The following is a 115,343-nucleotide window of genomic DNA, read 5'->3' on the forward strand; positions in this document are numbered from 1 at the left end:
GATGGCTATTCTCGGGAAAGAGCTCCTTCATTTTGGCGTCGGTCTTGTAGATATCCTCTGGATCGCCCGAGAGGGCACACCAGCGAAACGGGCCAATCCCCTTGCAGAAAAGCGGGCGGATATAGGCTGGCACGAAACCGGGGAAGGCAAATGCGTTATCGAGCCCCTCCTCTCGTGCGACCTGACGGATATTGTTGCCGTAATCGAGCGTCGGCACGCCTGCATTCCAGAAATCCACCATCGCGGCGACATGCACCTTCATTGAGGCGCGTGCCGCCTTCTCGACAGCCTTGGGATCGCTCTCGCGCTTGTTGCGCCAATCGGCCATTGTCCAGCCCTGCGGAAGATAGCCGTTGACCGGATCGTGAGCAGACGTCTGATCGGTCACGATATCAGGTCGTACACCGCGCCGGACGAGCTCTGGGAAAATGTCGGCGGCGTTGCCAAGAAGGCCAATGGATTTTGCTTCGCCAGCTTGGGTCCAAGTCTCGATCATCGACAGCGCTTCATCGAGTGTATCGGCCTTTTCGTCGAGATAACGGGTGCGCAACCGGAAATCGATCCGTGTCGGGTCGCATTCGACAGCCAGACAGCAGGCACCGGCCATCACAGCGGCAAGAGGCTGGGCACCGCCCATCCCGCCAAGGCCGCCGGTGAGAATCCACTTGCCGGTCAGATCACCGTCATAATGCTGGCGGCCCGCCTCTGCGAAGGTCTCGTAAGTGCCCTGAACGATACCTTGAGTGCCGATGTAGATCCAGGATCCGGCAGTCATCTGCCCGTACATCATCAGCCCTTTTTTATCGAGCTCGTTGAAATGGTCCCAGTTGGCCCAATGCGGCACGATATTCGAATTGGCAATCAATACGCGTGGCGCGTCGGCATGTGTGCGGAAAATGCCGACTGGCTTGCCCGACTGGATCAGCAGGGTCTCATCGTCCTCCAACGTCTTGAGATTGGCGACGATGTTGTCGAAATCCTCCCAACTGCGGGCGGCGCGGCCGATCCCGCCATAGACGACCAACTCATGCGGGTTTTCGGCCACATCGGGATGGAGATTGTTCATCAGCATCCGCATCGGCGCTTCGGTCAGCCAGCTTTTCGCAGTGATCTCCGTTCCGGTGGGTGGAAAGATATCACGGATGTTGCGGCGGGTCTGAGTCATCGGATCGGCTCTTTCACTGTCGCCTTACGCCTTGGCCAAGGCGATAAGCGTTTCGAGAATGGTTGTGAGATGCGGGCGTAGCCGGTCGGCTTTCGCCGGGTCGTAGGCGAATGGCGCTGCCTCGCTTTGCAGATAGGCGGACTGGGCCAGTTCCATCTGGATCGCGTGGATGCCCTGATCGGGACAACCATAGTGGCGCGTGGTCCAGCCGCCTCTGAAACGGCCGTTGAGAGCATGGGTATACCCTTCGGCTGCGGCGCAGAGATCAACCGTCGCCGCTTCCATCACTGGCGCGCAGGTCACACCGCCATTGGTGCCGATATTGAAATCGGGCAGCTTGCCTTCAAAAAGAAACGGGATATTCGAGCGGATGGAGTGGCAATCATAAAGCACGACCACGCCGTGGAGCTTGCGCAATCGGTCGAGCTCGGCGGCAAGCGCTGTATGATAGGATGCGTGATAAGCCGCGAGTCGGGCCTGAAGCTTTTCCGGATTTGGGAACCGATCCTCTTCATATAGCGGCAGGCCGTCGAAATCGGTCTCCGGGCAAAGGCCCGTAGTGTTCTGGCCAGGGTATAGGCTTTGTCCGCCGGGATCCCGATTGGCGTCGATAAGGTAGCGATGGAAGTTGGCGCGAACGATGGTCGCCTGCGGGATCAGACCGGCGTAGAGCCGGTCAATATGCCAGTCGGTATCAGCAAGAGCGCGGCCGGTTTCGTTTAGCGCGGCTCGCGCCCCGGCGGGAAGCCAAGTGCCGGCATGCGGCATGGCGAGTACGAGGCAGCTATCCCCACGAGAGACGGTGACCGGCTCCATCATGCAGCCTCGAGGCGGAGCTGGTCACTAATGCCCGCGACCTCGGCGATCTCGCCGGTACGTATCAGATTGGCCGCAAGGGTAAGATCGCAGGCTAAATATCTGTCCTGTTCCAGCCGTTTACAATCGCGGCGCAGCCGGGCGATGACCGCTTCCAGAACCTCACTAGACCGGAATCCGGTGCGGCACTCGATCCCTTGGGCAGCACATAGCAGTTCGATGCCGAGGATCTGCATCAGGTTTGTCGTCATCCGCATCAGTCGTCGCGCACCGTGGGCGGCCATGGAGACATGGTCTTCCTGATTGGCGCTGGTCGGTGTGGAATCCGTTGAACAAGGGTTCGCCAAATGCTTGTTTTCGCTCATCAGCGCGGCCGAAGTGACCTCGGCGATCATATAGCCGGAATTCAGGCCGGGGTCGGACGCAAGAAACGGAGGCAGGTCGAAGGAAAGGGTGGGATCGACCATCAATGCGACACGGCGCTGCGATATCGCCCCGATCTCTGCCACCGCCAAGGCGATCTGGTCGGCGGCAAAGGCGACCGGCTCCGCATGGAAGTTACCGCCCGAAACGATTCCTCCTTTCGCGGTCAGAACCAGTGGGTTGTCGGTAACCGCATTGGCCTCGACCTCCAAAGTTCGGGCCGCCTGTCGCAGGAGATCGACCGCCGCACCCGTGACTTGTGGCTGGCAACGGATGCAATAGGGGTCCTGGACCCGTTTATCGCCCTCCAAGTGGCTTTCGCGGATCGACGATCCCTTCATGAGTAACCACAGGATGGCCGCCACGTCGATCTGTCCGCGATGGCCACGCAGGGTGTGAATTTCGGCTTCAAATGGTGCGGTCGATCCCATTATCGCGTCGGTCGACAACGCACCGGTTACGATGGAGGATCTGGCGGCGGTCCAGGCCTCAAACAATCCGGCCAATGCATAGGCGGTGGAGAACTGGGTGCCGTTGATCAGCGCCAAGCCCTCTTTCGGGCCGAGCACGATAGGCGCCAGTCCGGCAGCGGCCAGTGCCTCCGACGCGGCGATGATTTTGCCTCCGTGGACGACCTCCCCTTCCCCGATCATCGCGGCCGCCATATGCGCCAAAGGGGCAAGATCGCCGGATGCGCCGACTGAGCCTTGAGCGGGCACTACTGGCAGAATATCCGCCGCCAGCATTGCCTCGATCCGCGCGAGGGTCTCCCAGCGTGTGCCTGATGCGCCACGGCCGAGCGACAGCAGTTTCAACGCCATCATCAGTCGAACGACCGGTGCAGGCGTCGCCTCTCCCACGCCGCAGCAATGAGACAGTATCAAGTTACGCTGCAAGCGGGCGGTGTCCTTTGATCCTATGCGGATGCTGGCCAGCTTGCCGAAACCGGTATTGACGCCATAGATTGCCGCGTCGCCATCAGCGGCCTCGGCCACCCGTTCCGCTGCTTTATCAACGGCGGAGCGGCATGCGGGGTCAATCTCCACAGATGCATTGGCAAGGTAGATCGCGGCAAGTTGGTTCAGCGTCGCCGCGCCCGGGGTCAGCATCATGAAAAATCTCCGCCAAAGATGCGCCGGTGCAGCGCGTTGAAGCCGATGCGGTAGGAAAGTTCTGCCGGATCTGCGACGTTCCAGATCGCCAGATCGGCCCGTTTGCCCGGCGCGATCACGCCGCAATCTTCAAGGCCGAGCGCCCGCGCAGCATTGCGAGTAGTACCAGCCAGCGTCTCTTGTGGGGTCAGCCGAAACAGGGTCGCGCCCATATTCATTGCCAGCAGGATAGAGGCGAGCGGCGAGGAGCCAGGATTGCAATCGGTGGCTAAGGCAATCGGCACTTTTTCATTGCGCAGTAGATTGACCGGCGGAAGCTGCGTCTCTCGCAGAGTGTAGAACGCGCCGGGCAGAAGCACCGCGACCGTGCCGGACTGCGCCATGACGGTCACGCCGGCGGCGTCGAGATATTCGAGATGATCCGCCGAAAGCGCTCCATGTCGTGCGGCCAGTGCCGCGCCGCCAAGGCTGGACAACTGTTCGGCATGCAGCTTGACTGGCAGACCTAGACCTTGCGCCTTATCGAAGACCTGCTCGATTTCATGGGGTGCAAAGGCGATGCTTTCGCAAAATCCGTCGACCGCGTCGACCAGCCCCTCGGTATGCGCCTGTTCAAGCCCCGGTAGCACGACGCGTTCGAGATAGGCATTGGGGGACCCTTTGAACTCCGGCGGAATGGCATGCGCGGCAAGGTAGCTGGTGCGAATGCGCACCGGCCGTTCGTCAGCGATCCGCCTGGCAACGCGCAGCATCTTGAGTTCATCGGCGACAGTAAGGCCATAGCCGGACTTCACTTCGATCGTGGCCACTCCTTCCGCAATCAGCGCATCAACCCGGGTGAGTGCATCTGCCAGAAGGCTGTCTTCATCTGCCTCGCGCGTGGCCATTACGGTGGAAAGGATACCGCCGCCGTTACGCGCAACGTCCTCGTAGCTGGCACCATTCAGCCTCAGTTCGAATTCCTGCGCACGGTTACCACCGAAGACCAGATGCGTGTGGCAGTCGATCAAAGCTGGGGTGACGAGCCCCCCGCCAAGGTCCTGTCGTGCATCCCTGCCGAAGGTGGTAGGAAGCTCTGCTTCGCGGCCACACCAGAGGATTTTACCGTCTTCGATTGCAATCGCAGCTCTGTCGATGAGGCCGTAAGGGATACTGCCCCGCACCATCGTCGCTAATCGCGCGTTGACCAGCAGCATATGACCCTCCTCGACTCTTGATAAATTACCGTTATTGATATTATGTATGCACATATTATCTTGTCAATGGTGTTAATCATGCAGCATATCTGGGCAAATCAGGCTCTGGTCGGGGGGCAATGGCGGCAGTCGGTCGCTGTCGAGATTGACGAAGACGGTCGGATTTCCGCCGTTACGTCTGATGCTCCACGCCTCGATACGCGGGTTGATGTGCTTTTGCCTGCGCCGGCCAATTTACATTCCCATGCCTTTCAGCGGGCGATGGCCGGGCTGACCGAACGACGAGGCCCTGAAGGCCGCGACACCTTCTGGACCTGGCGTCAGCTGATGTTCCGCTTCCTCGAAGAACTGACGCCAGAGGATATTGAGGCCATCGCCGCCTACGTGCAGATGGAGATGATGGAGGCAGGCTATGCCTCGGTTGGAGAGTTTCACTACCTGCATCACCAGCCCGATGGCACACCCTACGATGATATCGGCGAGCTGTCGGCCCGGATCGCCGCCGCGGCCGAGCAAAGCGGAATCGGTCTCACCTTGCTGCCGGTGCTTTACGGCCAGGGCGGATGTGACGGGGCACCGCTGAGACGAGGTCAGGCCCGGTTTGGGAACCGGTTGGAACGCTTTGCCAAGCTATATTCTCGGGCCGAAAAGATCGTCGACACGCTCTCTTCCGATAGCGGGATCGGCGTCGCCCCACATTCTCTCCGGGCCGTGAACCGAGAGGAATTGGCTGATGTAATTTCACTGGCGACCGAGGGGCCGCTGCACATGCATCTTGCCGAGCAAGTCGCCGAGGTGGATGAGGTGCAGGCAGCCTATGGTCAGCGCCCGGTGCACTGGCTGCTCGATCACCATGAGGTAAGCTCGCGCTGGTGCCTCATTCATTGCACGCAGATGACGGAAACTGAAACCGTCCGCCTGGCTCGAACGGGGGCCGTTGCGGGTCTCTGCCCGATAACGGAATCGAGCCTCGGTGACGGAATATTCAATGCCGCCGGGTTTCTTGCCGAGGGCGGGCGCTTTGGCATCGGGTCGGACTCTAACATCCGCATCGCTTTATCGGAGGAACTCAGGACGCTGGAATATTCCCAGCGATTGCGCGACCGACACCGGGCGATACTCAGCAGTGCTGACCGGTCCACCGGCCGGCTGCTCTTTGATGAAGCGGTACGCGGCGGAGCGCAGGCGCTGGGGCGCCGATCAGGCGAAATTGCCGTTGGGCACTGGGCCGATCTCCTGGCGCTGAATACCGAGGCGGTTGACCTGGAGGGCAAGGCGGGGGATACGCTGCTTGACGCTTATGTTTTCGCAGGCGACGACCGGATGGTGAGCGATCTTTGGACGGCAGGGCGCCACATGGTTCGCGAAGGCCGCCACGTAGCGCGCGCTCGGATCGAAGCGACTTATCGAAAGGTCGCGACCTCCCTCCTGGAGAGGATATGACGGAAAACAGTACGAATTCCTGGCGCGGTGTTCAGGCGGAACTTCTGCGCCGGATCAACGAACGGGAGTGGCTGCCTGGAAGTGCCGTGCCAAACGAGGCCGATCTGGCTGAAGAATTTGGCTGCGCACGGACGACCGTAAACCGGGCCATGCGCGAATTGGCCGAGGCCGGTCTCTTGGACCGCAGGCGCCGAGCGGGGACCCGCGTGGCCCAGCACCCTACTAGTCGGATCGTGCTTGATATTCCGATCATTCAGCTTGAGGTGGAACAACGTGGCGCCGAATGGCGGCATGCTCTGGTTGAGACGGCGATTACCGTTCCGCCGGTTGGTGTCAGCGGAAGGCTGGGGTTGAAACCGGAAACCACAATGCGGCATGTCCGCAGTCTGCATTTCGCCGATAACCAGCCGTTCTTACTAGAGGACCGTTGGATCAATATCGACGCCATCGCGGGGGCCGAGACGGCAGATTTTGCAGCGATGAGCTCCAATGAATGGCTGATTCAGAATGCACCATATACCAGCGGTGACATCGCCTTCTCGGCCACAAATGCAGATTCCGAGCTAGCGGAACTTCTCGAAGCAGAAGCGGGCTCTGCGCTCTTTACCGTAAACCGGATTACCTGGAACAAGGACGTGCCAATCACTTCCGTGGTCCTTTTTTACGCGCCTGGATATCGGATGATCAGTAGAATTTGATGTAGGCACCGGGCCTCGACGCCAAGTTCGATTTGTACTTTCAATAGTGCCGGCGGACAATTTATTATGGCGCTATGGATGAGACATTCACCGATAACTCACTTACCGATCTGGTCCTGGACGGCGAAGGTCCGCCCTATCAGCAGATCGAACGAGCGATCCGGAACAAGATACAAAGCGGGGCATGGCCTCCGGGGCACCGTCTTCCGACCGAAGAAGAACTGGCGGCGCATCTGGGCGTATCGCGTTCGCCTCTGGTAAAGGTCTTCAAGAATCTCGTGAACACCAAGGTGATCACGCGCCGACGTCGCCACGGCACATTTGTCAGCGAACGCAGCGACAATCATGCGGTAATCGGTGTCATCGATATCCGCCAGATCATCGAAAGCGCAGGCAAGAGCTATAGCTTCCAGGTGCTGGAGCGGCGAATAGTCTCAGGAAAGGAAATTGCAGTCTGGCCTGAGGTCAGCTCTAAAGAACGCTTGTTGTGGATTGCCCTCGTGCACAAGGCAAACGATATTGGCGAAGTTTTCGAAGAGCGGCTGATTCAAATTTCCGTGGTGCCTGAGGTTGAAGACGCATCCTTTAACCGCGATCTGCCCAACGAATGGCTACTGGCGAGGCTGCCGAGCACCCGGCTGGTCAATACCGTCCGCGCCGCCATGCCGGAGCGAAGGATCGCTCAGGCGTTGGGGCTTGCCGCGGGAGAGCCGGTACTCGTCTCCGAACGCCGCAGCTTTGCCAATGATGATGCAGTCACGTGGGTGCGACTGTCCTTTCCTGGCTACCGGCACGAGTTCACAGGCGAATTCAATCCCCTTCTGCCGGTTGAGAATTCAAGCTGAACCCCTCGTGACTGGTGCAGCGAGACCGGCCAGTGCATCACCCGGAGCCGTCAGAACAGGAAAGCGGCGAAAGATCACAATCCCGCCGCTTTGAAAGCGAAGCGTTTCAGACGGTCTCGTGACATCATCGAACCCATGAAGATGCCCGGCGATCTCTCCGGCTTGAACCTCCTGCCCGACTTTCACACAGGGTTCGAACAGACCATTGGCGGAAGCGTAGACGGTCATAACTGGCGGGAGCATGCGCAGATGCCGCGTCCGCTGCGGATCGGGCGCATCCAGTCCAGGCGCGATCCGCAGGTCGCGCAGCACCCGCCGTACTCCTGCCTCGCCTAGGGTCACGCCCGCTGGCGACAGGCCAGGCCCGCCGCCTAACTCGGTGGTCATCGCCGCAATGCCATGAGCGTTGGCACTGGCGTACAAGGTTGTGGTTCCGCCTCCGCCGCGCCCGTCGGTCAGCACGGTATTCGGCGCTGCGAAGCATTCCAGCAGCCTGTCGAGCCGTGCGGATTGCTCTGCCGTGCGACCGCGATGAGCAAATGCCACGGGAAGGTAATCAAGGGAAGAGCCGCCGGAATGCAGGTCGATCGCATAATCGGTGAGCGGAAATAGCACTTCCGTGATGTATTGCGCGATCATCGCCGTTGGCCCGGCATCGTCACTGCCGGGAAACAGCCGGTTCAGGTTGCCGCCGTCAAGCGGCGAATTGCGGCGTCCGGCTATCACAGCGGGCTGGTTTAGCGCAGGCAACACGATGACCCGCCCTCGAAGTTCTGTATCGGCAAGCGTACGGATCAACCGCCGTAGAGCAATCTGGCCCTCATATTCGTCACCATGTGTCCCGGCTGTCAGTAGCAGCGTAGGGCCTTCGCCTCCGTTAAAACAGAGCATCGGCACGGGCAGCCAACCATAGGCGGACGTATTCGACGAGTTCGGCACACGCGCGAAATCCGCCTGGAACCCCGGCTTTTCAAAATCAATGGATGTCCAGACCTGACTGCTCATGACGTTTCGCTGTGTCCTATTCCCGCATCGACTGGATTTCGTCCAAAATATACGCCCAACTGCGGATGCTTCGGTGCAAGCGTTCGGTATCGTAATGCTCATCCGGCGCGTGGATTGCGTCACTTGCAAGGATGAAGCCCAACACAATGCAGTCGATTCCCAGCACGTCACTGAACATCTCTGCCAGCGGGATCGAACCGCCACTGCCTTTCAGGATCGTCCGAGTGCGCCACTCCCGTTCCATGCCGCGGGAGACGGCCTGGACAAAGGGATTTTCCGGCGACATCGCCAGAGCCCGGCTTCCCTCGCCGCCTTCGAACTCCACCCGGCACCCCTCAGGTATCCGCAATCGGATGAAGTCGCGGAACCGGTTTCGAACGGTCGCAGGCTCCTGTCCGGCCACCAGTCTAAACGAAATTCTAGCGGTGGCTGAGGCTGGTAACACCGAGCGTTCCCCTGGTCCCTGATTGCCTCCGGTTATCCCGTTGATGTCCAGAGCTGGGCGCCCCCAGATCGCCTCCAAGGGCGTGTAGCCGTTCTCGACAATCCCGCCCCGCAGATCCGCCGATTCCAGATGGTAGGATGCTCTCGACAGACTTTGCCACTGTTCTCGCAACGCTACAGGAATATCTTTCACATCGTCGTAGAAGCCATCGATCGCGACGCGCCCCTCTTCATCATGCAAGGCAGAAAGCAGACCCGAAAGGATGCGGATCGGATTGGCTGCCACGTTGCCGAAATATCCCGAATGCATGTCGGGGTTGGGGGCGTGAAGCGTCACTTTCTCATGTAGCAGGCCTTTGAGCTGAGTGGTCACGGCGGGTTGTGTCGGCGACCACATGTCGGAGTCGCAAATGAAGGCGACGTCACAGGCCAAATCCTCTTTGTGCGTTTCGATAAAGGCGGGAAGGCTGGCGGAGCCGGATTCCTCCTCCCCTTCCAGGAGGATCGTGACTGGCCCGGGAAAGCATCCATGCACCAGATGCCAGCAGCGCAGCGTCTCGATAAAGCTCCAGAGTTGGCTTTTGCTGTCCGAGGCGCCACGCGCATAGATACGGGTGATGTCGCCCTCTTTCACCAGCGTGGGTTTAAAGGGCGGGTAAGTCCACTGGTCTTCCTCACCCACGGGCTGCACGTCGTAGTGACCGTAAAACAGCATGCGCGGGCCCCGCCCCTCATCCTCCGCGCTGGAATGGGCGAGAATCAACGGGTGACCTTCCGTTACGACCACGCGTACGTCGAATCCCATACCCGACAGCTTTTTCTTCAGCCAGTCGGCAGCTTCTGCGATCCCGGCGGAGCCAGCAGGATCGCTTGAGATTGAAGGAATCTCCAAAAGTTGGACGAACTCGGCCAGTGTCTGTTCCCGCTCGGCGTCAATGCGCGAAAGGACGTCGTTAAGGTCGCTCATGGGTCTGCAGTCCCTTTCGGATCAATCAGTATCGGTCTGGCTAATTCTCAAACGGGTTCGCAATGCTCAGATTTTAAATCCGTAGTCCCGTTCCAAGACGGCCTTCAGATCTTGTAGGTCCGCTCCGCTCGCCTTGAATTGCATCGGTTCGTTCGGCTCCTTCAGACCGGTGGAACAGCCCATCAGGACGATAGGCCCTTCAGTCTCGAAACCCTCGATCTGATCGAGTGCCGCCAATGACGCCCCCGAGGATACCTCCTGCCACAGGCCCTGCCCTGCCAATCTTCTGTGAGCCGTCTGTGCCGCTTCGTCATCAACGAGCAACGACAGGCCGTCGCTCTCGTGAAGCGCAGCAATGGGGCGGTATCCGTTCACCGTGGTCGCTGTGCCGAGTTGGATTGTTGGCCCAGGCGCAACGGTTACCGTCATCTTACCTTGCTCTAAAGCATGATGGACCGGCCCGCGTGCAGCAGGCTCGACCGCCACCAATTGTGGTAATCGGTCGATATGGCCCAGCAGGCGAGCCTCCCGGAACCCCTTGTAGATTCCGTAAAGCATTTCGCCATAGCCGGTAGGCACAACAATGGCTGCAGGCGCGACCCCGTCCAGATCTGCCAAAATCTCGTAGGCGATGGTCTTGTAACCTTCCGGTCCCCAGGGATGGCCGGTATGGGCAGGGGTCAGGTTGCTGACAGGGTACATGCCGGGCAATTCCGACAATGCACGCATTGCGGGCCATCGGTCGTCTGCCTTCAGGAAAACAGGGAAAGCACCATAGCCGAAAAGCATGTCGCGAAAGGCTCCGCTGACATCGGGCATAGTCAGAACGACACAGTTCAACCCGCCCCGCGCGGCCATCGCCGCCGCCGACACACCGTGATTGCCGGACGAGGCCACAATGATAGTCTTCGCTCCTTCGAAAAGCGCGGCGCTAACCGTAAAGATGTTGAGGCGGTCCTTGTGGCTCCATGTCGGGTTGCGGCTTTCATCCTTCATCAGGATACGTCGGTCGGCCAGATGCGCGGGGGCAAGTGTGGAAACATCCACCAGAGGCGTGCCGCCGACAGGCATGTCGGCCCTCGGATGACGGGGCGGTAGCAGTTCTTCCCAGTCGGTCCATGTGCTGCCGCGCCTGAAAGTCGCGTCGCGAACACTTCCGTAGTCGTAGTCGAGCTCCAGCGGGTATTGCATGGCTTCCGTCGCGCTGGCGGGGCATCCGCTAAGAAGCGCAGGCAGAAGCGGGTAGTCTTTTGCATCGGCCGCCAGAGAGCGCTGCACCGTTGCCAGAGAGCGAGTTTCGAAATGCAGGTTCATAGGGGTGTTTCCATATATCGGTATCGTTGCCGGCGCCGTTCGGAGCCGATCCGCCTCCGCCGTCATCTGACGACCTGATCAAGAAACTTCCGCGTCCTTGCCTCTCGGGGCTTGTCGAAGAATTCCGCGGGCGGCGCCTCTTCGACGACCTTTCCCTGATCCATAAAGACGATCCGGTCGGCGATGCCGCGGGCAAAGCCCATCTCATGGGTGACGCAAATGATCGTCATGCCGTCCCGCGCCAGATCAGCCATCGTATCCAGCACTTCGCGCACCATTTCCGGATCGAGCGACGAAGTCGGTTCGTCAAACAGCATCACCTTCGGTCTCAGGCAGAGTGATCGTGCGATTGCCACGCGCTGCTGTTGGCCGCCGGACAGTTGCGATGGGTATTTGCGTGACTGTTCGGGGATGCGCACCTTTTCGAGTTGCGCCATGGCGATCTTTTCAGCGGCTGCACGCGGCACCTTATGAACCCAGCGCTGCGCCAAAGTGCAGTTGTCCAGCACCGTCAGATGCGGAAACAGATTGAACTGCTGAAACACCATGCCGACATTCTTGCGTACGGCGTCCAAAGTCCGCGCTTTCTGGATCAGCTCTTGCCCGTGAACAGCGATTCTGCCCTTCTGAAAAGGTTCCAGGCCGTTGATGCAGCGGATCATCGTCGACTTACCGGACCCGGAGGGACCGCAGACAACGATCCGCTCGCCAGGCATAACCTTAAGATCGATATCGTCGAGAACCTGGAAGGGTCCGAACCATTTGCTCATGGAAGAGATCTCGATGGCCGGTGCCGGTGATCCTTCGGTCATGGTGATGATCTCTTGTTCGATGTGAGTATGGTGGCTTGGCTCATTTCTGATCCGCAGTTTCGGCGCCGCCGACGGCGATCATGTTGAAAAGGGAGGAAAGGATCAGCCGGGTTACGACCACGGTGCAGATATAGATTGCGCCCGCGATCAGGAGCGGCTGGTAGATGTCCAGCGTTCGCGCGCGGATTTCATTTGCGTAACCCATGATGTCCATGACCGTGATCGTGAATGCCAGGGCCGTGGATTTGCACAGCAGGATCACCTCGGTCGTATAGGGCGGAAAACCGTTGCGCAGCATTGCGGGTAGAATAGCGACCCTGAAGGTTTGGAAACTGGAAAGGCCGAGCGATCTGGCCGCCTCCACCTGTTCCTTGGGTGTTTGGTAATAGGCGCCCCGGATGATTTCCGAGGTGAAGGCCATTTCCACGAAGGCAAGACAGATGATGGCGCACCAGTAGGGACTGGCGAAGACTGTCCAGAGCGCGGTCTCTCGGATGAACGGCAGCAGGGGAAAACCGTAATAGACCACATAGAGGATCAGTAGAAGCGGAACGCCACGAATGCAGAACATCAGGCTCCAGACGGCGCCGGCCAAAACACCGGGAAATCGGATCTGAAAGGCCGCGACGATGGTTGCCGCCACAAAGCCGATGACGAGTGAGATCAGGAAAAGACTGAGCGTGGTCGTCAGGCCTTGCAATATCTCGTGGAGATAGCCGAGAAGCACAGTCATTGCGCACCTGCCCGCGCGCGGCTTTCAAGATAGGCAAAGACCCTTGAGCATAGGATGGCGAAAATCACGAAGATGGCGATGGCGATGCCGTAGAAGACAAAGGGTGACCCGGTGGATCGCGCTCCGATAGACGCCGTTCGAACGATGTCGGGGATACCGATGACGCTGAGTAGCGCAGTCTCCTTCATGCTGATCAGGCTGAGCGAACCCAGATGCGGAATGATCTTTCGGTAGACCTGAGGCAGGATCACCAGGACGAGTGACTGAACCCTGGTGAAGCCAAGCGCTTGTCCGGCTTCGAATTGACCTTTCGGAATGTCAGCCCAGCCCGCTTTGAAGAGTTCGGTTGCGTAGGCGCCGAGTACGATCGAGGTTGACATGATGGCCGGGACATAGGCGTTCAATCGAATGTCTGAGCTCCCAGGCAAGCGATTTAGAAGGCTCTGGATGGCGCCATCGAGCGAGTAGAAAATAAGGATTAGAAGCAGAATGTCCGGCAAGCTGCGGAAGACGTAGGTGTAGAGGTTCACCAATGACGCGCTGCCACGAAAGTCGTTTCGGGACAGGAGCGTACAGAGAATGCCGATCAGGATGCAGAAGACGAAACTGAGTGCTGCGACTGTCAGGCTCGTGCCGATGGCTCGGAGAAACTGCAGACCCCAGCCGGATGTCAGATAGTCAAGCAAGCGCGTTCAACCTTCCCGGATCGCGGGCCGGACAGGCCACAGCCAGGCTTGCCGACTGCGACCCATTTTCCTGCCGGTCTCGTCCAATTCCACTCGGGGAAAAGGTTATTCGTAAACGGGAATGCCCCACTTGGCGGAGAGCTTCTTCCAGGTCCCGTCGTCTTTCATCTGTTGCAGGGCTGCATTGAACTCGTCGCGCAGGGCCGTGTCTTCCGGACGGAATGCCATGCCAACACCCTCTGACACAGCGACCGGGTCGCCGATCTCTACAAGATTGGGACCTTCGCCTTCGCCGCCCGTAAAGGGCTCGACATCGCCGAAAACCGCGTTCACACGGCCAATTTTCAGGTCTGCGATTAGCGCGTCCATGGACGGATAAAGCTGCAACTTGGTGTCGGGATAGTTTGCTTCGAGGTATTTGGCATTCGTCGTTCCCTGCTGAACCCCAACAGTCTTTCCGGTCAGGCCTTCCGGTGTCGTCTCCAGCTCGGTCCCCTCGACAACGCCGAAGAAAGAGTAGGTCCGCGCATAGGGCTCGCTGAAGACCACAGTCTTGCGGCGCTCCTCGGTGATACCCATTCCGCCAATGATGACGTCGAACTTGTCGGCCATTAGAGCAGGTATGATCCCGCTCCATTCATTCGTGACCCAGCTGCAATTCGCGTCGATGATCTCGCAGATCGACGTACCGATATCGATGTCGAATCCCTCCAGCGTACCGTCCGCCTTGGTCATATTGTAGGGTGGGAAGCCACCTTCGTTGGCCAGAACCAGATCGCGCGCCTCGGCGAAAGATGTTCCGGATACCGCGGCCATCAGGCCTGCAACTAAAGTTAAAACCGTACTTTTCATGGATGGAACTCCTGTTCAGGTTCGCCGTCATCATTTGTAACTACAAATAGATTGTCGGCAGCAGTGCTGTTTGTCAACGGTGAAGTTTCGATAGTCGCCATGCGGAGGGCGGCCCATGGCGTTGAAAGGAACGATTTCTGGAATAGAGCCGTCTTACGGCTGCATCTGCACGGATATTTCCAGGCCTTGCGGCGATGCTAGATGGACAGGAACTCACGCGACAGGGTCGTGATCGGCTCGAAGCCGTCCGGTGTGACCATGACGGTTTCCTCCACCATCATCCCATCGCAACCAAGTATGTAGTAAGGCGTTTCAAGACAGAGGCACATGCCTGCCATCAGCACAGTATCGTCGTGAGCCGCGACCGTTGGAGAGTCGTAGGACCGCAAGCCGATGCCATGGCCGCAATGCTGCCGCCGATAAGAAGGAATGCCGTTTGTTCGAACGGTTCCGACCGCAATCTCGAAGAGATCGCGCGCCACAACGCCCTCCTTCAGTTGATCCAGCATTGCTTCGAGACCACGTAAAAGGGCGCCGTAAATGTCACTTTGCCGCTGACCCGGGCTACCGAATACCAGCGTGCGGCCGATATCCGACCAGTAACCGTTATGGGTACAGCCTGCGTCGATGCGGATCGTCTCTTCCTGCGCAATTGTTCTGCCGGTTGGGTAAGCGTCCGCCAGCGCCGATCGGGGTCCCGAAGTGACAGAGACGAACCTCGGCACTCCGCCCCCGGCGACAATGCTTTCCGCAATCATCGCCGCGAGATCCAACTCGGTCATCCCGGCACGGGCAGTCTGCATAATCTTTGCAAACCCGGCTTCCACGCACTCTGCCGCTTGTCGCAGTCGGGCGACCTCTCCAGGCAATTTTACCGCCCGACAGGCCTGCAACTGCTGAGTTACATCCAGAATCCGGCTCTCGCCGAATATCTCAGTGCAGAGACGCCAAAGCAGATCGTCGTCTGACCGGTCGATCCCAATTCGTCCCTGCCCCTTGTGGGTCGCCAGTGCTGCGGTGAAAGCCACTTCGAATAGTGCAGGCGCCGGCTGGGTCAGGGCGTCCAGGGTGCTTTCTTCGCGATCGAAATAAAACTCTCCATAACGGTGGATCAGCTCAGCCCGGCCAAGCGCCTCGAACGCGGGGGCGGCATCGGCTGCGCTTGTCACCAACGCCGCTGTCCCGCGCGTTGCAAGAACGGCGGAACGGTAGGCCGGCGCCAGATCATGGGCGATGCTTACATAGCCTGAGAGATAGGCCTTGTTGAGCGGATCGCAGGATACGACAAGCTCCGCATCCGCCGGAAGTGCCGCGAAGACTTTGTCCCGCACCGCCTGCGCAAGCGACAGCATGCTCTCTACCTCGTCCATTCCATCCACTTCAATACATCGTTATTCGGAGAGGCCGTCGAAACTACCGATAACAATAGGTCCAAGCCGCCTGTCCTCATCCTCCGCCAATGTGACATTGCGTGACAAGTCCATATGGGTGGGTGATCAACCTAGCGGATGCGCGAAGGCTGGTTTTTGACGCGTCGGATCGGCACGGACGACTCAATGGAAGCAACGCCTGGGACCTTGGTCAGACGTCCAGTCAGAAATTTCTCGAAATCGTCCAGATCCGCCACCGACAACCGCAGCAGATAATCGAAGCTTCCGGTCATGAGCCAGCATTCGACTATCTCGGGGCACAGGAGGACTTCGTTTTCGAAATCGACCAGTCTTCGGTCGATCTGCTGGTCCAGTTTGACCGAAACGAAGACGCTGAATCCGAACCCCATTTTCGTTTCGTCGATCCGCGCTTCGTAAGCCGTCACGAAGCCGTCCGTTTCCAGTTTGCGGATCCTGCGCGCGCAAGGAGAAGGCGATAGCCCTACCTTCTCACTCAACTCCTGATGAGATTGACGCGCATCAATCTGAAGTTCTCGGAGAATTTGATAGTCGATTTGATCAAGAGCCATCCCAATCGCACCTATTTTCAGCGTATTTTGAAGATTTCGTGGCTGATACCATCCAAATTCCTCCAAATCACCCGTGATTTTACGCGGTATCCGCACCGCGTTCGCGCTAATCTGTGCGATAGGAGGATTGCATGACCCACCATCCCGAACTCAAGCTCATCGAGCAGCGATTGCTTTGGCTGTCGCATTGGATGATCCATCACGCGAACCACATCCGCCCCAAGGTGGACAGCATCAAAGTCGGCGGCCATCAAGCCAGCTCGGCATCCATGGTGTCGATCATGACCGCGCTCTACTTCCACGCGCTCCGCCCTGAAGACCGTGTGGCGGTAAAGCCGCATGCATCGCCGGTTTTTCACGCGATGCAATATCTGATGGGCAACCAGACGCTGGATAAGATGAAGGCGTTCCGCGGTTATGGCGGCGTCCAGAGCTATCCCTCGCGCACCAAGGACATTGACGATGTGGATTTCTCCACCGGCTCTGTCGGCCTCGGCGTCGCCATCACCTCCTTCGCATCGCTGGTTCAGGACTATGTGTCGGCCAAGAATTGGGGCGACGGTCTGAAGCTGGGACGAATGGTCGCGCTCGTCGGTGATGCCGAACTGGATGAGGGCAATATCTACGAAACCCTGCAGGAAGGCTGGAAGAACGATCTGCGCAATTGCTGGTGGATAGTGGATTATAACCGCCAATCGCTGGACGGCATCGTGCGCGAAGGGTTGTTTGAGCGGGTAGAGAAAATTTTCGACGCCTTCGGCTGGAACGTCGTTCGGATCAAGTATGGCGCCCTGCAGCGGGCGGCCTTTGACGAAGCCGGTGGCGCACGCCTGCGAGATTGGATCGATTCCTGTCCCAACGCTGAGTATTCGGCCCTCACCTATCAGGGAGGCGCGGTCTGGAGAAAACGTCTGCTGGACGACCTGGGAGACCAAGGCGATGTGAACCAGCTGATCGACCGGCGTAGCGACAGCGAACTGGCGGCGCTGATGGAAAACCTTGGCGGTAATTGTGTCGACACGCTGGCTGAGACCTTCGCTGGTGTTCAAGACGACCGCCCAACCTGCTTCCTGGCCTACACGGTCAAAGGTTGGGGCACCCCCATCGCCGGCCACAAGGATAATCACGGTGGGCTTATGACCAAGTCCCAGATGGCCGAATGGCAGGCGCATATGCGGGTGCCGGAGGGTCAGGAATGGGAGCTTTTCGCAACGGTCGAGGACGTGCCCGGCCTGAAGGCCTTTCTGAACGACGTTCCCTTTTTCTCCCACGGGAAACGCCGGTTTGACGACGCAAAGATATCCGCGCCCACTATCGACATCACGACCGAGCGAGAAACTTCGACCCAGACGGCTTTTGGAAAGATTCTCGACGATCTGGCAAAGGGCGGCACCGATTTTGCCGCTCGCCTGATGACGACATCACCCGATGTGACCGGCACGACCTCACTTGGCCCGTGGGTAAACCGGCGCAAGCTGTTTGCCCGCAAGGAACAACCCGACGTTTTTCGTGAGAACCGGATTCCCTCCACTGCCAAATGGGACTTCACTCCTGAGGGTCAGCACCTGGAACTCGGCATCGCCGAGATGAACCTGTTTCTTCTGCTCGGGGCCGCCGGTCTGTCGCATCAGCTCTTTGGACGGCGGATCATCCCCATTGGCACGGTTTACGATCCGTTTATCCACCGTGGGCTCGATGCGCTGAACTACGCCTGTTACCAGAATGCACGGTTTATGATCGTCGGCACCCCCTCGGGCGTCACCCTCGCGCCTGAGGGGGGCGCCCACCAGTCCATCGGCACGCCGCTTACCGGCATTGCTATTGACGGGCTGGCCAGCTTCGAACCCGCTTTTGCCGACGAACTGGCCGTTATCATGCAATGGGCCTTCGACTACATGCAGCGCGATGGCAGCGGCGATCCGGACGAACAGACTTGGCTGCGCGACGAAACCGGCGGTTCCGTCTATCTTCGCCTGTCTACAAAAGCGCTGGAACAGCCCGGCAAGCGAGTAGATGACCAGTTTCGCACCGGCGCCATCAACGGGGCATACTGGTTACGTAAGCCGGGTCCAAACGCCTCCGTCGTGATTGCCTATCAGGGTGCCATCGCGGACGAAGCAATCGCTGCCGCGGGGATGGCGGGAGAGCATCGGCGTGATATCGGCGTGCTGGCAGTCACCTCCGCGGACCGTCTTAACGCGGGCTGGACCGCCGCTCAGCGGGCCCGTGCACGTGGTCAGTCCGACGCACTCAGCCATGTTGAACAATTGCTCGGCGATCTGCCCAGCCACTGCCAGTTGATTACCGTGATCGACGGCCACCCCGCCACGCTCGCCTGGCTCGGGTCAGTCGCCGGGCATCAGACGATCTCCCATGGGGTGGAGCATTTCGGACAGACCGGGACAATCGGCGATGTGTACCGCCATTTCGGCATCGACCGCCACTCAATCGTGCAATCGGTCAGCGAATTGACGGCAGGGCGGAAGATCGGTGTTTCAATCTACGCCTAGACATCTTGTTTGAATCCCGCCAGGATGTCCCAGAAACTCGGCGGAATGGTGCAAGCGCGGTGTTTGGCAGTCCAGACGCGCGCGCGAGTTCCAAACCCTTCCTCGTCATCCGTGCGAGATTTTTTCAGGACCAAACTGCATCTCTCCGTTCCCAACGGACCAGTTTTCTTTAGGCGTGGGATAGACATTGATGAACACGTCCTCCGAACGAATGCCGGGATTTTTGGAGAGTAGCTCGACGACCCGCCGGAAAAATTCGGCCTTATGCTCGATGGTTCGCGTGTCGAACAATGTGATGGCGATATAGAGGAGATCGCCTGTTCGCTGGACGCCAAAGGCGTGCCCGAACCGGAAGTTCTCCGGCTCATGCTCGGTTATCGTCATGAACTCGTCTCCCTCCGGCACCTGAAGCGTGTCCTGAAGGGCCTGAGACAGGCCGTCGAGGATCGACTGGCGGTAGGCTGGCGATTTCCCGGACTGCATTGAGACTTGGACGAATGGCATGATCGATACTCCGCGCGATTAGAGTCTTCACGGATAGCCAAATGCCAAGTATTTTAAAACATCATGGAATAGATATCAGAAATTTCAGATTGAAATGAAAGACACGGTCTTGAGCCTCGATGCCGTCCGCGCTTTTGTGAACATCGTGGATCTGGGCAGCTTTACCCGAGCGGCTGAAAACCTCGATACGACGCAATCTGCTATGAGCCTGAAGCTCAAGCGGCTGGAAGAAGCGCTTGGCTGTGGTCTCGTCGCCCGCACGCCCCGATCCGTCCAACTCACCGCGCAAGGGGCTGCGTTTCTGGACCGGGCGCGCGAACTCCTTGAAGCGCATGACAGGGCTATCGCGGTCGTCTCACAGCAGAGGCGACGTATGACGATCGGGATCAGCGACCATGTGGCCGGTCCAGAGTTGCCCACGCTGATTTCGCGTATGAATACGCAGGACCCAGCCTTGCTGATTGAAATCCGGATCGGGACGTCCGGTGAACTGCTGCAGAGTTTCGATCGGCGGGAGCTCGACACAGTGATCGTTCGGTTTCATGTGGGCAGAAGCGATGGCAAAACGATAGCCGAGGAGAAATTCGGCTGGTATGCGGCCGATGGTTGGCATCGTCGTCCCGGCGAGCCGCTTCCTCTCGTGACAATGCCCGAGCCATGCGGCGTGCGGTCGATGGCATGTCGTCTTCTTGACGAGGCTGGTATTGCATGGACGGATGCCTTTGTCGGCGGCGGTGTTACGACGGTCGCCGCTGCCGTCATGGCCAGGGTCGGCATTGCGGCTATCGCGAAACGCATGCTGCCTGCCGGCGCCGTCGATCTTGGCCCGCGACTGAAGCTGCCTGACCTGCCTCGTCTCCCAATCGTGGTCCACACCCGAGAAAAGGATGACAGGGCACGCAGAGCGCTCGATATTCTCTCCCATGTCTTCAGGGACACGACAAAGCGGTAATGGCTCCAGCCTACTCGGCGAAGATTGCAAAGCCGCCGCCTGACAATGGCGGCGGATGATAAGCCGCTTGTCGTTTGAAAATAAAATTTCATTGAATGCGCGCTCCACCCACGCACACCTTGCGATCAGATCTGGTTGACTCGCCGTGGCGGAAAGACCCGGCCATCGAACAGTTTGCGCGCGGTGCGCAGCGTACCGGCGACGACGACCGCTCCGTTCTCATCGCGCTCGATAAGCACTTCGGCCGCGCCCGTCGGGTGCTCTATCCAAAAACCGGTATCGGCGGGCAGTGTTGCCAGATCGCCAGCGGGCGTATTTTTCAGTGTGCAGGCGGTGGCGACCGAAACGGCAGCGAACACTCCTATGGTCGCGTGGCAGCGATGGGGGATGAAGCTTCGGGTGCTGATGGTCCCGCCATATTGCGGCCTGGAAACCAGGGTCATTTTCGGCACGGTTTTTTCCGATATATCGCCGAGGTTCATCATTGGTCCGGCCGTGAGCCGGATCGCCTCGAGCCGCGCTTTCAGATCGGAATTGCTTTCCAGCGCTTCGCGGGTTTCCCTGCCCGTCACGCCGAGATCGCTCGCGCGCATCACGACAATCGGCATACCGTTATCGATCAGGGTGGCTTCGACGCCATCGATCGTGTCGACCGCATTGCCTGTCGGCAGCAAAGCGCCGCACATCGATCCCGCAATATTGGTGAACATTAGCGGTATCGCCGCATGATGGCCGGGCACGCCGTCGATGGTCGCGTCGCCGGCATACGAGACGCGGCCGCCCGGCGTCTGAACCACGGCCTTGGCGACCTCGCCGGTATTCAGCATGTGGATACGGACCGGCGTCTCGTCGCCAGCGACCGAAACAAGGCCGCGTTCGATGGCGGCCGGGCCGACCCCGGCGAGAATGTTGCCGCAGCCCTGCGCATCGGAGACGCGGGCCTGATCGACGAAGACCTGCAGGAAGAGATAGTCGACATCGGCGTCATCGCGTGTCGACGGCGAAAGAATCGCCACCTTCGAGGTCAGCGGGTCCGCGCCGCCGATACCGTCGATCTGCCGGGGGTCCGGTGAGCCCATAATGCGCAGCAGAAGATCGTTGCGGGCGCTTTCCTGCTTCGGCATGTCCTCCTTGAGGAAATAGGCTCCCTTGGACGTTCCGCCGCGCATCCAGAGACAGGCGATCCCGTCCTCTTCGTAATCCGGGTCCGGCCCGTCAGACATATTTGAGGCCTTTTTCGGCAAGCCGCTCGCGCATGCCGTATATGTCGAGGCCAAGCTCGCCGGAGGCGAGGCGCTGGCGCTTGGCCTCCTCATTGGCCACCCGTTCTTCGGCTTTGGTCAGAACGGCGGCCGCCCGGTTACGCTTGACGACGCATACCCCATCATCGTCGGCGACAATCACGTCGCCCGGTTCGATAAGGGCTCCGGCGCAAACGACGGGAACGTTTACCGAGCCGAGCGTTTCCTTGACGGTTCCCTGCGCACAAACGGCTTTCGACCAGACGGGAAAACCCATTTCCTGAAGGTCCTTCGTATCGCGGACCCCGCCGTCGATAATCAAACCCCTGCAGCCGCGCGCCATCGCTGAGGTCGCAAGCAAATCGCCGAAATAGCCATCATCGCAGGGGCTGGTCGGCGAGAGCACGAGCACATCGCCTTCCTGGAGCTGTTCTATCGCGACATGGAGCATCCAATTGTCGCCCGGCGGTGAGGAGATGGTGACGGCGGAACCGGCAATCAGCGCGCCGGCATAGATCGGACGCATGTGGCTGGAGAGTAAGCCGATACGGCCTTGGGCCTCGTGAACCGTGGCAACGCCGGCCTTGCCGAGACCGTCGATAATCGCGGATTCGGCGCGCTCGATGTTCTGGACGACATAGCCGGGGGTGTTCGGAGCCAGGCTCCGTGGATCGAAAGGCATCGAATTATTCCTCGCCTTTGACAGGTGGCGTGCCATGGGTGTGGAAGCTTTCGATCGTTTTCAGCCCCCAGGCCTGCCCCTTTTTCCGCTCAGCTTCCGTCCAGACGATGGGCTGCCAGTCGGGCGCAAGGATAAGCCGCGCGCCGGCATTGGCGATCTCGACGCGATTGCCTGCCGGCTCCCAAACGTAAAGAAAAAAGGTGCCCTGGATCGCATGCTTGTGCGGGCCGGTCTCGATGTGGACGCCGTTCTGCAGGAAGATGTCGGCCGCGCGAAGGATATCCTCGCGCTGGTCGGCGGCGTAGGTCACATGGTGCAGCCGCGCCCTGCCCTTTCCATGTTCTTCTGTACAGGCCAGATCGTAGGTCTTGTTGTTGACGGTGAACCAGTACCCGCCGATCCGACTATTGTCGAGCTGGATCATTTCCGTCACGCGCGCGCCGAGACATGTCTCCATGAAGCGCCGAAACTCGCTGACGTCCTCGGCAAGGAGGTTGAGATGGTCGAGCCGGCGCGGCGGCGCGCCGGTATAGGCCGATGCGGTGTTCTTGAGCACGGCCTTGTCCGCCGCTTCGTGCGGTTCGTACCAGACCGTGTCGTAATAGATCTCGAAGACATGGCCGAAGGGATCTTCAAAGCGGAAGGCGCGGCCATGGCTATCATCGCCATCGATCCAGCCATGCACTTTGAAGTCGGATGCCTCGATGGCCGCCACACGGCGCTCCAGCGCCTCGGGGGAGCTGGCGCGATACGCCACATGGCCAATGCCGGTCGTCTCGGCGCGGGTGAGTTTCAGGCTGGCATATTCGTAGTCGTCCCAAGCCCGCAGATAGGCCGAGTTTTCATCCCGACCGGACAGCTTGAGTCCGTAGATGCGGGTGAAGAAGTCGAGGCTTTCTTCGAATTTGTCGGTCAGCATTTCGACATGGGCGAGATGGGCAATGTCGAAGCAGGGTTCTGCCAGCGCGTTCATTAGATCCTCCATCCTTTCCGTTTTAATGGAGCGTGCGGCCTAGAGTTCATCGACCGTTCGCGGAAAGATCGACTGGAACCCTTCGGCATACCGGCAGTCGCGTCCGCCGGACTGACCACCCGAATTGCGCTTGAAATGGTTGGCGCGCTGCTGGGCGACCCGGGTGTAGTACTCCCAGAGGTGCTCCTGTCCCCGCATGCACTCAATCGCCGCGCGTTTCTTTTCCCATACCGGGGTGATGTCGAGAAACGTATCGGGCTTCCAGCCCATCTGCTCGGTCTGGTGTGGCTCGAACAGATACATCTGCGGCGCGCCGAGCACCTTCTCGCCGGGATTGTGACCCCATGCCTGCGCGATCATGCGGCATTCGAGCGCTGCCTGTGTCGTGTTCATGTGATCGGTGTTGTAGGGATCGTATTGCGAGTGGGTCAGCATGAAGGTCGGCTGGACCTTTCTGATCACGTCAACAATCTTCATCTTGTTGTCGCGGGAGAAATCGAGCGGGTAATCGCCGAGATCCAGACAGACGAGATCGGCGACGCCGAGCGCTTGGGCGGCGTCCTCTGCTTCGCGCCGACGCACATCCTTCACGGTCTGAAGCGTCATCCCTTCCTGCTTCCAGAGCTTGGCGCTCTCACCGCGCTCGCCAAAGGACAGGCATAGAACGGTGATGCCGATGCCCTTATCGGCGTGGAGGGCGATGGCGCCTCCGCAGCGCCAGACGAAATCCGCCGCATGGGCTGAAATGACCAGAGCAGTCTTGCCGGTGGGCATGGCGGTCTCCTTATCGATGGGGTGCAGACATTTCATGGAGAGGCACACCGCGACAATTTTAAACCGCGGTTCGTACTATAAGATTGAGCTATAATAACTGCTCATAGCTGGGTGTTTCGTGCGACAGTCGCGCAAGGCAGGCGAAAGCAGGAGACCGCGTCATGGAGAGTCGAATCGCGATTATCGGCTTCGGCGAAGCCGGTCAAACGATCAGTGACGGCTGGCCAGTCGAACGCGGTACCATCAAGGCATATGACATCAAAACCGACGCTGACGAAACGCGTGGCGCCATCAAGGCACGCTATCGGGATGCCGGCGTCGCGGGGTGCTCTACGCGGGCTGAAGCGCTGTCGAGCGCGAGCGCGGTGTTCTGTCTCGTCACTGCCGATCAGGCTGTTACTGCTGCGCAGGAAGCGGCGCCGCATCTGGCCGCCGGTGCGATCTGGTTCGATGGCAATAGCTGCAGTCCGACGGCGAAACAGGAGGCGGCGACAGCAATCGAGGCGAGTGGCGGCCGCTATGTCGACATGGCGATCATGGCGCCGGTCCATCCGAAGGGGCACCGCGTCCCGATCCTTCTTTCGGGCCCGCATGCCAGAGACGGGCTCGCCGTACTGAAGGCGCTCGATATGAACGCTTCCATCGCAGGAACCGAGGTCGGCCAGGCTTCGGCCATAAAGATGCTCCGTTCTGTGATGATCAAGGGTTTCGAGGCGTTGACCGCCGAGTGCATCCTTGCCGCGCGCCGCGCGGGCGTCGAAACCCAGGTTCTGGATTCTCTGCAGGCCTCCGATCCTGGCTTCGACTGGCGCAGTCGCTCCAATTACAATCTCGAGCGGATGATGGCGCACGGTACAAGGCGGGCGGCAGAAATGGATGAGGTTGAAAAGACCGTGGCCGCACTCGGACTGCCACCGCGCATGAGCGGCGCAATCGCCGCCTGGCAGCGGCAGATCGGCGGCCTTGGTCTCGCCGTTGAGGACGACGATCTGGTGCGGCGCTCCGATGCCCTTCTGAAACGGCTATGATCACGCGCAATCTGCGTCACCTCCGGTTGTTTCTGGCGGTCGCCGGTACCGGCAAGCTGACGCTCGCCTCCAAGGTCGCGCATGTTTCGCAGCCGGCGGTGACCCAGGCGATCAGCAAGCTCGAACGCGAATGCGGCGGTGCGCTTTTCGACCGCACACGGCAGGGCTTTTTCGTCACACCGCGGGGCGAGGCACTGGTCGGTCGGCTGCGACGGGCCTTCGACTTTCTCGACCCCGCGCTCGCCGACGTATCGCCCCGGCTCAAACTGACGGCGACGATGGCGCAGTTGCAGGCGCTTAATGCGGTCGTCGAAACCGAAAACGTGACACTGGCGGCGCGTCGGCTTCGGCTGGCCCAACCCACTGTTCACCGCGCGATCACCCTTCTGGAACGCGAGGCCGGACGCAAACTGTTCGAGCGCATGTCTTTCGGAATGCTGCCGTCACGCCAGACGGCCGCACTTTCGCGCGCCATTGTTCTCGCGTTTCACGAATTCGACCAGGCGGAAGCCGATCTGGCGGAATTCGAGGGCATGGAGGTCGGGCGCATCGTGGTCGGTGCGCTGCCGCTCGCCCGGTCAGCGCTGCTGCCACAGTCGCTGGTGGCTTTCCGATCCACACGACCTCGGCAGAACGTCCTGGTTGTCGATGGTCTATACGGCGAACTTCTCACCGGCCTTCGACGCGGAGATATTGACGTCATCGTCGGTGCTCTGCGCCAACCCGCGCCCATCGGCGACATTGTTCAGGAGCCGCTGTTCGACGACCATCTGGCGATCATTGCCGGCAAGCATCATCCGCTGGTCGGAAAGACTGGCCTATCGCGCGAAACATTGGCCGCCTACCCCTGGGTCGTGCCGCGCAAGGGGACGCCGGCGCGCGGGCAGTTCGACGAGTTCTTCGATGGCATGAACCTGCCGCATGGTATCATCGAGGCTGGTTCGATCCTCCTGATGCGCGAGATCATCGGAGCCAGCGACCATCTGGGATGTATCTCCGGACAGCAGGCCGTGGCCGAGATCTCGCGCGATCTGATCGTCGAGATCGATGTCGGCGAAAGCTGGCCCGGCCGTCCTATTGGCCTGACTTATCGAAAGAACTGGGTGCCGACAAAAGCGCAATCGATCCTTCTGGACCTGATCCGGGAGCAGGCGAACACTCAGTCGCTATAGCGTCAATTTATATCGCTTCCTGAGTTTGAATTGGGCATCGCCGGAGATCACCAGCTATCAAGCGGTCATACAGCGAGGATGCATGGCGTCCGGACGCCGCAAAGGAGGAAACATGACCAGCGGACTGGCGCGCTTGTCCCGACGCCTCGATCAGGCAACCATCCTGCTGACGGTCATCGGCGGGATCTGCCTTCTTGGCCTTGTCGTGGTTGTCACCGCAGGCGTCGTCTCGCGCTATGTCTTCAACGAGCCGCTGCTCGGCATCAACGAGATCGTCCAGCTGACCGCGGTCGCTTTGGTCATGTCGGCTCTGCCCTACTGCAGTGCGCGCGGCGAGCATGTGGCGGTAGACGTGTTCGATCCCATGTTGGGGCCGTGGGGCCGGATGTTCGGCGACATCCTTTCACGCGCCATCGCCATCGTGATCCTCGCCATTCTGACCCATCGCGCGGTGTTGAAAGCGCTGGACGCGCTGCAATGGGGCGATGCAACGAATATGCTGCGCATGCCGCTCTGGCCGTATTACGCCATTCTTTCGGTCGGCACGGCACTCTGCGTTCTCGTCTTCACGATCCAGCTTCTGGTCATCGTCGCGCAAGGTCCGCAGCGATGACGCCGATCACGGCCGGCATTGTCGGGATCGTCTGCCTTTTCGTTCTGCTGATCCTGCGCACACCCGTTGCCTTCGCCATGCTGGCGACCGGCTTTTTCGGCTATTGGGCGCTGGAGGGTCTGCGAAGCGCCGGCGGCGTGCTTCTGACCGAAAGCTATTCGGCTGTCGCCAGCTACAATCTCATCATCGTGCCGATGTTCGTTCTGCTCGGCAATATTTCCGCGGTCGCCGGTTTCAGTCGTGGTCTCTACGACGCCGCATTCGCCTGGGTCGGGCGCTTCAAGGGCGGTCTCGCTTCGGCATCCGTTCTGGGATGTGCGGTCTTCGCCGCCGTCTCCGGCTCGTCGGTCGCCACAGCGGTAACGCTAGGCCGCGTCGCCTTGCCGGAAATGCGCCGTCTCGGCTACGCGCCGAGCCTTTCGACAGGGGCTATCGCCGCTGGCGGCACGCTCGGCTTCCTCATTCCACCCTCGACGGGTTTCGTGCTCTACGCCATCCTCACCGAGGAATCGATCGGCCGGCTGTTCATCGCCGGTATTTTGCCGGGCCTTCTGCTGACCGCACTCTTCATGATCGCCATATGGACCGTCGCGACGCTCGATCCGAAGGCCGGTCCACGCGGCGAGCCTGTTCCGATCCGCCAGCGTTTTCGTGTTCTCGGCCAGGCGGGGCCGCTATTGGCCATCATCTTCATCTCGATTGGCGGCATTTACGCCGGCGTGTTCACGCCGGTCGAAGCGTCCGGCATAGGCGCCGCTTTGGTGATCCTGCTCGCGGTAGCGCGCCGGCGGCTGACATGGGCAGGCTTTAGAGGCGGTGCTGAATACTCTCGGCACCTCGGCGATGCTTTACATGATCGTGATTGGCGCCAACGTCCTTAACCCATTCTTCGCGATCACCCGCATTCCTGAAGCGTTGGGAGACGGTCTCGGCGCGCTTGGGCTCGGAGCATACGGCACGCTCTCCGTCATACTCCTCGCCTATGTCGTCCTCGGCATGTTCATGGACGGGCTGTCGATGCTGGTCGTCACCATCCCGATCGTCTTTCCGGTGATCCTCTCTCTCGGTTTCGACCCCATCTGGTTCGGAGTCGTCGCCGTTATCGTCATCGAAATGGGGACGATCACGCCGCCGGTCGGCCTGAACGTATTCGTCGTACGAGGCGTCGCAGGCGATGTTCCCCTCACGACCGTTTTTCGCGGCGTCATGCCGTTCCTCATCGCGATGATCGTCGGCCTGCTGCTGATCATCGCCATACCGGGGATCGCTCTCGTTCTGCCGAATTCGATGTTCGGCTGAAGAAGCGTTCTCCGATCCATGGGCACGTTGTCCCGAAAGATTGAAATCAACCGGAGGTAAAACACATGTTCAAACAATCTTTGACAGCCGCCATTCTCGCGGTGCTGGCGGCAACCCCGCTCGCGTCGGCCGAAGAGCTGAAGCTCGCCGATTTTCAGCCGCCGAGCCACTTTGTCGTCGGTGCGGTCTATGAGCCGTTCAAGAAAGCGGTCGAGGACGCGACCGGCGGCGATGTGACCGTCACCTTCTATATGGGCGGAGAGCTTGGGCCGGGTCCGGCGGAACAATACAACAGAACGGTGGAAGGCGTGACCGACATCGCGTTCGGCTTGCCGGGTTACACTGCCGCGAATTTTCCGAAGACACTGCTCACGGAACTGCCGGGTGTGATCTCTCCCGATACCGGAACCGACAGGATCATCGCCAATGTCGACAAACTGTCCGACGAATACCGGCGGGTCGCTTTGCTGGGGCTTTGGAACAACGCGCCGAACCTGCTTCTGTCCGCCTCAAAACCGATCCGCGCCCTTGAGGATCTGAACGGCATGAAGATCCGCGTGCCCTCGCGCAATGCCGGTCTGGTGGTCGAAGCCTGGGGCGCCACTCCGGTTTCCATGCCGGCCCCGGAAATCTACAACGCTATGCAGACCGGCGTCATTGACGGCGCCATGATCGATGCGACGACGCTGAAAGCGTTCAAGCTGGCCGAAGTGACCAAATATGTGACGCAGGGCATGAAGACGACGATTTCCGCCTTCTTCCTGATTATGAATCGCGACTCTCTTTCCGATCTGAGCGACGAACAACAGCAGGCCGTGATGGATGCCGGGCAGGAGGCCGCCCGCAACGGTCATGACGCCTGGGCGTCGGTCGCGGAGAAAACGCTCGCGGAATTTGGTGAAACGGATGGCAAGGAAGTCATCACCCTTTCCGACGAAGAGGCGAAGAAGTTCGACGATGCCTCGGCTCCGGTGGTCGAGCGGGTCGTCAAGGAAGCCGACGATGCCGGATTGGAAGCCTCTGCCTTTGTCGAGGCGCTTCTCAGCGAATAACCGTTTCATTTTACGGATGGAAGAAGACCCGGCCACGGAAAGGTGGCCGGGTCTTTGCTTTGAATCTCAACTCTGACGGGACCCGCCGGTCGCCGGTGCTACGTCCCGGTCGCCATCGCCCGAACGGCCGGTTCGCCTTCATCGCCATGCGCCGGCAGTAGAATGCCGGCAAAGAAAGCGGACAATTCATCGCGCGCATCCAGTGGCAGCACGTGGGCAACGTGCTGGTCGGGCCGGACGAGAACGAGGCAACCTTGTTGCCGGTCGACGTTCCTGAGATCGAAGATATCCTTGCCGGACCGCTGATCCGAGCAGAAGATTTTTTCATAGTCGATCAGGCCGAGCGGCCCCTTTTTCGGCTTGAGGAACAATGGCATTGCCGCCAGATCGAGATTCCGCGTTGCCTGCTGGAAGACGGCGCGGACGTCGATCACCGCGTCGATGTCTTCGCCTGGCCGGGTGTGACGGCGGATTGGCGATTGCGGGTCTGAGCCGAGGTAATCGCAGAGTTCGCCGATTGCCGACGCTTCGGAAGTGAGATCGGCTGCCGGGGCGAACGCATAAAGCTTCCAACGCGCGTCGGTGCCTACCGTCTCGCCGAGTTGCATCGGTTTGGCATCTGCCAGACGCACCACCGGCGCGGAATGGAACCGCTCACCGATGGAAAACCCTGCGGCCAGCGATTGCCACGTCTTCTTGCCCGTGAGGCGGGAAGGCTCATAGATGACCGACAAGCCCGCCGTGGTGCGGCCGTGCTCGATGAAATAACGTTGGAACCGAGGCGTCTCCTGCGCGCCGGCAGGCTCGGCATCCGCCCGCTCGCTGATGATGCGGGACCATTCCCGGTCGAAATCGATAAGCGCCTGCGCGACGCCTTGCCGCTCTTCGGAATATGTTTTCAGAAGACTTTCATCCGACCGGCCTGTCAGCACCGAAACCACCTTCCACGCCAGATTGAAGGCGTCACCCATTGACACATTCATGCCCTGCCCGGCTTTCGGACTATGGGTGTGACAGGCATCGCCGGCGATGAAAATGCGCGGAGACCCTGAACTGCTGTCATCCGTATCGTCGAACTTGTCGGTCAGGCGCTGGCCGATTTCATAAACCGACCACCACGCCACTTCCTTGACGGAGAAATTGTAAGGTCTGAACGTGCGTTGAACGGCGTTTATCAACCGGTCGACAGTCACCTCGTCCCTTGCAAGTCTTTCGCCGGCCTTGAGCGAACCGAGTTCGACGTAGAAGCGCAGGAGATATCCGCCTTCGCGCGGAATGATGATGATGTTTCCGCCGCCTGACGCCTGGATCAAGGTCTTGCAGCGTATGTCCGGAAAATCCGTCACCGCCAGAACGTCCATCACCCCCCAGACCTGATTGGCGGAATCTCCCTTCAGTTCGAGACCCATCGCATGGCGGACCTGGCTGCGCGCGCCGTCGCAGCCGACAACATATTTGGCCCGGATCGTGATGGTCTCTTCCCGGGCGGAGGCCAGCGCGTCGTTCTTTGCTCCGACCGGCTGTTCGTCCGCATGCTTCAGCGTCACAGTGGCCGGATAGTCTTGATCTGCGGAGTCAACGGTCACGTCGACGAGTTCGAGGCCGTAGTCCGGCATGAGCCGGGACGCCGATTTCTCCATGACCGTCAGGTACATGTCGTGCACCCGCGCCTGATTGAGGATCATGTGAGGCATTTCAGAGATGCCCTCCTCCACATCGTCCACCCGACCGGTGCGGACGATGTGATCGGGCTTTTCGGCATCGGCCTTCCAGAAAACCGTCTCGTTCACCTGATAGCCCTGCCGCTTGACGGTATCGGCGAAGCCAAAAGCGTTGAACATTTCCATGGAACGGCAGGAAATACCGTCGGCCTGGCCTTTCTCCATCGGTCCGGCGCGGCGCTCGACAATGCGGGTCGATATTTCGGGAAAACCGGCGAGATAAGCCGCCAGTGTCAGTCCGGCCGGGCCGCATCCCACAACTAGAACATCGACGCATTCGGGCAGCTCCGCAGGGTGAGGCCGGCCGGGTGCGGGGGCCGACAGTTCCGGATCGCCGGGCCGAAAGCCGTGATCGTGATACTGCATAATGCTACTCCTCCAGAGCGATATAATATGTGTACTTACTATAACGGCAAAGTGCTGGCGGATGCAAGATGATGTGTGTACGTATCGTTTTGCGGTTCGGTTTCGGAGGTTTGGGTGACGAGGGGAAAATCAGTTAGGGCGAGCGAGCGGCTGCCGGGGCATCTTATTCGCCGGCTGCACCAAATCTCCACGCTCGTCTTCCATCGTCACGTGCAGCAGATGGGATACGATATTACGCCGGTACAGTTCGCGGCGCTGGACGCACTCGGTCACAATCCGAAGATCGACCAGAAGAGTCTGGCGCAACTCGTCGCGAAGGATCGCGCGACGCTGGGTACCGTTGTCGAGCGGCTCGAACAGAAGGGCCTGGTCACACGGCATATCAGTCCGACGGACAAACGAGCCCGTGTTCTTGCTTTGACAAGCGATGGCGAGTGTGTTCTCGATGAGCTTCTACCTGCGATCATCGCGCTTCAGACTGAAATCCTTCCGGGCCTGACCGAAGAAGAATACCGACAGTTCATCGCGCTCGCCGGCAAGGCCATCGCCGCCGCTCCCGCCGATGAGCACTGAGGCGTTTTGATTTCAAAGATCAGCGGGACAGGGAGAGCCCTGCCCCGGCAACCTCGGCGCGTACGATGTCGACGAAACCGATCAGATCGTCGTCGGGCAGATCGACGGCCAGCCCGGTGATCGTGAGGGCGCCCAGAAACTGGCCATCGCTTTCGAAAAGCGGCATGGCGACCGAAGCGAAGTGGCGGTTACGTTCACCGCGAGAGATATAATATCCACGGCCTCGCGTTTCGTCATGGCGTTCACCGGCCTCGCCGCTATAGGCCATCAGAAGCTGCGCCGCCGCGCCGCCTTCCGACAGCGATACGCTTCCCCCGACCTCGATGAAATAGCGAAAATCCTGATAGGCATGGTCGCGGGCAAGGCATATCCGCTCCTCGCCCGAGCGGACGAAGAACGCCGTTGTCTGCCCGACCCTTTCGGAAATGCGTGCGATCGGCGCCTCGATCCGGGTGATGGTGTTCGATGTTGCCCGGTAAATCGACGCAAGGCGCAAATTGGAGGGACCGGGGCTGTAGCTGCCATCGGCGTTCTTCACCAGATAGCCCCAGTCCACCAGCACCTTCAGGAGCCTCAGCGCCGTCGCCTTGTCCAGACCGGACAGACTGGCAAGCTCCTTCAGGGGCAGCTTCTTTCGTTCCATGGAAAACTGGGACAGCAGCCACAGTCCACGATCCAGAACGCCCGCAGGAGGCCGCTTCGAACTCGTCATAACGTCCCTCCCCCGCTTTCGCTGTTGACAGATATCAAACTTACTGTTTCAATCATTGATACATATTTCATTGAATGAAATTTAGAGGAGGAGAACAGACGTGGCGAAAGAATATTACGGCGGGGACGACGCCAAGCATCGCATGGAGATGGCCAAGCTCGCGCCAGACGATTTCAAAGCGTGGATGACGCTGAATTCGATACCGGGCCAGGATCATGGTCAGATTCCGATCAAGGTGCGCGAGATGATTGCGGTGGCTGTCGCCCATGCGACGGGCTGTCCTTACTGCATCGAAAGCCATGTGACAAAGGCCAAGACCGCGGGCGTCAGCAAGGCCGAGGTAGCCGAAGCGGTCTTGCTTTCGGCAGCCCTTTGCGCAGGCGCCGCCGCTGCTCATGGCGGACTGGCGATGAAATTTTACGGCGACGAGTAAGACGCGGGCGGCTGTTTCTTCTTCAGTGAAGAGCGACAGTCGCGATGGGAGGAGTTGCGGATGACCGTTTCCGTATTCGACATGCAGACGATGCAGCATCTTTGGTCCACCCCGGAGATGCGCGCGGTATTCAGTGAAGACAACCGGCTGCAGAAATGGCTGGATTTCGAAGCTGCGCTTGCCGCCACGCAGGGCGAGCTTGGAATTATCGAAAAAAATGTCGCCGACGAGATCGTTGCGGCCTGCCGGATCAGCGACATCGATCTTGTGGCCGTCGCCGAAGAGACCCGCCGGATCAAACATACGCTGGTGCCGCTTCTTAAGCAGATGCACGGCAAGCTCAGTGAAGCGGGATCGGAGAACATCCACTACGGCGCGACGACGCAGGACGTTGTCGACACCGGTCTTATTCTTCAGCTGAGGGAGGCTCACGAACTGGTCAAGCGCGATATGGCGGTGATCGGTCGGGAACTGCTTCGTCTTTCGCAGGAACATCGCGATACGGTGATGGTCGGGCGCACCCATTCTGTGCAGGCCCTGCCGATCACCTTCGGCCACAAATGCGCCATCTGGCTCGACGAATTGTCGCGCCACGCCGAACGCCTGAAGCAGGCCGAGCCGAGACTGTTCGTCGTCATGCTGGTCGGCGCTGTCGGCAGTCAGGCCAGTTACGGCGAGCGCGCTGCCGAAATCGAGGCGAAGGTCGCCGAGCGGCTCGGCCTTGGCGCAACCGATATTTCATGGGCGCCGGCGCGCGACAGGATCGCCGAATATACCGGCCTCATGGCTATGATCGCTGCCACCTTGTCGAAGATCGGCAACGAATTGGCCAATATGCAGCGCAACGAATTCGCCGAGGTCGAGGAAGGCTTTACCGAAGGCAAGCTCGGCTCGTCGACCATGCCCCACAAGCGTAACCCGACCTCAGCCGAGAATGTCGCCATGCTTGGCCGTTCGATCCGCTATTCGGCTTCGATGATGCTGGAAGCCATGGTTGCGGAACATGAGCGGGACGGCGTCGCCTGGAAATCGGAATGGAAGGCTGTTCCCGAAACGATGCTCGTTTCCGGCGCCATCCTCTTCCAGGCGGGAGCGCTTTTGAAGGGGCTGCGCGTCGATGCCAAGAATATGCGGCGCAACGTCAATATGATGGGCGGCTACCTGCTTTCGGAAAAGGTGATGCTCGAACTCGGCGAGAAAGTCGGCAAGAACACCGCGCATGAGTGGCTTTACGAGGCATCAATGGCCGGGATCGAACAGGGCCTGGATTTTGCCGATGCGCTTCGCGCCCACCCGCACATTTCAAATACGTTCGATGACGAACAGGTTGCCGAACTGACGACCCCGGATGCCTATCTCGGAGCCATCGGGGAGAGTGTCGACCGCGTCGTCGCCCGCGAAAAGGATTCTGACTGGCTCGCCGTCTAGAAAACGGCAGCGCGCCGGGCGACTGGAGGGCCGCCCGGTTTGAAAGGCTTCGCAGGGCCGGCCTTATGCGCCCCGCACCAGATCCATGGGAGGAGATCGATTATGATGAAATTTTCCAGTTACGCCCTTGCGGCTGCTGTCTCGGCCTTGGCCGCGACATCGGCGCTGGCATTCCCGGACAAGCCGATAGAGCTGGTGGTGCCATTCAGCCCCGGCGGCGGTTCCGATGTCTCGGCGCGCGTATTCGCACAATGCCTCGAAGGTCAGATCGACCAGAAGGTGCTGATCAAGAACATCGAAGGCGCGCGCGGAAAGATCGGCGAAGTGGAAGTTCGCGATGCCCGCCCGGACGGCTACAAACTGCTTTGGGCGCATCAGGGCATGGATATGGGTCTGGCAACAGGCCGTTCGGATTACAATTATACCGCCTTCAAACCCGTCGCATCCACCGTCGCGATGAACTACGGCATCTTCGCCGGAGCCAATAGCGGCATCGACGGCGTCGAATCGCTGAAGTCGAAAGTCTCGGAAAACCCCGGCAGCTACACCATCGGCACGGCGTTGAACGGCTTTTCGCACTTTGCCGCCCTCGATTTCCTCGAGCAGGCGGGCGTCAGCGTCGATGATGTGCGCACCATCCCGATGTCAGGCGACAAGAACCGTATCGTCGCTGCTATTCAGGGCAATCTGACACTCGTTCCAACGGCTGTCGGTGCGGCGGCGCCCTATGTCGACTCCGGCGATATGAAGCCGGTCGCGGTGCTTTCGGCCGATCGCGATCCGCGGCTTGGCGATGCGCAGACCGGCCAGGAGCAGGGCGCGGACAGCCAGTTCGCCATGTATTTCACGACCTATGCGCCGAAGGACACGCCGCAGGAGGCGATCGATACGCTGGCGGACGCCTGGATCGCCGCGGCCGAAGACCCGGCCTGTCAGGAAAAGCTCGGCAAGCAGTCGATGACGGTGGTTCCCGCCAAGGGCACCGAACTCGATGACGTTCTGGCCAAGCGCTATGCGCGTATCGAGGAACTCGCCGACAAGTTCAATCTCACATCCGAGGGCAACTGAACCCGACCGGGTTCGGCTACCCTGGCCCGGCCGCTTCCGATTGGCGGCCGGGCTCCCCTTCAAGCCTTGAAAGGACGGATTTACCTTGCGCACCATCGATCTGATATTTTCAGGCGTGTATCTGACCGTGCTGCTGATCGCGTTTACGCAGATCGGTGACTTGCGCGAGATCAGTGCGGCCAGTTTCACCTCCGCCAAACTCTTTCCGCAACTCGTACTCGGCCTGGGCCTGGTCATGGGCGTCATCGAAACGCTGCGGACGCTGTTTCTGCCGTCGCCGGCAGATGAAGGCATAGGGTTCCGCCAGACGCTGGCGATGACGTTCCGTCCGCGGCGGATGCTGCTGCTCGCGCTCTTCGTAATCTATCTCGCCGCTATCAAGCCGCTCGGCTTTCTGATTGCGACGGGCATTTTCTGCTTTGCCACCATCGCTTTGCTGACGCCTCGCGTGACGCCCGTCTCACTCGTCATAGCGGCCCTGGTCTCGGTCTGCACGCTGGCGCTGATCTATCAACTGCTTGTGGTTTACCTGCAAGCCTTCCTGCCCTGAGGACCGGTTCATGTACGATCTCATGCTTCAGGGCGCGGCCCATGTCTTTCAGCCCTGGACCCTTTTTGCGATTTTCTGTGGCGTCACCGGCGGCCTCGTTATCGGCTCCATACCGGGTCTGACATCCACCATGGCCATCGCGCTGATGGTGCCGCTGACCTACGCAATGGAAATCGAATTCGCCATTCCGCTGCTGATGGGCGTCTATTGCGGCGCGATTTCCGGCGGGCTCGTCGGCGCCATCCTTCTGAATATTCCCGGCACGCCCGCCTCCGCAGGCACGTGTCTCGACGGCTATCCCATGGCCGCTAAAGGGCAGGCGACCCGAGCGCTCGGTCTTGCCGTTTATTCCTCGATGATTGGCGGCGTCTTATCGGGTCTGGCGTTGGTGCTCATCGCGCCGACGCTCGCCAAGGTGGCGCTGTCTTTCGGGCCGTGGGAGTACTTCGCTCTCGTCGTCTTCACCTTCACCTGCATCTCGGCCATGTCGTCGAAGGGACGAGCGGTGAAGGCGTTCATGGCGGCTTTCATCGGTCTGGCGCTCGCGCTTGTCGGCCTCGACGAAGCGTCGGGACAAACGCGCCTGACCTTCGGCTTCACGGCATTCGAATCCGGCTTTTACGAATTGCCGGCCCTGATCGGCCTTTACGCCATTCCGCAATTACTGGCCGATACCGATGACATCGGCCGCTCGGCCACCATGATCAAAATCAATTACAAGCTGCGCGAATTCATGGGCACGTTCCGCGAGGTGATGAGCCGCAAGCGCGATCTCGGCCGCTCGACCTTTCTCGGAATCGTCATCGGCATTCTGCCCGGAGTCGGGCCGGGGCTATCGAATATCGTCGCCTACTCGCAGGCAAAGCGCGCCAGCAGTCAGCCCGAAAAGTTCGGCACCGGCGAATTGCCGGAATCGGTCATGTCGCCGGAAGCGGCCAACAACGCATCGATGGGCGGGGCGCTCATCCCGATGCTGACGCTCGGCATTCCCGGCGATGCATCGACCCTGATGATGCTGGGCGCCTTCATGTTGCATGGCATCGACCCCGGCCCGCTACTCTTCCGCGACCACGGCGATATCGTCTGGGTGGTTTTCATCGCCTTCTTCGTCGCGTTCGCCTTCTGCACACTCGTCTATCACTTCTTCATTCCGCTTACCGTCAAGGCGATCTCCGTGCCGCGCCAGTACGTCATCCCCGTACTGCTCATCCTGTGTACGGTCGGCTGCTACGCGCTGAACAATCGCATGTTCGATGTGTACTGTTTCCTTGGCTTCGGGCTGCTCGGTTACTTCCTGCATATTGCACGAGTGCCGGTCCTTCCTGTCATTCTCGGCCTCATCCTTGGTCCGATGGCCGAGGAACAGCTTAGCCTTGCCCTGGCCTTCGGTCAGGGCTCGGTCCTGCCCTTCGTCACCCGCCCGATCTCGGGCACCATTCTCCTCATTTCGATCCTGTCGCTTGTCCTGCCGCCTATCCTCGGCCGCCGGCGTAGGCGCAAAGCGGTCGAGCCTGCCTGAAGGATATGCCATGAATCCCCTGATCGAGGTCGACACCCTCGCCGCGATGCTCGATGATCCCGACACGATGGTGCTGGATGCGAGCTGGTACATGCCCGCCGACGAACGCGATCCCGACGCCGACTTTGCCGACCGGCATATACCCGGCGCTCAACGTTTCGATTTCGATGGCGATGTTCGGGACGAGGTGAGCCCGCTGCCTCATATGCTGCCTCCGGCGGATCAGTTCGAGACCGCAGCGCGGCAACTCGGTATCTCGCAGCGGAGCAAAATCGTCATCTATGACGGAGCTGGCATTTTCGCGGCGCCCCGCGCATGGTGGATGTTCAAGGCGATGGGTCATGACGCGGTCGCCGTGCTGAATGGCGGCTTGCCCGCCTGGGAACAAGCGGGCCGACCGCTCCAGAGCGGTCCGGCGGAACCAAGGCTGTCTGGCGATTTCTCGGCGCGCCCGGATACCAGCCGTTTGCGCTCCTCTTCAGAGGTGAAATCAGCGCTGGAAGCCGGATCGGAAACCGTCGTCGACGCCCGGGGTGCGCCAAGATTTGCAGGAGAAGCGCCCGAGCCGCGTCCGGGCCTGCGATCCGGTCATATGCCTGGCGCTTTCAACCTGCCATTCGACCGGTTGATCGCCGATGGCCGCTATCGCTCGCCCGACGAAATGCGGGACATCTGGACGAAGACCGGCGCGATGAATGGCAAGCCGCTCGTGGCAAGCTGCGGCTCTGGCGTGACCGCCGCCGTCCTCGCACTTGGCGCCGAAGCCGCAGGGCTGGGCACGGTCGCGGTCTATGACGGGTCGTGGGCGGAGTGGGGACAGGAGAGCCGTCCGGACCTTCCCGTGGAGACCGGAGCATCATGACGTCGGCGCCCTCCCCTGCGAATAAAATGTCCGCGTCGAGCGAACCGGAACTGGCGGCGCTCGCCGGTTTCGTGAGCGGTTATCGGGTCGATCCGGATGACAGCCGCCTTCGCGAGCGCTTGCGGACAACCATGCTGGACTGGGCCTCCGCGCTGATTGCCGGAACGGGTCATTCTCTTTTCCCGGCATACCGAACCGCCATTTTGCGACCAGGCGAAAGCGGCCCCTGCCATGCGCTGATCGATGGAAGCAGAAGGCCGCTGACCTCAGCAGCCGCCTATCATGCGGCGGTCAGCCATTTCTGGGAGGTGGACGACGCCCATCGCGATTCCACCTCGCATCCCGGCATTACGGTCATTCCGGCTGTTCTGGCGCTCGCCGACGCGCGCAACCTTCCGGCCCCGACGGTCGCAGCGGCCATCGTCGCCGGTTTCGAAACCATTCTTCGCGTCGGCAGTCATCTCGGCGCGGCGCACTACCGCATCAATCATTCGACCGCCACGGCTGGCGCTCTTGGCGCGGCGGCGGGTGCGGCGCGCGCCATCGGGCTCGACCGCGAGCAGACTTTGTGGGCGTTGGGCCATGCGGGCACACAGGCAGCCGGGCTCTGGGCGTTTCTCGACGACGGCGCCGCCGATGCGAAGGCCTTTCATGCCGCATCCGCCGTTCGCAACGGGCTGGACGCTACTCTTCTCGCCGAGGCCGGCATCAAAGGCGCAGCGCGGGTTCTGGAGGGGCCGCGAGGGATGCGCGCATCCTGGCATCTGGACGATCGCGACTCCAACTGGCTGACGCCGGGCGATGAAGAGATGATCCATACGGTCACAGTCAAGGGCTGGCCGGTCTGCGGGCAGATGCACTCGGCCCTCGACTGTGCCGCGCAATTGGCGAAGGCCTCTCCCGATTTCGCCGCGTCCGATTGCCCTGTAACGGTGGCGCTGCCGCAATCTGCGCTGGCGATTGCAAGTGTCAGCGATCCGAAAACGGTCGCGGAGGCGAAGTTTTCGACGGCATTCTGCATCGCAGCGACGCTGATGGGCAAACCGCCGAGTCTCACCGGCCTGACCGATGCGCTTGTCTCCGACCCGGCTGTCCGTAAACGCGCCTCAGAGATCCGTCTGGAAGAGGATGCAGAATTTACGGCGAGATTTCCGAAGGAGCGGCCTGCGCGCGTCACGCTGAATACGGCGCGCGGCGAAATCAGCGAAACACGCGCATTCCGGCGCGGCGACCCGGAAGCGCCGTGGAGCGATGCCGATATGGATCGCCGCACGGCTGACGTCCTCAAGCTGACAACCTTGCCGACCGATTTCGCTGGCCTGATCGCCTGGTCGGAAGGTCTCGCCGGATTGAAGCGAGACTGGAAGGCAGCGTCGCTTTTCGACCTCGTCTCGTCCGCTGACATGCCCTCACAAACCGGCAATGACGCCAAAGCGCTGGAAGTGTCCATCTCATGAAGCCGTCTGTCGCTCCCAATGCCGTTACCGGCGATTTGCCGGAAGGTTTCGTCCAGCGCCTTCGCGACGCGTTGCCCGCGTCTGCGGTCATCGACGATCCCGACCGTCTTGCCGCGCTTTTGGTCGAGGAGCGCGGCCTGTTCGAAAGCCAGGCACGGATCGCTATCGCGCCATCGACCACCGAGGAATTGTCGATGGCTGTTCGTATCTGCGCCGAGGCGCAGGTGCCGATGGTGCCCCAGGGCGGGAATACCGGTCTTGTCGGCGGAGCCGTCGCCAGTGCGGGCGAAGCCGTCATATCCCTTCGCCGGATGGACAAAATTCGGCAGGTCGATCCGGTCAACTATACCATCACGGTCGAAGCGGGAGCGATTCTGGCCGACATTCAGGCCGCCGCGACGCGTGACGGCTGCCTGTTCCCACTGTCTCTCGGGGCTGAGGGAAGCTGCACGATAGGCGGTAATCTCGCCAGTAATGCCGGCGGCGTCGGCGTACTCAAATACGGCAATGCTCGTGAGCTTTGTCTGGGCCTGGAAGTCGTTCTGGCCGACGGGACCATCTGGAACGGGATGCGGCCGCTTTATAAGGACAATTCCGGCTTCGCGCTCAAACATCTCTTCATCGGATCGGAAGGATCGGTCGGCTTTATCACAGCCGCGGTTTTGAAGCTGTTTCCGGCCCCGGCCGATACACAGACCGCCTTTTGCGCCCTGCCCTCCGTCGAGGCGGCGCTGTCGCTGCTTTCGCTCGCCCGGCGCGAAAGCGGCGATCAGGTCACGGCTTTCGAACTCATGTCCGGCTTCGCGTGCGGCATCGTCTGCGACCATGCCGGCGGCGCTTTCCCATTAGAAGCCCGCGCGCCGTGGTATGCGTTAATCGAATTGTCGACCTCGCGTGAAGCGTCGGACCTGCGCCCGGTCTTCGAAGGCATTCTGGAGAAGGCGTTCGAAGATGGCCTCGTCACCGACGCCGTTATTGCGGAATCGCTGGACCAGTCCGAGAAACTATGGGCACTCCGCGAGCGCACGCCGGAAGCGCAGAAAAAGGCCGGAGGCTCGATCAAGCACGACATATCGGTGCCGGTCAGCCGCATTCCGGAATTTATCGGCGAAGCGGGGGCAGCGGTAGAAGAGTACATGCCCGGCATTCATCTTTGCGCCTTCGGTCATGTCGGCGACGGCAATGTCCATTTCAACTTCACTCAGCCGGACCACATGGCCAAGGACGAGTTTCTTGGGCATTGGGAGGCAGTGAACGACATTGTCCATCCAATCGCCATGAAGATGAATGGCTCGATCTCAGCAGAGCACGGCCTCGGTCTTCTGAAGGCGGCCGAAATTCGCTCCTATCGCTCCAAGGCCGAACACGACATCAATGTCACGCTCAAGCAGGCGCTCGATCCTCACGGCCTGATGAACCCTGGCAAATTTATTGTTCTCTGATCGGCGTCGCTTGAGCGCCCTTCCTTATTTTGCGTCGGCTTTTTCAAGAAAGGCCTCCACGGAGGCGCGGTGCTCCTTGGTGGTGTAGCAGACGGCCTGAGCCTGACGTCCGAGAGCGAAAATCTCCTCGTCGGAGCTTTCGAATGTTTTGTCGAGAATGGCTTTCGTCAGCGCCACGGCAGCGGGCGATCCCTGAACCAGCTCCTCGGCCCAGCTGCAGGAGACGTCGATCAGTTCGTCGAGCGACGCCATTCGGTCGGCAAGGCCGATCGCCAGGGCTTCGTCCGCTAAAACGGTGCGGCCGGAAAGAATGAGTTCCTTGGCCCGCGGCAGGCCTACGCGGCGCGGCAGAAAATACATCCCGCCGCCGTCCGAGACGAGGCCTCTCTTCAAGAAGTTCATGGACATTTTCGCGCCATCCGCCACCACGATGAAATCGCACGCCATGGCCATATCCAGACCGAGACCGAACGCCGCGCCGTTTACGGCCGCAATGACGGGCTTGCTGCACCCATGAATGGCAACCAGGCTTCGATGGGTCTGTTTCTGGCGTTTCCAGCCATTGAAGGCGACTTCGCCCGGAATAGCGTCGAGGCGTTCGCGCATGCCGGCGATATCGCCGCCAGAACAGAAACCCTTGCCGGCCCCGGTCAGCACAATCGCACGGATATCGTTTGTCCGCTCCGCCCATTCGAATGCGGCGATCAGCTCCTGCCGCATCTGATCGTTGATGGCGTTCCGAACGTCAGGGCGATTGAGCCGGATGATGGCGATAACGCCACGTCTTTCGATATCTATGAAGGCGGCGGACTGAGGCGATGTGGTGTCACTCATGGTCACTTAATCCCTGAAATATGGTTCAAGCCTCGGAGGAGCTGCAGGCATTAATGATGAGATCGCCAGGCAGTCGATCCGACGTCATGATGACGTCGCGCAGCCGGGCACTGTCCTCCGGTGTCAGAACGACGGCGGACAGTTCGTCATATTTTTCGAGCAGTTCGGCGTCGGTCAAAGGATCGTCGGGATCGCCTTTTCGTGTTGGCTGGAAATGGTCGATCACCTCGCCTGAATGAAACGTTATAGAAACATGGGCCTGGCGTTTCGCTGGATAGGCGGCGGCAATTTCGGCGTCTTCTGCAACCCTAACCTTTGCCATGAAATTGCGGATGTCGCTGCGGCCTAAAGTGTCGGGCTTGAAGGCGGACAGGCGCACCGCGCTAGTGAGAAATAGGGCTGCTGTGCAGTACTGGATGCTGAAGCGCGCATCGCGGGCGCTGCTCACATCCATTCTGTCGCAGATGGAGACGGTCGGCCCGTAACCGAGAATGTCGATCCGTTCGATGTCGTCGGGCTTGAAACCATGCGTTTTCTGCATGGCGCAGATCGCGTCCAGAGTTGGGAAGATATGGCCACAACAGCCGTGATTTTTGAATGTCATTCGGGAAATGGGTGTCCACTTGCCCAGGCCTTCGAGCCCGGCTGTCCAGTTGCCGGTGCTGTCGCTGGTCGCGGCGGCATAGCCATGCGGCGCGTGGAGGCTATCGGGCGAGCCGGTCACGCCCTCTGCAGCGGCAAGGCCCGCCAGCACGCCCGCCTCGGCGGCATGGCCGCAATGCAGCGGCTTGGTGAGGCCGCGCCCCTGCAAATTCTCCTGATGGCCGCCGGCAAAGCTCGTGGCGATGGCAATGGCGTGACCGATAGCCTCTGCATCGCAACGCTTTAGCATGGCGGTGGACACGGCTGCCCCGATTGTGCCGACGGTCGCGGTGATGTGCCAGTTTCGGTAATGGCTGGGCTGGAGCGCCAGTGCAATGCGGCAACCGACCTCGTAGCCGCCGATGATTGCCCGGTGAAACCGTTCGGCGCCGGCGTCTTCAGCCTGCGCTACGGCTAACGCAGCCGATATGGTCGGGCTGCCGGGATGATATCCGCCATCCCGGAAGATGTCGTCGAACTCGACCGTATGGCTTGCGGTGCCGTTCAGCAGCGCGGCGTGGCGTGTGGCGGTCCGGCCTTCGTCGACATAGGAAACGGCCTCGCCTGTTCCACGCCCGGTCCTAAGCGCCTGCGCGACTGCTACCGCCGGCGCTTCCACACAGCCCGGCAAGAGGGCTGCAAAAAAATCCAGCACCGCGCGGCGGGTATCGTGTTCCACAGCCTCGCTCAATTCGCGGCTTTGCCAGCTTTCGGCGGCCTGCGCCAATATGTTGAGCGGATTGCCTGTCAAAGCCCTATCCCCGCTTCAGCAGCAGGCCGCCATCGACCGGCAGGAGCACGCCGGTGACGTATCGGGCTTCATCGGAGGCGAGGAAGACGGCGGCATTCGCCACGTCCCATGCCTCACCCATATGCCCCATCGGAACCAGCGCATCGCGTTCGGCCCGAATGTCCTCGCGGGAGCGACCGCTTTCGGCAGCGCGCCGTTCGATGGCCATGGGCGTGTCGATAAGCCCGGGAAGGATGACGTTCGCGCGCACGCCGAACGGCGCGTTTTCCGCCGCGATATGCTGCGTGAAGGTATTGATCGCGCCTTTGGACGTTTTGTAACCGACGGTCGGCCGCATCGAGAGCGAGGATGTCGAGGAAATCGTGATAATGGAACCGGTGCGGCGCTCGCGCATGGAGGGCAGCGCAGCCTTGCAGAGCATGAACATGCTCTTGAGGTTCAGCGTCATGATCCGGTCCCAGACATCGGCGTCCAGGTCTGGCGTCGCACGATCTCCCTTGGACAGGCCGACATTGTTGTGCAGGACGTCGATCCGGCCGAATTTTTCAAGGGTCTGGCGGACGATGTCCCGACACGCCGCCTCGTCGGTGACGTCTGCCGCAACGGTGACGGCCTTATCCTGGCCGATCATCTCGCGTGTTTCCTCGGCCCAGTCGTGATTAATGTCGACCAGCACGCAGGTCGCGCCTTCTTCGGCAAAGCGGATGGCGGTGGCGCGGCCATTGCCAGGCGTCGAGCCCGGCTGCTGACCCGCCCCTGTGACAATTGCGACCTTCCCGCTCAGTCGTCCACTCATGACCGCAGTTTCCTCCCGAAGTTCAGATCAGTCTAACAGCGCCGCAGCGGGGCTGGACCTGACTAGGGGTAAGGCTCTGCAAATCGCTCGTTTGTTCAGATCGGTCTCAGTCGGGCTGGCCGGCCTTGAAGAATTCGCGCGGTTGGCCGACCTGATCGAGCAACCAGTCGATGAACCGCCGTGTCTTCACGCTTACCGAAACAGTCGTCGGCCATATCACGTGAAAGGCGGCGCCCGTTGGGATGCGCATGTCGAACGGGCGGACGAGCTTTCCTTCCCTGATGACGTCATCCAGCAGTCCAAGCTGGCCTATCGCCAGCCCGAAGCCCTGTTGTGCCGCAGAAAATGTCAGAAGCGAGGTTTCGAAATCAGTCCCGACATTGAAGTCCATATCCACTTCGGTCGCACGCGCCCAGAATTCCCACGCACGCCGGCGATATCGCGAATGCAGCAATTCGCCTTTGGTCACGTCTTCGGGTTTCTCAAGCCCACCGATCGAGTCGAGATAGGACTGACTGCAGACGACATCGACCTGTTCGTCCCAAAGCTTCCGGCTGCGCGCATCGCGCCAATTGCCTGCGCCGAGTTGAAGCGCCACGTCCAGATGCGTCCCACGGAAGTCAAGCGGCTCGACTTTTGTGTCGAAGCGCACACGGATATCGGAATATTGCCGGGTGAATGCCGTTAGCTTGGGCATAAGCCAGTGATGCGCCATGGTCGGGTGGACGCGAAGATTGACCGTGCCTTCCGTTTCATGACTTATCATTCGCTGTGTTGCGCGTTCCAGATCGTCGAACAGACCGGCGATCTCCAGGCCGAACGCGCGGCCCACCTCGGTCAGCTTTGCAGACCGCACCCCGCGTTCGAAGAGACTTACGTCCAGAAAGTTCTCCAGAATGGCGATCTGCCGGCTGATGGCGACCTGACTGACGCCCAGTTCCTTGGCAGCGGCCGTAAATGTCTTGTGGCGGGACGCGACCGCAAAAGAGCGAAGAGGGTTCAAAGGCAAACTAATGCGACGGCGTTGCATAATGTATGGTTATCCTTGGGCAATTAAAGCGTACCGGACATCCGTTCAGGTTAGGCTATTCTTCGTGAGGGATTTGCGTCAAGACAGGCTGGAGAGGCGTCAATCCCAGTCGAAACAAAGGTCATGAACCCGAAACCTCCCGCGCCCGGAGCATCAGCCCCACCTCCCATACGCCCGGCGCTGGCATGGGTCGGACTCGCCGCGCTATTCTTGTCGTGCATCGGCGCGGGCTGGCTGTTCGAGCGCATCGGCGCGCCGCTGCCATGGATGATCGGCCCGCTGCTGCTGACGGCGGCCATCTTTATCGGTTTCGACCCGCCCATTGTCGTGCCGAACCGGTTGCGCCCCTTCGGCCAGATCGTCGTCGCAACCCAGGTCGGGCTGGCTTTTTCACCCGCCGCTTTCGGTCTCATAGCAGAGCTTGCGCCGGTGCTTGTCGGCACAGCGCTGGTGACGGGCGCTTGTATCTTTCTGGTCGCCGTCGTTTCAGCGCGCCTGACAGGCCAGAGCCTCGCTCAGGCGTTTCTTTCGGCGGCTCCCACCAGTCCGGTCGAAGCAGCAACAATGGCAATGGAGGCGGGCTTCAATCCCATGCCGGTGATCTTTTCGCAGACCGTGCGCCTCTCGGCGGTCGTTCTTCTTCTGCCCGCCGCGCTCTATGCGATCGACGGCTGGCCGAAAACGGGACGTCCGCCGGTAACGCTCGAAATAGGCGATCCTGTCTCGATTGTCGCCCTTGCAGCAGTCGGCATCGCGTTTGCGCGTCTGTTCCGCGTCCTCCGCGTCCCAAACCCGAATTTTCTCGGTCCGATGTCGATGGCGGCGGCGCTATCGGCCAGCGGGTTCGGACTGGCCCCCTACCCCTCGGTCGTCATGGCTCTCGCGCAGGTCGTGCTTGGCGCATGGCTCGGCTCGACCTTCCGGCGGGAGGTGATGAGCTCGGCCTTGCGATTATCGCTGGCGAGCGTGGCGACGGCTCTGCTTTTGCTTCTGCTTTGCTCATTGTCGGGTGTCGGCATCGCGCTTCTGACCGGCGTCGACTGGCGGACGCTTGTGCTGGGCGCCGCGCCTGGTGGCGCTGTCGAAATGGCATTGACCGCCAAATTTCTGGAGCAGAATGTCGTTCTCATCACGACCTTTCATCTGATCCGCATCTTCATCTTCATGCCGAACATTCCATGGATCGTGCGGCTGATCGTTCGCCGCGAACGACGCAATAAAAAAGGAGCTTCTGCATCATGACCACGCTTCGCCCTCTTCCAACGGGTCGCCCGGCCCGTATCGCCGTTCTCGATGATTACATGGGAGTGGCGCACCGCATGGCGGACTGGTCCGTGCTGGACGAAACGGCCGAGGTGACGTTTCTGCGCGAGGCGATCGCGCCGGATCGCTTGATCGAAGAACTCGCCCCTTACGATGCGATCAGTCTCATGCGCGAACGCACGCCCATGCCGGGGAGCGTCCTGCAAGCTTTACCCAATCTGAAGGCGATTGCGACGACCGGGCGGCAGACCCGAACACTCGACACCGATGCGGCGTCCGATCTCGGGATCGCCATCATGACAACAGATGGCAGCGGCAACGGGATCTATGCGACCGTGGAACTGGCATGGGGACTCATCATCGGTCTGATGCGGCACATTCCCGGCGAACATAATGAGATGCGCGAAGGGGCCTGGCAGGTTCAACTCGGAAGCGCACTTTACGGCCGGACGCTGGGCCTTGTTGGCCTCGGCAGGCTGGGCTCGCGCATGGCATCCATCGCCGAGGCTTTCGGAATGAACGTGATTGCCTGGAGCCCGAACCTGACGCCGGAGCGCGCCAGAGAGGGCGGAGCGGAATTCGTGGAAAAATCCGTCCTGTTCGAAACCGCTGACATCGTTTCGCTGCACCTCGTTCTCGGACCGACGACGAAGGGAATCGTGGGTATGGAGGACATCGAACGGATGCGGCCGGACGCGCTTCTGATCAATACGTCTCGCGGACCGCTCATCGACAGGGATGCGCTGCTCGATGCTCTTCAGAACGGACGCATTCGCGGCGCGGGGATCGATGTTTACGACCACGAACCGCTCCCGGCAGACGATCCCATCCGCAAGGCGCGCAATGTACTGACGACGCCGCATCTCGGATATTGCGTGCAGGAAACCTTCGAAAGTTTTTATGGTCAGACCGTCGCGAACCTGCGGTCATGGCTCGATGGCGATCTGCACGACGACGCTTCTGCGTGACGCTGCATGAAACGCAAAACAGCCGGCCCAAGCCATGGGCCGGCTGCGTTTGTCTGCTGCATGGCGTTCTCGAATTATTGGCCGATGCCGCGCTTGGCCGCGAGATCCTTCCAGGTCTTCATGTCGCGAAGATAGATCTCCTTGAACTCTTCCGGCGAAAGGTCGCCGGCCACGGCATAGTTTTGCTTGAGTTGTTCCTTCATCGTGTCCGACGCCATAGCTTCGGCGAAATCGGCGCTGATCTGTTCGACCAGTGCGGGGTCCATGCCGCCCGGTCCGAACAGCGCGACCCACCCGTTAATGTCGACGCCGGATACGCCGGCTTCGCCGCTTGACTGAACGTCCGGCAGAAGTTCGAACCGTTCCGGTGCAAGAACGGCGAGCGCCTTGACGCGGCCGTCATTGACATAGGGCATCACGCTTGCCGTGGTGGAGATATATGTGTCGGCGTGGCCGCCCATCAGGTTGGTCTGTGCTTCGCCGCCACCGGAAAAATGGACGACATCGGCGGGAAGGTCGGCGGCTTCGATAACCAGTTCCGACATGAAGTGGCTCGAACTGCCGGGGCCTGCCGTGCCCATGAACATCGACCGTCCCTTCGCCTCCTCCAGGAAGCCGGAAAAGTCGTCCGATTCAACTTTTGCGCCGCCGACCAGAACGTAAGGGCTGGTGATCAGCAGCGAGATCGGCGTGACGTCCGTTTCCGGATCGAATTGCAGATCCTTCTGGATCGCCGGAGCCGTGGTGATCGCCGCAGTGTTGATCAGCAGTGTCTGGCCGTCCGGCTCGGCCTGCGTCATCTCTGTCGTTCCGATCATCGAACCCGCACCGGGCTTGTTGACGATGACGACCGGCTGGCCCCAGATCTTCTCCAGTTCGATGGCGAGGGGTCGTGCGGTGAGGTCCGTCGATCCGCCCGTGCCATAGGGCACGATGATCGTGACCGGACCTGAAGGGAATTTGTCCTGCGCGAAGGCAACCGTGGCGCTGAGGGTAGCCGCGATTGTCGCCAATAGAAGCGTTTTCATTTTCGTCTCCTCCTTGGATGGTTATCGTTTTTGGAGTTCATGCGGCCTTTGGGCGGCCGCAGCGCGGCGCTGTCGGGGAACCGCGCGCCCGTCTCCTCCTATCCTCCGACCTCAGTTGGATTGACCGCATCCGAAAATTGCCGCCGATGGCGGATGATCGAGCCTGCGATTGTCCAGATCAGCATGATGGCGGAGAGGACGAGGACCGATCCGGCTATTGGACGTTCGAGCAAAGAAGTGAGATCGCCTCTCGCCAGCACCATGGCCCGGCGAAATTGCATCTCGACCAACGGGCCCAGTACGAAGCCCAAAAGCAGCGGAGCCGCCGGCAGATTGGCAAGGCGCATGGCGTAGCCCAGAACGCCGAAACCGAGGATCACCAGAACGTCGGCGGGGTTGGCGCGGACGCTGTAGGCGCCGATGCAAAGGAAAATGAGGATCGCGGGGTAGAGATAGTGATACGGGATCAGAAGGAGCCGGACCCAGATCCCTATCAGGGGAAGGTTCAGGATCAGCAAGAGCAGGTTTCCGATCCAGAAGCTCATGACGAGCCCCCAGAATAGCGAGGGCTGCTGGACGATCAGGGTCGGACCTGGCTGGATGCCATGGATCATCAGTGCGCCCAACATCAGGGCCATGGTCGCGCTGCCCGGAATTCCGAGGGTCAAAGTGGGAATGAAAGCGGTTTGATCGGCCGCATTGTTCGCCGTCTCCGGCGCGACGACCCCCTCCAGCGCGCCTTGGCCAAACCGTTCGGGTGTCTTCGAAATGCGCTTTTCGACCGCGTAGGCCATAAAAGCGGCGATGGAGGGGCCTGTCCCCGGCAGCGCTCCGAAGAAGGCGCCGATGGACGAGCCACGAACACCGGGCATCCATGAGCGGCCCCAATCCTCCCTGGTCGGCAACATATTACGCAACTTCGCGCTGTCGCTATCGATCTTCGCGTTTCGGGTCGCGCCCACGGAACTGAGGATTTCGCCAACGCCGAAGAGGCCCATCGCCATGGCGCTTATGCCGAACCCTTCCAGCAGGCTCATCGATCCGAAGGTGAAGCGCCCGATGCCGCTCTGGCTGTCAGTGCCGACCGTCGCGATCAGCATGCCGAACACGACCATGGACAATCCCTTTGACGGGGATGCGTTCGCGATGGTGGAAGCGGCGACGAGACCCAGAACCATCAGGGCGAAATATTCGGCCGGGCCGAAGGTCAGGGCATATTCGGCAATCAGCGGCGAGAACAGGCTGAGGACTATGATGCCGAACGATCCGCCGACAAACGACGCGATCGTCGTCATGAAAAGGGCGACGCCTGCCCGGCCCTGTTGCGCCATCGGATAGCCGTCGAGGCAGGTCACCGCAGCCGATGTCGCACCTGGAATGTTCAGCAGGATCGAGGCGGTCGAGCCGCCATAGGTCGTGCCGTAATAGATGCCCGCGAGCATGATGAGGGCGGCCGTCGGGTCCAGATAGAATGTGATCGGGAACAGCATCGAAATGGCCGCCAGCGGCCCGACGCCGGGAATGACGCCGACGAAGGTGCCGAGGAAGACGCCCGCGAAACAATAGAGAAGGTTGGACGGCGTGATCGCAGTCTGAAGGCCGAGGGCCAGGTTCGAGAGCAATTCCATCAGAACGGCCAGCCGAACGAGCGGATCGGAAGACCAAGACCGGCGATGAAAATCGTCCAAGTCAGAAGCGACATGGCTGCGCCCAGTATCAGCGCCTTACCCAGAGAAACCCGGCTCTCGGCGAGGGTCGCGATGACGGTCGTGCTGAATACTGCGGCTATGAGGCCGACCGGTTCGATCATCAGTGCGAATGTCAGGATAGCTATGGTCAGGACGATGAGCGGCCGAAGATTGAGCGGCACCGTTTCGCCTCGGCGGAAGAAGGCCGGCGCGGCGATGGCAAGGCCGAACGCGGCGAGGATGACACCCAGCGATACGGGCATCATGCCAGGACCCATCCGCGTGACCGTGCCCACCGAATAATGGGCGGCGGCATAGATCGCCGCAGCGCTTCCCGCTGCTGTCAGACCCAGTCCGGCAATGATGTCTCGGAAATCTCGATCGAGCACTTTCCCCTCCATTCGGTCCAGTGCGTTCCTCCTGAACTGGAGCATCGAACCTTTGCCGGCCTGTCACAACAGGCCAAAGAGAAGGCGAGCATAACCATCGCTCAGGCTCGGACCGCGCGATGCGCGCCTTGTCACCGCACCCCATCCATCGGAAACACGAGGGATGGAATATGATCTTGCGAAAGACGGCTGGGGGCTTGATCCCGACGACGGTTTCGTCGGGCATGTGGGCGGGCTATGGCGGCGTACGTTCGATGGAGAGACGACATTCGCCTTTGTCGCGCAAGAGATGCACACCAACCGCAACGGGCTGGTGCATGGCGGCATGCTGATGACGTTCATCGACCGCGCCTTCGGACAGACAGCGCGGTTGGCGACCGGAGCGGTTCGCAGCGCGACGGTCAATCTCAACCATCAGTTTCTTGCGCCGGTCCGGATCGGCGATCTGGTGGAAATCACGCCACAGCTCGTAAAGGCGACTTCGCGCCTCGTCTTCATGGCGGGAACGGCGTGCGTTGCGGGCGATCCGGTCTTGACCGCCCAGGGTGTCTGGCGCGTGACGCACACAGCCGACTAAGGGTTAGTTTTTCAGGACCACCAGCGCGTCGGCCGCGATGACACCCTGCCCTTCCGACAAAACGAAAAGCGGATTGATCTCGGCTTCTTCCAATTGTTTGCCCAGCACCTCGCCCATGCACGCCAAGGCTTCGACAGCATCCACGAGCGCATCGATGTCATGCGCCGGTTTGCCCCGATATCCCTTCAGAAGCTGCTTCACCCGCAATTCATCCACCATATTGCGCGCATCGCCCTCTCTGAGGGGCAGAAGCCGGAGCGTGCTGTCACCGGCCAGTTCGGCCTGAACCCCTCCCGCGCCCAACAGGATCAGAAGACCGAGCTGGGGATCGCGCCGCAGACCGAGGATCATCTCCATGCCGCCGCGGACCATTGCCTGAACCAGATAGCCTTCCGGATCGGCCAGGCCCTGCGCGGCCAGAGATTTTTCCATCTCTGTCAGCGCAGCTCCAACCTGATGCGGCACGAGTCCGACACGGACGCCGCCGACATCGGATTTGTGCGCGATGTCGCGTGACAGGACCTTCAGAACAATGGAACCGCCCAGGTCATCGGCCGCTGCCGTTGCATCTTCCGGTGTTTTCACCACACGGCTCTCGGCTCCGAAGAGACCGAATGCTTCGAAGAGGTCCCTCGCCTCTGCTTCGTTCAACGCGCCGGAAGGAAGATCGCCAGCGACTTCGGGCGCGCTGCCGACCTTTAACGGCGCGGCGATTTGCGGCATCGGGATCGCCGCCTTGAGAACGGTGGCGCAGGTCTCCGGCGCGGCGAATGCCGGTATGCCGTCGCGGTTCAAAAGAGCGAGGATATGCGGCGCGTGCGGACTGACATAGGCGATGAGCGGCTTGTCGCTGGCGGCCGCGCCGGCGCGGATTGCGTCGACCGCGACATCGGGCCGCGCCAGCGCGGAAGAGCCGACGACGACGACAACGCCGTCGATTTCGTCCGATGCTAGCAGGGCTTTCGTGGCGGCCGTCATGATGGCCGGCTCCACTCCGGCAAGCGTTACATCGACCGGGTTCGCCGTCATCGGCGCATCTTGCCCTAGAAGACCGGCAAGCGTTCTGCCGGTTGCCATGTCGATTGTCGGGACATCGAGCCCGACCATGCCGCAATTGTCGGCGACCAGGCTGCCCGCGCCGCCCGTCGATGTCAGGACAGCGACCCGGTTTCCCTTCATCCGGCGTCTGCCTGTCAGCATTGCCGGCAGATCGAGGAGATCGCCAAACGTTTCGGCGCGAAGGGCGCCGACCTGACGGAACAGCGCATCATAGGCCCGGTCCTCGCCCGCCATCGCGCCGGTGTGCGAAACGGCCGCGCGCGCTCCGGATTCGGAACGGCCGACCTTGTAGACGACAAGCGGTTTACCCGCGTCCCGCGCGGCGCTCGCAGCCTTGCGGAATTTTTCGACAGAACGAATGCCTTCGATATAAGCGGCGATGACCGTGGTCGCCTCGTCATCTGCGTAGAATTCTATGAGGTCCGCGATGTCGAGGTCTGCTTCATTACCGGTCGAAGCAAGCTTGCAAAAGCCAATACCGCGCGCTGCCCCCCGGGATAGCAACGCACCCAATATGCCGCCGCTCTGCGAAGCGACGGACACGCCACCCTTCGGGATGTCTTCGTCCTCCAGCGCACCGCTCGCCGACAGGACGATCCCTCGCGACAGATCCATCGCGCCAATCGTGTTCGGGCCGAGCAGCCGCATCTTGCCAGCCGCATCTCGCAGCGCCTCCTGCCGTCTGCGGCCCTCTTCGCCTGCTTCGCCATATCCGCTGGCCAGAACAATGGCGAGTTTGCAGCCTTTTGCGGCGAGATCGCGGACCGCGGCCTCGGCCCGCTCAACGCCCAGCAGGACGATCGCCACATCCGGCGCGGCAGGCAGATCGGCAACGGTTGCGAAACATGGTCTGCCTGCGATTTCATCGACCCGTGGATTGATCGGCCAGATATCTCCTTCGAACCCGTGCCTGATCAGATATTCGACCGGGCGTCCGCCGGTTTTTTTCGGATCGGCCGATGCCCCGACAACGGCTACGCTCTCGGGGTTCCAGAGCATGTCGAGCGGCGTTTTCAAGCCGTAACCCGTATCAATGCGTCAACTGCGGCGACGCCGTCGCCTTTCGGCAGGACAAGCATGGGGTTGATCTCCGCTTCGACGATGTCGTCGCAGGCCGCGAGATTGGACACTTCGACGACGGCGTGCGCCAGCGCTTCGAGATCGCCCTCCTGGCGTCCCCGCGCGCCGGCTAGAATTTGCGTGATCTTCAGCGAGGCGATCATGCCCATCGCCCCGTCGAAATCGACAGGCGCCAGACGCATCACCGTATCGCGATAGATTTCGGTGAAAACTCCTCCCGCAGCGAGTACGATGACAGGACCGACCTGTGGATCGCGGCGCATACCGATCAGAACTTCTCCGACACCCTTGCGCATTTGCTGGACGAGAACGCGTTTCAGAGAGGCACCCGGCAGACGACCCGATATATTGGAGCCGATCTGATCGATCGCATCGGCCAGAGCGTCCGGCCCGTCAATGCCGACGATCACGCCGCCGGCATCGCTTTTGTGGGGGATGGCCGCGTCGAGAACCTTGGCCACGACGGGATATTCGAACGGTAATTCCGGCAGAGGCGCGTCGGCGTCGAACGCCACCCAGGGGGCGACCGGCACCATCGACAGGCGGTCATATGCCTCCGCCTCGTCGAGAGTGCGGCCTCCGTGATCGGCTATATTGGCAAGCGTTGGTGGCAATGCTGGCTCGCGCCGTGCAAGCGCCGCCGAGACCGCGTCTGCACAGGTTTCCGGATGCTCGAAGACCGGAACGCCAGCACTGGCGAGCCGCCGCATGGCGCCCGGCGCGTCCGGCACGACGAACACCGCGAAGGGGTGCCCATTCTCACTGATGAGATCGATGGCCGGCTGCACTGCCAGATCCGGGTTGAAGCGCGCCGACGAGCCGACGCAGATCAGGACCAGATCGAATTCAGGAGCTTGCCGGAAAATCTCGACCGCAGAGCGCATGACATCATAGCGGGTGCCCGCAAGGGTCAGGTCGAGAATGCGGTTTTCGCCTGGCTCGATCCCCGCATCGGCCAATCGCGTTCGGGTTTGGGCGCTAGCCGGCACGATCTCGACGCCGCGTCCGGCCAACCCGTCAACCGCCATCGCCGCGCCGCCGCCGGTGGTGGTGATGACGCCGACCCGGCCGCGACGCCGCTTCGTGGCAGCTGGCAGACATTGCAGAAGCGGAGTGATTTCCAGCAGGCCTTCGAAGGAGTTCACCCGCGCGATGCCGCAGGCATTTAGAAAGACGTCCGCGACCTCATCGGCTCCCGCCAAGGTCCCGGTATGGGATTGCGCCAGTTCCGCAGCCTCTTCGGATCGGCCAAGCTTGAAAGCCGCGACCGGCTTGCCGTGCTCGGCGGCGCGTTCGGCGAAGCGTCTCAGCCGGTCGGAATGCTGCATGTGTTCCAGGAAAAGCAGAAAGCCGGTGGCATCAGGATCCCCGATCGCGGCTTCGCAGACGTCACCGATGGAAAGGTCCGCTTCTCCGCCCACTGAAACCAGACCGGAAAAGCCCAGCCCCTTGCGCTTGCCGCGGGACATCAGCGCACCGATCAGGCTTCCACTGTGAGACGCGACGAACAGGCCGCCCTTCGGCAGGTCAGATTCGGCAAAAGCGGCATTCGCTGTCAGGTTCAGTCCGTGATGAAGATTGGCGAGACCGATCGATGAGGGGCCGAGCACACGAAGTCCGCCACGGCCGATCAGCGCATGAAGGCGCTCCAGATTTCGTTCGCCTGCCGCACCGGCTTCGGCAAAGCCAGTGGCGAGCACCGTTGCGACCGGAACGCCGATGGCCTCACATTCTTCCAGTGCGTCCAGCGCACGTTCTGCGCCGGTCAGGATGAAGGCATGGTCGGGCACCGCCGGCAGATCGGAAAGCGAACCGAAGGCCTTCTCGCCCTGAACCGTGTCGCGGTTGGGGTTGATCGCATAAATTTCACCCGAAAACCCTGCAGCTCTGAGAAATTTCAGAGGACGCCCCGAAGTTTTCGCCGGATCGTCCGACACACCGACAAGAGCGACCGTGTCCGGGCGCAAGAGAGCCTTCTGCCAGCTTTGCGCCGCCATCAGGCCGGCCTTTGGTCGAAACGGCGTTCGAACACATGCTCGGCAATCCGGTTCTTGAGCATTTCGAGAGATCCCCCGGCGATTTGCCATCCGCGAGTGCGCTTCACGCAATATTCCACAAGGGTCTCGGTCGAATATCCGTATCCGCCCATCGCCTGCATGGCGGCGTTCGCCACGTCGAAGCCGGTTTCGTTGCAGGCCAGCTTGGCGATAGCGGTTTCGAAGGCAGGCGGAAGACCGTTCTCATCGACATTCGAAGCGGCCCTGTAGAGCAACATCTGCGCCGCCTCCAGTTTTACGATCATCTCGGAAAACTTCCATTGCAGCCCCTGAAACTCACAGAGGGGACGCCCGAACTGGGTTCGCTCCATCACATGACGCCGCGCCACTGCATAGGCGTGTCGCCCAAGGGCCAGCGAGCGGGAAGCATTGCCGATCCGTTCCACATTGAAGCCGGAGATCTGCTTCTTGAAGCCGCCAGGTCCCAAAAGCACGTTCTCGGCGGGAACGCGGCAATCTTCGAAATAGAGCGGGCACCATTCTTCGCCGCTCATGAAAGGGGCTGGCTTACCGACTATAAAGCCGGGCGTTCCGCGTTCGACGAGCACCGATCCAATGCCCTTCGTGCCAGGCCCGAAACGTAAATATATCAGGAAGAGATCGGCGTGGGGGCTATGGGTCGAGAAAACCTTTGAGCCATTGACGATATAATCGTCGCCATCTGGACGCGCACTCGTCTTGAGCTCGGTGACAGCCGAGCCCGCATCCGGTTCGCTCATGCCGAGCGAGATCAGCTTTTTGCCGGCAAGAAGATCGGGTAGCCATCGTTCCTTCTGGGCGGGTGTTGCAAATTCGGCGAAGGTTCGGATCGGCCCGAAATTGCCCGCCTGAACGATGTCAGCGCTCTTCGGGCAGACCATGGCGAGTTCCTGGATCGTGATGACGGCCTGCATAAGGGTGCCGCCGACGCCGCCATCGCTTTCGGGAATGGTGATGCCGAGCATACCCATTTCGGAAAGTCTGGCCGCCGTTTCCCATGGATAGTCGCCGGAATGGGCGCGTTCCAGCGCGCCTTCAGCCAAAGCGCCTTCGGCGAAATGACGGACGGCCTGCGCAAGCTCGGCCTGTTCATCGGAAAGTCCAACGGTCACGGATCGGCTCCTCGCTCGGCTTGTCTGGTAGGCGGGCCGCTCGCGACCCTCTACCGCCCTTATCGAGCCAGAGCAGGAAGCAGGAAAGTGACTGATCGTGGTGATTGCATAACTCCTGATCAGTCTCGAACGCCGTTGATGGTGTGTCGCTACGGTCCGTCGGCTTTGACTGTCAGTCCGACAAATTCTCCCACGCAAAGGGCTTCGATTTCCGCATCGTTCAAACCCAGATCGCGGAGAATAGCGCCGTTTTGCGCGCCAACAGGCTGCGGTGCAGTGAGCGGCGCGTACTCACCGGACGACATGCGAAAAGCCGGTCCGATGACCCGCAATCCCGTCAATCGGCCGGAAGGATCGTCGATGGTTTTTACCTGCCCCCGGGAGGCGACCTGTTCGTCGTCGAACGCTTCGTCGAGCCGGCGAACCCTGGCGGCGGGCACCCGATGGCTGGCGAAAAACCGCTCCCAATCTCCCGCCGTCCGGCTGGCGATGATTTGTTGTAGCGCGGACCGTTCCTCCTCATAGCCATCGATGCGGGAGAGGTTGTCTACCTTGACGAGGTCCTCGCGCTTTAGCGCTATCCAGAGACGGCGCTGCTGGCGCAGATTCGATGCGGCGATCATCAGATCGGCGTCGCGGGCGCGGTACAGCCCCAGCGTCGCGAAAAAGAACCGGTTTCCATCGGCGCGCGGCCGCTTGCCGGATTGCAGGAAGTCCGTGCCGACCGATGTCATCAGTGTCATCGCCACATCGAGCATGGAAACGTCGATATGCTGTCCGGCACCGTCGCGCTCGCGGTGATAAAGTGCTGCCGAAATGGCGAAGGCGGCGGTCAGGCCGGTGGCGTAGTCGATAACCGGCGCGCCGCATTTCAATGGGCGTCCGTCTCCGAAGCCGGTGAGGTCCATCAGCCCGGACATCGCCTGTATGACATTGTCGTAGCCGGTTTCCTCCCGTCTCGGTCCGGTGGCGCCGAACGCCGAGATGGAACAATAGATCAGCCGCGGATTGCCTTCGGAAAGGTCTTCATAGCCGAGGCCGAGCTTCTCGAATGCGCCGGGGCGATAATTCTCCACGAAGACGTCCGATCCGGCGACCAGTCGCTTAAGCGCATCGCGCGCCTTTTCAGAGGTGAGGTCCAGCGCGAGCGCCTGCTTGCCGGCGCCCTGCGCCAGAAAAGAACTGCCTAGACCGGCTTTGACCAATTCGCGATCCGTACCCTGAAACCGCGCCTGGTCGGGCTCATGCGGATTTTCGACCTTGATCACATCGGCGCCGAGAAGCGCCAGCTGATAGCTCGCAAATGGGCCGGCGAGCACATGGGTCGTATCGATAACGCGAAGTCCGTGAAACGGAGCCGTCACCTCATGCCTCCTGTAGCCGCGCCGCCAAAGTGCGTCAGTCGCAGCGCGCGCTCATGCCGCCATCGACGACGATCTCCGTACCGGTCACGAAACGAGCCTCATCCGAACAAAGGAATAGCGCGGCATTGGCCGTGTCGCGCCCATCGCCCATCCATCCGAGCGGAATGCGCCGGATGCGCGATTGCAAAAGCGCATCGACATCGCCGCCCATGCGCTGACCGGCGAGCCGGGTCTCGACCATAGGCGTGTGAAGCTGACCGGGTACAACGGTGTTGACCCGAACGCCCGTCGGCGCGAATTCCACGGCGGTGACCTTGGAGAACTGGATGATTCCAGCCTTTGCCGAAGCATAGGCCACCTGTGGCGAACCGGTGTACCGCGTTCCGGACGTCGAAGAGGTATTGACGATCGCGCCACCGCCCCTCTCCGTCATATGCGGCAGCACGGCGCGGCAGGTCAGGTAAACGCTCTTAAGGTTGAAATCGATCTGGCGATCCCAGCCGGCTTCATCAAGATCGGTCGGGCCGCCCTTCGCCGAGCCGCCGACATTATTGACCAGAATATCGATTGCGCCGAACCTTTCGAGGCAGGCTGCGACCATCGCTTCCACGGCGATCCGGTCTGTGACGTCGCAGAGATGGGGTTCGATCTCTCCGTCCAGATCGCGAACAAGGTGGAGTGTCTCTTCCATGGTCTCGGCGCGCAGATCGACGGCGAAAATTTTCGCGCCTTCCTCGGCGAAACGAACGCAAGTGGCGCGGCCATTGCCCCAACCCGGTCCCACGCAACCCGCTCCGGTAACGATGGCCACTTTTCCCTCGAGACGTCCGGCCATGTCAGTTCTCCCCGAAACGATAAAGTCTTGTCGGATTGTCGACCATCAGCGCCTGGAGCGCCGCCGTGCCTGGCGCGATGAAATGAAGAAGATCGAAGAGATCGCCATCGTCCGGCGGGTCGGTGCGGTAATTCGGATGAGGCCAATCGGTGCCCCAGACGACGCGGTCGCCGAAACGCTCGACAATTGCGCGCGCGAATGGAACCGCATCGGCATATGGCGGCGTCTGTCGCGAGGCGCGCTCGCATCCGGAGACCTTGCACCAGATATACGGACTATCGAGCAGATGTAGAAGGGTCTGGAACGGCCCCTGCTCCAGCCCTTTTGAAGCGTCGACCCGACCGATATGGTCGATGACGACCTCAACCGGCAATTGCGAAAGAATGGGCGCGAGCTGCGCAATCAGATCGGCCTCCATATGCACCTGCAGATGCATTCCGCGCTGAGCAAGCCGCGGGGCGAGCTGTCGCAATTGATCGTCACTCGCGCCGGGTTCCAGATGGGCCATGTAGTTGAAGCGGATGCCGCGAAACCCCTGCCCCGCCAGGTCGTCCAGCGTTGCGTCGTCCACATCGGCCGGGGCCAGCGCTATGCCGAGATAGCGGCCGGGCCGCGCCTTCATCGCATCGATTACAACGCGGTTATCGTGTCCGTGAACCGCCGACTGGACGATCACACAGCGCTCGATGCCCATCCTGTCGTGAAGGTCGAACAGCGCCTCCTTGGGCGCGTCGGCAGGTCTGTAGCTACTCCCTTCGGAATAGGGAAACCGGTTTATCGGCCCAAAAACGTGGCAGTGGCAGTCGCTCGCGTCTTTCGGCAGTTCTATTCGCGTCGGATGCGGATCGCGCTTCCAGGTCAGCGGCCGCTCACTCATCGTTCAGCTCCGGCACAGGATTGTCGCCCATCGGGGGGACCCTGAAGACGTTGATGGTCAGGGAAATGAGCGTGTAGTAGCCGAGCAATCCAATCAGATCGACAAGGGCGGCTTCTCCCAACACCTCCCTGGCGCGGGCGTAGAGGTCGTCGTCGACATGACGTTTTTCGTGAGCGGCGCGGGAGATATCGTGGACGGCTTCTTCCGCCGCATCGGAGAAGACCGGGCGGCGGTTCTGGCGAATGGCCTCGATCGTTTCCGAAGCCAACCCCGCCTTCAGCGCATGGTCCTTGTGAATTTGCCACTCATATTCCGAACCGAAGACGCGACCTGTCACCAATATGGCGAGTTCGGACAATCTGGGGTCCAGAACGGTATCGTAGCGACAATACCGACCCAGTTCCTGCGCCTTGGCCGCAAGTTCCGGCCGGTGCAGCCAAACCGCCAGCGGGCCGCGAACGCCGCCTCTTGGGCCGCTGGCGATGGCGTCGTGGATTTCCTGCTGACGCGCATCGTAAGTGTCGGGGTCTGGCGCTGTCAGGCGTTGGGCGGGCCATCGGCTCATTCTTGTGTCCTCTCGGTTTCGGCCCAGAACGTGTGAGCAGCGGCGAAGGCATTGAGCCACTTTTCCAGTCCGGGATATTCGGTTCGCCAATCGACCGGCCTGCGCCAGTCCAGATAGCCGAGCGCGGATGCAAGGGTAATGGCGACGAGATCGGCCCGGCTTGGGTCGGGCGGATCGTTTTCGAAGGTGGCCAGCGCCCGTGCGATCTTGCCTCTTTGGTGGTCCAGCCATTTTTCAGATGCCGATACGCTGTCGCGGAACCGCCCCTCATAGGTGATCAGAAGGGCCGCATCGGCCACGCCGTCCGCCAGCCGCGCTCTGGTCAAAGCCCGAAACCGCGCAAGACCCGTCGCGGCAACAAGTTTGTTCCCGCCCGATAGCGCATCGAGCATTTCGAGGATCACGTGGCTGTCGAAGAAGGTCTCGTCACCGATCAAGAGGCACGGCATTTTTCCCAGCGGGTTCTGCCGCCGCAGAGTCGCTCCCTCTTCCAGCGTATCCGCCGGCTCCAGCCGGACGCGGTCTTGCAGTCCGAGCGCAAGCAGCGCCATCCGCACCTTACGTCCGAAGGGCGAAGTCCTCGTGCTTCGCAGAACGATGGGAAAGGATGGATCGTCCCATCTGCCGCGCAGATCCGTCATCGCATGCGCTCCGGCAGAAAGAGAGCGATCTGCGGGAAGGCGCAGAGCAGCACCAGCATCGCCAGCCCCGCCAGGACGAATGGCAACAGCCCGCGGAACACGTCCTCCAGCTGGACCCGTCCGCCGGATGCGGACTGGACGACGAAGCAGTTGATCCCGACCGGAGGCGTAACTGCGCCGATCTCAACCAGCAGAACGACGAAAATGCCGAACCAAACGGGGTCGAAACCGAGATCCATCATCACGGGATGGGTGATCGGCAGGGTGATTGCGAGAAGCGCCGGCGCATCCATCAGCATGCCCAAAGCCAGATAGATCAGGGCGACCAGGGCAACGATCACCCAGCGATTGGTGTCCAGTCCGGTCAGGAAGTCGCCGACCGCGTTCGTCATGCCGGAGAGCGCCAGAAACTTCGAGAAGACCAAAGCGCACATCAAGATGGCGAAGATCATCGCGGTCGTGCGCACCGTCTCCATCAGCGTCGCGCGCATTTCGATGCCCTTGAGACCGCGATGGCGTATCAGCGCCAGAATAAAGGTCAGCATCGCGCCGATACCGCCCGCTTCGGTCGGTGTGAAAATTCCGAGATAGAGCCCGGAGACAATGGCGACGATGATCAGGACGAGCGGTCCTGCCATGCGCAGCGAGACAAGCTTTTCGCGAAGCGTGAACCGGCGATCCTCCATCGGAGCCAGATGCGGGTTCATCCGGACCCTCAGCCAGATCGCGATACAGAGGATCACAGCGAACACGATGCCGGGAATGAAGCCGGCGATGAGTAGGGCGCCGATAGAGCTGTCGGTGAGAATACCGTAGACGACCACCAATGCGGAGGGTGGGATCATCACCGCCAGCGTGCCGGCAATGGCGATGGACGCCGATGCGAGGCTCTTTTCGTATCCGCGATCGAGCATCTGCGGCAGGGCCAGCTTGGTGAAGACCGTCGCTGTGCCGACCGATGATCCCGATGCGGCGCCGAATGCGGCCGCGCCGAGGGTCGTCGAGATCGCCAGCCCGCCCCGCAAGCCGCCGAGCCATTTGGAGGCCGCTTCGAACAGATCCTCGCCGAGTCCGGCGCGCATGGCGAAAAATCCCATCAGCAGAAACAGCGGGATGACGGAGAAGTGAAACGAATGCGTCGTGTCGAAGAATACGGTGGACAGCAGTGCTGTGGCCGCGTTGAAACCGACCAGCGCGGCAAGTCCGAGACCGCCGACCAGGCCGAGAACAACCATGACATTGACGCCCAGAAGAATGCCGACAAACAGACCGGCTGTTCCCAGAAGACCGATGGCAAGGTTGCTCATTCGATTTCCTCCGGTTCGGCATCGGGCAATTTGCCGCCGAACGCGGCAAGAGTTGCGTCGATGAGGAACTGCACGGTCAGCAGAGCCATGCCGAATGCGATCGCGCCCTTGACCGGCCAGAGTGGATAGCGGATCGAACCGCGCTCGATCTCGCCGATTGCGAAGGACTTGGCAGTCAGTTTCCAACCCGCATGAGTGGCCCAGGCGAAGAATGCCGCTCCGGCCAGCATGGCGAAGACGATGGCGGCGCGGCGCGCAATGTCTGGCAGACTTCGCGTCAGAAGCACGACCTTGATGTGCCCGCCTTCATACTGCGTCAAAGCGAGAGACAGGAAGACGATGATGGGTAGCGCGCCTTCGGTGATCTCCAGCGTTCCCGAGACAGGCGCGTTAAAAAGGTATCGCAACAGCGCATTGGCGACGACCAGAAACATGATGGCCAGCAGACATGCGCCGGCGATAAAGCCGCACAGCTTCAAGAGGCGGCCGAAGCCGGCGCGAATGCGCAAGATGGATTGCATCGAAGGTCTCCTGCAGCGCCGGCGCGGACAGGCCCGCGCCGGCAATCGGCAATCAGAATTTCAGTCGCCCGACGATGTCTTCGACGGGCACATCCAGCGCTTCGGCCTTCTCTACCCACTCGGCGCGGACGGCCTGGACACCTTCATTGTCGACAAGCGCTTCAAGTTCGCCTTCGGGAAAGTCGATGACCTCGACGCCCAGATCGCCCTTCCAGAGTTCACGAACGCGCGTGTCGTCCTCATCGAGCATACGGCTATATTCGATCAGGTAGTCGTGCCCGAGCTGATCGACCACGGCGCGGGTTTCCTCGTCCATCGCCTCGTAGCTGTTGAGGTTCATCGCGATGATGTGACCGAAGGACGCTCCGAACGGAACCTCGATGTAATATTTCGCGACCTCGTCATACTTCCAGCCGCGTGCCAGAGCCGGACCGATCGGCGTACAGTCGATGACCGAGCGCTGCAGCGCCTCGTAGGCGTCCGAGGTGGAGATGGAGACTGGCGTCGCGCCCATCGCTTCGATCAGGGCCGGATAGGCGAAGCCGTATGAACGTATGCGCAGGCCCTTCATCTCGTCAATCGACCGAACCGGCTTGCTACAGAGAAGACCGTAGTTCTCAAGCGGACGGAACCCCACGGCGCGGAGGTTCTGCTCGGCCAGTTCCTTTGCATATTGCGGGAACTCTTTGTGCCAGGCCTCCATGGCCTCGCCGACAGCTTTCGTGTCCATCGGCTGCGGAATAAAGAAGCCGACCGCATTGTTGAGCGGCAGCAGATCGGGGAAATAGGGGGTTATGACGTCGCCGAAATCTCCGACGCCGCCGCCCAGAGCCTCGGGAATTTCGCGCGCCTTTGCGACGGAACCGCCCCAGAGAATTTCGATCTGGTGCTTTCCGCCGGTGCGTTCAGCGAACTGGTCGGCGAACCATTGTGTCGTGATCGCCTGTGCATCGCCTGCGCCCTGCGGCTTATAGGTAATCCATTTGTAAGTGTCGGCCTGCGCCCCGCTCGTCAGAACACTCGCTATGGCGGCGGCAAAAATGAGTTTTTTCATGCGGTTTCCTCCCATCGCAGCCATTCCTCCGATCGCTGCCTACGATGGAATTTGGCAGAAATTTCTTCATGCCAAAAATACCAATATTATATTCTATTGATGCCGTACGGGTATGCTTAGTGCCAGATGCTCCGCGTCACCAGGCTTTTGACGATATCGGCAATGGCGGCCTCGACTTCGCGGGTGGCCATGTTCTGGCGTTGATCGGTTTTGGTTGCGGTGCATAGACGCCATTGAACTTCCGGTTCGACGATGGGCGCGGCGGTCAGGGTGCCGAGGTGAAACTCGCTGAGAACACCGCCGAACGTCAGAAGGGTGAAGCCGTGCCCGTCGCGCACGAGCGCCTTCAAATGCCATATCCCGTCGACCCTCTGGATTACATTCAGCGAACAGCCGATCTGCTCGGCATGCTGATCGGCGAGAAGGCGAAGATAATTGGCGCGCGACGGCATGATGAGCGGCAATGACGCCGCCTCGGCCAGAGTGTAGGACGCCTTTTCGAGCGATCCGGCCTGTCCGATCAGATGGAGTTTTTCGACAAGCAGTTCCTGGCTGGAGATGTCCGTCCGCTCCGGCGGGTTGTGCATCACGGCGAGACTGATCTGGCCGTTGAGCAGCCAGTCTTCCAATTCGCGGCTGAAGCCTTCGCGAAAGCGGATTTCGATTTCGGGAAAATGGTCCTTTATCCTGCGCAGGAGAGGCGGCGCGATGAATTCGCCCGGCGTTGGCGGCATCCCGACTATGACAGTTCCGGCGGGCCTTTCGGGGCTGGCGGTCACGTCGTGGAAGGTCTGGGCAAGCTGGCCGAAGATCGCATAGGCCCGGTCGAGCAGGATCTTGCCGGCGGGTGTAAGTTCCACGCCCCGCACCGAGCGTTCGAAAAGGGTCAGTTTCAGATCGTATTCGAGCTTGGCGATTTTTCGGCTGAGCGCCGGTTGCGCAATGTTGAGACGGCTTGCCGCGCGCGTGATATTGCGCTCTTCGGCGACGGTGACGAAACATCTGAGGGTTCGGATATCCGGCTCCCAATCCGACATGCCTGCCCTCCCCAACGCCAACTTTTCGCCATCGCTGCCATAGCGACCCTGCCGGCAGGCTAAAAGAGAGTGGCGATCGGAAAACGTCAACCGACGGATTGTCGTAGCCCACCGAAGGCGCCTGTGCCTATGTCGTCATGCGCAGATAGATGAAGGGCAGCTTCTCCGCCAGCGCTTCCGCCCGGTCGATCAAGACGAAGCCGCGCCGTCCGAACACGCGGCGCATGGCCGCATCGTCCTCGCTCTGAAGACCGATGCAAAGAACGTCTATGCCCTGATGGGCGAGCGATCGGACCGCGTGGCGGGCGTCCTCGGTCAGATAGTCGGAATCGGCGACATCGATGTCCGAGGGTTCGCCATCGCTGATGACCAGCACAAGACGGCGATGCGTCCGCTGAGGCGAAAGCTCCGCGCCCGCCTGGCGTAAAGCCGCGCCGAGCCGCGTCGAAAGATGGCCGCGAAGTCCAGCGAGCCGCTGAAGCGCGGACGCATCGAACGATTCGACAAAATCCTTCACCCGGTAAAAGCGGACATCGTCTTTGCCGTCAGAACAGAAACCGCAAATCGCGAAAGGATCGCCGAGGCCCGCCATCGCTTCCGCCAGCAGCGCTGTGGCCGTCCGCGCCACCGAGATGATCGTTCGGTTGGTGCGCCCGATCCGGTCGCGGGTCGACTCCGAAATGTCGAGCAGCACGAAGACGGACAGATCGCGGTTCTTTAGGACGCGCGTCTGATAGTGCCTGGGGTCGGGCGAGCCGCCCCGTTCGATATCGATGGCGGTTCGGATGCAGGCATCCAGATCGAGCCGCTCGCCCTGCATCTGGCGGCTGCGCCATTGCGGACGGCTGATCTTGGCGCTTTTCACCAGATTGCGGATTTTCACCAAAGCCGCTTCGTGCCGTTGGAGGAGAGCCGAGCCCGCCGCAGCCGGCGCGGGACGTGCATTGTATTCGTTCAACGTGGTCCATTCCGGTCGGAGCCCGCCGTGCCGGTAGTCCCATTCCGGGTGGCGGGCAATCGGAAAGCCCTCATCCTCCGGCAGGGGACTGGCCCTGGAGGCGACGTTGGCCGGCGGAGCCTCTGGACTGGTTTCGTGCCGGCTTTTCGGCTCGTCGCTTTCCTTCTGCTCGATCTGTGCGGCGTTCAGCATAACATCGGCCGCTTCCGATTCCGCCGGCGGCGGCTCGTCATCGATTTCCCAAAGGCCGGAATTGTCGTCGCGGTAACTCGGTTCCACCACATAGGTCTTGGCGTTGAACTGGATACGCATCTGGCCGAGATCGTTGCCCAGGAGACCGCCGATGGTGCGGCTGATCTCCGGGTCGGTCCAATTGTCGCGGCTGTCGAAAAACATGGCGCGCGCCTTGGTGATCCACGGGTCGTCGTCCAGATAGTCGGGGTCGACCAACGCCCGCGAAAGCCGGAGCATCAGCAATTCCGCGGCAAGCGCTTTTCCCGGCTGCGCTGTGTGATAGCGCAGCCAGAGGCGGCGGAGACCCGGATAATCCGCAATGGCGAGATTCTCGACCCGCGCATCCTCGATCAGCGATACCAGTGCGATCTGAATGGGCTTGAGCTTGCCGCGCGGAAAACGGCCTCCGCCATAGGCGGCATGGGCGCCGATATGTGCGATCGCGGCCTTATAGTGGAGAACGGCGTCGCTGCCATGGCGGCCCGCATAGGCTTCCGGCACCCAGAGCACGGCGCCATCGAAGGCGCTTCGCCGCGGGGCCGGCCTCCCCGGCGTCACCGCCAAAGTGCGCATGATGGGATGAAACCGCCATAATGCGCCGACCAGAGCCGCCGCACGCGCCTGCACGGCGCTGAACAGCACATCGCTCGAGGCCTGTTCGAAGGCGCGAATGGCCGACTGGTCCTTCAGATCGAAATATTCCAGCCTTGCAGCCGGGTCTCGTCCCGCGCCGCGAATGCCGGCATGCACCCAGCTATGGAATTCGCGCGCGTCCAGCCGTTGCAGCACATAGCCGAGATGGTCGCACAAGACAGCGACGGATTCCGGTGCGCCCTCCGCCAGTTCCTCCATCGTCGCCAGCCAGGCGGCGAAGTCCTCGGCCTCCGCCAGATGACGGCATGCATGGGCGGTGGCCGCGAACATTGCCGCCGCTGCCCTTTCGCCCGCTTTGTCTTGGACGGCCCGTGCAGACGCCTCCAGCCGCAGTCCCGCCGCCGGCCCATAGCGGCGGGCCGCCTGGACGCTGGCGCGGGCGAAATCCAGAATGGCGCTGTAGCCGATCTTCCGGGCCAGCAGGCGGGCCAAGCCATCGGTCCACTGGCCGAATTCGCGTTGACTGAAGACCCGCTTCAACGCAGCCCAGGTCGCGGCGTCGATGACCGATGCCCTGTTGGCTTCGGCGAGCAGGTCTTGCAGGTGGCCGTGCTTGCCGTCGCTCACTGTCAGCCATCCTCATGAAAAACAGACATAGCGTCGTTAGCGCCTCGCCAAAGGCATGGCCCGCCGGCCCTGTCAGACGCAGGCATTGATGCTTTCGGAGAGCGCGTCGCGCATATCGGGATCGTCGGTAATCGGAACGACCAGGGCGGCCTGACACGCCTCGTTGACCGGCATGTCATGGCCGATCAGGCGACCTGCCTGAATGAGCATTCGCGTCGACGCTCCCTCGTCCAGACCATGGCCCTTAAGGTTGCGGCTGCGTGCGCCGATCTTGACGAGCAGGTCGGCGATTTCGCCGCTGACGCCGGCCTCGCTCTGTATGATCTGCGATTCCTCGACGGCATTCGGATAGCTGAAATCGAGCGCGATGAAACGCTGCTTGGTCGACTCCTTCAAATCCTTGATGACGCTTTGGTAGCCTGGATTATAGGAGATGACGAGTTGGAAGTCGGGATGGGCGGCCACGAGCTCGTTGCGTTTTTCCAGAGGCAGCGTCCGCCGCTCGTCAGTGAGCGGATGAATGACGACAGTGGTGTCCTGCCGCGCCTCGACGACCTCGTCCAGATAGCAGATAGCGCCGTATCTTACGGCAAGGGTCAAAGGACCGTCGTGCCAGACCGTGCCATCGGCGTCGAGCAGGTAGCGACCCACCAGATCAGATGCCGTCATGTCCTCATGGCAGGCGATGGTGATAAGCGGCCTGCCGAGACGCCAGGCCATATATTCGATGAACCGCGTCTTGCCGCATCCTGTCGGCCCTTTCAGCATGACCGGCATGCGCGAGGCATAGGCGGCCTCGAACATCGGCACCTCATTGTGGAGCGGCTTGTAAAACGGCTCCTCGGCAATCCGGTAATGCGTCAGATCCATTCCGGCTGCGTCCTTCCCTCAAGTATGAAGATATCGGGAGCGGGCGGCATTGAGCGCCGCCCGCCGCATTGTCTTTCCAGCGGTCAGCGCGCTTTAGCGATGCTTGCGGCTCTTCTCGTCGGGAATGCCATCCATCGGGCATTCCTCCGTGCCGGGCGTCGACCGGGTGATTGCCTCGACCATCTCGCGGGTGCCCTCCGGGTCGGTAACCCATTTTGAGTAGAAATCGTAAGGGCAGGCCGCTGCGCCCGACGCTTCGTCGCCGGAATTGATCATGCCGGTATAGCCACGATGCAGCAGCTTGAAGAGGTGGTTGTTGGAGGTCGATGTGCGACGGGCATCGCGGATGAGAGTCTTGGAGAACTGGGCGTACTGAATGCCCATCTCCTCGGTGCCGCACTCGCCGAGCGTCCGTCCATCGAAGCCGATCAGCGCGGAGTGTCCGAAATAGGAGTAGACCCCGTCGAAGCCCGTCGCATTGGCGACGGCCACGTAGCTGTTATTGGCCCAGGCCATCGCCTTGGCCATCATAATCTGCTGCTCCTTGGCCGGGTACATATAGCCCTGGCAGCGGACGATCAGTTCGGCGCCCTTCATCGCGCAGTCGCGCCAGATTTCCGGATAGTTGCCGTCATCGCAGATGATCAGCGACACTTTCAGCCCCTTGGGGCCTTCCGAAACATAGGTGCAGTCGCCCGGATACCACCCTTCGATCGGCACCCACGGCATGATCTTGCGATATTTCTGAACGATCTCGCCCTTGTCGTTCATAAGGATGAGCGTGTTGTAGGGAGCCTTGTTGGGATGGTCCTCGTGGCGTTCGCCGGTCAGCGAGAACACGCCCCAGGTCTTGGCGTCGCGGCACGCCTGGGCGAAGATTTCCGTTTCCTCTCCGGGCACCTGCGAGGCTGTCTCGTACATCTCCTTCTGGTCGTACATGATGCCATGCGTGGAATATTCCGGGAAAATGACCAGATCCATTCCCGGCAGACCGACCTTCATGCCGCGTACCATGTCCGCGATTTGCCGGGCGTTTTCCAGCACTTCTTCCTTGGTGTGCAGACGCGGCATCTTGTAGTTGACGACCGCCACGCCGACGGTGTCGTTATTGCTCGAAATATCACCGTGTAACATCTTCAGGCCTCCGTTTTCCTTTGTCCGTTGGTGAAATGGTTTGCGTCGAGGGCTGCTGGGTCATGGTCAGATCGCCATGTGCCGTTGGACCAGCTCGTCGCTCAACTCGTCGATCTGGCCGCTTGCGACCAGTTGGCCCTTTTCCATGAGCGCGAAGGTTTTGGACGCCCGGCGGGCGAATGAAATGTCCTGCTCTACCAGAACGATGGTGATGCCCATCTCGCGATTGAGCGTGGTGATCGCCCCCTCGATCTGTTCGACGATATTGGGCTGGATGCCCTCCGCCGGCTCGTCGAGCAGAATGACCTTCGGCCGGGCCAGCATGGCGCGGGCGATGGCCAGTTGCTGCTGCTGCCCGCCGGACAGATTGCCGCCGGGCCGGTCGAGAAACTCCTTCAGCATCGGAAAGAGCTCGAAAACCCTGTCATCGATCTCCCGGTCATCGCCGCTTTTGCGGGCGAAGGTGCCGAGCTTGAGGTTTTCCCGAACGGAGAAGGTGGGCAGAATGCCCCTGCCCTGCGGCACGTAGCCGATGCCCGCATGGGCGCGCCGATGGGTCGGCAGGCCCGACAGCTGGGCGCCGTCCAGAACGATCTGCCCCTCGTCGCGGTCCGCCAGCCCAAGCAAAGCGCGCATCAGGGTTGTCTTGCCGACGCCGTTTCGTCCGAGAACGGCCAGAAATCCGCCTTCCGGAACGTTGAAGGAGACGCCCTTCAGGGCGCATGAATGGCCGTAAAAGGCCTTCAGATCGGAAACTTCAAGCATGGCTGATCCCCGAGGTGCCGAGGTAGACCTCACGCACCTTCTTGTCCTTTTCGATTTCGGCGACCGAGCCCTCGGCCAATAGCTGGCCCTGGTGCATCACGGAGATGACGTCGCCGATTTCCTTGACGAAACCCATATCGTGCTCGACCACGATGATGGTGTGCTTGCCCCGTAATTGCAGGCAGATCTCCGCCGTCTTTCGGGTCTCCTGCGCGGTCATGCCAGCGGTCGGCTCGTCCAGCAGAATGAGATCGGCGTCCTGTGCTAGAAGAAGCGCGATTTCCAGCCATTGCGTCTGGCCGTGGGAGAGATACTCCGCAGGCTCGTCCAGATGATCTTTCAGGCCGACAAACTCGGCCAGTTCCTCAAGGCTGCGTTCCGAGCCGCCGGGCGCGTGGAAGAAATTCCAGAACACGCCGGTATTGCGGCAATCGGCAACCTCCAGATTTTCCCGCACGGTCAGTTGCTTGAAGACGCTGGGGATCTGGAATTTCCGGCCGATGCCCGCACGGGCGATCTCGTAGTCCTCCATGTCCGTGACATTGACGTCGCCGAGCCTGATCTGGCCGCCGGTCGGCTGCACCTTGCCGCAAATGAGGTCGAGCGCGGTGGTCTTGCCGGCGCCATTCGGCCCGATCAGGCAGCGCAGCTCGCCTTTCTTGATGTCCAGCGACAGATCCCTGACGGCCTTGAAGCCTCCGAAGCTGACACTGACGTCCTGAAGTTGAAGAAGAGTGCTCACAGCTTGCCCTCCGAAAGTTCCGCCGATGGCGCCGGCTCGTCCTGCGTCGTGGCGTCGTGCTGACGACGTCGGAACCGTTCGGCCGCAATATCGACAAGGCTTGCCAGACCGTTCGGAAGGAAAAGCACGATCAGGACGAAGAGGCCGCCCATGATGAGGGTCCAGGATTCCAGGAAGACTTCCGATTCCGACAGCGCGCCCTGCATCCCTGCCACCAGGATTGCGCCGAGCATGGCGCCCAGCAGGCTCTGACGGCCGCCGACCGCGCACCAGATCACGATCGAAAGGCTGAGTTGCACGCTGAGGAAGGTCGGCGATGCGAACTCCATCACCACGGTGTAGAGCATGCCGGCAAGGCCAGCGATGGCCGCGGAAACGCCGAACACGGCAGTCTGGTAGAGCGCGACGTCATAGCCGAAGTAGCGGACCCGCGATTCCTGATCGCGGATCGCCTGAAGGATGAGCCCGCCCTTGGTCTTGGTGAGCGCCAGAGCCAGAAACAGACAGACGGTCAGGGAGATGGCGACGAGGAAATAGGTGTTCGACGAATAGGCGTCGAAAACGATGCCGAACAGTTCGAGCTGCGCCAGATCGGTGATGCCGTTGAAGCCGCCCGTATATTGCTGTTGATCGATGATGAGGAGGCTCAGCACGATCATGGCGGCCAGTGTGATGATCGCCACGAAGACGCCGGTCACACGGCCGCGGAACATGAACCATCCGAGTATGCAGGCGATGAGCGCCGGGATGAGAAGCCCCGCCAGAAGGGCGAATGGCATGGAATAGAACGGCTTCCAGAACCATGGCAGCGTCTCGACATTGTTCCAGACCATGAAGTCCGGAAGGCCCTCGGTTCCGGTGTGCACCGGCACAGTCCGCAACTTCAGAGCCATGGCCATGCAGTACGACCCGATGCCGAAGCTCATGGCCTGGCCGAGATTGAGGATGCCCGCATAGCCCCAGGAGAGCGACAGAGCCATCGCGACCATCGCCAGCACCAAATAGCGTGCAATGCGGTTCAGGAGGAAATCGTCCTGCGCATAAAGCGGCAGAAGCAGGATCGCCAGGCAGACGGCGGCATAGACCGCGATCTGCATGATCGTCTTGGTTTTCATCTTGCTTTTCATGAAGTTGACAGTCGTCGCCATGTTACGTCCTCACCCGTGTCACGAAGAGCCCCTGAGGACGGAAGCGGATCAGCACGACGATGATGAGAAGCACCAGAGCCTTGGCGATCGTATCGTTCTGCCAATAGGCCAGAACGCCGGATAGCTGGCCGAGGATGAAGGAACTGGCGACAGTGCCGAAGAGGCTTTGCACCCCGCCGAGAACGACGACGAAGAAAGCGTCGACGACATAGCCCGTCCCCATTTCCGGCGAGACGCTCTTCAGCGGCGCGACGAGCGCGCCCGCCAGACCGGCGAGGCCGGCGCCGTAGGCGAAGGTCATCGTGCGCACCCGCCCGGCATCGATACCGAAGGAACTTGCGATGGATGGATCCTGAACGACCGCACGCAGCCGCATACCGATGCTCGTACGATTGATCAGAAGCCACGTGACAAGGAAGAGAGCCGCAACGGCAATCACGATAAACACGCGGTAGGCCGAGACGCTGACCCCGAGAATGGAGACGCTGCTGGCCAAAGACGGCGGCATCTGCACGTAGCGCAGGTCTCCGCCGGCGGCCAGCCGGACGATCTGTTGCAGCATCACGCCAATGCCCCACGTCGCCAGAATGGTGTCCAGCGTGCGCCGGTACAGATGACGGATCACCCCGAGTTCGATCAGCGCGCCGATGAGTCCGACAGCGATGAAAATGAAGATGAGGCTGGGAAAAAGCGTCAGGCCGACGAACTCTCTCAACGCCCATGCGCCATAGGCGCCGAGCATGATGAATTCGCCATGCGCCATGTTGATGACGCCCATTGAGCCGTAGATGATCGACAGGCCCAGGGCGACGAGCAGAAGGATGGAGCCGATGCTCAATCCCGTGATAAACTGCTGCAGCACGAAATCCATAGTGAAGACCGATTCTTGTCGTTTGGCGGTTGACCGTCAGGCCGGTCGAAGCGACCGCATGCCTGAAGATGTGGCCGGGGCGGACGACGCCCCGACCGGTCAGTGAAGCAAGACGCTCAGGTCTCCTTCAGACCGTCTTCCATGCAGGCCTGATTGGAATAAGCCGCGTAAGGATCGGGCTCGAGCCACTCGCTGGAATCTTTCAGCACCTCGAACTGTCCGTCCGATTTGGCGACCGCGATCTTCGGCCACAGATAGGTATGCAGATTCTTGGGATCGATTTTCACATTGCCCTGCGGAGCGATCATCTCCTGGCCCTTGACGGCCTCGCGAATGTTCTCCGGCGTGATGTCGCCGGCGCTGCCGATCTTTTCGAGAGCCTGCTTGAACAGATAGACCTGGAAGTAGCTCGGCTCGGACACGAAGTGGGTGACCGCGTCAGCGCCGTAGCGGGACTTGTAGGCCTCCACAAACTTCTCGTTCTCAGGCGATTCATGCACCATGAAGTAAGGCGCCGAGGTGAAGTGGCCGGCAGCCGCCTCGCCGCCCATCGCCGCAACCTCGACTTCCGAGGTGGTCAGGCTCGCCATGGGCATCTTCTCCGGATCAAGGCCCGCAGCGCGGTACTGGCGATGCAGCGCCACGACCGAGTCGCCGACCACGGTGGAGAAGATCACATTCGGCTGGGTGCTCTTGATCTTGTTGATGACGGAGGAGAATTCGGAGTGACCGAGCGGCACGTATTCTTCGTTGACGACCTCGGCGCCGTACTTTTCCAGCAGCGTCTTGCAGTAATTGTTCTCTTCCTTCGGATAGATATAGTTCGAACCGATCAGGAAGAATTTCTTGCCGAATTGTTCGATCAGCCAGGGGATGAATTCATCCTGCTGCTGGTTCGGCACCGCGCCGGTATAGATGACGTTCTTGGAGCATTCGCGGCCCTCATAGAGGGTCGGGTACCAGTAGAGATTGTTACGCCGTTCGAAGACCGGCAGTACGGCCTTGCGGCTGGCGGATGTGTAGGAGCCGAATACCGAGACGCATTTGTCGCCGACCACCAGCTTGCGCGCCTTGTCGGCGAATGTTGCGGGATCGGAGGCCGGGTCTTCGACGACGGGAACCAGCTTCATGCCATTGACGCCGCCGGCGGCGTTGATCTCGTCGATCGCCATCAGCGTGGCCTTGTTGAGGGACTCCTCGACGATGGCGGTTGTGCCGGTCAGCGAGAACAGCACGCCGACCTTGATCTCCCCATCCGCCGCATAGGCGAGCGAAGAGTCCTTGATCCAAATATTCGGAAAGCCGACACTCAGGCCTGCGCCCACGGCGCCAGCCGCTTGAAGAAATTGCCTTCTTTTCATGATCTGCCCTACCCTTTTCAGAAGTCCAAAACGAAAAAACCCCCACGAGACCGCGCACGGTCTTCAGTGGAGGCTATTGTTGCCCGATGATTTCTACGGCGTTGTTGCCGTACCTGCGGGTGACATTTTTGGCACCCGGTTATGCAGGATTTCTAGACGCTAGCTGACATTGTTTTTGGAGTCAACCAGTTGTGAAGCGAGCGCCGCCATGGATATACGGCGCGACATCGCCATATTTCTCAATTCACTTATAGCGTTGCTTTCGCTTATATTTTTTTGCTTCATAATTAGGTGTTTCGCGCGTTCGATCTGGCGCAGGCTGCGCACATTTTCATCGAGGCGCGCAATCCTGGCCGACTGCCGCCGGGCCTGAGTGAAGTGATCCCAGGCCAGAATAAGGGCAGCCGACACGGCCCCTGTGCCGTAGGGGCGATGCAGGACCGCATCGGGCAATGCCGCCTTCAGACCGGCAAGGTCGATCGCTGCGCCGCCCGGCGCCAGAACGACGACTGCCGCGCCCGCTTCTCCTGGCATCCACGCATAGCGCCGCGACAGGTCGGGTGAATATTCGCACAGGACCATATCGGTGTTCTCGCCGATGCGCTCCGGCATCGGCCAGCGGTGCATGACCTGCGCGCGCGTTCGCTGCAGTTGCCGCATCAGCACCATGCCCTGCTCATCGAGTTCGGTGATGAGAGTCAGGTTCAGGCGCGAGAATATTTCCAGTGGGTTGCCGCTCATGCCGGTGACGATCTAGTTGCGTTCCTTGATGCCGATCATGAAGGGATCGGACACCACCTCGTTCTGGGATTGCTGCACGATATCGAATTGTCCGAGTGCGTTGACCTTGGCAATCCGCGACCAGACATTGGCGTGGCTGCAATTGGGATTGATCGAGACCGTGCCCTGCGGCGCCTCCAGACTGGAGCCGAGTACGACCGGGCGCAGCACGTCCGGATGTGTCGTGTTGACCAGTTCGAGCGCCTTCTTGAACAGATGCACCTGAAAATAGGCTGCCTCCGCGCAGACATTGACGCGGGCGCTTTCGCCATAGCGCTTTTTGAACCGATGGACGAAGCGCTGGTTGGACGGATTGTCCAGGCCCTCGAAGTAGGATGCCGCCGTGATGTGATGCTCGCCGACATCGTAGCCCATGGCCTCGATCTCGGCTTCCGTCGTGGTCAGACTGGCGATGGGCGTCTGTTTGGCGTTCAGATTGAAGTCGTTGAAGGCTTCGTAGAGATAAACCGTTGCTTCGCCGACGACGGTGGAGAAAATGGCGTCGGGCCGCGCTTCCCTGATGTCGCGCATGACCGGGATGAAGTCTTCCCGCCGCGCGACAAGCGAAAGATAGGATTCGCCGACCACCTCGCCGCCGCGTGCGGCCAGGAACTGGCGCATGATGCGGTTGGATTCATGCGGATAGATGTAATCGGAGCCGACGAAATAGACCCGCGGGCCATAATGTTCGATGAGAAATTCGCAAAGCGCCAGGCTGTTCTGGTTCGGCGCCGCGCCCGTGTAGATGATGTTGGGCGAGTATTCGAAGCCCTCATAGATGGTCGGATACCATAGCAGTCCGTTGAGCCGCTCGAGGATCGGCAGGATCGCCTTGCGGCTTGCCGAAGTATAACAGCCGAAGATCGTGCTGACCCCATCCTCGCACAAAAGCCGGCGCGCCTGCTCCCTATAGAGGGAGTTGTCGGATGATGGATCGTATATGCGCGGCACGATTTCGCGCCCGTTGACGCCGCCCTCCGCATTGATCTCGTCAATGGCGATCATCGTGCCGTGGAACTGGCTTTCCTCGCTGACGGACATGAAGCCCGAGCGGGAGAACAGAACGCCGACCTGCCACGGTTCAGAAGATTTGGCGTCGTGAAATGCCACGCTGAACAACTCCCAGAGCGTTGACGGGATGGCCGGGCCGACAGCCTGTCTTCAGTCTTCAACAACATCGCAAAATTTGCAAGTATCACCGCAGAGACCCTGCCAACAGGTCGTTAGAGGCGATGCCCTCGCGACCTCGCAGTCACCTCCTGGCGCTGGTCGAACCTAACGAGCCTGCGCCCTTTCCGGTTCGACAGTCCGCTTCCGCCTGCCATTCGATTTAATCTTGCGGGTTTTGATGAGCCGCACCGTCTCGCTCAGTGTTACGCCCGTAAAAGATTCGCAGCGCAATGTGCGCCAATCGTTCAGAACTTGGGTCTGAACGACATGTTCAAAATAGGCGAAAAAGAGGCGTCAGACCTTTACGAAGGGCCTTCGAAGACAGCCAATCGAGGAAAATTTTCATGCGCCAAGTCACGCCGCCACGAATTTTTGTGAGCAGCCTGTACCCGCTGCAATAACTGCCTTTCATTACTTTTACGCAAGGTAACGTAAAGCGTCTGACCGGGCCAGTCCGACGATCAGAAGCGAGGCAGGTCGAATAGTAGACGGGCCGTGATTGACTGCGGTTCCGATCCTGAATGCCCGGAAAGCAAGCGATTATCGTTAACAATGTTGCCCCGCGTCAAAAAACGATGCGTTGCAGCATTATTGGACGTCCAAGCCGGCGGTCTCCGCGACGGGACAACCGTACAAACATACACACACGAGTGCCTTGTCTCTTCAGAACTATGTTTGTGTGAACGTTGATTAACAATCCGTGATGCTGAGGGTGCCCAATTTGGTCAAAATTCAATTTAGTCTAAATCGTGTTTTCAGAACCAAATTATACATCAAGACTTTTGAATGGATCATACGAATGTCTTCTTACTGTGTGAGAGATCAAAATTATAGTCGTATGAAGACTGCAGTCGGTGTCACCACTGTCACAGCTGCTGTCATTGCTGCCCAGGTCTGTATTTCCCGGTCGGCTTTATTTGAAGAGCACTCCATATCGAAAGTCTTAAGCCCCGCAGGCGGCGTGTCGAAAGGCCCGCCGCCTGCAACTTCCTCTCCAGATTTTCGAGCCATAAGCGTCAAAGCACCTTCCGCAATCGCCGCGCAGCAGATCCCATCCGATATGGGCTCGGCAATCGCGCTGGCTGCAGCCGGACGCGACGGCTCACGAGAAGACCCGGCCGTGACGGCCACAGAGGCGGCAGCCCCTCCTCAGACGCCCCCCGTCACCGCCCTGGCCACGGCCGGGTCGCCTCCCTTTTCGACGAAGCAGGATATCCCGGATATTCACGTCCATAGTCTCGCCGATGCCGACCCGATCTCTATGGCGGAGGCGCCTTCCCCCGCCGTTCGCGCCGGTCCTCAGCCGGCAAGCTTCCGGGCGATCAGTCATCGCCCTCCTTCGCGGATCGCCGCACAGAAATTTGTTCCGGGCCAGGCCCTTGCCCGCGCCCTCACCGCATTGGGGCGAAAGCCCCTCCGCAACGACCCGGCCGTGAAAGCCACAGAGGCGGTTGCCCCTCCCCCTGCCTCCACCGTCGCCGCCCTGGCTACGGTCGGGTCGACCATTCGCGATTGGCATAAGCAGATTGCCCTGCTTGAAACCACTCGGCGTGCGCTGAAACTGCCGCAGCCGCGCCGTATTGGCAAACGCCTGTCGCACAGCCAACGACAGATGCGCGACCTCGCCATCGCGGTTGGCCGCCGCTTTGCCAAGCGCCCAGAAGTCGCGCGCGCCGATCTGAGCGAAGAAGGGTTCGTCGCGCTTTTTCTGAAGCTGATCCAGCGGGAAAGCAATTTTAATCCGCGAGCGGTTTCGCCGGTCGGCGCGCGGGGTCTCGGCCAGCTCATGCCGGCGACGGCGAAAATGCTGGGGGTCCGCAATTCCTTCGCTCCGCATCAGAATTTGACGGGCGCGGCCACCTACCTCACCGAGATGCTGGATACGTTCGGCAAGCCGGAATTGGCGCTTGCCGCCTATAATGCAGGGCCGGGCAATGTCCGAAAATACGATGGCATTCCGCCATTCCACGAGACCCGGCAATATGTGTCGGACATCTTCCACGCCGTCAGCCATACGCCGCATCCGCCCTATGAGGTGGTCGAGGACGGCTCGCATCGACCCGTCGGCGAAGCGGCGCATGCCACGCTGCTGGCTTTCGACGAAGAGCAGGACCAGACCCGCGCCGAAGCCAATGCCGTGCTGGAAAAAATGGCGCGCCAGGAGCCAGTCCCGGTCGAGGTGAAGAGCAGGCCGGAGCCGCGCGCAAAAAAGACGCCGCCGAAAACCAAGCGCAAAGCGGTGAAGCGCCAGATCGCCGCGCCGCAGAAACGTGCCGCGACGAAGCGGGCGTCAGCGAAAGGTCTGAAGGTTTCGGTGCCACGCGATGCAACCCGCCAGGAGCGTGCACTTGCCGTCATGAAAGCCAAGGCCAAAGCCAAGGCCGAAGCGCGCCGACAGGCCGCCGAGGATGCACGTCAAGCGCGCCGCGCAAATACCGCCAAACCGGCCAGCGACGCCAGCCGTCAGGAGCGTCATCTTGCGAAAATGCGGGCGCGCGCCGAAGCCCGGGCGGAGAAGCGCCGGAGCGATCCGGACAAAGCACGGGCGGCCCGCGCTCTTGCGGACGAACGCGCGGCGAAACGGCAGGCCCGGGCGCTGGAGCGCAAGAAGGCCATCGTCGCGGCAAGGGCTGAAAAGCGCCGCGCGGAAAAGAACCGGTAGGAGAGCGGATGGAGGTGCAGCGACGATGACCGAAGGCAGAACCCGCCGCAAATTTTTATAGCCGGCAGACTGGGTTCGAACTGTTTTTATTTTGAATATTTGAATGAAAGATTGAGCCATGAAAGATTTTATTCGCAATATCAATTCTCATAACTTCGTTTCCATTCTCGGCATGACATTGCTCATCTCGGCTCTTCTGACGGAGCCGAGCGCAGCGCAGGATTTTTCCGGCATGGAGACGTTCCTGGAAGAGATCGTCGATCTCATTACCGGCCCCATCGGCGTCGCTATCTCAGCCCTCGCCGTCATTGCGGTCGGCTTTTCCTTCATGACCGGCCGTATGGACTGGGTGTTCGCGGCGTCGATCGTCATCGGTATCGCGATCGTCTTCGGCGGCGCAACCTTCGTCGAGGGCCTGTCCGCCTCCTGACGACGGGCCTCAACGCGGCCCACCGCCCCGCACCTCCAGGCGGCGGTGGGCCGGCCCTGACGCCTCGTTACCGGAGAAACCGCCATGCAGAACACACCGCTTTTCATTGGTCTGACACGCGAAGTGACCTTTGCCGGGCTGCCGATCCTCTACCTCGTCGTATTGATCGTCATCACCATGCTTGGGTTCATTCTCAGCCAATCCTTCATCTATCTGATTACCGTCAGCAGTGTCGGATACGCGGCTCTTCGCGGGCTCGCCGCCTACGATCCGAAAATCATCAACGTCTTCATCGCAACCGTGCAGAAGACACGCATGTCGCCGGAACTTATGAAGGGCGAAGGGCTGGTCTATCATGCTTGAAGCACCGCCCACCCGCGCCACCCGCACCGTGGTCGACAAGAGCGCCAGAAAGGGCGAAAGGCTGGTCAGCGGCCTGCCCTATCTGAGCATCGTCGACGACCGGACGATCATGCTGCGCGACGGCGACCTGATGGCGTCCTTCGCCGTCGAGGGAATCAACGCCGATACGATCGATAACCGCTTTACCGCCGAACTCTGCCACGCCTTCTCGCGATTCATCGCCCAGCAGCGGGGCGATGTCGCCTATTACGTTCATCGCATTTCGGTGGAAACACGGCCGAGCGCCCAGCCTGTCGACGGCCACCCCTTCAACGAGGAAATCGACCGGCGCTGGCAGGATTATCTGCAGACAGTGGGTCTGCGCGACCGCGTGACGATGGTGACACTCGTTATCCGTCCGCCGAAGCGCGTCGCGCGGCTGATGAGCCTTCTGGGCACGAAAGATGTCTTCAGCCGCGAGGAAGTGAAAGTGCGGGCGCTGCGCCTGGACCAGATGATCAACACCTGCATGGTCGGCGTCTCCGAAGCCAAACCCCGACGTCTCTTCGTCCATGACGGCGAGTGGCTAGGCCGGTTGCGCACCGTTGTCGACGGTTCGGACGGGCGGCTGATCCCCGGCGGCAAATTCACTCCGCTCGCCGATATGCTCGCCAGTTCGAACGTCACCTTTCACGGCAAGTATTTCCATTGCGACAGCCTCGATCAGCAGGGCGGTCGATACGGCACCATCGTTTCGGTCAAGGACTATCCGACCGACACCTATCCCGGCATTCTTGATCGGCTGAACCTGCCCTACGACACCGTTGTGACGCAGAGTTTCACGCCGATCGACAACATCACCGCGCAAGGCAAGATCTCGCGGGTTCGCAAGCAGATGAAGGCGGCGGAAGATGCGGCCCAATCACTGATGGCGCAGCTCGAAGAGGCCGAGGACGATGTCGCGTCGGGCCGCGTGGTCTTTGGCGATCATCACTGCAGCATCGCCCTGTTCTGCGAGAGCGAGGACGAGTTGGAGGATGCGATGGCCCATGTGACGCGGGCCATGCAGGATGCGGGCGCCGCTATCGTCCGCGAGAATTTCTCTTCGCGGGCGGCCTTTTTCGCTCAGCACCCGGGCAATTTCACCTACCGCACGCGCGCTGCGATGATCTCATCGCAGAACTTTGCCGACCTTTGCGCCATGCACGGCCTGCCGAAGGGCAACCCGCCAGAGAAATGCCCATGGGGCGATGCGGTGACGATCCTGCCGACGGCCAGCGGCGAAACCTTCCGTTTCAATTTCCATCTGGCGGGTCAGCCGGGCCAGCGAACCGTTGGCCATTCGCTTGTGCTCGGCCAGACCGGCTCCGGCAAGACGCTCGGCACGGCTTTTTTGCTGAGCCAGGCGAACCGCCTGGACGTGCGCACGATCGTTTTCGACAAGGATAACGGTTTCGAAATGGCAATCCGCGCCATGGGCGGCCGCTATTCATCGGTGCGCATGGGCGTCGATACAGGTTTCAACCCGATGCAGGCCGAAGCGGATGCGCGTGGCGCTGCATGGCTGTCCGACTGGCTGACGGCGCTGGCCGAGAATGAGGGCGTGCCCCTCAATCCCATCCAGATTCAGGCGTTGAACGACGCGGTGCAGTCCAACGTCACGGCCGACAAACGCCTTCAGAATTACGAGCAGTTCCGCAGCCAGTTACGCTCCACCGACGATGATGGCGATCTTTACAATCGTCTCGGCCGCTGGGACGAAACGGGCCAGTTCGGATGGCTGTTCGGCGGCAAGGACGCTGATCCCCTCGCCTTTGACAGCCGCCTCACCTCGTTCGACCTGACCGAGATCTTCGACAATGACCGGGTGCGCACGGCCTGGCTCAGCTACGTTTTCCGTCGCATCGAACGGCTGGTCGAGGACGAGCATCCGACGCTTCTGGTGCTCGATGAAGCGTGGAAACTGCTCGACGACCCCTATTTCGAGGCGCGTCTGAAAGACTGGATGCTGACCATGCGAAAGAAGAACGTCGCTGTGGTCCTCATGACGCAGCGGGTTTCGCACATCAAGAACAGCGCCGCAGGCGACGCCATTCTGGAAAGCTCGGTTACGCGGCTGGTCTATCCCAGCTCGTTCAACACCGAGGCGGAGCTTGAGCCGCTTCACCTGACGCCCACCGAGAGCGCCTTCCTGCAGACCAGCAATGTCGACAACCACCTGGTTCTGCTGAAGTCCGGCGCGGATAGCGTGGTGCTGGATTTCGACCTCAGCGCCCTTGGCAAGGGCATCGCCATTCTGGGCGGCGGCCGCGGAGAGAAAGCGCCGGCTGGCTGGCGCGAGCGTGACAATTTTCAAATGGAGATGTTGCAATGAGAACGATCCTGCTTGTGCTCATCGTGGCGGTTGGAGGCCTGGCCGCGTGCCAATCGGTTCCCGCCGTCCGCAAGAACAATTGCGCCTGCATCTGGGAAGCCCTGGATGGCCAGATCGATGAAAGGGCCATGGCATGAGACACTTCCTTCAAGCCGCCATTTGCGGCACCGCCCTCACCCTGATCGCCGCCGCAGCCACGCCGTCCATTGTCTTCGCGCAGGATGCCGTGACGCCAGCAACCGAACCGACGGTCACGACACCCACCAAACCGGACGATGCCGATGAGAGCTTCGACGAGAACGCCATCCAGCAATTGATGAAGATCGTCCAGCTTTCACGTTATATCGGCGGTGGTATCGGCCAGATCTTCGCAAGCCTGCAAACCCAGCAGGAAATGCTTGAAACCATTCGCGATGCACAGACCGGGCCGAAGAATTTCCCCGATCTCGGCGAAGATACCGGTCGCGACGGCGGTCTCGGCTTGAAGGAAATGGCCGATGGAGCCATGGGCGGCGCGGTCGAGGGGCCGGAGGCCATGGTCGCCGCTTTCGAGAAGTTCCGCGAAAACTACTATCTGGAAGATGCGTTCGCGCTGAAAGACGATGAACTGCCGAGCAAGAAGATGGTCGCCCGGCTATCGTCCCAGGGCGCCATTGCGGCATCCACCGCCGAAGCATCCTACAAGCGGGCCAATGCCGGCATGGACAGGCTCGATGGCTATGCCACCGCGCTGGCCGCGAGCGACGATCTGAAGACGAGCATCGATATCAACACTCGCGTGATGATCGAGGTGGCCCAGCAGATCAACGAGACGCTTCGCACGCAGGCCGCATTGGCCTCGGTTGCCGGCGGCTTTTTCATGATGCTCGGTGGAGAGGTCGGCCAGGACGACACCTTCATCGACATGAAGACCTTCAACCGGTGAGCGGGTCATGGGCGTTATCTCCGATCTAGGCGCTGTTATCGAGGACGAGCTGAAGGATTATGTTCAGCTCATCTTCGAAGGCGTGGCCGATCCCATCCGGGATGCACTGCAGATCGTCGCCCTCGTCGCGCTGTTGTTCATCGCCATCAACTCGCTCGTCCAGTTCAGAACGATCAATTATTCGGAATACTTCAAATGGGGGTTGCGATATATTCTGATCTACTCCTTCGCGACCATATGGGCCAATTTCGAGGGGATTTATACCATTCTCGTCGAAGTGCCCGACGACTATGCCGGCCTCATGATCGAAACGGTCGCGCTGCATATCCGCACCCTGCGTACCGACGTGCTCGATCCGGCAATCATACAGGCAGCCGACAACAAGACCTATGCAGCGATGGACGAGTTCGCCCACGCCATCGTCTGGATCGCCTACGACTTCCTGCGCGACACTTCCATTCTCGATATCGGCAAATCGATCCGCAACGTTTTCACCGGCGCACTGATCCTTATCATCGGCGGCATTTTCACCGCAGCCTCGGCGATCATCGTGCTGATCGGCCGGATCGGCTTCATCGTCGCTATCAGCCTGGCCCCTCTGGCGCTCTGCATGCTGATGGCCGAGCAGACGCGGCAATATTTCGAGAGCTGGACGCGTTTCGTCATGGGCTTCGTGGTCATCCCGCTGCTGACGGCGGCTCTGATGGCGATTGTCCTCTACATCGCCGGAGAGATCCTCGCGGCATCCAATGCGAGCAGCCTGCACAAGACACTCTATTTCGGCTTCCTCTTCGTCATGATCGCAGCGCTGGTTCTGCTCTTCATGATCCCGACGATGGCGAGTTCTCTAGCGTCCTCTTCGGTGGCTGCCGTGGGTGCGGGCGCAGCCTTTGCCGCAGCCACCATGGTCCAGCGCAACACCATGCGTACCTTGGCGATGGGTCGGTCGACGGCCAGTCGCGCCAGAGACGGCGCAAGCGCGGCAAATCGTGCCAGAAAGTCCGGCGGCGGCGCATATTCGATGGCGCGCTCAGCGGTCAATTCCATGCGGCAGAGCGCCAGTCAGCGCGCCCAGCGGCGCGATGACCGGCTGGCGAAAAACATCAAGGGCGGCGAGGGCCGAAAGGTCAGCCCAGAACGCCGTCATCTGGAAGCGACCGGCGGTTCCGGTGGTCGTAGCGGGTCCGGCGGGCGGTCGGGCAGATCCAGCGAGACACCGGAGCAGCAGAATCTGAACCGCAGTGACAAGTGATCGCCAGGCCGGCGGACCGTGGAAGTGCCGGCGTCAACAGGAAGACAACCATGAGTGACACAACACCCACGCCACACGCTTTCGAGGACGAAGTCTTCTTCACTTTGCGCCAGCAGCGAAACAGCTGGGCCCGGATCGCTGTCGGATCGATGGTCCTGGCCGTGCTGGCGCTGGTGAGCGTACTCGTCATGCTGCCGCTCAGCGAAGAGCGCCCCTATGTCGTGATGGTCGACAAGACCACGGGCGAAGCGGAAAAGATCGTCCAGGTCCGCCCTGCCTCGCTGGAGCAGCAGGATGCCGTGTTGCAGGCCGAACTGGTCTCCTATGTCGTCGATCGCGAAACATACGATCCTGCCGACAATTCCGTGCGCATTCCCGATGTGATGAAGCGCTCAGCCAATAACGCAGCCGAAACGCTGGCTGCGATCTGGAACTCCGGCTCCAGCCAATATCCGCCCGACGTCTATGGCGGCGATGTGCGGGTCCGCGTGGTGGTGAAGTCCATCTCTCTGACGCCGTCCTCCAAGCGCGGCAATGCCGATCTGGCGCGAGTGCGCATCACCAAGCTGCGCGAGGAGAAAGGCAAGCCGACCGCGACGCGCAGCTTCGTGGCGACGGTAGGTTACGAATTCGAGCCCCAGGAAGAGGCGACGCTCGAATCCGTCTGGAAGAACCCGCTCGGCTTCAAGGTTCTCTCCTATCGCATCGATGCCGAGACCGCCGACAAATGATTTTTCAGCAAAAATTTTGAGGTTCCGTCATGTTTTTCAAACGATTGCTTATTCTTCTCTTTGCCGGTCTCTGCCTGGCAGGGCCTGTTCAGGCCGAGCAGACGCCGATCGCCTCGCAGACCGATAGCCGTATCAAGCGCTACGTCTATGACGAGAACAATGTCTATCGCCTCGACCTCTATCTGAAGTCGATCACCGCGGTGCAATTCGACGCTGGAGAGGTGGTGGAATCGATCATCATCGGCGACAGCGCATCCTGGGAGATCACCAAGCTGAATGCCGGCAACGTGGTCAGCATCAAGCCTATTGTCCCGAATGCCCTGACCAATATGACGGTTTATACCGACCGCCGCGTCTACACGTTCGAACTGCATTGCGCCGGAGAGATCGAGCCGGGCGAGGTCGCGCACCAGTCCTTTCGGACGGTCTTCACCTATCCGGACGAGGTGGCGGAGTACGACGACAGCCTGGCTGTGGGCGGGCCGATCGACAACAATTATCTCGTCTCCGGCTTCGCCCCGTTCCGTCCCATCGCCGTTCAGGACGACACGCTGCGGACCACATTCCTCCTGCCCAAGGGTGCCCCCCGCCCGGCCATCTTCAAGGTGGGGCCGGACAAGAGCGAGCAGCTCGTGAATTCGCGGACGGATGGCGGCAGCATCGTTGTCGACGGCACGTCCAACTACTGGGTCTTGCGGATCGGCGATGAGTCCGTCTGCATCGGCAAGGCGGGGGTTATCCGCCAGAGCAATGCGGTGGTCCGCGCCACGCCCGCACCGCACCCCCGCAAGACCACAGCACCTAAAAGCCAGGCCGCCGGCGAAGGCGGGTTCTTCACCAAGCTTCTGAGAGGAGGTCGTCATGCAGGATGACCGGAATCAAGACGATGCCGACCACACCGATAACGACCCGCATGACGAGGTCGATGAGGCTGCGGCGCTTGAGGCGCGAAAGGAAGAAAGCAGGGAGCGCGAGGCGTTGCTGGAAGAGCGCCGCGCCCGGCAGACGGGTAAGGGGCGCAAACGCAACGTTCCGCTCTCCATGGCGCTGGCCCTGCTGGGCGGTGCTCTGGCTCTGCTCATGCTTCTGGTGGGGCCGACCCGCACGCTTCAGATCTTCGGTATTCTGGAACGGGAAGACCCGGCCCTCACCTCGCAGGTCGGCCTTGGGGTCGACAAGGAGGTCGAGGATGATGTGCGGCTCGACTTCACGGTTCCGGCCCCGCCGGAGGAGGTGGAGGAGAAAACCGATCCCAACGCGGCGCTGAAAACCCAGCTCGCGGCCCTTCAGAAGGAACTGGAAGCGCTTCAGCGAAAGAAGAACCCGGGTCTTTCGAAGGATGAGCTGAGAAAGGCGATGGATCGCTACAACGCAAAGATGAATGCCAAGCTCGACGAAGAGCGTGAGCGGATGAAGCGGGAGAACGATCGCCTGCGGGCCGCCGCCGCTCAGGCCGAAGAGGAACGTCGCCGCGCCATGGAAGAGGCCAAGCGGCAGTTGGAAATGATGAAGGATGCGCAATCGCTGGAAGAAGAGCAACGCACCTCATCCGGCGTGATCGTCGACGATGGCGCCAAACCCCCACGGCCTGGACCGCGGGTGTCCGGTGAAGCCTCAGAACGCATACTCAACCAGAACGAGCAGTTTCTGGCGTCTGCCGCCGATAGCGTGACGGAGACGTCCCTGTCGCAGCCGCTCGCCGATCCCTCGCGCACCATTGTGCAGGGCACCATCATCTCGGCGGTGCTGGAAACGGCAATCAATACGGAATTGCCCGGCAATATCCGTGCTCAGGTGATGGAGCCGGTGTTCTCCTTCGATGGCCGCCGCATCCTCATGCCTGCCGGAACGGTCTTGGTCGGCCAATTCAACAATGATGTCCAGCTTGAACAGAAGCGCGTGCTGATCGCTTGGAACCGCGCCATCACGCCCAAGGGCCAGTCGATCGCCCTCGGCTCTACGGGGGCCGACAAACTCGGCCGCTCCGGCACGGCGGGCAATGTCGATAACCGCTACATGAAAAAACTCGGCGCAGCCGTCCTGGTCAGCGCCATCGGCGCGGTGCCTTCGGCCCTCAGCTCCATGGGCGGCAACTCGTCCTCCAGTAGCGGCACGACGATCAATATCGGTGGCGGCGGTGGCGGCCAGGGCGGGGGAGGCCAGATGATAGCCTCGGTCGGCGGCGCGATTGCCGATCAGGGCAAGGGCTTCCTGGAGAAATTCCTCAACCTGCCGCCGATCATCCGCATCCCGCAGGGCGAGGAAATCCGCGTCTTCGTCAACCGCGATCTGGTGTTCCGATGAACGTCCATGCGCCCCGGCGTGAACTCTCCTATGTGGAGCAGTATCTTCGCCCGCTCCGCGATTATCTGGCCGACGATAAGGTCAACGAGCTTGTCATTAACCCCGACGGTTCGATCTTCATCGAAGCCGCAGGTGCGGTCCACATGCACCAGATCGATGTCGAGCTGCCGCCTCACGCCATCAAGAGGCTTGGCGCCCAGCTTGCCGGAGAAACGCGCAACACGCTCGGCGCGCTGCATCCAATCGTGTCGGGGCGTGTCATGGTCTGGGGTCAGCCGCAGCGCGTGCAGGTGGTCATCGAGCCGGCCATCGAACACGGGGTGTCGCTATCGATCCGCAAATATCTGACGCAGACGCTCGACAGCAAGCAGATCGTTTTCGTCGACGGCGGCCAGATCAAGGTCGAGGACGAGCGGCAGGCCCGCCACCGCGCCATTGCCGATATGGCGGAGCGTGGCGACTTGCAGGGACTGTTTCGGCAGGCCATCGACGAGCGCTTCAACATTCTGATTTCGGGCGGTACCTCTTCTGGCAAGACGACGGTGGCGCGGGCGCTGATCGCGATGAGCGATCTGGACGAGCGGATCATCACAATCGAGGATGCGCAGGAGCTGTTCCCGCCACATAAGAACCAGGTGGGATTGATTTCGGAGCGCAAGGAAAAGTCCGAGCGCCTGCCCTCAAAGTTGCTGGAAAGCTGCCTTCGCATGCGGCCCGACCGCATCATCGTCGGCGAGATCCGCGGCATGGAGGCCTATGATTTTCTGGAAGCAATCAATACCGGCCATCCCGGCGCCATCACAACGATCCACGCCGACAGCCCCAACCTCGCTTTCGACCGCCTCGCCCTGATGGTGATGCGCTCCGGCGTGCGCATGTCGCACAAGGAGATCATCCATTACGCCAAGCGCACCATTGATCTGGTGGTGCAGGTCGGCCGCCGCGAAGGCCGCCGCGGTGTGCTGGAAATCTATCTTCCATCGCAAAACATGGACGACTGAGGCATTCGGGTAGGCCCTGCGTGTTTCCGCAAATATCTGAGGACAGGTCATGCCAGAACATTTTCAAGTAAAGAGACTGCATTCGACGGCTCGACAGTCGGGTCCGCCCAGCGCCGACGAAGAGCGTGCGTTCGCTGAGGCTGACGAAGAGCGTTCCACGCATGATTCTGAGGTTGGCCCTCAGGCGGTTTGGGAGCAGCAACAGCAGGAGATCGCCGAGCAGAACGCCATCATGCAACAAGAGGCGGACAGGGCTGCGGGGCCGACACCAGATGAGGAAGACGCCTTTGCCGTTCTTCACGCGGAAGACTCCGACGATGAGTTCTTCGACGCCAGAAGCCATTTGAACGACAGCGAAGAGGTTGTCAGCGATGCGCAGGACGAGCCGCCCGAATTGGATGGAAAATCGGTTCCTGGATCGGAAGATTGCCAGCCAGTCAGTGGCAAAAGCTGTATCTCAGACGGAACCTACGGCAAGCGCGCCAATGAGCGAGTTCGCCTGCATATTCCACCTGCCGGCGAATATGAGGCCGAGCACGTGGTCCCCGCGGACGGCCGATCCCGTTCGGAGGCAAGAAAGCTGGCGGCATATCTTGAGGTTAAGACGCTGCACAGGAAGCATCCCGGTACAGGCGACAGGGGTACGGAGCGCGTCGAGGCAGGATGGAAGAGCGGCGGCGATTTCCGGGCCGATATCCGCAGGGCGCTCGAAGATCCTGTGGCGAGGGCCGAAGGCGTCACTGCTTCCAACATCTACCAGTTGAACCAACTCGGATACGGCCACGTCATTGAATCAATGAAGGAAAAGGGCGAATTTATCGACCCCGAACGGCTCGCTATAGCGACCGGCAGCTACAACCATACTGTCAAGCACGATCCGGCTATCAAATTGCAGGACGTGACTTATCATCTCCAGCCCAGGGGCCAGGTCGAAGCCTACTTTGCGCGCCAGTCCGCGATTACAGGCCGATATCCCGAAGCGGAACAGATGAAGAGATATTACGACCGCCTTTCGCGTGTGTCGGCGGACGAAACCGTTCATTCCGTCGAACCGGACCATGGAGATTCCACGCTGGGTCGTGCTCGCGATAGTGATCTAGACGGTCAGTTATCCGAGACGGCGGCTGATCGTCGTGGTTTGGGAAGCCGCGACCGATCCGCCTCACGCAACTGACGATGGCCCTACGCTCCTCATCGAGACGACTGCGTCGATCAGGACCAGGGCTTATCGCCCCGCGCTCTGGCTGCGCTCGCGCGAGCGATCCCTTTGGGATCGGTCGAGAGCTGCGTTTTGGACATCCGGCTCGCTCTCGGTCAGGAAGGCGTCATCGTCGATGTCATGGTGGCCTCGATGCTCATCGGTCATCGCCATGAGCCGGTCATGGGTCAGTTGGCCGGGTTGATCCCAGTCGCGCATAATCGTTCGCTGCTCATCCGTTGGATCATAAACGCCGATACGAGCCAGATCGAGATCGACGCGTTCGTTTTGCCCCATGGATGCCTGGGAAGGATCGCTCTCCTCACGTCCGGGCGAAGGCGGCTGCGAGGCTTCCGACGCGGTGCTGATGTCCGCCTGATCGTCTTGTAGGGCCGGTTCCGGCCGGGAACCGGCGGAGAGCCGCCGAACCTGACGGGGACGTTCCGTTTCGCTATCATCGCGGCTCAGCTTGCGCTTTCGGTCTGAACCTTCTGGCGCGGCGGGGAGCGGCGATCCTTCCTCTGACGAGCTATCGAAGAACGACTCGTTCGATACCTGTTCGGCTGCCTGCCGCCGCTGCGAGAGATGGTCGTCAATGCGTCGCAGCGTGTCTTGCGGCCACTCCCGTTCAAGATCTGCATCCCGGGTGGCGATTGCTACTGCCAACCGCGCCGTCTCAGTCGAGCGATCGTTCTGATTGTTTCGATAGGGTGCTATGGCGTCACGGCCATCGGTAGAAAAATCATCGAGTGTCCGCGCTCTGTCGCGGATGTCGCTTTGCAGTTCATCGACTGCTCTGACGAGCGCGTTGGCGGCATCGGGATCGAAATTTTTCTCCAGCCAACCTGTATAGTCCGGCTTTCGTGGCTTGAGCCCAAGCTCCCGGTCCAGCAAATAGCGTGGAAGGGCTGCATTCCCCTCCCTCTCATTCAGGCTGTCAGCGATCTGCCGATGGCTGAAGTTTTTATCCGCCTCGAAAATCTGAGAGTTTTCGATATAGTAGGTGCTTTCGCCCTCATAGAATTCAGACGACGGCACGAACGCCTCGGCCTTTCGAAGAACCGCGCGCCGCTTTTCGCTGCGATCCGGCCCGGTGCCGACATGCTCGTCCAGAAGGCGGCTGACCACTTCGAATTGCGCCTGTAGTTCGGGGTGGAACACCCGCGTCGATTTCAAATCATTTTTGTGAACTTCGTGAGTGAGGCATTCCGTCGAATAGGCGGCAAGCCGTGCTGCGGCTTCGGAAGCAGCCGCTTCCGCGATTAATTGCTGATGCCCTTCTTCCCAGTTAGCGTTGAGACGGTGAAGCTTTGCCAGTTTTCCCAGATTTAGAAACCGCGTTTCCGTATCGGCTTGGGCGTCTTCGTAATCGCTCATAGTATCGTCCTTTCGGGTTTATGCGTCTGGCGACCGGCAGGTCAGGAATGCTCCAGCGATTGGCCGTCCTGGCGTTGTTGAAGCGCTATGATCCGCTCAAGCAATTTGCGCTGCTCGGCCTGAGCCGGCGTTTCGGCGTTTTCGGTGGTCGTAGAATCGACACCGCTATTTCCGCCTCCGCCCTGCGGCGTGGCCGGATTGGCTGCAGCGCTTGACTGTGCCCCCTGCGCCGCAGCATCGGCCGCAGCCCCGTTACGGATATTCTGATCGAATTGGGCGGCGCGTTGCTGCGCCAGAGCCGCATCTGCAGGCCGGCTTCGGCGAGTATCGTCTTCCTGCGCGGCATCGGCCGTCGGGGCAATCTCGTCCGACTCGTTGTCATCGATTGCCGCATCGAAATCATCGTCGTCGTCGATAATCTCCTCATCGTCCCGCCGCCCGGCCTCCTCCTGCTCCTTCAGCATGACAGGCGGTGTTGTCTCTGCGGTCAGTGGAATCGGGTCGGGCTGCGGTAGTGGCCCCGCCTGTCCCTCGAATAACGGTTTGAGATAGCGGTCGGCGTAATATTTGACCTTATGCATCTTCATCGGCGGCTGGCCTTTGACCAGCACGATCTGCATGTCGTCCTCCAGCAGACGCACCTGTTCGGGCCGGAGCAGCGGCGAGCCCTGGTCGGTTTTCTGGATATTTGCGTCGAAGAACTCCTTGCGATTGTAGGAGGTGGTCTTGTTGGAGAAGGTGTATTCGCCGATGGCCTTGGAGATATATTCCGGTGTTTCGTCATCGGCCGTGGCCATGAAAACCTGCACGCCCGCATTGGACAGGAAGTTCTCCTTGCCCGCCTGCTCATAGGCGCCGGTCAGCGCCGACAGGCTCTGAATGATGAACATAAACCGGCCCTTATATCCGGCAATGGTCGTGACGGCGGTTTCGATAGCGTCCAGCTTTCCGAGATGCTTAAACTCATCGAGCAGGAACAGCACCTCGAAGACCTCGTCGTCCCCGGGCATGGTCCGTTGGAGGATGGAGACGATCTGCTGGAAGAAGAGCCGCACCAGCGGGGCTATCACTTCCAGATCGTTGGGGCTGACGCACAGATAGATCGAGGTCGGGTCTCGGCGCAGATCGTAGATCGAGAAATCGGAACGGCTGGTCGCGTTCTTGATGAGCGGATCGGCCCATAAATTGAGTCCGCCATCGCCGAGAACGGAGGTGTAGGAGGTGATGATCTTGGTGTCGTTGCCGGCCATATTGTCGAAGATGCGCGTCACCTCGGCAATGTTGCTCTCTTCGGCAAGCTGGGCGAAGAGTTTGTATTTCTCGCCGGGCTGGGCATAGAGGTCGTAGACCGCGCCAATGGTAGGATTGCCGCGTTCGATGCAGGCCAGCACGCCGGCGACGAACAGATCGCGCGCGCCATCGATAAAGCCCTCCGAGCCCTTGCCTTTCGCCGCGATCAGATTGTTGGCCAGCCGCCGCGCTTCGGAAAAGCGCCGCTCCGGTGGCACGCGCACGATGTCGAGAACAGGGTTGTAGCAATGGGTCAGCCCGTCCGGGTCCATGGGCGAGAATTTGAAGATCCGGTCACCGCGTTTCTTGCGAGCGCGAGACGTCAGTTCGAACAGCTCTCCCTTGACGTCGAGGGCGAGCACCGATCCATCGAATGTCAGAAGCGTTGGGATGACCACGCCGACGCCCTTACCCGCGCGGGTCGGCGCGACCACCAGGCTATGCGGCTGTTCGCCATTGGTCAGGTAGAGGCCGGGCGTGCGCGGTCCCTTCGTTTTACCGAAGACTGGTCCGGATATTTTGCGGTAGGGCCGCAGATATTTCAGCCGACGCATCTCGCCGAAGCCCGCCCAGCGGGCTGTACCGAAATGCTTGGGTCTGAAGGCAAGCGCCGCCGTCACGGCGAGAAGAACCGCGCTTGTCGCGCCGATCAGCCCGAGCCCCCAGTAGAATTGTCGGGTAACGAAACCGAGATAGAGCGGCGTTTCGTACCAGAAGGCCAGAAGGTCGAGTTCCGCAAGCCCGGCCATGCCACCGCCATTGGCCAGCGTCACATAGATCGATGCGACCAGCCACCCGACCGGCAGAGAGAAGATCAGGGCGAAAAGGAGGGTGGAGAAGATTTTGCCGTTGGCGTTCATCCTGTTTCCCTTCAGATACCTATTGAGGATTGCCGTGACCGGCTGCGATCGGTCCGTCCCGGTTCTGCCGGATCGGTTGCGCCACGCTCCTCCCGGCCTCCATAGTCGCTCTCCGACCAGGAGATCAGGCCTTCGCTTTCGGAAGTATCGTCCTGTTCTGGACCGACCTGCCGCACTCTCTCCCGCGGCTCCACCCCGATCGCCGAGGCGGCCTCGATTGAGACGGGATCGCCGAGGTGAAGCGTTGCGGCATAGGTTCGGTAGCCGCCGTTCTCCATGCGGATCATCGAGCGATCCGGTCCGAATGTCTCGATAACCGAGCGGCCCTTGAGGTTTCGTCCGACCGTCGCGCTGTCATACGGGATCAGGCGGCCATCGCCGCTATTGACCAGAGCGGGCGGGCCTAACGGCGCATCGGATAACTGGTCGGCGAATATGGACGACAAACCGGCTCGCCGAATGCGCGCGCGGCCTGCCTCGCCCGTTTCCTGAACGAGCACATTGCCGGGCAGGACCGTATGGCCGTCCGAAGCCTTGAACAGAAGATCGCAACTTCTGTCGCCTCTGATCATGGCGCGGGTCTGCGGGTTTCGGGGAAATTTTTCGACCACGCTTCGTGTCGCGAAATATTCGCCCCCGAATTTGAGGTAGGCGGATTTCAGCGCGGTGCGAACTGGCAGCGCCGCTAGCCTCGCCGAACTGTCCAACCGGAAACGTTTGCTTGGCGGAGCCCTTGTTTCGTCCGCTGAGCTTTCGCCCTGCTCGGAGACGGATGCTTCTCTTTTGCGCTTTCCGCCAAGCTGAGCGTGTGGCGGATGACGTTGTTCGTCCGCCGAAGATGTGTCGGTGCCGAACCCGTCGTCCGGGTTCCATTCATAAGAAGGGACATCGCGCCCGATCAGAGTTTTCTGCCCGGTCGTAAGCGATTTGTCGTTTCCGGGGTCGAGGACGAAGGCAAGGGTCGCGAAATTGCCTGTCCCACCGCGCTGATCGTGGTTCTGGATAAGGATTGCCGTGTCCGGCTGAGACGCAATCCTGTGACCGGTGATCAGTCGGAACATCTCCCCGTCGAGGTAAATACGGGGATTTTTGGGATCGGCGACAAGAACGGAAGGCACCCTTTCTTCCGGATCGCTCTGCATTTCGGCGGGCACGGCGAGTGCTTCGTTGGCGCGTCGGGAATAGTGCTCGTCCCGGTAGTTTTCCTGCCCCATCCATTCCAGCGTCGAGGGTTTGACAAGCGACTTGCCATTTCGCCCCCGCATGAGCACTCCGCCCTCGTATGGATTGTTGGGCCTGCCCCCGGTTTCTCGCGCCGTCTTGAGCGCCAGATCATAAGTGTCTCCCGCGGCGTAGGCGACCCGGTCTCGCCGCACCAGGAGGTTGGGCAATTGATGGGGATTGTTGGTTTGAAGGTATTTCTCATAAAGAGAGCCAGCCGAACCACCGGATAAATTATTGAGGTTATAGTAGGTGCGGTCTTCACCCTTTAGCCAGACATAGCGGTCACCGCGCTCTGCGCCGATCTGGTCGATGCTGAGCGGATGGAAGTCGGGTCTCAATTTGGGGTAGATGCCCAGGTAGGAGCCATCCGCAGATCGGATCAGAATGTCCGGATTGTCCTGTCCCGACTGCAATGGATGTACGAATTTTTTGTACTGCCATCGGCTGCCCGCCGGCGTGTCGAGATAGTTGTTCCAATTCAGGGCTTTGCCAAAGCGTTGGGTACTAACGCCATATTTGGCCATCTGCTCGGCGAATATCTTATCGCGCCGCGCCTGACGCTGGTCACGTGGGACGGATTTGCCGATCTTAATGGATCGGTAGATCTCCTCCCTCGTCCGGTAATTTCCCTCCTTATCGCGCAGAAGTAAAGATCTTTCATCCATCTCTTCGGGGGTTGGAGCGTGACCGTATTTCTCGGCGAATTGCTGACGGGATAGAAAGATCATCTCGTCAGGGCGGCCGGTCGGCGCCCCATCGCTCATCAGGACATCGTCACTGAAACGCTCGACAGGTAGACCATCGTGAATGAGCCGCTGGCGGGTCGTTTCGGATCCGGGCCCTTGTGAATCGGCGGAGGCCGGTTCTGCCGGTGCGGTCGACCGGGCGGGCCTGACACGATCGTCACGATCTGCAGGTTGCAGAAAAGAGTCGATGACCAACTGTGGCTCCGGCGAAGCATAAGGCGGGGTCTGGTCAAATCGCGAACGAACTCTCTGCTGCGACGAAAGCGGCACATGGGCGCGTTCCAAGGCGGTTTCATATGCGTCGTCACCCCTCTCGGACGCGGTCTCATAAATATCTTCGTCGCTTTGCCGGTCATTAGCCATAGTGTGCACCTTCACCGGACATGAGTGCGTGAGCGCTCGTCGAGGCCTCGATCACGCGCGATGTCGGACTGGGACCTCTCATTATCGTTCAGGTCCGGTCGGCTGCGTTGTTGGCGGGCAGCGATCGGGTCGGCGGTCTGGCGCTCGGCCGAGCGTTCGCCGTCGACACTGGTCTGACGCGTCGCACGGCGTTCGCTGGCGCGCTCGCTCAACTGTTTGACGGGCGGCTGTTCTCCGCCGCGCGGACGGTGATCCTCGAGCGAAGCGCCGGCGGCGAGGCCGATGGCGCGATCATCGTCGCGACCTTCCCGTAACAAGCGGCTGGCAGTGAACAGACCGGCCCGACGCCGCTGCTCCATCTGTTGCTGGAGAGTGCGAACCGTGCCGGGTCTTGGCAGTCGGCGCGGTCTGATCGGCGGACGGGGTTTGATTGGTTGTTTCGGCGGCGATGGCGGAGGAACTGCCGTCACTTTCCTCTGCGCCCCGCTTCGACCAATGCCCCCGGCGGCTTCACCAAGGCGGCGAACCGTAATCGCGCCCTGTCTGACCGAGGGTGGCATGGGCGGCGGCGGCGTGACGGCGCCGCCGTAGTTCAGCGCGGTTCTCAGCATTTCCTGGCCGCCAACCGTTACGCACGCCCGCGTTGCGGACGGGCATCCAATGTCGTGTCGTTCGCAATTTGGGTCGGCAGGGTTTTTCCACGGCCCGGTCGCGGCGTGTCTTCGACCGGGCCGTCATCGTTGCTGTCGGACTCATAGCCATCTTTAGCTTGGTCGGTCTTGCCGCAGTCCTTCCGGTGATTGTCGCTACTTGAGTATCCAGAGCCAAGAAAGGCCAGTTCTTCTGGGCTCAAGTCGTCGTCAGACGCCTTCGACGTTTCGGTTTTGGCCGCTTTTCCGGTATCGGTCTTTCGACGCCGGTCACTGTCTGCATCCGCGGGCTTGCCTTCCCGCTCGATTTCGGCGCTTCCCGGCCGGTTGACCTCTTCCCGGATTTTCTGTTTGAGCGCCCGTACCGAAGCACTGTCATTGGAATTTTCATCGAGCGCGCCGTTGGCTATGGATTTCGTCGTCCCGCGCTGAACCAATACCCGTTTCTCACCGAACGCTTCGACGAGGGATTTGTCGCCACGCGCCGCAACGATCTCCGGATGATCCTGTCCGAGGAGGCGACCGTCCCTCGTATCGATAAGAATTTGTGGCTTTTCTCCCTTGAAGGCGCGCTTGCCGACGGCGCTGTCGATTCCTGTCTCTTTTGTCCTTTGATCCAGAACCGTTTTGAGGGGTGCCTTGCTCTCCATGTAACTGGCGGTCATCAGCAGATCGCCTTTTTTGTTGCTGAAGACGATGTCGACAGATGCGTCCCCTGCTTTCATCTTCTTTACAAAATCGCTGTTCGGCTGTTCCTTCTCGATCAATTTGGTGTCGCGATAGACATTATTCTCGATGCGCGCGTATGCCGGCGCGAATGCGGACGGCTCGCGCGATTGCGTGTCTATCAGTTTGGGCGGCCTTTCTGGCGGTTGCTCGGTCTTGAGCTGCTCGCTTGCGTTGCGTCGTGGAGGCACCGGAGGGTCGTGGGGCGCGTATGTCGGTGCGCTGGCAGGCATATTCAGGCGCGCTGCGCCTTCAGCCGAAATTCCTGGCATTCCTTTGGCCCTGAGGACGGCATTCATATACTCAGGCGGTGTGCCTTTTCCGGGCGGAGCATATGCATCGCGCTGACGCGGCAGCATTTTTTCCAGCTCTTCCTGAGTCGGCTCCGGCCTTGCATTACGATCGCCGCCTTCTATCCCCTTGGGTGGCAAGGATTGCTGAAAGCCGGGTCTTTCGAAATCTGCCAGGTAGGCTGGGCCGAAATCCTTTCTTTTGAGGACAGGAATGCGCGAATGGCGAAGCCCGGTCGGGCCGCCCGTTGGAAGCTCGGCTGCTCCGTTCCGCGGTGGAGGAACATTGAACGTCCGGCGCGAAGCGGATGAAAAATCAGATCGGTTGGAGGCAAGCGTATCCGACCTCCGGTCCGCCAGCGAGGGATGTGGGAAGGCGTTGCGTCCTAAAGTTCGCCCTGAAAATCCGGAAGTCGCCGTCGAGCCCGTCGAGCTCCAGGTATCGTCGTTTCCCCGACCGCTATTGTGGCGCTTCTCAAGATCGCGCACCTTAACGCCTAGTATTTTGACCTTTACGTTTTTGAGGCCGGTATCGTCTTCATAATCGACGGTCTTGCTGGCGAGGAATCCGAATGAGCGGCTCCGCGATTGCAATCGGCCTTCTGAATCCAGTTTGTACCTGCTTTCGTAGAGGCCAACACGACGACCGGTAGAGGTTTTGTCCATGCGCTGCCCGCGTTCGTCGAGACGAGATTCATAGGATTTGCTGTAGAGCCCGCCGAAGTGATTGATATCGGTCCTGGAACGTGTGCCGCCGCTGCCCTCGACCATGCTGATGGTTTTCGAAAAAGTGGAAGTGCTGCGCATTTGCGGCGAAATCCGACCGTCTTCTTCGATGCGGTAGAGCTCCTGCTTCCGGCCGTTGACAATATAAAGTTCGCGCGAGCCGTCAGCATTTTCCCGGCCGAGTTCGCGCGAATAGTTGCCATCGCGGAAGGAGTGCTCCTGAAATTTTCCGTTTTCGTCTTGTTGCCATTCCTCGGAATAGCGGCCGTTATAGTCACCCTGTTTGAGGGAGTAGAGCGTTCGATCTTTCGGGTTGTTCGGGTCGACGAGGAAAGTACGCTGGCTGTACCCGTGGCGATCGGAGACGTCTAAAGCCATCTCGATTTTTCCGGCGTGAGAAGGATCGATATTCAGGCGGGTGCAATCGTCTTCGGACAATGGCCGGCTGCCGATGAATAGCTTCGTTTCCAGGGATCCGCGCCGCTCAGTCAGATGCACATTGTCCTCATTGTCGAACGACACTTCGCGGCTTGCCCTGCGAAAGAGGCCGGAACGCCGCGTTTGGCGTCTAACCGGGCTGTTGAAATAGTCCGGATCGGCCATCGCCGAATATTGATCGAAATGGCGGGAAGCGTTTTGGGTGACCTGCTCCGTTTGAGCGTCGATCATGCCAGCGACCGCACCGGCGCGCCGATCGGTCCGGGATTTATATCGTGCGGGTGTGGATCTGAGCTCGAACATCGGAAGCTCCTTCTCTGGTTCGGTGAAAGGAAAGGCGCAAAGCGAGGAACCGGTTCTTCGCTTCGGATATCGCCTTCCCTTTCATGCAAGGCTCATCTGCTGACGAACGCTGACGCTAAATGCTGGCGGTATGGGGCTCTCTCGGCCGCTCGTTCAGCCCAGCTTTTGCAGCCGCGTCCTGACCGGGGCGTTGTATGTCACGGATATTGTTCGGCTTGGCGGCGCCTTCCCGCGCCTCCACACCGGCAATATCGGCCACATGCTGGCTGATCGCCCGATCCTTGTTGTCGAGCAATTTGTCGAGAGAGGTGGTCGCGCCATATTTGCCTGAAGGGACCTGAATCCGATCCGGTGGATAGACTTCGGTTAGCTTACGACCGTTCAAACCTTCGACTCGTTCGTGGCTGACCTGCGCTGTCGAACCCTTTCCCTCGGGATCGACGACGAACAGTTTGCCGCGCTCCCTGGATGGCAATTCGCTCGCCTGAACGTGATCCTTCTCAAAAAGTTTTTTCGACAAAGCACCGCCGAACTTCGCATCGATTTCTTGGTAGCGGGCCGGTTGCTTGTCTTTGAGATAGGACGGCGTCCAATTGCTGTCCTGCGCCGAGTTCGAGATGTACAGACGGACGTTTTCCGTGCTTGTGCCTTTTTCGCCAAGTGAGCCGTTTCTCAGCGCATGGCCGATGGCGTGGTTCGCATATTTGCCATCGATGAAAGGTGCGGCGTCGATCCTTTTTGCGGCATGGTACACTTTGTCGCCGACCTTCGCGGGGACCTGAAGGGTCGCGTCCGGTAGCGGCCGTTCCCGTACCGCGCCGGTCTGCAAGCCGACGCGCGATTTGGCGTAGTGGGCTCCGTAATGTTCCGCCAGATCATCGACATGCTGGGGTTGGCCGCGCTCCGAGACGACCCAGATATCGGTGCTTTTCTGCGCACGCAGTTCATCCAGCGACTTGCCGGCCAGTTCCTGGTCTTCCTTGCCGTGGCTGGCCCAGAATTGCCCATCCTGGTCGCGATAGATGAGTTTTGGCAGATATTTGCCGTTCTGCCTTGGATTTTTCCAGTTCGAGGCCTGTTTTTGAGGACCGTTTGGCGATTCATAAATCGGAGCGGAATTTTTATAGTCGATCCCACTCATGGAACGTGTCGAAAGATCGGCGGCCTCCATTTTTTGTTCCCAGAGTTCTTTGGGATCAACATCAAGGTCCTTGGCTTCGCGCTTCGTCTGCTCATAGGCCACGCCTTTAGTGACGAAGCTTTTGCTCATTTTGCCTTCATCGGGCAGTAGAACGCATTCCTTGCTGAGATCGACGTTGGCGCTCACCTCGCTACGGGGAATGAGCTTGACGCGAACGTCGTCATCTCTCGCCATGGGATCGGCCACCAACTGACGGTCATAGAGGTGCGACCGGGCGGTTGTTTCTTCATTGGCTGCCTCCAGTGCCGCATCGAGATCGCCCAAATCGAACGAGTCTGAGTCGGAGCTTATGGAAGGGGCACTGTCCCGGTCAGGAATGACCGAAGAGGCACTATCGCGCCTACCTCGCTTCCTTGGATTATTGGACGGACCATTGTCCTCAACATCGGACATTTCATCATCTGTAGGCATAGTATCACCTGAAAAATAAAAATTCGAAAAGCTGTTTGGAAACTCTTTTATGCGTTGAGTGAGGTCTCGCCGGCCTCGAGCCAAGCGTCGTATTCGGTCAGTGCGGTGGCGATGTCCTCATCGATTATGGCTCGCAATGTCGGGCCGTAATCGCTCCAGTCGTCAGTCTGTTCTGGCGGCCGGTGGGCGGGAACTTTCCGTAATCCACGACCGGCGGGCTGGCGCTGAACCACGTCCCTGAGGGCGACGACGTTGTGATCTGGTCGATCTGTCATGAGAAAAACCTTTCATCGGGTTTGGTTGAAAAACTTCGGTTTGGACGATCGGCAGGTGTGATCTTGCCGTTCGTTGTCAGCGGCACTGAAGCGCTTGACGAAGCTGGGCGCCGGCGGCGTCCATTCGAGTTCGGCCAGAGCCGCTTCGAGAGCGTCGATATTCGGATAGTGCTGGAAATCGCCACTTGGAAACGGTTGGGCGCACCCATAGGTCGCCAGAGGCAGTTCCACCGGCCCCGGCGTCCGTTTGATAGGTCTGTCGGGCGTTTCGTTGATATCCATTGTTCGATGTCCTCTTCTGCTTTGAGTTTCATTGACGAATGGGCCGTTAGCGTTGGCGATTTCCGCCATCGTCTCGCGTCTTGTCCCGGTGTTCGCGTCGGGCTTTCGTGTCGCGCAGGTCCATCTGGTGGGTGTTTTCCCGCTCCGGCCGCGGTTGCCTGCTCGGATCGGCTGCCGCGTCCCCATCCTGAGCGTTACGACGTGAACGCTTGGCCGGCTGCTGGGCCTGGAGTTCATCCTTGTCAGCTTTTCGCTTTTGCGGTCGTTCGATATCGCGCAACTCCATGGGGTGATTGCCACCCCGTCGCGATTTCGGCTGGGCGATGGGCCGATCTCTGCGGGTTTCTGTATCGCGCGGTTCCATTTGGTGACTCGAAACATTGCCGTCGCCAATTCCCTTGCCGCGCTTGCGCGTTACGCCGCCGCCGGTCTGTCGCGCGGTGGTTTCATTTAGCGGAGCAGGATCATTGGCGTTGGTGGGTCGGGTGCTAGGGCCAGCCTCGGCGTCGCCCGCTCGGCCATTGGCGCGGGCGCGTTTTGCGCTGCGCTGTTTTTCGGCTTCATTGTCCGCCGCCCGGCGCTTGCGACGTGCTTCAGTATCTCGGAACTGCCATGACGGCCCGGCCGCGGGCTGCGCATTCTGGCTTGCAGGCCGCTCCTGCGGCTGGCGGGCGCCGTCTTGCAAATTTTCATCCTCATGCGGCATTTCGGCACCGCCGAAATCGATATTGTCATTGCCGTCTTCTTCATCGCTCACATCGTAGAGGCTGTCGAAGCTTCGGCGTCTGCGCCGCCGCGGCTGGGGCGGTGGCGGATTACCGCGATCGTCATTATCGCTGTCATGATCGCTACCGCCATCAGACCCGCCGCCTCCGGCGTCATGGCCGTGATCGTGACCATCGTCCGGCGGAGCGTCGCCGACATCTCTATCGGCTTCAAAGGCCGGAGGCGTGCAGCCGCGGCGCAAATCCTCGGCGGTGCGTTCCGTGTCCATGCCGCGTCGCGGCGGCGCATTGGATGGCCCTTCTCCGGCATTATCGTCATCGTCTGGCGGGGGTGTGTAGGCGCCAGCGTCATGGATGGCATCCTGAAGGGTTTCTTCGGTTTCCGGGTCCATGCCGACACGATTCCTGGCATCGCCAAGGGCCTGTTGACGTTCTGCTTCCAGACGGTTGTGTTCTTCCAGCGTAATGGGCCGCTGCATGATCGTGCGCTCTCGGCGGCGATATTCGGCATACGTCACCGGCCGTTCGGTGATGCCGCGTTCTTCGCGCGTGGTCGCTTCCAGTTCGATGCCGCAATCGTAGGCCGCATTGACCAGAACCTTGCGCATATTCTCATAGTTGAACCACGGATCGCGCTTGGCGATCTTCAGCCAGTCGCCGCGGGTCGAACGTCGGTTGACCGTGATGTGAAGATGCGGATGAGGCCGGTTCGTGTGAAAGGCGGTTCGATAGTCGTATTCGTTGGATTGGCTGTCATGCTGGGGACCGAACATGCGGTTCGCCCACGTCCGCGCTGCGGCGAACGCACGTTGGCGATAGATTTCCATCTGCTCCGGATCGTCCGGATGCTCCGGTGGCGGAAAGCTGACGACCAGATGGGTCGTCAGATCCTGCCCCGCGCGATGCGGATTGTGCTCATTGCCAGTCTGCGCTTCCCAACTCGCCGCGTCAGCAGCAAAGCGGTCGCGCGGAACGGTCACGCCCTGATGGCGATCCGAGCATTGCAGATCGACAGCGCCGTTCTGCGTCAGATAGTTCCATTGGTCTTTGATTTGCCCTGCCGTCTTCGCCCCTCCATTGGGCACGACCCTTACGATCGCTTGCGGCATGGGGATTTAGCCTCCCGGTTCTATGAGGACCTGAAATAAGAGGACATGTCGGTTCATCCGAGCATCGCCTTCTGCAGCATCAGTCGGCCATCCACGCGGCGGCGCGACAGGTTGAGAATCGAGCGCAGCAGCGCATCGAGCTGCACGAATTCATGGCCGAAAGCGGCCCGGAGCGTCGCCAGCCGGCCCAGATCGGTCTTGCCGTTCTTGGCGGAGGCGCTGTCGATTTCGTTCAGCGCACGGGCGATGTCGCCGATCTGGTCGGTGATGTCCTGCAGCAATTGGCGCGTTTGTTCGTCGGTTTCCAGAAAGCCGCCGATCCGCCTTGCGGCAACGCGCATCGCCATGTTGTTCGAAAGCCCGAGCGCCTTGGCCTGAAGCGAAAGGCATTCATATTCGGCGGCGCGTAGGCGCACGCTCACAACCTTATAGGCGTTGGGATCGGCGCCGGGCCGGGCCGCTTTTGGCGCGGGTTTGCCAGCTGTGGTCGATGTGGAAAACAGAAGATCGGTCGAAACGTCGTGCCCATTGGCGGTCATGGCGAAACTCATCAAATAAAAGCGCGGGCAAACAAAAAACGAAAAATCGCATGCGCCGCAAAATAAATAATAATCGGCAACCGGCCAAAACGCCGGCGTCGGGTCATGAATACAAAGCTATATTGATCTGTTTATCGGCAGACGCAAGAGAATTTGGGGGCAGCGCCGATCACAAAACGTAAGACGGAGTGTCGAACTATTGAACGGATAGCTGCTTGCGCTGCCATGTTTTCATCATAAATCTACACAGTATTACAAACGTACTTTTTTACAAAAGCCTTTTCAAACGACATGATTGCCATAAAGGAATTGCATCGTGAAACTTGTAACCTGCTGCTCCTTCAAGGGCGGGGCGGGCAAGACCACGGCCCTGATGGGCCTGTGTTCCGCCCTTTCCGCCGGAGCGAAAACCGTTGCCCTGCTCGAAGCCGATGAAAATCGCCCGCTGATCCGCTGGCGCGAAAACGCGTTGGCAAACGAAAGCTGGGACGACCAGTGCGAAGTCTTCGTCGCCGACGAGATGGAGCTTCTGGAGCAAGCCTATGAAGAGGCGGAGGCGCGCGGTTTCGACTACGCGCTGGCCGACACCCATGGCGGCTCCAGCGAATTGAACAACACCATCATCGCTTCGTCGGATTTTCTCATCGTGCCGACCATGCTGACGCCGCTCGATATGGACGAGGCGCTGGCCACATACCGCTACATCATCGAATTGTTGATGGGCGAAAATCTGTCGGTGCCGACGGCGGTCCTTCGCCAGCGAGTGCCGGTGGGGCGGATGACCGTTTCCCAGAAATCGGTGATGGATATGCTGAGCGCCCTACCGCTTTTCGACCCGTCCATGCACGAGCGCGACGCCTATGCCGCCATGAAAGAGCGCGGCATGTTGCACATGACCCTTCAGCGCATGCTCGCCAATCCCGCCATGCGGCTGCATCAGCGCAACCATCAGGCGGCGATGGATGAGCTTGGCCAGATGCGCCACTTCGTCGAACACGCGCTGGAGGGATGACGATGGCAATTCGAAAACCCCGCCTGTCTGTGGCGGAAGCGCGCACCAAGGCCTCCGCCAGCGATCCGCAATCTACCAGCTCGGCCCCGCCGCGCCCCCGCTCCGACCTGGCTGCCCGACAGCCCAGTGAGCCGGTGCGGCAAAGGATCGAGTCGCCGCCGACACCCGCTCCGTCGTCCCCTCCCCTGCCCGCCGCTGTACCGGAGCCCGCGATGCTGCGGCCGATCGATGACGCCGAACCCGAACCGAAGGTGCAGGTGTTCGTCTCGGCTTTGCTGCCGGCCAAAGGCGTGTCCCCGAGCTTCGATATGCTGTGCCGCCAGTACCGCCCCTCAAAGGCTCTTCAAATGATTCTGCGACGCGCTCTCGACGACTATGAAGGTCTGCTACAAAGCGGCGCTCACAAGAAGTGCCCCTCCAGCTACGAGACCGTGCGCCCGAGCGAGCAGGGTGCGCTGATCCAGACATCGCGGATGATGCCCGTTGCGCTGGTGTCGGTCGCGCGCAACCATTTCGATCCGTTGGGTCTGGAGAGCACCCGCGCCTTCGGGCGCAAACTGGCGAGCACGGCGCTCGCCAGCTTTTTCAGAGCGGAGGCCGAACGGGCGAAACGATTGCCATGAGGGACGCTTCCATCGCGGCGCTGAAAAGAAGATCGGCGATGCAATTTCGCCCCATTGCACGCAGAGTCTCCCACCGCGACGACCGAACGATCAGGGAGTTTGCCGATGCCCCCGCACGCGGCAAAACGCAGATTACGGGCGCGGCTTTTCGCCTTGCTTTGCGGCCTGTCGACCATTCTGGCGATTGTCGCGGTGGCGATCGGCCTTCTATTGCTGGCCTCTCACAGCGATAATCCGAGCCGCATCACGGCCAGCAAGGCAGGCGAGCACGGCGTGCCTTTCGTCCTGAGAGACGATACGCCGCCGCTCATGCGCCATATGGCGCAACGCCTGTTCTCACCGCCAGCGAAGCATTGACGTCTGAAACGACCGGCAGTCAGACCCAGTCCTGGTCGATTGCGGCACTGCCGGGGGAAAAATAGCTGCGGGCGGCGTCGGTCACTTTCCGCTTCAGACTCATAACGCCCTCCCCGGCCATTGCACTCTCTTCAGGGTCGATTGCCGTCGAAGCCATCATGTCGATCTTGAAGATTGCAACGATATTGTCGAGGTCGAAAGCGCGGGCCCTCGTCTGCTCAATCGTGGCATTGGTTTCTTCGACCAGCGCGGCGTTGTGCTGGGTTATCTCATCCATCTGGCGGACATCGGCGTTGATCTCTTCAATGCAGGAGACCTGTTTGCGCGACGCTTCAGCGATTGTGTTCATGAGGCTGTTCGAGGCGTGGGCGGATTGCAGCATGGTTTCGAGCTTGGTGGCGACTTCAGCCACGAGTTCCGAGCCTTCATTGACCGCGCTGCTGGATTGCCGGATCAGCTTCTTGACTTCGCTGGAAGCGTTCGCGGCGCTTTGCGCCAACTGGCGCACTTCCACTGCGACGACCGCGAAACCCTTGCCCGCTTCGCCGACGCGAGCCGCTTCCACCGACGCATTCAAGGCAAGGAGATTGGTCTGAAAGGCGATCTCGTCGATCATACCGATAATGGTCGATATCTTCGATGCCGACTGGGTGATGCCCTCCATAGCCTGCGTCGCCCGGACCATCACGTCGGTGCCTTCTTCCGCGGCGGCGGATACGTCCTGCGCCCTTTCTGCTGCATTTTGCGCGTGTTTTGCATTCTCGACGAGTGTCGAAGCAAGCAGTTCCATTGCGGCGGAAGTCTCTTCGATTGTGGCGGCCTGCCGCACCGTGCGCTTGTTCAGATCATTGGCGCCGGTCAGGATTTCGCTGGTCGCCGTTTTCACGCCTTGGGATGTCTCACGTAACTGGCTGACGACATCATAAAGCTTATCGGCGACAGCATTGGTGTCGTCTTTTAGCTTTGCAAACGCGCCTTTGAAATCGCCCTCGACGCGCCGGGTGAGATCGGTGTCGGCGATTGCGCTCAGCACTTCGCCGGTTTCTCCCAGGCCCCTCGCGACGGTTTCGACCAGCTCGTTGACGGAGTCGGCCAGCGCGTTGAGTTCGGCGTCAGGAAAATCGGCCTCGACCTGCTTGCTGAAATCACCGGCGACGGCGGCGTCAACCACTTCGCCGAATGCGCGCTGCAGCGACTGCATCATATCGATACGTTCGACCCGCCTTTGTTCGGCGGCCCTCTTTTCCTCGCCCGTCAGTTCGCGCACCTTCAATCCGTTCTCACGGAAAACCTCGACCGCGCGGGCCATTTCACCCAGTTCGTTTCGGTAATCGAGATAGGGAACTTTGGTTTCGAAGTCGCCATTCGCGATCCGCGCCATCGTTTTCACGAGCCGCGGAATAGGGCCGGTGACCAGGCGCGACATGAAATAGCCGGCGATCCCCAGCACCACCGTCACCATTCCGGCCACCATGAGCACCACTGTCATCGTGCCGACGAGACCAGCGGCGATCGATTGGGTCGTTTCGGCGACGAAAATCGCGCCGACGAGACGGTTCTCGTGCACGATTGGATGGTAGGCGACAAAGTGGCTTTCGCCATTGACGGTTTGCTGGCCGACATAACTTCGCTCGTCCGTGAGTGTCTGATAAATCGGACCTTCTTCTTCCAGAACGGTTCCCGTGCTCCGCTCTCCGCCCTCATCCATGAAAGTCGTGGTGCTGATGGACAATTCGTGGGTTTTGCGATCTTCAACGTAGATAGCTGTCTGCGAGCCCGTGACCCGCGAGATGCGATCGACCAATTCATGATCGTGATAGGGCAGCAGCCCCCACACGGACAGATCGCCGATCGTGCCGTCGTCCCGCCAGCTCACCTCATATCCGGACGTCGCGCTGGCGAATATGGCGGCTGCCGTTCGTAGGCTCGCCAGGGCCTTGTCCCGCCCCTGCCGTTCCACGTCGGCGGAAAGCGAAACGTATATTCCGACAGCCAAAGCGATGCTTGAAAGGACGGCTACGAGCACGATCAGCCCGGAGATCGTTCTACGCAAATTCAGATTTTTCATCGCACGAAGAACCCTTTCATTTCGCTTCTCTCACGGGAAACGGCTTCGCGGCCGAAGTGTCGCCTTCCGATGGAAAGCCCCTCCCACCGCCTAAGCAGTGGGAGGGGCCGCTTTCGCTAGTTCAGCATCTCGGAGACCGCGTCGATCGCGGCAGTCGCGCATTGCTCGTCCTCGTCGCCGCTTGCGCCGCTCACGCCAATCCCCCCGATGACAACGCCATTGGCGTGGATCGGTAGTCCGCCAGGAAATGCGATGAGCCCGGGAACGAGCGCTATGCCCGGCAACTCGGCTCCGACGCCATCCTTCGCGTCGCCATAGGACAGTTTCTCGAAGTTTCGTGTGGTGTTATCGAACAATGCGGCTGTACGGGCCTTGTTCGTCGCGATAGCTCCGCAGGCCTTGCATGCGCCGTCCTGCTTGTTGACCAGGACGATATTGCCGCCATCATCGACGACGACAACGTTGATCGGCTTGTATCCGCTCTCCTTCTGGTGAGCCAGGCACGACGTGGCCATCGCATTGGCCACGTCCAGTGACAGAACCTTCTTGTCCTCCAATGCCGAAGCGCCGACACTCCAAGCCGGCGAAAGACAAGCTGCAAGAGCAATTGTGTGCAGGGTCTTCATGACTACCCTCCTCCTCAATCGGGTGAACGCAACCCATTATTGAGCTGCGAACCTCAAATTACCGCTTAATTGAGCAAAATACGAGTCAAACCCTAATTTTTTGGAAATAATGATGTCCGTACATCAATCGACTTTTGTAGGCACCGTGTGGGGCCGATTAAAAAGGCGATGAGCAGATCGCAAATACTGAAGCGTGGCGTCCAGTCAGTTGCTTACACAAAAGAACCGGCGTCTGACGCCCCCTTCATTTCACCTGAAAGAGACGCCAAACGCCGGATCGGTTTTCGATATTTCCGTGCGCCATTTCGCCGAAGCGATTGTCGCGTTGGCGGCCCGTTCCTAACTGAACGGAAAACTTTGTCCGCGCCGGCTATCCAGCCGACATACGGGCCTGGGGCTGCTCCGAATCCTCCATCGCGGCGATGTGCTCGAAGAGCCGGGCAACGGCTTCGGCCCCCGGATCGATGTGACCCTCGAGCTGCTCGGCGCTGATATAGCTGGCGCGTCCGGCCTTTGCTTCACGCATGCCGGCCGTTTCGTCAGCGCCCTTGCGGGCGGCACGCGCGCCTGCTCCGACGCCGTCGGGCAGGGCTGCGAGCGCAGGGGCCAGTGCATCAACCATGGTCCTGTCGCCGAGATTGGCCCCGCCGATCTCCTGCATCCGCGCCAGACCGGCGGACAATGCCTCGCCCATGGACATGCCGCTCGCAGCGCCGTCGCCGGTTGCGGCGAAGAAAATCGCCAGCAATACGCCTGACGAGCCGCCCATGGTCTGGCTGAGTTCCAGTCCAATGGCGCGGAACAGCTGCGTGTGATCGGCCAGCGGCATCCGGTCCATGGCGTCGAGTAGCGCATGGGCGGCGTGGGCGAGTGTCGATCCGGTATCTCCATCGCCAGCCTTGGCGTCGAGCGCATTCAGGTCGGCTTCGGCCTCTATCAGGATTTCACAGCACCGCGTCAGGAACTGGCGCGTGGGCTGATGTTCGCTCGGCATGGGCGGCACGGGCGTCAGCCCGTCCGGCAGGTCAAGCGTCCGCACCGGCTGAAGTTCGGTCAGCGCGGGCCATGCCGCGAGCGGAACGGCTTCGGCCAAAAGCGCCAGTTCCTCATCGTCAGCCGGATAGATCGAGACCGAAAAGCCCCTCATATCCAGCGACGTCATCACCGGGGCCGGTCCGATAATATGTTGAATGCGCCCGCCAATCGGGCTTTCGCGCAGCTCGTTCGTCAGAACGGACATTTCCAGACCGGACGTGCCGCCCAGATTGTTGAGGATAGCGACGTGAGGACGGTCGTCCATAACATCCGTCAGTTTGGCGGCGATGGCCGCCATGGCCTGATGGGCGCTCTCATACTGGATTTGCTCGACGCCTGGTTCGCCATGAATGCCGAGACCGAGTTCCGCCATACCTTCGGCGATCCGGTTCTCTTTTGGCGATCCGGGCACCGTGCAGGTGTCAAGCGACATGCCGATGGTCTTCGTCCCGTCGATCACCTTACGCGCCGCGGCGGTCACGGTGGCGAGATCGGCGCCCCGCTCGGCCAGTGCGCCAGCGATCTTGTGAACGAAAAGCGTGCCGGCAACGCCGCGCGCATTATGGAGGTGCGGCAGGGCGATGTCGTCATCGACGATGACCATTTCCACCGATAGGCCGAAGGCGCGCGCCCGCTCGGCGGCGAGGCCGAAATTGAGCCGGTCGCCCGTGTAGTTCTTGACGACCAAGAGGCAGCCGCCCGGTCCTGTCACGGTCAGGATGGCCGCCAAGACGGCGTCGACGGAAGGGGACGCGAACACATCGCCGCAGACCGCCGCCGTCAGCATGCCCTCGCCGACGAAACCGGCATGGGCAGGCTCGTGGCCGGAGCCGCCGCCGGACACCAGCGCCACCTTGGATTTGTCCCAGTCGGCGCGGGTAACGACCCGAATATGCGGATAGCCGTCCAGCCGCGACAGCTTGCCGCCGGAGGCGGCGATGAGGCCGTCCACGGCTTCGGTGATGATGTCGTCTTTTCGGTTCATGAAGTAGGACAATGAACTCTCCCTCAAACGATACGGTTGCCGCTGGCGTCGAAATAGAACGGATTTTGCGGCGCGATTTTCACGATGTCGCCGCTCTGCAGTTGCGTGTGGGCGTCGGCGACGGTCACGAGATCGTGGTTACGGAATGAAAGATGAAGCCGGGTCTGGTCGCCCAGATGCTCCACCCGTCGCACGGTGCTCTCCTCACCATCGCCCTGTGCGATCTGCTCGGAACGAAGTCCGATGGATTTCGCCCCGGTCGGCGCGCCGCCGAACAGGTCGGCTGGCAGCAGATTGATGCGCGGCTGGCCGAGACGGCTCGCCGCATAAATACTGACAGGGTTCTCATAGAGTTCGCGCGGTGAGCCGAACTGGACCAGCCGGCCACGGTCGAGCACGCCGACATGGGTGGCCATGGTCATGGCCTCCAGCTGATCGTGCGTGACATAGAGAAGCGTCGCGCCGGAATGGGCCTGGATGTTCTTCAGTTCGATCCGCAGATCGGCGCGCAGCTTGGCGTCGAGCGAACTGAGCGGCTCGTCCATCAGATAGATGGCCGGGTCGCGGACCAGCGCACGCCCGATGGAAACGCGCTGCATCTCGCCGCCCGATAGGGCCGTCGCCTTGTTGTCCAGCTTGTGCGAGATCTGAAGCACCTTGGCGACGGCGGCGATTTTCCGCTCGATTTCATCGGGCGGTGTCTTCAGCAATGGCGATTTCAGCGGAAAGGCGAGATTTTCGCGCACCGTCAGATGCGGGTAGAGAGAATATTGCTGGAACACCATGGCGACGTTGCGCTGGGCGGGCGCCAACCCGTTCATCGACTGCCGTCCGATGAAGACCTCGCCGCTATCCGGCGCGTCCAGGCCGGAGACAACACGCAAAACGGTGGTCTTGCCGGCCCCGGTCGGCCCCAGAAGGATGACGAAGGCGCCATTCGGTACGGTCAGGGAAACATTGTCTAGCGCGAGCGTATCGCCGAAGCGCTTGGTGACGTTTTGAAGAACGACTTCAGCCATGGCCGAGCACTCCCTCATTGGCGCTGGACAGGAGGGCCCTGCCCTCTTCATCGAAAACGGTGAGCGTGCGCGGATCGAAAGTCAGGCCGAGCATCTCTCCTTCGTGAACGGAGACGGTCGAGTCGGCGCGGGCCTTGATCTGCCCGTTGGGCGTATCGATGGTGACGATCTGAGTGGTGCCGAGATATTCGGCTGCAACGACCTTACCACGATAGCGCGAGGCGTCGTCGAAGCCGATATGTTCAGGCCGGACGCCAAGCGACAACGCGCCGCTCGCCCGTTGCCGGTTCTCGGGAATGGCGATCGGCGCATCGCCCATCCGTATGGTTTGCGATCCGGTGGCGACGTCGCCATCGAAAGCCATCAGGTTCATTGCCGGCGAGCCGATGAATTGGGCTACGAACCGCGTCGCTGGCCAGTCGTAAACCTCCTGGGGCTTGCCGAACTGCTCGACCACGCCGTGGTTCATGACCACGATCTTGTCGCCCATCTGCATCGCCTCGAGCTGGTCGTGCGTGACATAGACGGTGGTGGCGTTGATCCGGTCGTGCAGGGCGCGCAGTTCCTCGGCCATATGCTCGCGAAATTCCGCGTCGAGCGCACCGAGAGGCTCGTCCATGAAGAACGCCTTCGGTTCGCGGACGATGGCCCGGCCGAGCGCCACGCGCTGGCGGTCGCCGCCTGACAGACCCCCGACGGGCCGGTCGAGCATGTGCTCAATGTCGAGAATCCGGGCGACTTCCCGCACGCGCCGATCGGTTTCGGCGCGCGACATGCCCTGGCTGCGCAGGGGGTAGCCCATATTCTTTCCGACATTCATGTGCGGGTAGAGCGCGAACATCTGAAAAACGAAGGCGATATCGCGCTGCGATGCCGGCTTCATGCCGACCTCCTCGCCGTCGATATAGATTTCGCCGCTGGTCGGCAGTTCCAGACCGGCCATCATGCGAAGCGTGGTCGTCTTGCCGCAGCCGGACGGCCCGAGCAGCATAAAGAACTCGCCATCCTCGATGGTGAAGCTGGAAGACTGCACGGCGGTAAATTCGCCGAATTCCTTGCGGACCTGGTCAATTCTGATCTGTGCCATGGCTCACTCCGGAAAATGGCTGACGACGATGAACATCACCGTGCCGATCAGCGTGACGATGAAGGAGTAGGTGTAGAGACCGAGCGCGAAGGGCTGCATCAGCATCAGGACACCGATGGCGATGAGGACGGTCGCCGCCATCTCCCATGGGCCGCGCAGAAAGAAGCGGCTGGCCGGGTGGATACGGTAATCCACCTTGGGCTCTTCATCCATGGCGCTCCATTCCGGGCGGGGCAGTGTGTCCTCCGCCGCCTGCTCGGCTTTCGACAGGCTGCGGTCGGGGTCGTAGGGCGAATGGGTCATTTGCGAACCGCTCCGAAAGTGATGCCGCGCAGCAGATGTTTGCGTAGCAGAATGGTGAACACCATGACCGGAACCAGGAAGATGGTTGCCCCGGCCGCGACGGCTGGCCAGTCCTGCCCGCCGACACCGATGATGGTCGGGATGAACGGCGGAGCGGTCTGCGCCTGGCCGGACGTGAGCAGCACGGCAAAGGCGTATTCGTTCCAGGCAAAGATGAGGCAGAAGATGGCGGTGGACGCGATGCCAGTGGCCGCCTGCGGCAGCACGACCTTGTAGAAGGCCTGGAACCGTGTGTAGCCGTCGATCAAGGCCGATTCCTCATATTCGCGCGGGATCTCGTCGATGAAGCCCTTCAGCAACCAGACCGACAATGACAGATTGACGGCGGTATAGAGCAGAATCATTCCCGCATGGGTGTCCGACAGGCCGAGCTGGCGGAACATCAGGAAGATCGGAATGGCGACCGCAATGGGAGGCATCATGCGCGTCGACAGGATGAAGAACAGAAGATCGTCCTTCAGCGGAATGCGGTAACGCGAGAAGGCGTAGGCGGCCAGCGTCCCGAGAAAGACCGACAGGAAGGTCGAGCCGAAGCCGATAATGACCGAGTTCAGGAAACGCTCGCCAAAGCGCGACGGTCCGGCGATGACCATACCGTATTGGGCGACGATCTTCTCGTACCATGTGGTCGGCGGGTTCTCCGCCAGAAACTCCGCCGTCTGACGGGTGCGTGTCGTGAACAGGTTCACATAGCCTTCCAGCGTCGGCTCGAAGACGATCTTCGGCGGATAGGCGATTGCGTCGGAGGGCGACTTGAAGCCGGTTGCGATGATCCACAACAGCGGAAGCAGCGTGATGATCGCGTAGGCGATGACCATGAACGCGGCGAAGGACTTCATCCGGCGCGATGGTTCGGTGACGGAAAAGCTGCTCATCGTTCTTTCACCTTGTTGAGGGCTTTGACGTAGATCGAGGCCAGTCCGAAGACGGTGACGAAGAGGATGATGGCGTAGGCGGAGGAATAGCCGGTTCGCCACTTCTCGAAGGCTTCGCGTTTGAGGTTGATGGAGGTCAGCTCGGTAATGGAGCCGGGGCCGCCACCGGTCAGCTGCACGACCAGATCGAACATCTTGAAGTTTTCGATGCCGCGGAAGAGCACCGCCAGCATGAGGAACGGCAGCACCATGGGGATGGTGATCGTCCAGAACTGCCGCCAGGCGCTGGCGCGGTCGCATTCGGCCGCTTCGTAGATGCTGTCGGGGATGGAGCGCAGGCCAGCCAGACAGATCAGCATGACGAAGGGTGTCCACATCCAGGTATCGACGATGACGATGGCCCAGGGCGCAAGATCGACGTCGCTGATCATGGAGAAGCTGGCGGCCGACCCGCCTGTTACGTAAGCGACCAGATAGTTGAAGAGGCCGATCTGCGGCTGATAGAGGAAGGTCCAGAAATTGCCGACCACGGCGGGCGATAGCATCATCGGTAGGACGATCAGCGTCGTCCACAAATCGTTGCCCTTGAACTTGCGGTTGATGAGCCAGGCAAGGGTGAAGCCGATCACCACCTGGAAGAAGATCGTCCAGAACAGGAAATGCGCCGTCGCCTGCATCGTCATCCAGATGTCTGGATCGTTCAGGATGCGCTCATAGTTCCGCAGCCCGACCCATGAGACGTCGGCATTGGGACGGTTTACCCGGTAATTCGTGAAGCTCAGCCGGATGGTCCAGATAAGCGGGAAGATGTTGATCGCCAGAAGAAGAGCGATTGTCGGTCCGACGAAAAGCCAGGCGATCGCCCTGTCGGACAGTCCGCGGATCGTACTGGCAGCGCGCGGAGGCGTCGCTTCGGCGAGACTCTCTACGACCGTCTTTGTCATGACCGGGTTCCTTGGGTCTGTGTTGTTATCGATTGCGGGCGGGACGGCGCTCGGCGCGCCCCGCCCGAAGCTCCGGCGGTAAAATGGGAGGATGCATCTTACCGGACGGAAGCTGTCGGCAGAACCGACCCTGACGGGCCGGCCCGGCCGTGGAAAACGAGGCGGCTTTACAGCTTGCCTTCATCCTCGAAGATTTCGGTCCAGTCCTCGACCAGCTTGTCCAGCGCTTCCTGCGCCGTGCCGTTGCCGGCGATCACATAGTCGTGAACGTGATCCTGCATGGCCAGCAGAAGAGACGCATAGGCCGGCTCTGCCCAGAAGTCCTTCACGATCGCCATGGAGTCCAGGAAGGTCTGGGCGTAGGGCTGGCTGTCGGCGAAACCTGGGTCTTCGACCACGGCCTTCAGGGCCGAATAGCCGCCGAGCTGCCACCAGCGCTTCTGGACCTCGGGCTGCGCGAACCATTTGATGTATTCGAGCGCCGCGTCCTTGTTCGCCGAATTGGCGACCACCGAGATGCCCTGCCCGCCAAGCTGGGCGAAATGACCGCCCGGTCCTTCCGGATTGGCGAAATAGCCGGATTTGTCGCCGCCGACATTCGGGTCGGCATTCACGCCCGGCCAGATGAAGGCGAAGTTCATCTGCAGGGCGACCTGGCCCGATTTGTAAGCATCGATGTCTTCCGACATATACCAATCGGACGAGCCGGGCGGCGTGCAGCAATCGTAGAGCTCTTTGTAGAACTCCAGACCTTTGGCCGCCTCGGCGGAATTGACGAAGCCTTCCAGTTCGTAGGGCTTGTCGGGGTTGGCGTATTCAAAGCCGTAATTATAAAGCGCGTTGGTGACACCCATCGTGATGCCCTCGGAGCCGCGCTCGGTATAGATCGCCGCGCCGTAAACCGTCTTGCCGTCGATTTCGCGGTTCTGGAAGAATTCGGCAATGTCTTTCAACTCGTCCAGCGTCTTTGGCACAGCCAGTTCGCGGCCGTACTTTTCCTGAAACTCTTGGCGAAGTTCCGGTCGTTCGAACCAGTCCTTGCGGTAGGTCCAGCCGACGACATCGCCAAAGGCCGGCAGCGCCCAATAGTTCGGCGTACCCTTCGGCCATTCCGAGTAACCGGCGACAGTGGCGGGGATGAAATCGTCCATGCTGATGCCTTCCTGCTCGAAGAAGTCATTCAGCTTGACGTATTGCCCGTTTTCCGCGGCGCCGCCGATCCACTGACTGTCGCCGATCAGGAGGTCGCAAAGCTGACCGCCGGAATTCAGTTCATTCAGCATGCGGTCGGCGAAATTCGGCCATGGCACGAATTCAAAGCTCATATTGTGCCCGGACTCCTTTTCGAAGTCCTTGGACAGTTCCACCAGCGCGTTTGCCGGGTCCCATGCCGCCCAGCACAGCGTCAGATCGGCAGCCTGAGCCTGTCCGGCCATGCCGATGCCGGCAAGGATTGCGGCGCTTGCAGCGGTTTGCGCGAATTTC

106 protein-coding genes and 2 pseudogenes (1 of these 108 only partly in view) are annotated in these 115,343 nt (G+C 60.6%); 39 read left to right on the forward strand and 69 right to left on the reverse strand.

The window, feature by feature from the left end; genetic code table 11:
* The 4 genes in view from hutU to hutI are tightly spaced (at most 24 nt apart) and all read right to left on the reverse strand, a layout consistent with a single transcriptional unit that may run on beyond the window.
* Positions 1–1,165, reverse strand: partial view of a urocanate hydratase gene (hutU, locus tag NIM86_RS13985; protein WP_253383041.1) — the 5' portion only. The gene continues 509 nt to the left of window position 1, outside the view; only the first 1,165 of its 1,674 coding nucleotides appear in the window; it begins with the start codon at positions 1,163–1,165; the stop codon falls past the left edge of the window.
* Positions 1,166–1,189: 24 nt separating this feature from the next.
* Positions 1,190–1,981 carry an N-formylglutamate deformylase gene (hutG, locus tag NIM86_RS13990; RefSeq protein ID WP_253383263.1) on the reverse strand — a complete coding sequence of 264 codons (792 nt, stop codon included), beginning with the start codon at positions 1,979–1,981 and terminating at the stop codon, positions 1,190–1,192.
* A complete protein-coding gene (hutH, locus tag NIM86_RS13995) occupies positions 1,981–3,516 on the reverse strand; it encodes a histidine ammonia-lyase (RefSeq protein WP_253383043.1) in 1,536 nt (511 codons plus the stop codon). The genes hutG and hutH overlap by 1 nt, the downstream gene beginning before the upstream one ends.
* A complete protein-coding gene (gene hutI, locus NIM86_RS14000) occupies positions 3,513–4,712 on the reverse strand; it encodes an imidazolonepropionase (RefSeq protein WP_253383045.1) in 1,200 nt (399 codons plus the stop codon). Before hutI ends, hutH begins: the two co-directional genes overlap by 4 nt.
* Before the next feature lie 78 nt (positions 4,713–4,790).
* Here hutI and NIM86_RS14005 point away from each other — a divergent pair, with 78 nt between their 5' ends.
* The 4 genes and pseudogenes from NIM86_RS14005 (at position 4,791) to NIM86_RS14020 (ending at position 7,698) form a co-directional block, all read left to right on the forward strand.
* On the forward strand, positions 4,791–6,155 hold the full coding sequence (locus tag NIM86_RS14005) for a formimidoylglutamate deiminase (RefSeq protein ID WP_253383047.1): 1,365 nt from the start codon (positions 4,791–4,793) through the stop codon (positions 6,153–6,155).
* Positions 6,152–6,352, forward strand: a pseudogene (locus NIM86_RS17275) (GntR family transcriptional regulator); the annotation flags it as partial. The gene NIM86_RS14005 and the pseudogene NIM86_RS17275, both read left to right, overlap by 4 nt.
* A gap of 9 nt (positions 6,353–6,361) precedes the next feature.
* Complete coding sequence (locus NIM86_RS14015; protein ID WP_253383264.1) at positions 6,362–6,853, forward strand: UTRA domain-containing protein; 492 nt, start codon at positions 6,362–6,364, stop codon at positions 6,851–6,853.
* 74 nt (positions 6,854–6,927) lie between these two features.
* On the forward strand, positions 6,928–7,698 hold the full coding sequence (locus tag NIM86_RS14020; RefSeq protein WP_253383049.1) for a GntR family transcriptional regulator: 771 nt from the start codon (positions 6,928–6,930) through the stop codon (positions 7,696–7,698).
* Here NIM86_RS14020 and NIM86_RS14025 read toward each other — a convergent pair.
* The 10 genes and pseudogenes from NIM86_RS14025 to NIM86_RS17280 form a co-directional block, all read right to left on the reverse strand.
* Complete coding sequence (locus NIM86_RS14025) at positions 7,690–8,703, reverse strand: succinylglutamate desuccinylase/aspartoacylase family protein (RefSeq protein ID WP_253383051.1); 1,014 nt, start codon at positions 8,701–8,703, stop codon at positions 7,690–7,692. The two genes, NIM86_RS14020 and NIM86_RS14025, sit on opposite strands and share 9 nt — an antisense overlap.
* 16 nt (positions 8,704–8,719) lie before the next feature.
* A complete protein-coding gene (locus NIM86_RS14030; protein ID WP_253383053.1) occupies positions 8,720–10,114 on the reverse strand; it encodes a M20/M25/M40 family metallo-hydrolase in 1,395 nt (464 codons plus the stop codon).
* Between the two features lie 66 nt (positions 10,115–10,180).
* Positions 10,181–11,428 carry a pyridoxal-phosphate dependent enzyme gene (locus NIM86_RS14035; protein WP_253383055.1) on the reverse strand — a complete coding sequence of 416 codons (1,248 nt, stop codon included), beginning with the start codon at positions 11,426–11,428 and terminating at the stop codon, positions 10,181–10,183.
* A gap of 62 nt (positions 11,429–11,490) precedes the next feature.
* Positions 11,491–12,240: an amino acid ABC transporter ATP-binding protein gene (locus tag NIM86_RS14040; RefSeq protein WP_253383057.1), complete on the reverse strand. Its 750-nt coding sequence runs from the start codon at positions 12,238–12,240 to the stop codon at positions 11,491–11,493.
* A 40-nt stretch (positions 12,241–12,280) separates the two neighbouring features.
* Positions 12,281–12,973, reverse strand: a complete 693-nt coding sequence (locus NIM86_RS14045) for an ABC transporter permease subunit (RefSeq protein WP_253383059.1) — start codon at positions 12,971–12,973, stop codon at positions 12,281–12,283.
* Positions 12,970–13,659 (reverse strand): ABC transporter permease subunit, encoded by a 690-nt coding sequence (locus NIM86_RS14050; protein ID WP_253383060.1) that lies wholly within the window; start codon positions 13,657–13,659, stop codon positions 12,970–12,972. The genes NIM86_RS14045 and NIM86_RS14050 overlap by 4 nt, the downstream gene beginning before the upstream one ends.
* 105 nt (positions 13,660–13,764) lie before the next feature.
* Positions 13,765–14,511: a transporter substrate-binding domain-containing protein gene (locus tag NIM86_RS14055; protein WP_253383061.1), complete on the reverse strand. Its 747-nt coding sequence runs from the start codon at positions 14,509–14,511 to the stop codon at positions 13,765–13,767.
* Positions 14,512–14,708: 197 nt separating this feature from the next.
* Entirely contained in the window at positions 14,709–15,881 is a 1,173-nt protein-coding gene (locus tag NIM86_RS14060; protein WP_253383062.1) for a Xaa-Pro peptidase family protein, read from the reverse strand.
* A 131-nt stretch (positions 15,882–16,012) separates the two neighbouring features.
* Positions 16,013–16,327 (reverse strand): Lrp/AsnC family transcriptional regulator, encoded by a 315-nt coding sequence (locus NIM86_RS14065; protein ID WP_371872912.1) that lies wholly within the window; start codon positions 16,325–16,327, stop codon positions 16,013–16,015.
* Positions 16,328–16,333: 6 nt separating this feature from the next.
* Positions 16,334–16,471: pseudogene (locus tag NIM86_RS17280) on the reverse strand (Lrp/AsnC family transcriptional regulator); the annotation flags it as partial.
* 131 nt (positions 16,472–16,602) lie between these two features.
* Here NIM86_RS17280 and NIM86_RS14070 point away from each other — a divergent pair.
* On the forward strand, positions 16,603–18,981 hold the full coding sequence (locus NIM86_RS14070) for a transketolase (protein ID WP_253383065.1): 2,379 nt from the start codon (positions 16,603–16,605) through the stop codon (positions 18,979–18,981).
* 105 nt (positions 18,982–19,086) lie between these two features.
* Here the strand turns inward: NIM86_RS14070 and NIM86_RS14075 are convergent, their stop codons facing one another.
* Positions 19,087–19,485 carry a tautomerase family protein gene (locus NIM86_RS14075; protein ID WP_253383066.1) on the reverse strand — a complete coding sequence of 133 codons (399 nt, stop codon included), beginning with the start codon at positions 19,483–19,485 and terminating at the stop codon, positions 19,087–19,089.
* Between the two features lie 94 nt (positions 19,486–19,579).
* Here NIM86_RS14075 and NIM86_RS14080 point away from each other — a divergent pair, with 94 nt between their 5' ends.
* Positions 19,580–20,437, forward strand: a complete 858-nt coding sequence (locus NIM86_RS14080; RefSeq protein ID WP_253383067.1) for a LysR family transcriptional regulator — start codon at positions 19,580–19,582, stop codon at positions 20,435–20,437.
* A gap of 125 nt (positions 20,438–20,562) precedes the next feature.
* Here NIM86_RS14080 and NIM86_RS14085 read toward each other — a convergent pair whose 3' ends face one another.
* The 4 genes from NIM86_RS14085 to NIM86_RS14100 are packed head-to-tail and all read right to left on the reverse strand — an operon-like array spanning position 20,563 to position 24,107.
* Positions 20,563–21,660, reverse strand: coding sequence for a 4-oxalomesaconate tautomerase (locus tag NIM86_RS14085; protein ID WP_253383068.1), 1,098 nt, complete (start codon positions 21,658–21,660; stop codon positions 20,563–20,565).
* A complete protein-coding gene (locus NIM86_RS14090) occupies positions 21,653–22,360 on the reverse strand; it encodes a 4-carboxy-4-hydroxy-2-oxoadipate aldolase/oxaloacetate decarboxylase (protein WP_253383069.1) in 708 nt (235 codons plus the stop codon). The genes NIM86_RS14085 and NIM86_RS14090 overlap by 8 nt, the downstream gene beginning before the upstream one ends.
* A gap of 4 nt (positions 22,361–22,364) precedes the next feature.
* On the reverse strand, positions 22,365–23,333 hold the full coding sequence (locus NIM86_RS14095; protein ID WP_253383070.1) for a VOC family protein: 969 nt from the start codon (positions 23,331–23,333) through the stop codon (positions 22,365–22,367).
* A 39-nt stretch (positions 23,334–23,372) separates the two neighbouring features.
* Positions 23,373–24,107 carry a PIG-L deacetylase family protein gene (locus NIM86_RS14100; RefSeq protein WP_253383071.1) on the reverse strand — a complete coding sequence of 245 codons (735 nt, stop codon included), beginning with the start codon at positions 24,105–24,107 and terminating at the stop codon, positions 23,373–23,375.
* Positions 24,108–24,268: 161 nt separating this feature from the next.
* Here NIM86_RS14100 and NIM86_RS14105 point away from each other — a divergent pair, with 161 nt between their 5' ends.
* From NIM86_RS14105 to NIM86_RS14130, 6 genes are all read left to right on the forward strand, one after another.
* Positions 24,269–25,135 carry an NAD(P)-dependent oxidoreductase gene (locus NIM86_RS14105; protein ID WP_253383074.1) on the forward strand — a complete coding sequence of 289 codons (867 nt, stop codon included), beginning with the start codon at positions 24,269–24,271 and terminating at the stop codon, positions 25,133–25,135.
* Entirely contained in the window at positions 25,132–26,307 is a 1,176-nt protein-coding gene (locus NIM86_RS14110; protein ID WP_253383075.1) for a LysR family transcriptional regulator, read from the forward strand. Before NIM86_RS14105 ends, NIM86_RS14110 begins: the two co-directional genes overlap by 4 nt.
* A gap of 112 nt (positions 26,308–26,419) precedes the next feature.
* Positions 26,420–26,920, forward strand: a complete 501-nt coding sequence (locus NIM86_RS14115) for a TRAP transporter small permease (protein ID WP_253383077.1) — start codon at positions 26,420–26,422, stop codon at positions 26,918–26,920.
* Positions 26,917–27,801 carry a TRAP transporter large permease gene (locus NIM86_RS14120; RefSeq protein ID WP_253383079.1) on the forward strand — a complete coding sequence of 295 codons (885 nt, stop codon included), beginning with the start codon at positions 26,917–26,919 and terminating at the stop codon, positions 27,799–27,801. The genes NIM86_RS14115 and NIM86_RS14120 overlap by 4 nt, the downstream gene beginning before the upstream one ends.
* Positions 27,773–28,219 carry a TRAP transporter large permease subunit gene (locus tag NIM86_RS14125; protein ID WP_253383081.1) on the forward strand — a complete coding sequence of 149 codons (447 nt, stop codon included), beginning with the start codon at positions 27,773–27,775 and terminating at the stop codon, positions 28,217–28,219. The genes NIM86_RS14120 and NIM86_RS14125 overlap by 29 nt, the downstream gene beginning before the upstream one ends.
* A 65-nt stretch (positions 28,220–28,284) precedes the next feature.
* On the forward strand, positions 28,285–29,271 hold the full coding sequence (locus NIM86_RS14130; RefSeq protein WP_253383083.1) for a TRAP transporter substrate-binding protein: 987 nt from the start codon (positions 28,285–28,287) through the stop codon (positions 29,269–29,271).
* 98 nt (positions 29,272–29,369) lie between these two features.
* Here the strand turns inward: NIM86_RS14130 and NIM86_RS14135 are convergent, their stop codons facing one another.
* A complete protein-coding gene (locus NIM86_RS14135; protein ID WP_253383085.1) occupies positions 29,370–31,358 on the reverse strand; it encodes an FAD-dependent monooxygenase in 1,989 nt (662 codons plus the stop codon).
* 114 nt (positions 31,359–31,472) lie between these two features.
* On the opposite strand from NIM86_RS14135, the gene NIM86_RS14140 reads away from it, so the two are divergent.
* Complete coding sequence (locus tag NIM86_RS14140; RefSeq protein WP_253383087.1) at positions 31,473–31,931, forward strand: MarR family transcriptional regulator; 459 nt, start codon at positions 31,473–31,475, stop codon at positions 31,929–31,931.
* A 19-nt stretch (positions 31,932–31,950) separates the two neighbouring features.
* Here the strand turns inward: NIM86_RS14140 and NIM86_RS14145 are convergent, their stop codons facing one another.
* Positions 31,951–32,643 carry an IclR family transcriptional regulator gene (locus NIM86_RS14145; protein ID WP_253383089.1) on the reverse strand — a complete coding sequence of 231 codons (693 nt, stop codon included), beginning with the start codon at positions 32,641–32,643 and terminating at the stop codon, positions 31,951–31,953.
* Positions 32,644–32,743: 100 nt separating this feature from the next.
* Between NIM86_RS14145 and NIM86_RS14150 the strand changes: the two genes are divergently transcribed.
* The 8 genes from NIM86_RS14150 to NIM86_RS14185 all read left to right on the forward strand — a co-directional run bounded on the left by NIM86_RS14150 (position 32,744) and on the right by NIM86_RS14185 (position 41,402).
* Entirely contained in the window at positions 32,744–33,076 is a 333-nt protein-coding gene (locus NIM86_RS14150; RefSeq protein WP_253383091.1) for a carboxymuconolactone decarboxylase family protein, read from the forward strand.
* A gap of 60 nt (positions 33,077–33,136) precedes the next feature.
* A complete protein-coding gene (gene purB / locus NIM86_RS14155; RefSeq protein ID WP_253383093.1) occupies positions 33,137–34,504 on the forward strand; it encodes an adenylosuccinate lyase in 1,368 nt (455 codons plus the stop codon).
* A 102-nt stretch (positions 34,505–34,606) separates the two neighbouring features.
* Positions 34,607–35,572 (forward strand): tripartite tricarboxylate transporter substrate binding protein, encoded by a 966-nt coding sequence (locus NIM86_RS14160; RefSeq protein WP_253383095.1) that lies wholly within the window; start codon positions 34,607–34,609, stop codon positions 35,570–35,572.
* Positions 35,573–35,657: 85 nt separating this feature from the next.
* A complete protein-coding gene (locus NIM86_RS14165; protein WP_253383097.1) occupies positions 35,658–36,122 on the forward strand; it encodes a tripartite tricarboxylate transporter TctB family protein in 465 nt (154 codons plus the stop codon).
* A 10-nt stretch (positions 36,123–36,132) separates the two neighbouring features.
* On the forward strand, positions 36,133–37,641 hold the full coding sequence (locus NIM86_RS14170) for a tripartite tricarboxylate transporter permease (protein WP_253383099.1): 1,509 nt from the start codon (positions 36,133–36,135) through the stop codon (positions 37,639–37,641).
* A 10-nt stretch (positions 37,642–37,651) separates the two neighbouring features.
* Complete coding sequence (gene sseA, locus NIM86_RS14175; protein WP_253383101.1) at positions 37,652–38,503, forward strand: 3-mercaptopyruvate sulfurtransferase; 852 nt, start codon at positions 37,652–37,654, stop codon at positions 38,501–38,503.
* A gap of 26 nt (positions 38,504–38,529) precedes the next feature.
* On the forward strand, positions 38,530–39,960 hold the full coding sequence (locus NIM86_RS14180; protein ID WP_253383103.1) for an MmgE/PrpD family protein: 1,431 nt from the start codon (positions 38,530–38,532) through the stop codon (positions 39,958–39,960).
* Entirely contained in the window at positions 39,957–41,402 is a 1,446-nt protein-coding gene (locus NIM86_RS14185; RefSeq protein ID WP_253383105.1) for an FAD-binding oxidoreductase, read from the forward strand. The genes NIM86_RS14180 and NIM86_RS14185 overlap by 4 nt, the downstream gene beginning before the upstream one ends.
* A gap of 24 nt (positions 41,403–41,426) precedes the next feature.
* Here NIM86_RS14185 and NIM86_RS14190 read toward each other — a convergent pair whose 3' ends face one another.
* The 4 genes from NIM86_RS14190 to NIM86_RS14205 form a co-directional block, all read right to left on the reverse strand.
* A complete protein-coding gene (locus NIM86_RS14190) occupies positions 41,427–42,236 on the reverse strand; it encodes an enoyl-CoA hydratase/isomerase family protein (protein ID WP_253383107.1) in 810 nt (269 codons plus the stop codon).
* Between the two features lie 25 nt (positions 42,237–42,261).
* Positions 42,262–43,629, reverse strand: coding sequence for an MmgE/PrpD family protein (locus tag NIM86_RS14195; protein WP_253383108.1), 1,368 nt, complete (start codon positions 43,627–43,629; stop codon positions 42,262–42,264).
* Between the two features lie 4 nt (positions 43,630–43,633).
* On the reverse strand, positions 43,634–44,425 hold the full coding sequence (locus tag NIM86_RS14200) for an SDR family NAD(P)-dependent oxidoreductase (RefSeq protein WP_253383109.1): 792 nt from the start codon (positions 44,423–44,425) through the stop codon (positions 43,634–43,636).
* 106 nt (positions 44,426–44,531) lie between these two features.
* Entirely contained in the window at positions 44,532–45,455 is a 924-nt protein-coding gene (locus NIM86_RS14205; protein WP_253383110.1) for a LysR substrate-binding domain-containing protein, read from the reverse strand.
* A gap of 123 nt (positions 45,456–45,578) precedes the next feature.
* On the opposite strand from NIM86_RS14205, the gene NIM86_RS14210 reads away from it, so the two are divergent.
* Complete coding sequence (locus NIM86_RS14210) at positions 45,579–46,697, forward strand: AbrB family transcriptional regulator (RefSeq protein WP_253383111.1); 1,119 nt, start codon at positions 45,579–45,581, stop codon at positions 46,695–46,697.
* Positions 46,694–47,686, forward strand: a complete 993-nt coding sequence (locus NIM86_RS14215; protein WP_253383112.1) for a D-2-hydroxyacid dehydrogenase family protein — start codon at positions 46,694–46,696, stop codon at positions 47,684–47,686. Before NIM86_RS14210 ends, NIM86_RS14215 begins: the two co-directional genes overlap by 4 nt.
* A gap of 74 nt (positions 47,687–47,760) precedes the next feature.
* Here NIM86_RS14215 and NIM86_RS14220 read toward each other — a convergent pair whose 3' ends face one another.
* The 3 genes from NIM86_RS14220 to NIM86_RS14230 all read right to left on the reverse strand — a co-directional run bounded on the left by NIM86_RS14220 (position 47,761) and on the right by NIM86_RS14230 (position 50,791).
* Positions 47,761–48,714, reverse strand: a complete 954-nt coding sequence (locus NIM86_RS14220) for a tripartite tricarboxylate transporter substrate binding protein (protein ID WP_253383113.1) — start codon at positions 48,712–48,714, stop codon at positions 47,761–47,763.
* 98 nt (positions 48,715–48,812) lie between these two features.
* The gene (locus tag NIM86_RS14225; protein WP_253383115.1) at positions 48,813–50,342 is read right to left on the reverse strand and encodes a tripartite tricarboxylate transporter permease; all 1,530 of its coding nucleotides are present in this window, start codon (positions 50,340–50,342) and stop codon (positions 48,813–48,815) included.
* A complete protein-coding gene (locus NIM86_RS14230; RefSeq protein ID WP_253383116.1) occupies positions 50,342–50,791 on the reverse strand; it encodes a tripartite tricarboxylate transporter TctB family protein in 450 nt (149 codons plus the stop codon). The genes NIM86_RS14225 and NIM86_RS14230 overlap by 1 nt, the downstream gene beginning before the upstream one ends.
* 163 nt (positions 50,792–50,954) lie before the next feature.
* Between NIM86_RS14230 and NIM86_RS14235 the strand changes: the two genes are divergently transcribed.
* Complete coding sequence (locus tag NIM86_RS14235; protein WP_253383117.1) at positions 50,955–51,368, forward strand: PaaI family thioesterase; 414 nt, start codon at positions 50,955–50,957, stop codon at positions 51,366–51,368.
* 3 nt (positions 51,369–51,371) lie between these two features.
* On the opposite strand, the gene NIM86_RS14240 is transcribed toward NIM86_RS14235, so the two are convergent.
* From NIM86_RS14240 to NIM86_RS14345, 22 genes are all read right to left on the reverse strand, one after another.
* Positions 51,372–53,444 (reverse strand): acetate--CoA ligase family protein, encoded by a 2,073-nt coding sequence (locus tag NIM86_RS14240; protein WP_371872909.1) that lies wholly within the window; start codon positions 53,442–53,444, stop codon positions 51,372–51,374.
* Positions 53,441–55,504, reverse strand: coding sequence for an acetate--CoA ligase family protein (locus NIM86_RS14245; protein ID WP_253383118.1), 2,064 nt, complete (start codon positions 55,502–55,504; stop codon positions 53,441–53,443). Before NIM86_RS14245 ends, NIM86_RS14240 begins: the two co-directional genes overlap by 4 nt.
* Positions 55,504–56,655: an acyl-CoA dehydrogenase family protein gene (locus NIM86_RS14250; RefSeq protein ID WP_253383119.1), complete on the reverse strand. Its 1,152-nt coding sequence runs from the start codon at positions 56,653–56,655 to the stop codon at positions 55,504–55,506. Before NIM86_RS14250 ends, NIM86_RS14245 begins: the two co-directional genes overlap by 1 nt.
* A gap of 149 nt (positions 56,656–56,804) precedes the next feature.
* Positions 56,805–58,019, reverse strand: a complete 1,215-nt coding sequence (locus NIM86_RS14255) for a CoA transferase (protein WP_253383120.1) — start codon at positions 58,017–58,019, stop codon at positions 56,805–56,807.
* A gap of 34 nt (positions 58,020–58,053) precedes the next feature.
* Positions 58,054–58,854 carry an SDR family NAD(P)-dependent oxidoreductase gene (locus NIM86_RS14260; protein ID WP_253383121.1) on the reverse strand — a complete coding sequence of 267 codons (801 nt, stop codon included), beginning with the start codon at positions 58,852–58,854 and terminating at the stop codon, positions 58,054–58,056.
* 1 nt (position 58,855) lies between these two features.
* Entirely contained in the window at positions 58,856–59,731 is an 876-nt protein-coding gene (locus NIM86_RS14265) for an amidohydrolase (RefSeq protein ID WP_253383123.1), read from the reverse strand.
* Entirely contained in the window at positions 59,724–60,296 is a 573-nt protein-coding gene (locus NIM86_RS14270; protein ID WP_253383125.1) for a carboxymuconolactone decarboxylase family protein, read from the reverse strand. The genes NIM86_RS14265 and NIM86_RS14270 overlap by 8 nt, the downstream gene beginning before the upstream one ends.
* A complete protein-coding gene (locus NIM86_RS14275) occupies positions 60,293–60,937 on the reverse strand; it encodes a glutathione S-transferase family protein (RefSeq protein ID WP_253383127.1) in 645 nt (214 codons plus the stop codon). The genes NIM86_RS14270 and NIM86_RS14275 overlap by 4 nt, the downstream gene beginning before the upstream one ends.
* Complete coding sequence (locus NIM86_RS14280; RefSeq protein WP_253383130.1) at positions 60,934–62,244, reverse strand: TRAP transporter large permease; 1,311 nt, start codon at positions 62,242–62,244, stop codon at positions 60,934–60,936. Before NIM86_RS14280 ends, NIM86_RS14275 begins: the two co-directional genes overlap by 4 nt.
* Complete coding sequence (locus NIM86_RS14285) at positions 62,241–62,765, reverse strand: TRAP transporter small permease (RefSeq protein ID WP_253383132.1); 525 nt, start codon at positions 62,763–62,765, stop codon at positions 62,241–62,243. Before NIM86_RS14285 ends, NIM86_RS14280 begins: the two co-directional genes overlap by 4 nt.
* Before the next feature lie 52 nt (positions 62,766–62,817).
* The gene (gene dctP / locus NIM86_RS14290) at positions 62,818–63,819 is read right to left on the reverse strand and encodes a TRAP transporter substrate-binding protein DctP (protein ID WP_253383133.1); all 1,002 of its coding nucleotides are present in this window, start codon (positions 63,817–63,819) and stop codon (positions 62,818–62,820) included.
* A gap of 116 nt (positions 63,820–63,935) precedes the next feature.
* The gene (locus tag NIM86_RS14295) at positions 63,936–64,856 is read right to left on the reverse strand and encodes a LysR family transcriptional regulator (RefSeq protein ID WP_253383134.1); all 921 of its coding nucleotides are present in this window, start codon (positions 64,854–64,856) and stop codon (positions 63,936–63,938) included.
* A 127-nt stretch (positions 64,857–64,983) separates the two neighbouring features.
* The gene (locus NIM86_RS17285; RefSeq protein WP_253383135.1) at positions 64,984–67,269 is read right to left on the reverse strand and encodes a VWA domain-containing protein; all 2,286 of its coding nucleotides are present in this window, start codon (positions 67,267–67,269) and stop codon (positions 64,984–64,986) included.
* Positions 67,270–67,341: 72 nt separating this feature from the next.
* Entirely contained in the window at positions 67,342–68,139 is a 798-nt protein-coding gene (locus tag NIM86_RS14305; RefSeq protein WP_253383136.1) for a CbbQ/NirQ/NorQ/GpvN family protein, read from the reverse strand.
* 93 nt (positions 68,140–68,232) lie between these two features.
* A complete protein-coding gene (locus tag NIM86_RS14310; protein ID WP_253383137.1) occupies positions 68,233–69,273 on the reverse strand; it encodes an aliphatic amidase in 1,041 nt (346 codons plus the stop codon).
* Between the two features lie 66 nt (positions 69,274–69,339).
* Positions 69,340–70,038, reverse strand: a complete 699-nt coding sequence (gene urtE / locus NIM86_RS14315; protein WP_253383138.1) for an urea ABC transporter ATP-binding subunit UrtE — start codon at positions 70,036–70,038, stop codon at positions 69,340–69,342.
* On the reverse strand, positions 70,031–70,780 hold the full coding sequence (urtD, locus tag NIM86_RS14320; protein WP_253383139.1) for an urea ABC transporter ATP-binding protein UrtD: 750 nt from the start codon (positions 70,778–70,780) through the stop codon (positions 70,031–70,033). Before urtD ends, urtE begins: the two co-directional genes overlap by 8 nt.
* The gene (gene urtC, locus NIM86_RS14325) at positions 70,777–71,928 is read right to left on the reverse strand and encodes an urea ABC transporter permease subunit UrtC (protein ID WP_253383141.1); all 1,152 of its coding nucleotides are present in this window, start codon (positions 71,926–71,928) and stop codon (positions 70,777–70,779) included. Before urtC ends, urtD begins: the two co-directional genes overlap by 4 nt.
* Position 71,929: 1 nt before the next feature.
* Positions 71,930–72,799, reverse strand: a complete 870-nt coding sequence (gene urtB, locus NIM86_RS14330; RefSeq protein ID WP_253383143.1) for an urea ABC transporter permease subunit UrtB — start codon at positions 72,797–72,799, stop codon at positions 71,930–71,932.
* Positions 72,800–72,915: 116 nt separating this feature from the next.
* On the reverse strand, positions 72,916–74,160 hold the full coding sequence (locus tag NIM86_RS14335; RefSeq protein WP_253383144.1) for a transporter substrate-binding protein: 1,245 nt from the start codon (positions 74,158–74,160) through the stop codon (positions 72,916–72,918).
* 159 nt (positions 74,161–74,319) lie between these two features.
* Entirely contained in the window at positions 74,320–74,901 is a 582-nt protein-coding gene (locus NIM86_RS14340) for an ANTAR domain-containing response regulator (RefSeq protein WP_253383146.1), read from the reverse strand.
* Between the two features lie 12 nt (positions 74,902–74,913).
* Positions 74,914–76,050, reverse strand: coding sequence for a transporter substrate-binding protein (locus tag NIM86_RS14345; protein ID WP_253383148.1), 1,137 nt, complete (start codon positions 76,048–76,050; stop codon positions 74,914–74,916).
* Positions 76,051–77,230: 1,180 nt separating this feature from the next.
* On the opposite strand from NIM86_RS14345, the gene NIM86_RS14350 reads away from it, so the two are divergent.
* The 12 genes from NIM86_RS14350 (at position 77,231) to NIM86_RS14405 (ending at position 89,305) form a co-directional block, all read left to right on the forward strand.
* On the forward strand, positions 77,231–78,772 hold the full coding sequence (locus NIM86_RS14350; protein WP_253383149.1) for a transglycosylase SLT domain-containing protein: 1,542 nt from the start codon (positions 77,231–77,233) through the stop codon (positions 78,770–78,772).
* Between the two features lie 118 nt (positions 78,773–78,890).
* Positions 78,891–79,202, forward strand: coding sequence for a TrbC/VirB2 family protein (locus tag NIM86_RS14355; RefSeq protein ID WP_253383150.1), 312 nt, complete (start codon positions 78,891–78,893; stop codon positions 79,200–79,202).
* Positions 79,203–79,286: 84 nt separating this feature from the next.
* A complete protein-coding gene (locus tag NIM86_RS14360) occupies positions 79,287–79,565 on the forward strand; it encodes a VirB3 family type IV secretion system protein (protein WP_121646670.1) in 279 nt (92 codons plus the stop codon).
* A complete protein-coding gene (locus NIM86_RS14365; protein ID WP_253383151.1) occupies positions 79,558–81,918 on the forward strand; it encodes a helicase HerA domain-containing protein in 2,361 nt (786 codons plus the stop codon). Before NIM86_RS14360 ends, NIM86_RS14365 begins: the two co-directional genes overlap by 8 nt.
* Positions 81,915–82,055 (forward strand): hypothetical protein, encoded by a 141-nt coding sequence (locus tag NIM86_RS14370; RefSeq protein WP_158598524.1) that lies wholly within the window; start codon positions 81,915–81,917, stop codon positions 82,053–82,055. The genes NIM86_RS14365 and NIM86_RS14370 overlap by 4 nt, the downstream gene beginning before the upstream one ends.
* Complete coding sequence (locus NIM86_RS14375; RefSeq protein WP_253383152.1) at positions 82,052–82,843, forward strand: type IV secretion system protein; 792 nt, start codon at positions 82,052–82,054, stop codon at positions 82,841–82,843. Before NIM86_RS14370 ends, NIM86_RS14375 begins: the two co-directional genes overlap by 4 nt.
* Before the next feature lie 7 nt (positions 82,844–82,850).
* The gene (locus NIM86_RS14380) at positions 82,851–84,095 is read left to right on the forward strand and encodes a type IV secretion system protein (RefSeq protein WP_253383153.1); all 1,245 of its coding nucleotides are present in this window, start codon (positions 82,851–82,853) and stop codon (positions 84,093–84,095) included.
* 50 nt (positions 84,096–84,145) lie between these two features.
* Positions 84,146–84,826: a virB8 family protein gene (locus tag NIM86_RS14385; protein ID WP_253383154.1), complete on the forward strand. Its 681-nt coding sequence runs from the start codon at positions 84,146–84,148 to the stop codon at positions 84,824–84,826.
* Positions 84,827–84,855: 29 nt separating this feature from the next.
* Entirely contained in the window at positions 84,856–85,698 is an 843-nt protein-coding gene (locus NIM86_RS14390; protein ID WP_253383156.1) for a TrbG/VirB9 family P-type conjugative transfer protein, read from the forward strand.
* Positions 85,688–87,130: a TrbI/VirB10 family protein gene (locus NIM86_RS14395; RefSeq protein WP_253383158.1), complete on the forward strand. Its 1,443-nt coding sequence runs from the start codon at positions 85,688–85,690 to the stop codon at positions 87,128–87,130. The genes NIM86_RS14390 and NIM86_RS14395 overlap by 11 nt, the downstream gene beginning before the upstream one ends.
* A complete protein-coding gene (virB11, locus tag NIM86_RS14400; protein ID WP_253383160.1) occupies positions 87,127–88,131 on the forward strand; it encodes a P-type DNA transfer ATPase VirB11 in 1,005 nt (334 codons plus the stop codon). The genes NIM86_RS14395 and virB11 overlap by 4 nt, the downstream gene beginning before the upstream one ends.
* A 49-nt stretch (positions 88,132–88,180) precedes the next feature.
* Positions 88,181–89,305 carry a hypothetical protein gene (locus NIM86_RS14405; RefSeq protein ID WP_253383162.1) on the forward strand — a complete coding sequence of 375 codons (1,125 nt, stop codon included), beginning with the start codon at positions 88,181–88,183 and terminating at the stop codon, positions 89,303–89,305.
* Between the two features lie 51 nt (positions 89,306–89,356).
* Here the strand turns inward: NIM86_RS14405 and NIM86_RS14410 are convergent, their stop codons facing one another.
* The 10 genes from NIM86_RS14410 to NIM86_RS14455 form a co-directional block, all read right to left on the reverse strand.
* The gene (locus NIM86_RS14410; RefSeq protein ID WP_253383164.1) at positions 89,357–90,706 is read right to left on the reverse strand and encodes a hypothetical protein; all 1,350 of its coding nucleotides are present in this window, start codon (positions 90,704–90,706) and stop codon (positions 89,357–89,359) included.
* Positions 90,707–90,747: 41 nt separating this feature from the next.
* A complete protein-coding gene (virD4, locus tag NIM86_RS14415; protein WP_253383166.1) occupies positions 90,748–92,856 on the reverse strand; it encodes a type IV secretion system ATPase VirD4 in 2,109 nt (702 codons plus the stop codon).
* Positions 92,857–92,867: 11 nt separating this feature from the next.
* Positions 92,868–95,189 carry a hypothetical protein gene (locus tag NIM86_RS14420; RefSeq protein WP_253383168.1) on the reverse strand — a complete coding sequence of 774 codons (2,322 nt, stop codon included), beginning with the start codon at positions 95,187–95,189 and terminating at the stop codon, positions 92,868–92,870.
* Positions 95,190–95,200: 11 nt separating this feature from the next.
* Complete coding sequence (locus tag NIM86_RS14425) at positions 95,201–95,800, reverse strand: hypothetical protein (protein ID WP_253383170.1); 600 nt, start codon at positions 95,798–95,800, stop codon at positions 95,201–95,203.
* Positions 95,801–95,817: 17 nt separating this feature from the next.
* The gene (locus NIM86_RS14430) at positions 95,818–98,322 is read right to left on the reverse strand and encodes a hypothetical protein (RefSeq protein WP_253383172.1); all 2,505 of its coding nucleotides are present in this window, start codon (positions 98,320–98,322) and stop codon (positions 95,818–95,820) included.
* Between the two features lie 115 nt (positions 98,323–98,437).
* Positions 98,438–99,916 (reverse strand): hypothetical protein, encoded by a 1,479-nt coding sequence (locus tag NIM86_RS14435; protein ID WP_253383174.1) that lies wholly within the window; start codon positions 99,914–99,916, stop codon positions 98,438–98,440.
* Positions 99,917–99,981: 65 nt separating this feature from the next.
* Positions 99,982–100,209, reverse strand: coding sequence for a hypothetical protein (locus tag NIM86_RS14440; RefSeq protein WP_253383176.1), 228 nt, complete (start codon positions 100,207–100,209; stop codon positions 99,982–99,984).
* Between the two features lie 12 nt (positions 100,210–100,221).
* A complete protein-coding gene (locus tag NIM86_RS14445) occupies positions 100,222–100,491 on the reverse strand; it encodes a hypothetical protein (RefSeq protein ID WP_253383178.1) in 270 nt (89 codons plus the stop codon).
* A 46-nt stretch (positions 100,492–100,537) separates the two neighbouring features.
* Positions 100,538–102,325, reverse strand: coding sequence for a relaxase/mobilization nuclease domain-containing protein (locus tag NIM86_RS14450; protein ID WP_253383180.1), 1,788 nt, complete (start codon positions 102,323–102,325; stop codon positions 100,538–100,540).
* A 53-nt stretch (positions 102,326–102,378) separates the two neighbouring features.
* A complete protein-coding gene (locus NIM86_RS14455; RefSeq protein ID WP_253383182.1) occupies positions 102,379–102,864 on the reverse strand; it encodes a DNA mobilization endonuclease VirD1/MobC family subunit in 486 nt (161 codons plus the stop codon).
* A gap of 316 nt (positions 102,865–103,180) precedes the next feature.
* Here NIM86_RS14455 and NIM86_RS14460 point away from each other — a divergent pair, with 316 nt between their 5' ends.
* From NIM86_RS14460 to NIM86_RS14470, 3 genes are all read left to right on the forward strand, one after another.
* Positions 103,181–103,876: a conjugal transfer ATPase VirC1 gene (locus NIM86_RS14460; protein WP_253383184.1), complete on the forward strand. Its 696-nt coding sequence runs from the start codon at positions 103,181–103,183 to the stop codon at positions 103,874–103,876.
* Between the two features lie 2 nt (positions 103,877–103,878).
* Positions 103,879–104,499 (forward strand): VirC2 family conjugal transfer protein, encoded by a 621-nt coding sequence (locus tag NIM86_RS14465; protein ID WP_253383186.1) that lies wholly within the window; start codon positions 103,879–103,881, stop codon positions 104,497–104,499.
* A 105-nt stretch (positions 104,500–104,604) separates the two neighbouring features.
* Positions 104,605–104,856, forward strand: coding sequence for a hypothetical protein (locus NIM86_RS14470; protein ID WP_253383187.1), 252 nt, complete (start codon positions 104,605–104,607; stop codon positions 104,854–104,856).
* A 19-nt stretch (positions 104,857–104,875) separates the two neighbouring features.
* Here the strand turns inward: NIM86_RS14470 and NIM86_RS14475 are convergent, their stop codons facing one another.
* The 9 genes from NIM86_RS14475 to NIM86_RS14515 all read right to left on the reverse strand — a co-directional run bounded on the left by NIM86_RS14475 (position 104,876) and on the right by NIM86_RS14515 (position 115,294).
* Positions 104,876–106,924: a methyl-accepting chemotaxis protein gene (locus NIM86_RS14475; RefSeq protein WP_253383188.1), complete on the reverse strand. Its 2,049-nt coding sequence runs from the start codon at positions 106,922–106,924 to the stop codon at positions 104,876–104,878.
* Positions 106,925–107,040: 116 nt separating this feature from the next.
* Positions 107,041–107,550 carry a heme-binding protein gene (locus tag NIM86_RS14480; protein WP_253383189.1) on the reverse strand — a complete coding sequence of 170 codons (510 nt, stop codon included), beginning with the start codon at positions 107,548–107,550 and terminating at the stop codon, positions 107,041–107,043.
* A 370-nt stretch (positions 107,551–107,920) separates the two neighbouring features.
* Positions 107,921–109,582, reverse strand: a complete 1,662-nt coding sequence (locus NIM86_RS14485) for a dihydroxyacetone kinase subunit DhaK (RefSeq protein ID WP_253383190.1) — start codon at positions 109,580–109,582, stop codon at positions 107,921–107,923.
* A gap of 11 nt (positions 109,583–109,593) precedes the next feature.
* Positions 109,594–110,589, reverse strand: a complete 996-nt coding sequence (locus NIM86_RS14490; RefSeq protein ID WP_253383191.1) for an ABC transporter ATP-binding protein — start codon at positions 110,587–110,589, stop codon at positions 109,594–109,596.
* On the reverse strand, positions 110,582–111,676 hold the full coding sequence (locus NIM86_RS14495) for an ABC transporter ATP-binding protein (protein ID WP_253383192.1): 1,095 nt from the start codon (positions 111,674–111,676) through the stop codon (positions 110,582–110,584). Before NIM86_RS14495 ends, NIM86_RS14490 begins: the two co-directional genes overlap by 8 nt.
* A gap of 3 nt (positions 111,677–111,679) precedes the next feature.
* Positions 111,680–111,979: a hypothetical protein gene (locus NIM86_RS14500; protein WP_253383269.1), complete on the reverse strand. Its 300-nt coding sequence runs from the start codon at positions 111,977–111,979 to the stop codon at positions 111,680–111,682.
* Positions 111,976–112,914: a carbohydrate ABC transporter permease gene (locus tag NIM86_RS14505; protein WP_253383193.1), complete on the reverse strand. Its 939-nt coding sequence runs from the start codon at positions 112,912–112,914 to the stop codon at positions 111,976–111,978. The genes NIM86_RS14500 and NIM86_RS14505 overlap by 4 nt, the downstream gene beginning before the upstream one ends.
* The gene (locus NIM86_RS14510) at positions 112,911–113,858 is read right to left on the reverse strand and encodes a carbohydrate ABC transporter permease (protein WP_253383195.1); all 948 of its coding nucleotides are present in this window, start codon (positions 113,856–113,858) and stop codon (positions 112,911–112,913) included. Before NIM86_RS14510 ends, NIM86_RS14505 begins: the two co-directional genes overlap by 4 nt.
* Positions 113,859–114,025: 167 nt before the next feature.
* Complete coding sequence (locus NIM86_RS14515; protein WP_253383266.1) at positions 114,026–115,294, reverse strand: ABC transporter substrate-binding protein; 1,269 nt, start codon at positions 115,292–115,294, stop codon at positions 114,026–114,028.
* Positions 115,295–115,343 lie beyond the last annotated feature (49 nt).

This window comes from Notoacmeibacter sp. MSK16QG-6 (genome assembly GCF_024158145.1).
Taxonomy (GTDB): Bacteria; Pseudomonadota; Alphaproteobacteria; order Rhizobiales; family Rhizobiaceae; genus Notoacmeibacter.

Excerpts from the sequence above, each read along its gene's own strand:
- hutG (WP_253383263.1), bottom strand. The coding sequence starts at position 1,981 with ATGGAGCCGGTCACCGTCTCTCGTGGGGATAGCTGCCTCGTACTCGCC.
- hutH (WP_253383043.1), bottom strand. The coding sequence starts at position 3,516 with ATGATGCTGACCCCGGGCGCGGCGACGCTGAACCAACTTGCCGCGATC.
- hutI (WP_253383045.1), bottom strand. The coding sequence starts at position 4,712 with ATGCTGCTGGTCAACGCGCGATTAGCGACGATGGTGCGGGGCAGTATC.
- NIM86_RS14005 (WP_253383047.1), top strand. The coding sequence starts at position 4,791 with ATGCAGCATATCTGGGCAAATCAGGCTCTGGTCGGGGGGCAATGGCGG.
- NIM86_RS14020 (WP_253383049.1), top strand. The coding sequence starts at position 6,928 with ATGGATGAGACATTCACCGATAACTCACTTACCGATCTGGTCCTGGAC.
- NIM86_RS14025 (WP_253383051.1), bottom strand. The coding sequence starts at position 8,703 with ATGAGCAGTCAGGTCTGGACATCCATTGATTTTGAAAAGCCGGGGTTC.
- NIM86_RS14030 (WP_253383053.1), bottom strand. The coding sequence starts at position 10,114 with ATGAGCGACCTTAACGACGTCCTTTCGCGCATTGACGCCGAGCGGGAA.
- NIM86_RS14035 (WP_253383055.1), bottom strand. The coding sequence starts at position 11,428 with ATGAACCTGCATTTCGAAACTCGCTCTCTGGCAACGGTGCAGCGCTCT.
- NIM86_RS14040 (WP_253383057.1), bottom strand. The coding sequence starts at position 12,240 with ATGACCGAAGGATCACCGGCACCGGCCATCGAGATCTCTTCCATGAGC.
- NIM86_RS14045 (WP_253383059.1), bottom strand. The coding sequence starts at position 12,973 with ATGACTGTGCTTCTCGGCTATCTCCACGAGATATTGCAAGGCCTGACG.
- NIM86_RS14055 (WP_253383061.1), bottom strand. The coding sequence starts at position 14,511 with ATGAAAAGTACGGTTTTAACTTTAGTTGCAGGCCTGATGGCCGCGGTA.
- NIM86_RS14060 (WP_253383062.1), bottom strand. The coding sequence starts at position 15,881 with ATGGACGAGGTAGAGAGCATGCTGTCGCTTGCGCAGGCGGTGCGGGAC.
- NIM86_RS14070 (WP_253383065.1), top strand. The coding sequence starts at position 16,603 with ATGACCCACCATCCCGAACTCAAGCTCATCGAGCAGCGATTGCTTTGG.
- NIM86_RS14075 (WP_253383066.1), bottom strand. The coding sequence starts at position 19,485 with ATGCCATTCGTCCAAGTCTCAATGCAGTCCGGGAAATCGCCAGCCTAC.
- NIM86_RS14080 (WP_253383067.1), top strand. The coding sequence starts at position 19,580 with ATGAAAGACACGGTCTTGAGCCTCGATGCCGTCCGCGCTTTTGTGAAC.
- NIM86_RS14085 (WP_253383068.1), bottom strand. The coding sequence starts at position 21,660 with ATGTCTGACGGGCCGGACCCGGATTACGAAGAGGACGGGATCGCCTGT.
- NIM86_RS14090 (WP_253383069.1), bottom strand. The coding sequence starts at position 22,360 with ATGCCTTTCGATCCACGGAGCCTGGCTCCGAACACCCCCGGCTATGTC.
- NIM86_RS14095 (WP_253383070.1), bottom strand. The coding sequence starts at position 23,333 with ATGAACGCGCTGGCAGAACCCTGCTTCGACATTGCCCATCTCGCCCAT.
- NIM86_RS14100 (WP_253383071.1), bottom strand. The coding sequence starts at position 24,107 with ATGCCCACCGGCAAGACTGCTCTGGTCATTTCAGCCCATGCGGCGGAT.
- NIM86_RS14105 (WP_253383074.1), top strand. The coding sequence starts at position 24,269 with ATGGAGAGTCGAATCGCGATTATCGGCTTCGGCGAAGCCGGTCAAACG.
- NIM86_RS14110 (WP_253383075.1), top strand. The coding sequence starts at position 25,132 with ATGATCACGCGCAATCTGCGTCACCTCCGGTTGTTTCTGGCGGTCGCC.
- NIM86_RS14115 (WP_253383077.1), top strand. The coding sequence starts at position 26,420 with ATGACCAGCGGACTGGCGCGCTTGTCCCGACGCCTCGATCAGGCAACC.
- NIM86_RS14120 (WP_253383079.1), top strand. The coding sequence starts at position 26,917 with ATGACGCCGATCACGGCCGGCATTGTCGGGATCGTCTGCCTTTTCGTT.
- NIM86_RS14125 (WP_253383081.1), top strand. The coding sequence starts at position 27,773 with ATGATCGTGATTGGCGCCAACGTCCTTAACCCATTCTTCGCGATCACC.
- NIM86_RS14130 (WP_253383083.1), top strand. The coding sequence starts at position 28,285 with ATGTTCAAACAATCTTTGACAGCCGCCATTCTCGCGGTGCTGGCGGCA.
- NIM86_RS14135 (WP_253383085.1), bottom strand. The coding sequence starts at position 31,358 with ATGCAGTATCACGATCACGGCTTTCGGCCCGGCGATCCGGAACTGTCG.
- NIM86_RS14145 (WP_253383089.1), bottom strand. The coding sequence starts at position 32,643 with ATGACGAGTTCGAAGCGGCCTCCTGCGGGCGTTCTGGATCGTGGACTG.
- purB (WP_253383093.1), top strand. The coding sequence starts at position 33,137 with ATGACCGTTTCCGTATTCGACATGCAGACGATGCAGCATCTTTGGTCC.
- NIM86_RS14160 (WP_253383095.1), top strand. The coding sequence starts at position 34,607 with ATGATGAAATTTTCCAGTTACGCCCTTGCGGCTGCTGTCTCGGCCTTG.
- NIM86_RS14170 (WP_253383099.1), top strand. The coding sequence starts at position 36,133 with ATGTACGATCTCATGCTTCAGGGCGCGGCCCATGTCTTTCAGCCCTGG.
- sseA (WP_253383101.1), top strand. The coding sequence starts at position 37,652 with ATGAATCCCCTGATCGAGGTCGACACCCTCGCCGCGATGCTCGATGAT.
- NIM86_RS14180 (WP_253383103.1), top strand. The coding sequence starts at position 38,530 with ATGTCCGCGTCGAGCGAACCGGAACTGGCGGCGCTCGCCGGTTTCGTG.
- NIM86_RS14185 (WP_253383105.1), top strand. The coding sequence starts at position 39,957 with ATGAAGCCGTCTGTCGCTCCCAATGCCGTTACCGGCGATTTGCCGGAA.
- NIM86_RS14190 (WP_253383107.1), bottom strand. The coding sequence starts at position 42,236 with ATGAGTGACACCACATCGCCTCAGTCCGCCGCCTTCATAGATATCGAA.
- NIM86_RS14200 (WP_253383109.1), bottom strand. The coding sequence starts at position 44,425 with ATGAGTGGACGACTGAGCGGGAAGGTCGCAATTGTCACAGGGGCGGGT.
- NIM86_RS14205 (WP_253383110.1), bottom strand. The coding sequence starts at position 45,455 with ATGCAACGCCGTCGCATTAGTTTGCCTTTGAACCCTCTTCGCTCTTTT.
- NIM86_RS14210 (WP_253383111.1), top strand. The coding sequence starts at position 45,579 with ATGAACCCGAAACCTCCCGCGCCCGGAGCATCAGCCCCACCTCCCATA.
- NIM86_RS14215 (WP_253383112.1), top strand. The coding sequence starts at position 46,694 with ATGACCACGCTTCGCCCTCTTCCAACGGGTCGCCCGGCCCGTATCGCC.
- NIM86_RS14220 (WP_253383113.1), bottom strand. The coding sequence starts at position 48,714 with ATGAAAACGCTTCTATTGGCGACAATCGCGGCTACCCTCAGCGCCACG.
- NIM86_RS14225 (WP_253383115.1), bottom strand. The coding sequence starts at position 50,342 with ATGGAATTGCTCTCGAACCTGGCCCTCGGCCTTCAGACTGCGATCACG.
- NIM86_RS14235 (WP_253383117.1), top strand. The coding sequence starts at position 50,955 with ATGGAATATGATCTTGCGAAAGACGGCTGGGGGCTTGATCCCGACGAC.
- NIM86_RS14245 (WP_253383118.1), bottom strand. The coding sequence starts at position 55,504 with ATGGCGGCGCAAAGCTGGCAGAAGGCTCTCTTGCGCCCGGACACGGTC.
- NIM86_RS14260 (WP_253383121.1), bottom strand. The coding sequence starts at position 58,854 with ATGGCCGGACGTCTCGAGGGAAAAGTGGCCATCGTTACCGGAGCGGGT.
- NIM86_RS14265 (WP_253383123.1), bottom strand. The coding sequence starts at position 59,731 with ATGAGTGAGCGGCCGCTGACCTGGAAGCGCGATCCGCATCCGACGCGA.
- NIM86_RS14270 (WP_253383125.1), bottom strand. The coding sequence starts at position 60,296 with ATGAGCCGATGGCCCGCCCAACGCCTGACAGCGCCAGACCCCGACACT.
- NIM86_RS14275 (WP_253383127.1), bottom strand. The coding sequence starts at position 60,937 with ATGACGGATCTGCGCGGCAGATGGGACGATCCATCCTTTCCCATCGTT.
- NIM86_RS14280 (WP_253383130.1), bottom strand. The coding sequence starts at position 62,244 with ATGAGCAACCTTGCCATCGGTCTTCTGGGAACAGCCGGTCTGTTTGTC.
- NIM86_RS14285 (WP_253383132.1), bottom strand. The coding sequence starts at position 62,765 with ATGCAATCCATCTTGCGCATTCGCGCCGGCTTCGGCCGCCTCTTGAAG.
- dctP (WP_253383133.1), bottom strand. The coding sequence starts at position 63,819 with ATGAAAAAACTCATTTTTGCCGCCGCCATAGCGAGTGTTCTGACGAGC.
- NIM86_RS14295 (WP_253383134.1), bottom strand. The coding sequence starts at position 64,856 with ATGTCGGATTGGGAGCCGGATATCCGAACCCTCAGATGTTTCGTCACC.
- NIM86_RS14305 (WP_253383136.1), bottom strand. The coding sequence starts at position 68,139 with ATGGATCTGACGCATTACCGGATTGCCGAGGAGCCGTTTTACAAGCCG.
- NIM86_RS14310 (WP_253383137.1), bottom strand. The coding sequence starts at position 69,273 with ATGTTACACGGTGATATTTCGAGCAATAACGACACCGTCGGCGTGGCG.
- urtE (WP_253383138.1), bottom strand. The coding sequence starts at position 70,038 with ATGCTTGAAGTTTCCGATCTGAAGGCCTTTTACGGCCATTCATGCGCC.
- urtC (WP_253383141.1), bottom strand. The coding sequence starts at position 71,928 with ATGGCGACGACTGTCAACTTCATGAAAAGCAAGATGAAAACCAAGACG.
- urtB (WP_253383143.1), bottom strand. The coding sequence starts at position 72,799 with ATGGATTTCGTGCTGCAGCAGTTTATCACGGGATTGAGCATCGGCTCC.
- NIM86_RS14335 (WP_253383144.1), bottom strand. The coding sequence starts at position 74,160 with ATGAAAAGAAGGCAATTTCTTCAAGCGGCTGGCGCCGTGGGCGCAGGC.
- NIM86_RS14340 (WP_253383146.1), bottom strand. The coding sequence starts at position 74,901 with ATGAGCGGCAACCCACTGGAAATATTCTCGCGCCTGAACCTGACTCTC.
- NIM86_RS14355 (WP_253383150.1), top strand. The coding sequence starts at position 78,891 with ATGAAAGATTTTATTCGCAATATCAATTCTCATAACTTCGTTTCCATT.
- NIM86_RS14360 (WP_121646670.1), top strand. The coding sequence starts at position 79,287 with ATGCAGAACACACCGCTTTTCATTGGTCTGACACGCGAAGTGACCTTT.
- NIM86_RS14365 (WP_253383151.1), top strand. The coding sequence starts at position 79,558 with ATGCTTGAAGCACCGCCCACCCGCGCCACCCGCACCGTGGTCGACAAG.
- NIM86_RS14370 (WP_158598524.1), top strand. The coding sequence starts at position 81,915 with ATGAGAACGATCCTGCTTGTGCTCATCGTGGCGGTTGGAGGCCTGGCC.
- NIM86_RS14375 (WP_253383152.1), top strand. The coding sequence starts at position 82,052 with ATGAGACACTTCCTTCAAGCCGCCATTTGCGGCACCGCCCTCACCCTG.
- NIM86_RS14380 (WP_253383153.1), top strand. The coding sequence starts at position 82,851 with ATGGGCGTTATCTCCGATCTAGGCGCTGTTATCGAGGACGAGCTGAAG.
- NIM86_RS14385 (WP_253383154.1), top strand. The coding sequence starts at position 84,146 with ATGAGTGACACAACACCCACGCCACACGCTTTCGAGGACGAAGTCTTC.
- NIM86_RS14390 (WP_253383156.1), top strand. The coding sequence starts at position 84,856 with ATGTTTTTCAAACGATTGCTTATTCTTCTCTTTGCCGGTCTCTGCCTG.
- NIM86_RS14395 (WP_253383158.1), top strand. The coding sequence starts at position 85,688 with ATGCAGGATGACCGGAATCAAGACGATGCCGACCACACCGATAACGAC.
- virB11 (WP_253383160.1), top strand. The coding sequence starts at position 87,127 with ATGAACGTCCATGCGCCCCGGCGTGAACTCTCCTATGTGGAGCAGTAT.
- NIM86_RS14405 (WP_253383162.1), top strand. The coding sequence starts at position 88,181 with ATGCCAGAACATTTTCAAGTAAAGAGACTGCATTCGACGGCTCGACAG.
- NIM86_RS14410 (WP_253383164.1), bottom strand. The coding sequence starts at position 90,706 with ATGAGCGATTACGAAGACGCCCAAGCCGATACGGAAACGCGGTTTCTA.
- virD4 (WP_253383166.1), bottom strand. The coding sequence starts at position 92,856 with ATGAACGCCAACGGCAAAATCTTCTCCACCCTCCTTTTCGCCCTGATC.
- NIM86_RS14420 (WP_253383168.1), bottom strand. The coding sequence starts at position 95,189 with ATGGCTAATGACCGGCAAAGCGACGAAGATATTTATGAGACCGCGTCC.
- NIM86_RS14425 (WP_253383170.1), bottom strand. The coding sequence starts at position 95,800 with ATGCTGAGAACCGCGCTGAACTACGGCGGCGCCGTCACGCCGCCGCCG.
- NIM86_RS14430 (WP_253383172.1), bottom strand. The coding sequence starts at position 98,322 with ATGTTCGAGCTCAGATCCACACCCGCACGATATAAATCCCGGACCGAT.
- NIM86_RS14435 (WP_253383174.1), bottom strand. The coding sequence starts at position 99,916 with ATGTCCGATGTTGAGGACAATGGTCCGTCCAATAATCCAAGGAAGCGA.
- NIM86_RS14440 (WP_253383176.1), bottom strand. The coding sequence starts at position 100,209 with ATGACAGATCGACCAGATCACAACGTCGTCGCCCTCAGGGACGTGGTT.
- NIM86_RS14445 (WP_253383178.1), bottom strand. The coding sequence starts at position 100,491 with ATGGATATCAACGAAACGCCCGACAGACCTATCAAACGGACGCCGGGG.
- NIM86_RS14450 (WP_253383180.1), bottom strand. The coding sequence starts at position 102,325 with ATGCCGCAAGCGATCGTAAGGGTCGTGCCCAATGGAGGGGCGAAGACG.
- NIM86_RS14455 (WP_253383182.1), bottom strand. The coding sequence starts at position 102,864 with ATGACCGCCAATGGGCACGACGTTTCGACCGATCTTCTGTTTTCCACA.
- NIM86_RS14465 (WP_253383186.1), top strand. The coding sequence starts at position 103,879 with ATGGCAATTCGAAAACCCCGCCTGTCTGTGGCGGAAGCGCGCACCAAG.
- NIM86_RS14470 (WP_253383187.1), top strand. The coding sequence starts at position 104,605 with ATGCCCCCGCACGCGGCAAAACGCAGATTACGGGCGCGGCTTTTCGCC.
- NIM86_RS14475 (WP_253383188.1), bottom strand. The coding sequence starts at position 106,924 with ATGAAAAATCTGAATTTGCGTAGAACGATCTCCGGGCTGATCGTGCTC.
- NIM86_RS14480 (WP_253383189.1), bottom strand. The coding sequence starts at position 107,550 with ATGAAGACCCTGCACACAATTGCTCTTGCAGCTTGTCTTTCGCCGGCT.
- NIM86_RS14490 (WP_253383191.1), bottom strand. The coding sequence starts at position 110,589 with ATGGCTGAAGTCGTTCTTCAAAACGTCACCAAGCGCTTCGGCGATACG.
- NIM86_RS14495 (WP_253383192.1), bottom strand. The coding sequence starts at position 111,676 with ATGGCACAGATCAGAATTGACCAGGTCCGCAAGGAATTCGGCGAATTT.
- NIM86_RS14500 (WP_253383269.1), bottom strand. The coding sequence starts at position 111,979 with ATGACCCATTCGCCCTACGACCCCGACCGCAGCCTGTCGAAAGCCGAG.
- NIM86_RS14505 (WP_253383193.1), bottom strand. The coding sequence starts at position 112,914 with ATGAGCAGCTTTTCCGTCACCGAACCATCGCGCCGGATGAAGTCCTTC.
- NIM86_RS14510 (WP_253383195.1), bottom strand. The coding sequence starts at position 113,858 with ATGACAAAGACGGTCGTAGAGAGTCTCGCCGAAGCGACGCCTCCGCGC.
- NIM86_RS14515 (WP_253383266.1), bottom strand. The coding sequence starts at position 115,294 with ATGGCCGGACAGGCTCAGGCTGCCGATCTGACGCTGTGCTGGGCGGCA.